This window comes from uncultured Bacteroides sp., assembly GCF_910578895.1.
GTDB lineage: Bacteria > Bacteroidota > Bacteroidia > Bacteroidales > Bacteroidaceae > Bacteroides.
The window spans coordinates 1-113,994 of sequence record NZ_CAJTSC010000003.1 but is presented as its reverse complement, the minus strand read 5'-3'; the positions used below and the strand labels follow the sequence as shown (position 1 = coordinate 113,994).

At 48.8% G+C, this 113,994-nt stretch carries 77 protein-coding genes; 53 read left to right on the top strand and 24 right to left on the bottom strand.

Annotated features, from left to right (window positions below; all coding sequences use genetic code 11):
- A partial coding sequence (locus tag QZ327_RS01805) for a helix-turn-helix domain-containing protein (RefSeq protein ID WP_294616622.1) occupies positions 1–203 on the bottom strand: 203 nt, incomplete at its 3' end.
- Between the two features lie 182 nt (positions 204–385).
- Between QZ327_RS01805 and QZ327_RS01800 the strand changes: the two genes are divergently transcribed.
- The 4 genes from QZ327_RS01800 (at position 386) to QZ327_RS01785 (ending at position 4,449) form a co-directional block, all read left to right on the top strand.
- Positions 386–916: a DapH/DapD/GlmU-related protein gene (locus tag QZ327_RS01800; RefSeq protein ID WP_294616620.1), complete on the top strand. Its 531-nt coding sequence runs from the start codon at positions 386–388 to the stop codon at positions 914–916.
- Positions 917–986: 70 nt separating this feature from the next.
- Positions 987–1,898: a glycosyltransferase family 8 protein gene (locus tag QZ327_RS01795; protein ID WP_294616618.1), complete on the top strand. Its 912-nt coding sequence runs from the start codon at positions 987–989 to the stop codon at positions 1,896–1,898.
- Between the two features lie 5 nt (positions 1,899–1,903).
- Entirely contained in the window at positions 1,904–2,689 is a 786-nt protein-coding gene (locus QZ327_RS01790) for a glycosyltransferase family 2 protein (protein ID WP_294616617.1), read from the top strand.
- 143 nt (positions 2,690–2,832) lie between these two features.
- Positions 2,833–4,449 carry a DUF5672 family protein gene (locus QZ327_RS01785; protein WP_294616615.1) on the top strand — a complete coding sequence of 539 codons (1,617 nt, stop codon included), beginning with the start codon at positions 2,833–2,835 and terminating at the stop codon, positions 4,447–4,449.
- On the opposite strand, the gene QZ327_RS01780 is transcribed toward QZ327_RS01785, so the two are convergent.
- Positions 4,450–5,202: a phosphotransferase gene (locus QZ327_RS01780; RefSeq protein ID WP_294616624.1), complete on the bottom strand. Its 753-nt coding sequence runs from the start codon at positions 5,200–5,202 to the stop codon at positions 4,450–4,452. It lies immediately after the preceding gene.
- 167 nt (positions 5,203–5,369) lie between these two features.
- Between QZ327_RS01780 and pdxB the strand changes: the two genes are divergently transcribed.
- Entirely contained in the window at positions 5,370–6,431 is a 1,062-nt protein-coding gene (gene pdxB / locus QZ327_RS01775) for a 4-phosphoerythronate dehydrogenase PdxB (RefSeq protein ID WP_294616613.1), read from the top strand.
- 33 nt (positions 6,432–6,464) lie between these two features.
- On the opposite strand, the gene QZ327_RS01770 is transcribed toward pdxB, so the two are convergent.
- Positions 6,465–7,040 carry a phosphoribosylglycinamide formyltransferase gene (locus tag QZ327_RS01770; protein WP_294616611.1) on the bottom strand — a complete coding sequence of 192 codons (576 nt, stop codon included), beginning with the start codon at positions 7,038–7,040 and terminating at the stop codon, positions 6,465–6,467.
- Positions 7,041–7,189: 149 nt separating this feature from the next.
- Between QZ327_RS01770 and QZ327_RS01765 the strand changes: the two genes are divergently transcribed.
- From QZ327_RS01765 to rnc, 3 genes are read left to right on the top strand one after another with little or no spacing between them, the layout of a single operon-like run.
- Positions 7,190–7,426 carry an acyl carrier protein gene (locus tag QZ327_RS01765; protein WP_004291965.1) on the top strand — a complete coding sequence of 79 codons (237 nt, stop codon included), beginning with the start codon at positions 7,190–7,192 and terminating at the stop codon, positions 7,424–7,426.
- A 23-nt stretch (positions 7,427–7,449) separates the two neighbouring features.
- Entirely contained in the window at positions 7,450–8,715 is a 1,266-nt protein-coding gene (gene fabF, locus QZ327_RS01760) for a beta-ketoacyl-ACP synthase II (RefSeq protein WP_294616609.1), read from the top strand.
- A gap of 7 nt (positions 8,716–8,722) precedes the next feature.
- Positions 8,723–9,592 (top strand): ribonuclease III, encoded by an 870-nt coding sequence (rnc, locus tag QZ327_RS01755; protein WP_294616608.1) that lies wholly within the window; start codon positions 8,723–8,725, stop codon positions 9,590–9,592.
- Here rnc and QZ327_RS01750 read toward each other — a convergent pair.
- Positions 9,579–11,303 (bottom strand): tetratricopeptide repeat protein, encoded by a 1,725-nt coding sequence (locus tag QZ327_RS01750; RefSeq protein WP_294616607.1) that lies wholly within the window; start codon positions 11,301–11,303, stop codon positions 9,579–9,581. The genes rnc and QZ327_RS01750 overlap by 14 nt on opposite strands.
- A 176-nt stretch (positions 11,304–11,479) precedes the next feature.
- On the opposite strand from QZ327_RS01750, the gene QZ327_RS01745 reads away from it, so the two are divergent.
- Both QZ327_RS01745 and QZ327_RS01740 read left to right on the top strand, forming a co-directional pair.
- On the top strand, positions 11,480–11,869 hold the full coding sequence (locus tag QZ327_RS01745) for a DUF3244 domain-containing protein (RefSeq protein ID WP_294616606.1): 390 nt from the start codon (positions 11,480–11,482) through the stop codon (positions 11,867–11,869).
- 14 nt (positions 11,870–11,883) lie between these two features.
- Positions 11,884–12,879, top strand: coding sequence for a hypothetical protein (locus tag QZ327_RS01740; RefSeq protein WP_294616605.1), 996 nt, complete (start codon positions 11,884–11,886; stop codon positions 12,877–12,879).
- A 294-nt stretch (positions 12,880–13,173) separates the two neighbouring features.
- Here QZ327_RS01740 and QZ327_RS01735 read toward each other — a convergent pair whose 3' ends face one another.
- The gene (locus QZ327_RS01735; RefSeq protein WP_294616603.1) at positions 13,174–14,184 is read right to left on the bottom strand and encodes an ATP-dependent 6-phosphofructokinase; all 1,011 of its coding nucleotides are present in this window, start codon (positions 14,182–14,184) and stop codon (positions 13,174–13,176) included.
- A gap of 182 nt (positions 14,185–14,366) precedes the next feature.
- Between QZ327_RS01735 and QZ327_RS01730 the strand changes: the two genes are divergently transcribed.
- Positions 14,367–15,890 (top strand): GH3 auxin-responsive promoter family protein, encoded by a 1,524-nt coding sequence (locus tag QZ327_RS01730; protein WP_294616602.1) that lies wholly within the window; start codon positions 14,367–14,369, stop codon positions 15,888–15,890.
- 24 nt (positions 15,891–15,914) lie between these two features.
- On the opposite strand, the gene mnmA is transcribed toward QZ327_RS01730, so the two are convergent.
- Entirely contained in the window at positions 15,915–16,967 is a 1,053-nt protein-coding gene (gene mnmA / locus QZ327_RS01725; RefSeq protein WP_294616601.1) for a tRNA 2-thiouridine(34) synthase MnmA, read from the bottom strand.
- 66 nt (positions 16,968–17,033) lie between these two features.
- Here mnmA and QZ327_RS01720 point away from each other — a divergent pair, with 66 nt between their 5' ends.
- The 6 genes from QZ327_RS01720 (at position 17,034) to QZ327_RS01695 (ending at position 27,087) form a co-directional block, all read left to right on the top strand.
- Complete coding sequence (locus QZ327_RS01720) at positions 17,034–17,855, top strand: Cof-type HAD-IIB family hydrolase (protein WP_294616599.1); 822 nt, start codon at positions 17,034–17,036, stop codon at positions 17,853–17,855.
- Positions 17,856–17,925: 70 nt separating this feature from the next.
- Positions 17,926–19,413, top strand: a complete 1,488-nt coding sequence (cysS, locus tag QZ327_RS01715) for a cysteine--tRNA ligase (RefSeq protein WP_294616598.1) — start codon at positions 17,926–17,928, stop codon at positions 19,411–19,413.
- Positions 19,414–19,861: 448 nt separating this feature from the next.
- The gene (locus QZ327_RS01710; RefSeq protein ID WP_294616596.1) at positions 19,862–23,107 is read left to right on the top strand and encodes a TonB-dependent receptor; all 3,246 of its coding nucleotides are present in this window, start codon (positions 19,862–19,864) and stop codon (positions 23,105–23,107) included.
- Between the two features lie 16 nt (positions 23,108–23,123).
- Positions 23,124–25,067 carry a RagB/SusD family nutrient uptake outer membrane protein gene (locus tag QZ327_RS01705; RefSeq protein WP_294616595.1) on the top strand — a complete coding sequence of 648 codons (1,944 nt, stop codon included), beginning with the start codon at positions 23,124–23,126 and terminating at the stop codon, positions 25,065–25,067.
- A 65-nt stretch (positions 25,068–25,132) separates the two neighbouring features.
- On the top strand, positions 25,133–26,371 hold the full coding sequence (locus tag QZ327_RS01700) for a DUF5000 domain-containing lipoprotein (protein WP_294616594.1): 1,239 nt from the start codon (positions 25,133–25,135) through the stop codon (positions 26,369–26,371).
- An 11-nt stretch (positions 26,372–26,382) separates the two neighbouring features.
- Entirely contained in the window at positions 26,383–27,087 is a 705-nt protein-coding gene (locus QZ327_RS01695; RefSeq protein WP_294616593.1) for a DUF4998 domain-containing protein, read from the top strand.
- Between the two features lie 643 nt (positions 27,088–27,730).
- Here QZ327_RS01695 and QZ327_RS01690 read toward each other — a convergent pair.
- Positions 27,731–29,281, bottom strand: a complete 1,551-nt coding sequence (locus QZ327_RS01690; protein WP_294616591.1) for a sulfatase — start codon at positions 29,279–29,281, stop codon at positions 27,731–27,733.
- The gene (locus QZ327_RS01685) at positions 29,278–30,477 is read right to left on the bottom strand and encodes a glycoside hydrolase family 88 protein (RefSeq protein WP_294616590.1); all 1,200 of its coding nucleotides are present in this window, start codon (positions 30,475–30,477) and stop codon (positions 29,278–29,280) included. Before QZ327_RS01685 ends, QZ327_RS01690 begins: the two co-directional genes overlap by 4 nt.
- 166 nt (positions 30,478–30,643) lie before the next feature.
- Between QZ327_RS01685 and QZ327_RS01680 the strand changes: the two genes are divergently transcribed.
- Complete coding sequence (locus QZ327_RS01680; protein WP_294616587.1) at positions 30,644–31,048, top strand: hotdog fold thioesterase; 405 nt, start codon at positions 30,644–30,646, stop codon at positions 31,046–31,048.
- Here QZ327_RS01680 and QZ327_RS01675 read toward each other — a convergent pair.
- Positions 31,038–31,937: a DUF3108 domain-containing protein gene (locus QZ327_RS01675; RefSeq protein ID WP_294616586.1), complete on the bottom strand. Its 900-nt coding sequence runs from the start codon at positions 31,935–31,937 to the stop codon at positions 31,038–31,040. The two genes, QZ327_RS01680 and QZ327_RS01675, sit on opposite strands and share 11 nt — an antisense overlap.
- Positions 31,867–33,795 carry an Ig-like domain-containing protein gene (locus QZ327_RS01670; protein WP_294616585.1) on the bottom strand — a complete coding sequence of 643 codons (1,929 nt, stop codon included), beginning with the start codon at positions 33,793–33,795 and terminating at the stop codon, positions 31,867–31,869. Before QZ327_RS01670 ends, QZ327_RS01675 begins: the two co-directional genes overlap by 71 nt.
- Before the next feature lie 348 nt (positions 33,796–34,143).
- Here QZ327_RS01670 and QZ327_RS01665 point away from each other — a divergent pair, with 348 nt between their 5' ends.
- From QZ327_RS01665 to lpxA, 4 genes are all read left to right on the top strand, one after another.
- Positions 34,144–35,319, top strand: a complete 1,176-nt coding sequence (locus tag QZ327_RS01665; protein ID WP_294616584.1) for an efflux RND transporter periplasmic adaptor subunit — start codon at positions 34,144–34,146, stop codon at positions 35,317–35,319.
- Positions 35,320–35,397: 78 nt separating this feature from the next.
- Positions 35,398–38,814, top strand: coding sequence for an efflux RND transporter permease subunit (locus QZ327_RS01660; protein WP_294616582.1), 3,417 nt, complete (start codon positions 35,398–35,400; stop codon positions 38,812–38,814).
- Positions 38,815–38,871: 57 nt separating this feature from the next.
- On the top strand, positions 38,872–40,251 hold the full coding sequence (locus QZ327_RS01655) for a TolC family protein (RefSeq protein ID WP_294616580.1): 1,380 nt from the start codon (positions 38,872–38,874) through the stop codon (positions 40,249–40,251).
- Between the two features lie 114 nt (positions 40,252–40,365).
- A complete protein-coding gene (gene lpxA, locus QZ327_RS01650; protein WP_294616578.1) occupies positions 40,366–41,133 on the top strand; it encodes an acyl-ACP--UDP-N-acetylglucosamine O-acyltransferase in 768 nt (255 codons plus the stop codon).
- A 123-nt stretch (positions 41,134–41,256) separates the two neighbouring features.
- Here lpxA and QZ327_RS01645 read toward each other — a convergent pair whose 3' ends face one another.
- Both QZ327_RS01645 and QZ327_RS01640 read right to left on the bottom strand, forming a co-directional pair.
- Positions 41,257–41,991, bottom strand: a complete 735-nt coding sequence (locus QZ327_RS01645; RefSeq protein WP_294616576.1) for a carbohydrate-binding family 9-like protein — start codon at positions 41,989–41,991, stop codon at positions 41,257–41,259.
- On the bottom strand, positions 41,982–43,064 hold the full coding sequence (locus QZ327_RS01640; protein WP_294616575.1) for an aminoglycoside phosphotransferase family protein: 1,083 nt from the start codon (positions 43,062–43,064) through the stop codon (positions 41,982–41,984). Before QZ327_RS01640 ends, QZ327_RS01645 begins: the two co-directional genes overlap by 10 nt.
- 189 nt (positions 43,065–43,253) lie before the next feature.
- Here QZ327_RS01640 and QZ327_RS01635 point away from each other — a divergent pair, with 189 nt between their 5' ends.
- The 6 genes from QZ327_RS01635 (at position 43,254) to QZ327_RS01610 (ending at position 58,520) form a co-directional block, all read left to right on the top strand.
- Positions 43,254–47,327: a hybrid sensor histidine kinase/response regulator transcription factor gene (locus QZ327_RS01635; protein ID WP_294616573.1), complete on the top strand. Its 4,074-nt coding sequence runs from the start codon at positions 43,254–43,256 to the stop codon at positions 47,325–47,327.
- A 634-nt stretch (positions 47,328–47,961) separates the two neighbouring features.
- Positions 47,962–49,521 carry a sulfatase-like hydrolase/transferase gene (locus tag QZ327_RS01630; protein WP_294616571.1) on the top strand — a complete coding sequence of 520 codons (1,560 nt, stop codon included), beginning with the start codon at positions 47,962–47,964 and terminating at the stop codon, positions 49,519–49,521.
- A 165-nt stretch (positions 49,522–49,686) separates the two neighbouring features.
- On the top strand, positions 49,687–52,866 hold the full coding sequence (locus QZ327_RS01625) for a TonB-dependent receptor (RefSeq protein WP_294616569.1): 3,180 nt from the start codon (positions 49,687–49,689) through the stop codon (positions 52,864–52,866).
- Positions 52,867–52,889: 23 nt separating this feature from the next.
- Positions 52,890–54,470 (top strand): RagB/SusD family nutrient uptake outer membrane protein, encoded by a 1,581-nt coding sequence (locus QZ327_RS01620; protein ID WP_294616567.1) that lies wholly within the window; start codon positions 52,890–52,892, stop codon positions 54,468–54,470.
- Positions 54,471–54,600: 130 nt separating this feature from the next.
- Positions 54,601–57,501, top strand: a complete 2,901-nt coding sequence (locus QZ327_RS01615; protein ID WP_294616565.1) for a chondroitinase family polysaccharide lyase — start codon at positions 54,601–54,603, stop codon at positions 57,499–57,501.
- A gap of 77 nt (positions 57,502–57,578) precedes the next feature.
- Positions 57,579–58,520, top strand: a complete 942-nt coding sequence (locus QZ327_RS01610) for a tRNA-dihydrouridine synthase family protein (protein WP_294616564.1) — start codon at positions 57,579–57,581, stop codon at positions 58,518–58,520.
- A gap of 150 nt (positions 58,521–58,670) precedes the next feature.
- Here QZ327_RS01610 and QZ327_RS01605 read toward each other — a convergent pair whose 3' ends face one another.
- Together QZ327_RS01605 and QZ327_RS01600 are read right to left on the bottom strand one after the other, a co-directional pair.
- On the bottom strand, positions 58,671–61,757 hold the full coding sequence (locus QZ327_RS01605; RefSeq protein WP_294616562.1) for a chondroitinase family polysaccharide lyase: 3,087 nt from the start codon (positions 61,755–61,757) through the stop codon (positions 58,671–58,673).
- A 371-nt stretch (positions 61,758–62,128) separates the two neighbouring features.
- Positions 62,129–63,403, bottom strand: a complete 1,275-nt coding sequence (locus tag QZ327_RS01600; RefSeq protein ID WP_294616560.1) for a DUF2851 family protein — start codon at positions 63,401–63,403, stop codon at positions 62,129–62,131.
- Positions 63,404–63,499: 96 nt separating this feature from the next.
- On the opposite strand from QZ327_RS01600, the gene dapB reads away from it, so the two are divergent.
- The 15 genes from dapB to QZ327_RS01525 all read left to right on the top strand — a co-directional run bounded on the left by dapB (position 63,500) and on the right by QZ327_RS01525 (position 87,596).
- Entirely contained in the window at positions 63,500–64,264 is a 765-nt protein-coding gene (dapB, locus tag QZ327_RS01595) for a 4-hydroxy-tetrahydrodipicolinate reductase (RefSeq protein WP_294616558.1), read from the top strand.
- 6 nt (positions 64,265–64,270) lie between these two features.
- A complete protein-coding gene (locus QZ327_RS01590) occupies positions 64,271–65,755 on the top strand; it encodes a S26 family signal peptidase (protein WP_294616556.1) in 1,485 nt (494 codons plus the stop codon).
- Positions 65,756–65,805: 50 nt separating this feature from the next.
- The gene (lepB, locus tag QZ327_RS01585) at positions 65,806–66,744 is read left to right on the top strand and encodes a signal peptidase I (RefSeq protein WP_294616554.1); all 939 of its coding nucleotides are present in this window, start codon (positions 65,806–65,808) and stop codon (positions 66,742–66,744) included.
- Positions 66,745–66,799: 55 nt separating this feature from the next.
- The gene (locus tag QZ327_RS01580) at positions 66,800–67,456 is read left to right on the top strand and encodes a WbqC family protein (RefSeq protein ID WP_294616552.1); all 657 of its coding nucleotides are present in this window, start codon (positions 66,800–66,802) and stop codon (positions 67,454–67,456) included.
- A gap of 292 nt (positions 67,457–67,748) precedes the next feature.
- Entirely contained in the window at positions 67,749–70,913 is a 3,165-nt protein-coding gene (locus QZ327_RS01575; protein ID WP_294616550.1) for a TonB-dependent receptor, read from the top strand.
- Between the two features lie 15 nt (positions 70,914–70,928).
- Positions 70,929–72,617 (top strand): RagB/SusD family nutrient uptake outer membrane protein, encoded by a 1,689-nt coding sequence (locus tag QZ327_RS01570; RefSeq protein ID WP_294616548.1) that lies wholly within the window; start codon positions 70,929–70,931, stop codon positions 72,615–72,617.
- A 35-nt stretch (positions 72,618–72,652) separates the two neighbouring features.
- The gene (locus QZ327_RS01565) at positions 72,653–73,234 is read left to right on the top strand and encodes a hypothetical protein (protein WP_294616546.1); all 582 of its coding nucleotides are present in this window, start codon (positions 72,653–72,655) and stop codon (positions 73,232–73,234) included.
- Positions 73,235–73,568: 334 nt separating this feature from the next.
- Positions 73,569–76,229, top strand: a complete 2,661-nt coding sequence (locus QZ327_RS01560; RefSeq protein ID WP_294616544.1) for a glycoside hydrolase family 2 TIM barrel-domain containing protein — start codon at positions 73,569–73,571, stop codon at positions 76,227–76,229.
- A gap of 18 nt (positions 76,230–76,247) precedes the next feature.
- The gene (locus QZ327_RS01555) at positions 76,248–78,614 is read left to right on the top strand and encodes an alginate lyase family protein (protein WP_294616542.1); all 2,367 of its coding nucleotides are present in this window, start codon (positions 76,248–76,250) and stop codon (positions 78,612–78,614) included.
- A 106-nt stretch (positions 78,615–78,720) separates the two neighbouring features.
- On the top strand, positions 78,721–79,530 hold the full coding sequence (locus tag QZ327_RS01550; protein WP_294616541.1) for an SDR family oxidoreductase: 810 nt from the start codon (positions 78,721–78,723) through the stop codon (positions 79,528–79,530).
- A gap of 135 nt (positions 79,531–79,665) precedes the next feature.
- On the top strand, positions 79,666–80,838 hold the full coding sequence (uxuA, locus tag QZ327_RS01545) for a mannonate dehydratase (protein ID WP_294616539.1): 1,173 nt from the start codon (positions 79,666–79,668) through the stop codon (positions 80,836–80,838).
- A 387-nt stretch (positions 80,839–81,225) separates the two neighbouring features.
- A complete protein-coding gene (locus tag QZ327_RS01540; protein ID WP_294616537.1) occupies positions 81,226–82,410 on the top strand; it encodes a DUF5009 domain-containing protein in 1,185 nt (394 codons plus the stop codon).
- A 273-nt stretch (positions 82,411–82,683) separates the two neighbouring features.
- Positions 82,684–85,014, top strand: a complete 2,331-nt coding sequence (locus QZ327_RS01535; protein WP_294616535.1) for an outer membrane beta-barrel protein — start codon at positions 82,684–82,686, stop codon at positions 85,012–85,014.
- A gap of 167 nt (positions 85,015–85,181) precedes the next feature.
- Complete coding sequence (locus tag QZ327_RS01530; protein ID WP_294616534.1) at positions 85,182–86,969, top strand: hypothetical protein; 1,788 nt, start codon at positions 85,182–85,184, stop codon at positions 86,967–86,969.
- Between the two features lie 9 nt (positions 86,970–86,978).
- Entirely contained in the window at positions 86,979–87,596 is a 618-nt protein-coding gene (locus QZ327_RS01525; RefSeq protein ID WP_294616533.1) for an epoxyqueuosine reductase QueH, read from the top strand.
- Here the strand turns inward: QZ327_RS01525 and QZ327_RS01520 are convergent.
- Positions 87,569–88,816 (bottom strand): pitrilysin family protein, encoded by a 1,248-nt coding sequence (locus QZ327_RS01520; protein WP_294616532.1) that lies wholly within the window; start codon positions 88,814–88,816, stop codon positions 87,569–87,571. The two genes, QZ327_RS01525 and QZ327_RS01520, sit on opposite strands and share 28 nt — an antisense overlap.
- A 110-nt stretch (positions 88,817–88,926) precedes the next feature.
- Between QZ327_RS01520 and QZ327_RS01515 the strand changes: the two genes are divergently transcribed.
- From QZ327_RS01515 to QZ327_RS01500, 4 genes are all read left to right on the top strand, one after another.
- Positions 88,927–89,532, top strand: a complete 606-nt coding sequence (locus tag QZ327_RS01515) for an SIS domain-containing protein (RefSeq protein ID WP_294616530.1) — start codon at positions 88,927–88,929, stop codon at positions 89,530–89,532.
- Complete coding sequence (locus tag QZ327_RS01510; protein WP_294616528.1) at positions 89,520–90,458, top strand: carbohydrate kinase; 939 nt, start codon at positions 89,520–89,522, stop codon at positions 90,456–90,458. The genes QZ327_RS01515 and QZ327_RS01510 overlap by 13 nt, the downstream gene beginning before the upstream one ends.
- A 139-nt stretch (positions 90,459–90,597) precedes the next feature.
- Positions 90,598–91,662: a tyrosine-protein phosphatase gene (locus tag QZ327_RS01505; protein WP_294616526.1), complete on the top strand. Its 1,065-nt coding sequence runs from the start codon at positions 90,598–90,600 to the stop codon at positions 91,660–91,662.
- Positions 91,663–92,595: 933 nt separating this feature from the next.
- Positions 92,596–94,527 carry a DEAD/DEAH box helicase gene (locus QZ327_RS01500; RefSeq protein ID WP_294616524.1) on the top strand — a complete coding sequence of 644 codons (1,932 nt, stop codon included), beginning with the start codon at positions 92,596–92,598 and terminating at the stop codon, positions 94,525–94,527.
- 4 nt (positions 94,528–94,531) lie between these two features.
- On the opposite strand, the gene QZ327_RS01495 is transcribed toward QZ327_RS01500, so the two are convergent.
- The 5 genes from QZ327_RS01495 to QZ327_RS01475 all read right to left on the bottom strand — a co-directional run bounded on the left by QZ327_RS01495 (position 94,532) and on the right by QZ327_RS01475 (position 101,491).
- A complete protein-coding gene (locus QZ327_RS01495) occupies positions 94,532–96,673 on the bottom strand; it encodes a S46 family peptidase (protein WP_294616523.1) in 2,142 nt (713 codons plus the stop codon).
- Positions 96,674–96,689: 16 nt separating this feature from the next.
- Complete coding sequence (locus tag QZ327_RS01490; protein WP_294616521.1) at positions 96,690–98,063, bottom strand: TIGR00341 family protein; 1,374 nt, start codon at positions 98,061–98,063, stop codon at positions 96,690–96,692.
- A 9-nt stretch (positions 98,064–98,072) separates the two neighbouring features.
- Positions 98,073–99,518 carry a lipopolysaccharide biosynthesis protein gene (locus tag QZ327_RS01485; protein WP_294616519.1) on the bottom strand — a complete coding sequence of 482 codons (1,446 nt, stop codon included), beginning with the start codon at positions 99,516–99,518 and terminating at the stop codon, positions 98,073–98,075.
- A 154-nt stretch (positions 99,519–99,672) separates the two neighbouring features.
- Positions 99,673–100,710: a Holliday junction branch migration DNA helicase RuvB gene (ruvB, locus tag QZ327_RS01480; protein ID WP_294616518.1), complete on the bottom strand. Its 1,038-nt coding sequence runs from the start codon at positions 100,708–100,710 to the stop codon at positions 99,673–99,675.
- Between the two features lie 40 nt (positions 100,711–100,750).
- Positions 100,751–101,491: a DNA alkylation repair protein gene (locus QZ327_RS01475; RefSeq protein ID WP_294616516.1), complete on the bottom strand. Its 741-nt coding sequence runs from the start codon at positions 101,489–101,491 to the stop codon at positions 100,751–100,753.
- A 118-nt stretch (positions 101,492–101,609) separates the two neighbouring features.
- On the opposite strand from QZ327_RS01475, the gene QZ327_RS01470 reads away from it, so the two are divergent.
- Complete coding sequence (locus QZ327_RS01470; protein ID WP_294616514.1) at positions 101,610–102,842, top strand: nucleoside recognition domain-containing protein; 1,233 nt, start codon at positions 101,610–101,612, stop codon at positions 102,840–102,842.
- 290 nt (positions 102,843–103,132) lie between these two features.
- Entirely contained in the window at positions 103,133–103,549 is a 417-nt protein-coding gene (gene ybeY / locus QZ327_RS01465) for an rRNA maturation RNase YbeY (RefSeq protein ID WP_294616512.1), read from the top strand.
- Positions 103,550–103,969: 420 nt separating this feature from the next.
- Here the strand turns inward: ybeY and aroB are convergent, their stop codons facing one another.
- A complete protein-coding gene (gene aroB / locus QZ327_RS01460; protein ID WP_294616511.1) occupies positions 103,970–105,031 on the bottom strand; it encodes a 3-dehydroquinate synthase in 1,062 nt (353 codons plus the stop codon).
- A gap of 337 nt (positions 105,032–105,368) precedes the next feature.
- Here aroB and QZ327_RS01455 point away from each other — a divergent pair, with 337 nt between their 5' ends.
- The 3 genes from QZ327_RS01455 (at position 105,369) to cls (ending at position 110,307) form a co-directional block, all read left to right on the top strand.
- On the top strand, positions 105,369–105,782 hold the full coding sequence (locus QZ327_RS01455; protein ID WP_294616509.1) for a hypothetical protein: 414 nt from the start codon (positions 105,369–105,371) through the stop codon (positions 105,780–105,782).
- A gap of 102 nt (positions 105,783–105,884) precedes the next feature.
- Positions 105,885–108,794, top strand: a complete 2,910-nt coding sequence (locus tag QZ327_RS01450; RefSeq protein ID WP_294616508.1) for a TonB-dependent receptor — start codon at positions 105,885–105,887, stop codon at positions 108,792–108,794.
- 73 nt (positions 108,795–108,867) lie between these two features.
- Positions 108,868–110,307, top strand: a complete 1,440-nt coding sequence (cls, locus tag QZ327_RS01445) for a cardiolipin synthase (protein ID WP_294616506.1) — start codon at positions 108,868–108,870, stop codon at positions 110,305–110,307.
- Between the two features lie 13 nt (positions 110,308–110,320).
- On the opposite strand, the gene rsmD is transcribed toward cls, so the two are convergent.
- The 3 genes from rsmD to QZ327_RS01430 are packed head-to-tail and all read right to left on the bottom strand — an operon-like array spanning position 110,321 to position 112,326.
- Entirely contained in the window at positions 110,321–110,854 is a 534-nt protein-coding gene (rsmD, locus tag QZ327_RS01440) for a 16S rRNA (guanine(966)-N(2))-methyltransferase RsmD (RefSeq protein ID WP_294616504.1), read from the bottom strand.
- Positions 110,845–111,624, bottom strand: a complete 780-nt coding sequence (locus QZ327_RS01435) for a DUF3822 family protein (RefSeq protein WP_294616502.1) — start codon at positions 111,622–111,624, stop codon at positions 110,845–110,847. The genes rsmD and QZ327_RS01435 overlap by 10 nt, the downstream gene beginning before the upstream one ends.
- Before the next feature lie 15 nt (positions 111,625–111,639).
- Positions 111,640–112,326 (bottom strand): hypothetical protein, encoded by a 687-nt coding sequence (locus QZ327_RS01430; RefSeq protein WP_294616500.1) that lies wholly within the window; start codon positions 112,324–112,326, stop codon positions 111,640–111,642.
- Between the two features lie 96 nt (positions 112,327–112,422).
- Here QZ327_RS01430 and QZ327_RS01425 point away from each other — a divergent pair, with 96 nt between their 5' ends.
- Positions 112,423–113,886: an AAA family ATPase gene (locus tag QZ327_RS01425; protein ID WP_294616498.1), complete on the top strand. Its 1,464-nt coding sequence runs from the start codon at positions 112,423–112,425 to the stop codon at positions 113,884–113,886.
- The last annotated feature ends 108 nt before the right edge of the window (positions 113,887–113,994 follow it).

Sequence of the window (113,994 nt, the reverse complement as noted above, 5' to 3'; positions counted from 1 at the left end):
GTCTTTACTTTGGTCTTTTCGTGGAATAACTCTGAGAGTTCCTGGTCCGGCAGGGACAACATCTGCTCATAATCCAAACCGCTACGTTGAAATACCTGTAAGTATTTCTTGACCGTGTTGCGCGAGACGCTTAACATACTGCTGATACTTTTGGTTCCATGACCCTGGGAGTAACAGCGTAACACTTGACGAATCTTTTCCATTCCTAATTGTTTATTGGGCATAACTGATTTTTATTTGTTTTTAACAAATAAAATAGAATTATAGACCGGATAAACAAGAATCAAAATCTTTTTTAGGGGATCACTTTGAAGTGAATTTAAGGGGTCACTTTCGAGTGAATTGGGGGGATCACTTTAAAGTGAACGGAAGGGGGCAGATACGAGTGGATTTTCCACATGACTACGGCACATCCGTTTTCTTACGCAAATACAATGATTTCATCAACTCCTCTGGCAAAGTCACCATCGGTAACAATATCTATTTTGGAGTAAACTGTACCGTACTAAAAGGAGTAACCATAGGAGACAATTGTATAATTGGCGCCCATTCTTTAGTTACTAAAAATATTCCTGCCAATTCGGTCGCCGCCGGTGTTCCTGCCAAAGTCATTTCCACTCTTGATGAATATTATGCCAAACGGAAGGAACAAGCACTTGAAGAAGCTTTTGAATATGCACGATGCATCAAAGAGAAGCAACACAAAATTCCTGATGCGGCAGACTTCACAGAAGAATTTATATATTTTGTGACAGAACACGATGCTGAACAAATAAATCGAAAATACGGTCCGACATACAACAAATTAATAGCCAATCAGCTGCAAGAATCCTATCACATTTGGCTGCAAGGACACCATGCACGTTTCAATGACTTAGGTGATTTCCTATCCGCAGCAGGTGTTACAGCGAAATAAACAACTTACTTACAATATAAGTATTAATTATTTTAATCTTCAAATTTTACTTATCAATCAAATGGAAAATATGGATATTGTCTGTAATATAGATAACGGCTATGTGAAGTATTGTGTTGTGATGTTGACTTCTTTGTTTATTAATAATAAAAACAAGAGGTTGCATATCCATATTATCGCAGATGACCTTTCGGAAGAATCACAATTCATTTTGTCCGATGTAGTAGAAAAGCAATATAAACAACACTTATCGTTCTATTTGGTTGGGGCGGACTTGCTTTCGAAGTGTCCTATTGATGCGAACAATTATATTTCGATTTCCACTTATTATCGTTGTTTCCTGACTACGGTTTTACCTTCCGATATATCGAAAGTCCTATATCTGGATTGCGACTTGATTGTGCGCAAGCCACTTGACGCTTTATTCGCTATCTGTCTGGATGGGTATGCCGTGGGAGCGGTAGAAGATATGTGGAGTGCCAAAGAAAGCCATTATATCCGTTTGCGTTATCCTGAAGAATACTCTTACTTTAATGCCGGAGTATTATTGGTGAATTTGGATTATTGGCGGCGGCATGACATTGAAGATGAAATAACGGAATATATAACTAATTATCCGGAGCGTTTACTGTATAACGACCAGGATGTGCTGAATGCGGTTTTATACGCACGCAGGTTATTTATCCCTTTCCGTTGGAATATGCAGGATGGCTTTTTCCGGAAGAGACGGAAACTTCGTCCAAATTCTATTCCTGCATTGGAAGCGGAAATGCCCGAAACTGCGATTGTCCATTTTACAGGTGGAAAGAAGCCGTGGCATGAAAAGTCGGTACACCCTTATAAGAAAGAATATTTTAAGTATTTGGATTTCACGAGGTGGAGCGGAGAACGCCCTCCTGTTAATTATTTGTTTCGGTTTAGCAAACTGTTTAATCCGATTCAGGGGATATTGGGATGGAAAAATGTATATAGGAAAATCTGAATTATATGAAAGTTACGCTGATTGTTTCAACCTACAACAGACCGGATGCGTTGGTCTTGTGCCTTAAAAGCATATTCCGACAAACAGTATTGCCGAATGAAATTATTATTGGCGATGACGGTTCAAGGCAGGAAACCATTGATGTTATTCGGGAATACCAACAGAAGTCACCCGTTCCTTTAATACATATCTGGCAGGAAGACAACGGTTTCCAATTGGCAAAGGCTCGCAACAAATGTATTGCTCATGCCCGTTATGAATATATCGTCCAAGTGGATGGAGACTTGATTCTGCATAATCATTTTATTGAAGACCATTTGCTTTTTGCCGAGAGAGGGTATTATGTAAAAGGGGGAAGGGTTAATATAAACAACCGCCTGACTGTCCGGTTGTGTTCGGAAAGGCGCTATGTACGTCTTGGGGTTTTCAGTAGAGGATTAATGCGCAGGATTAACGCCATCCGTTGCATACCTTTGGCAAAGTATTTGACCATGCGTAGAAAAACAGCCCCGGGACTGGGATGCAATATGGGTTTTTGGCGCGAGGATGCAATCAAGGTTAACGGCTATGATGAGTTCTATGTAGGTTGGGGAGGTGAAGACTATGACTTTGCCGTCCGCATGCTTCATTCCGGTCTGCAAAAGAAATCATTAAAGTTTGCAGGGATTGTTTTTCACTTATGGCATAATGATTTGTATATGGATAATCAGGAGAAGAATTTCTCACACTACCATGCCGTTGAGGATAGCGCTTCGGTGTGGTGTGAAAAGGGCGTCACGCAGTATTTGTAGTGCGAAAGACGGTTTCTGACATCCGACAGCATTGTTATCTGTTAGGAATAGCTATTTTACATCACGCACATATACATAAGATGACTACAAATGTAACCTGAAGAGTTAATAATGAACTACATAACAATCAAATAAAGATACTTATGGAATTGAAGATAACAAAAAAGGAGCAACACATTGTAACGGAAGAAACGGCTACGAATATCCAACATTTGGTAAAAGTCATCATTCCCATATACAAAGCAGAACTAAACGAATTCGAAAAAGTATCTTTAGACAGAAGCTATCAAGTTCTACAAAATCATCCGCTAACTATCATCAAACCACAAAGCCTTGCTATTAATTCTCTATTAGCAGAATACCCCCGATTGACAGTGGAAGAATTCAACGACAGTTACTTCAAAAGCATAAGCGGTTATAACCGTTTAATGCTGTCGCCCGAGTTCTACCGGCGTTTTTCCAACTGCCAATACATACTTATCTGCCAGTTGGATGCTTATGTATTTACAGACGAATTGACAAAATGGTGTGACAAAGATTATGACTATATAGGCGCTCCCTGGCTGGTACGCCCGATATACAAGTTCCCACTTTTAGCATTGGCTTCGTGGATAAAAAAGCAATATTGCGATTTCTTCCGTTGCCCCAACTCTCAAATCACTAATTTCAAAGTAGGCAATGGAGGCTTCTCCCTACGCAAAGTAAGCAGCCATTTGCAAGCGACCTCAAAACTGACGTCTACCATTGAAGAATATTTAAGACATACGGAAAACCATATATTCAACGAAGATGTCTTTTTCTCCATCGAAGTCAACCGGCATGGGTTAAACTTCTCCTATCCAACCTATTTGGAAGCACTACAATTCAGTTTTGACAAATACCCCGCCTTATGCTACAAATTAAACAACCGCCAACTACCATTCGGTTGCCACTCGTGGTATAAAAGAAGAATGAAAAAGTTTTGGTTTCCTATTATCCAAAACCATTCCAACCTACCACAACCTGCATCTGTCTGCAAGCGGTTTACGTCTTACATAAAATCACATTACTTCCGGTTATTGGAATTATGCTTTCCATCGCGCATACGGGAAGCTGCGGAAATCCCTATTATCATCAATAATTTCAACCGTCTTACCACCCTCAAACAACTTATTGCTTCCTTGGAGAAACGAGGATATACCAATATCCATATTTTAGACAACAACAGCAGTTACCCGCCATTACTGGAATATTACCAGAGTTGCCGTTACGAAGTAATATACCTGCACCAAAACATCGGGTTCAAAGCCCTATGGAAAAACAGGAAAACCAAGAAAAGGTTTTGTTCGGATTACTATATCTATACCGACTCGGATGTAATGCTGGATGATAACTGCCCTGAAGACGTAATCAATCATTTATATCAGTTCTTGAAAGGAAACTATAAATATGCAGCCAAAATAGGTTTATCATTGCGCATTGACGACCTGCCTGATTATTACAACCAAAAACAAAAAGTCATTCAATGGGAAAGCCGGTATTACAAAAAACTCAATGGCGATGGGTTGTACCCGGCACCGGTAGATACGACATTTGCCCTCTACCGCCCACGAGTAGGCCTTAGCCGTAGCAGAGCCGTAGAAGCCTATCGCACAAGCATACCCTATCAGCTAAAGCATCTGCCATGGTATATGGACTCTGCAAATCTTTCAGAAGAAGAAAAATATTACATACAGCATTGCAAACGAGCTACCAGTTGGAGTTCATTGTCAAAAGAATAATCAGAGTTCCAAATGAAATTTAAGTTCATGCCTCTTTTGATACTTGCTCCAGAACGCCTTGCGATAAAAAAGTACCCGTCCAACGCAATATGCTTCATCCCAATGGCGAGCCTTGGCATAGGCTTTGGCCAACTGTACGAAGAACTCCTTTTGCCCCCATAAACGAGCAAAATTGGCACAACCAGCTTCCAACCCCACTTCACCGAAAGTCATCCGGTTGAGGTCGACCAAAGAGAAGCGGTAATTATTACCGATTTTATCAAACAAGATATTCCCGGGAGAGTAATCCTGATGCAGGATACCGTTTTCATGCAAAGAAGCCGTGTAATGCGCAAAAGTCTGAATTATATCAACACACTCGCCCGAATTCGGGTCGGCATCACCAAATTCATAAAAAGTCCTCTGATACGGGCATTGTACACTAACAAAATATGAATAGTCTATAAGTCCATTCTTTTTGAATTCAATATAGGCAATCGGCTCAGGTGTTTCAAAACCTTTCTGCAACAATATTTGAGGGTATATAAAGGCTCTCTCCCCCTTTGGTCGCCTAAAAAACGAATACGCAATTCTGTTAATCAGCTTTGGGACTCCATAACGCTTTACATTAATCAACAAAGAATCTTCCAGAAGCATTTCTTTAATCAGATTCCGACGGTCATACAACACCCTTCCCTGTTTTTCAAATAATTCCGGTATCCGTTTTATTGATTCTTCCAAATGATAATATTTGGGATTTATAATTACTCTCATCATCATTCTATCAAGTAAAGTTGACAAAACTATACAATATTCCGCATACAGCCAAACAGTTCCCCGTATTTATTCCACTAATGCCACGACTCTTTCATTCCTACAGGTGAAGATTTTGTTCTCACAAATTATTCCTAACTTTGCCTACGTTAAAAAACAGAAACACCATGAAAGTAGTTGTCGATGACAAAATACCTTTTATAAAGGAAGCCATTGAGAAGATAGCCGATGATGTAGTTTATGCCCCGGGAAAAGACCTCACACCCTCTTTGGTGAAAGATGCGGACGCACTTATCATCCGTACGCGCACCCGGTGCGACCGGAAATTACTGGAAGGTAGCAAAGTAAAATTTATCGCTACGGCAACAATCGGTTTCGATCATATCGATACGGAATATTGCCACGAAGCCGGCATTACATGGACCAACGCGCCCGGCTGCAACTCCGCTTCCGTGGCACAATACCTGCATTCGTCTTTACTCCTATTGCAGAAACTGAAAGGCATGGACTTGTCAAAAGCCACTATCGGCATCATCGGAGTAGGCAATGTGGGCAGCAAAGTAGCCAAAGTGGCACAAGAACTGGGGATGCGCGTATTGCTGAATGACCTTCCCCGTGAAAACAAAGAGGGAAAACGGAATTTCTCATCCCTACATACACTTGCCAAAGAGTGTGACGTACTCACTTTCCACGTACCTTTATATAAAGAAGGTAAATACAAAACCTACCACTTGGCGGACACTGCATTCTTCCGTTCATTACAAAAGAAACCGGTCCTCATCAATACCGCACGCGGAGAAGTAGTAGAAACGGATGCACTGCTGGATGCTTTGGACACGGGGCTGGTTTCGGACGCTATCATTGACGTTTGGGAAAATGAACCGACAATAAATTCCACCTTATTAAATAAGGTATTCCTCGGCACGCCGCACATCGCCGGCTATTCGGCGGACGGCAAGGCAAACGCAACCCGCATGTCGTTGGATGCCCTGTGCCGGCATTTCAACATACAGGCAGAGTATCGGATTATCCCTCCTGCTCCAAGCCGGCCGCGAATCAGCGCCAACACCCTATCGGAAGCCTACTTGCAAATGTACGATCCCCGGCAAGATAGCAACGCACTCAAGGCACACCCCGAATTATTTGAAAAGCTACGGGGAGACTACCCCTTGAGAAGAGAGAAAGAAGCATATACACTCCTGGACAATCCAAAGAACGTATGGACATGAACGTACCGATTTTGCCGTCATCCAAAGAAACTGTCAGCGAACTTCCGCCAACAAACTTTCGATGGTCTTCGGATAATATTCATACTCCAGCGCATGTACTTTCTTTGCCACATCATCTGCCGTATCCTGTGGCAGAACAGGACATTTGTGCTGTACTATGATTTCCCCTTCATCGAAACGCTCGTTCAGATAATGTATGGTAATGCCGGTTTCTGTTTCGCCAGAAGCCACCACAGCCTCGTGCACGCGATTGCCATACATTCCCCTGCCACCGAATTTGGGCAACAAGGAAGGATGAATATTTATAATTTTATTGGGATAAGCATGCAAGATACAATCGGGCACATGCGCAAGAAAACCCGCAAGGACAATAAAACCAATTCTCCTATCCTGCAACAAAGACAACACAACCGTCCCGTCCGTCCATTCAGCCTTGTTTATACAGGCAAACGGAACATTCAGACTACGTACACGTTCCAATACAAAGGCATTCTCCCTGTCAGTCAGGACCAACGTCACATCAGCCAAAGCACTATTCCGGAAATGCCGGATGATATTTTCCGCATTTGTCCCGTTACCGGAAGCAAAAATAGCAATATTTTCACTCATAGGGTCTCTGATTTATGCACAAAACCGTGAAAAATGTGCAAAAAGGTGCATTTAATTCATCAAATATTTGCGAGGAACGATAAATATTCATTCCTTTGCACCGCAAATTTAAAGAAATAAAACTAATTATTAATTAAAAACTTAAAGTTATGTCTGAAATTGCATCAAGAGTGAAAGCGATTATCGTCGACAAATTAGGCGTTGAAGAATCAGAAGTTACTAACGAAGCTAGCTTCACTAACGATTTGGGAGCAGATTCTCTTGACACTGTAGAACTTATCATGGAATTCGAAAAAGAATTCGGCATCTCTATTCCTGATGACCAAGCTGAGAAGATCGGTACTGTAGGTGATGCTGTATCTTACATCGAAGAACACGCTAAGTAATCTTAATCCATTCATTTCTTAGTATGGAATTAAAAAGAGTTGTAGTAACAGGTCTTGGCGCCATTACTCCCATTGGCAACAGCGTTCCCGAATTTTGGGAAAGCCTTGTGAATGGGGTTAGTGGAGCAGGACCTATTACTCATTTCGACGCATCGCTTTTCAAGACTCAGTTTGCATGTGAAGTAAAAGGCTTCGATGCTACCAAATATATGGACCGCAAAGAGGCGCGCAAGATGGACTTGTACACACAATATGCCATTGCAGTAGCCAAAGAAGCGGTAGGCGACTCTGGGCTTGACGTTGAAAATGAGGATTTAAACAGAATCGGTGTTATTTTCGGTGCCGGTATCGGTGGCATCCGTACATTCGAAGAAGAAGCAGGCAACTATGCCTTGAACGGCAAGGAAATGGGTCCTAAGTTCAATCCGTTCTTCATCCCCAAGATGATTTCGGACATTGCCGCCGGACAAATTTCCATCATGTACGGTTTCCATGGTCCTAACTACGCGACTTGTTCTGCATGCGCCACTTCCACAAATGCCATTGCCGATGCATTCAACCTCATCCGTCTGGGTAAGGCAAATGCTATCGTCACAGGTGGTTCGGAAGCTGCCATCGCCGCTTGCGGTGTAGGCGGTTTCAATGCCATGCATGCATTGTCAACCCGCAACGATTCTCCCGAAACCGCATCCCGCCCGTTTAGCGCAAGCCGCGACGGATTCATCATGGGTGAAGGCGGTGGCTGTCTCGTTCTCGAAGAACTGGAACATGCCAAGGCACGCGGTGCCAAAATCTATGCGGAAGTTGCCGGTGTAGGCATGTCTGCCGATGCTCATCACCTGACAGCCTCTCATCCCGAAGGCTTGGGAGCCAAGTTGGTGATGCTGAATGCGCTGGAAGATGCTGAAATGAAACCCGAAGAAGTAGATTATATCAATGTTCACGGTACATCTACTCCCGTAGGTGATATTTCGGAAGCAAAAGCCATTAAAGAGGTATTCGGACAACATGCGTATGAGTTGAACATCAGTTCGACAAAATCCATGACCGGACACTTATTGGGTGCTGCCGGTGCGGTAGAATCCATTGCGAGCATCCTCGCCATCAAGAATGGCATTGTCCCTCCGACCATCAACCACGAAGAGGGTGATAATGACGAAAACATCGACTATGACCTGAATTTCACGTTCAACAAAGCGCAAAAGCGCGAAGTGAACGTAGCCTTGTCCAATACTTTTGGATTCGGCGGTCATAACGCATGTGTTATTTTCAAGAAATACGCAGAATAATACGGTCGTGTTACGTAACCAAATAGATAAAATAAGGCTCTTATTCCATAAGGACAGAGAGTCTTATTTTTGTTTTTACAAGATACTCGGTTTCTTCCCCCGTGATATCCGGTTCTACCAGCAGGCTTTACTGCACAAATCCACTTTGGTCCGTTCCGAAAAAGGACGTCCGTTGAACAACGAACGGTTGGAATTTTTGGGTGATGCCATCCTGGATGCTATTGTGGGAGATATTGTATACAAGCATTTTGAAGGTCGCCGTGAGGGCTTCCTTACCAATACCCGTTCCAAAATCGTACAGCGGGAAACCTTGAACAAACTTGCCGTGGAGATAGGATTGGACAAGTTGGTCAAATACTCTACCCGTTCTTCTTCACACAACAGTTATATGTACGGCAATGCTTTCGAAGCGTTTATCGGCGCCATCTATTTGGACCAAGGCTACGAACGTTGCAAACAGTTTATGGAGCAGAAAATCCTCAAGAACCATATAGACCTTGACAAAATGTCGCGCAAGGAAGTCAACTTCAAATCCAAACTTATCGAATGGAGCCAGAAGAACAAGATGAAGGTTTCTTTTGAGTTGATAGAACAGTTTCTCGATCGGGACTACAACCCGATGTTCCACACGGAAGTCCGCATAGAAGGTCTTTCTGCCGGCACCGGTACAGGCTATTCCAAGAAAGAGTCGCAGCAGAATGCCGCGCAAATGGCGTTGAAAAAGATAAAAAGTGATGTTGCTTTCAAAGAAACCATTGAAGCAGCCAAGATACAGAGCTATATCAATACGGAAGAAACGAAGGAATCGGAAACAGGCATCTGCGCATCACCGTTAGAAAGCAACCAAGACATTGCTGTAGCTACTACAAAGCCCTGATAAACTCATCCCACTGCAAAGGAGTTCCTTTCTTACCGAAGAACTTTTCATACAACCGCCGTCTGACAGAAGTTATGGACTCTTTAGAATGATTAGTCAGTTTAGCTATATCTTTCGGCAGAATACCGATTTTAATAAGCAGACAGACCCGCAACTCATGTTTACTGAGTTTGTGAATACGAAGTAATGTTCCAGTAAATCCCGGGTAGGCTTCATTGACAGCTCCCTGCAGGCTATCCCATTCTTTAGAAAGAATTTGGAAAGAAGTTTCGGTGTTACAGAGCCGTTCAAAATATTGATAAATATCAGTACCTAACAATTGTTTCCACCTATTTTCCCTCATCTTGATTTCCAGTTCCGCTTTTCTACCTGTATAATAAAGTTTTGCTTGCATTAAAGTTTCATTCTGACCTATTATCCAGAACTGTTGTTCCAACATCTTCAGTTCTTTCTTATTCGCCTCTACAAAACTTCTACTCTTCTGATACGATTCTTCCTCAATTTGCTTAAGTTCAACAAGTTGCATCCTAAGTTTCAACTGTTTGGTCTTGCTGTACATATAGTAAAAGAAAAAACAAAATACAATAAACAGGATAATCAGCATAGAACCTGTCAAATAGATTCTTTTACGGGCATTTTCAACTTTCAACTGATTATTTTCATTTTCCCTCAACGTATAATTGTATAAAGACTGCATCTTGCGCACAGTCTCGGCATCAGTCAGTGCCCATACCGAATCAATGCTTTCTATATAGTGCTCCAAATATTCCATAGCCATCCATGGTCTGTTTTCTTCCAATGTATACTTTGCAAGATGCCAGTATGCATCGGCCTTAGCATAGATGGTTCCACAATCTAAGATTTCATTATAATAATAGATTGCAGAGTCTTTATTACCGGTTTGGCGGTATAAATCGGAAGCGATGGAATATATAGCACTTTCGTCCGCTTTATCTGCGTAGTTTAAAGCTTCTTGCAAATTGTTTTTTGCCAAGTCATATTTCTTGATTTGTTTATAAAGGCTTGCCAATTGTCCTTTTATCATATACAGCATGCTTTGGTTTCGCAAAGCATAGGCCATATCATAAGCTTTTTGGTAATATATCAACGCACTATCAGGCATATTTATATTTTTATACACCGAAGCAATGTCCCTTAAATCATATACCATGCTCACGCTATCCTCATTCAAAAAACTAACTTGATATGCTTGGCGAAACATGCTTATCGCCTCATCATAAACACACTGATAAGAACATATATAACCAATTTGACTACATATCAAACCATTAAAACTTGACAAAGGAGCCTCTTTCAAAGTGTCCAAAGCCTTATAAAAATAGCTTAAAGCCTGTGGTGCGTCTCCCTGTTCTTTACAAACCCTCCCTGCATAAAAATAGGCTTCGGGAAGATAGTGGTTATCTTTCTTTTCTAAATAATAATGCAATACTTTAAATATTAAACTGTCCGAAACAAGCGAAATGTAAGCTTTATCAGCCGCTTTTATACAAAGCAACTGATAATACATCCATACTTCCTCCGATTGAGAAACCATTTCGTTCTCTATCGATTTCAATAAAGAAACTGCGCTGTCAGGATTGGCAGATATCAGACTATCCACCCCAAACAAAGATTGTGGGTAAGAACTTCTCCTACACGAATAAAAACCAAGCAAGAGACAAAATAATAATAAGCAAATTACGTTTTTCATGTTTGTAAAAGTAACTAAAAATAAAATACAACAAGAATGCCCTGGCATATATTCTAAACCACAATGCACACTTTTGCACACTAAAAAATAAAATGCACACAAAATGAACACTGAAAAATATTTATAATAGAGCTATTTGTGCTTTTTTTACATCAAAACTTTAAAAACACATACCAATGAAACATTTATTATTAACCTGCATTAGTTTATCACTTTGTTTGGTTAGTTGGGCTGACACCCCTATCAAACTAAAAAACAAAGAAAATTCCAAGGAGAAACATTATTCTGTTCCGGTCATTTCTCCTGTAATCAATCATGAGCATAACAGACTTCTTATTTATCAAGAAATGTCGTTACCTAATCTTACTATTCTTATCTACGACGAGCAAGGCGATACTATTCATGCTGAGACAACCACCATTTCAGCCAATATTCCATATATCCTTACCTTACCCGATGTTAATGGTGTATATACAATTGAACTTATAAACGATGAATATCACTTTACAGGGCAACTTATTATACTAAATGAAGAGAACAATCCAAATTTATTGATAACTTTGTAAAACATCAATGCCTTATGAAAAATACATGTATAGCAATATTAAGCATTATCTTTTTAACAACAAGTTGTTATCAAGATGAACAACAAGAAAATTGTATTAATGACGTTAAGAATCAATTGTCTATTAATAAAGAATTGGAAACCTTACGTATATTCAATGATTCAATTATACAACAACCCAGAACCCGAGGATGGTTTGGAACGCTTACTTCAGTATTCAGTGCTGATATGTTAGGAGCATGTGCCGGTTTTAAAGCTTCAATCGGAGTTGCCGCATACATAACTGCTGCTACCGGTGGAACAGCAGGACCTGCAACAGGTATCGCCGTATTAGCCTCAACAGGACTTATAGCCGGTGGAGCTTCGTACGGAGCATATAAAGGATGTTCTACAGTGATAACGGAAGAAGAATACAACAAGCACATAAATTCATTATTGAAACAGCCAATAAGAATTGGGAAACACATTAATACATTTAAATCAAAATGCAAGCTTTTGGATGTCTCAACTATAATTTTAGAAGAACACACGTGCGACTTAATAGCAGAACTGCATGATTCAATTGTAAATATAGCCTTAGATATCGAAGAGCAACCGATAACAAAAAGTACTCCCGATTTGTCTACTCCCATAGATCCTATCTTACCTACATACAATGACAATTCTTATAATATTCCTATATTTTCCGACAGAGATATTAAAAACCTAAACCATACAGTCAACAATAACCTGATAGATTATTATCAGAACCATAATTACGAGAAAACATTAAACTGTATGATTGAACAACAAAACATTTCTGTTGAAACAGGAAACATCCTAAGGCTACTTATGGATGTATTATATCAAGGAGAAATCTCAGATGAGGCAACACTTGAGATTGTTTTAAATAGATACAGCAACGTCATTAAAGAATCAACAAATATAAGTATTGAAGACAAGAATTGTCTTCTAATAGGATTGTCAGTTGCAAAAAATAGTTTTAGATTATGGAAAAACAAAATGGAATAATGAAAAAAAGGACTCTCCTTTCTTTTGGAACCACACGAGGTATTATCTCTGATATCATCAGCCTGCTGCTTGTAATTGCTTTATGGTACGTTTCCAAAGAGAAAGCAGGCAATGTAATTCTTACAATATTCATTATATGGGGATTACTTACGGTATTCTGTTTAGGACTTGACATCTATCTTCTGAGAAAACACCGATGACATACCACATCCCCTAAAAAACAAACATCCTTTATCTGTCATGCTGCATTCAGACGCAGCATGACAGAATAATAGTGTCTCAAATATAGAAGACTCATCCGAAACAAATTCCCATACGCTTGCCCTGAACGACTAAATCATGGTCCTCGGTCACTAATTTGAGTTTTCCCGCTATCTCTTCCAGAGGCGCGGAAGATATTTCATTCCCTTTCAGTGTCACCATACGACCAAACTGCCCTCCGGCAATCAACTCCGTGGCATGACCGCCCATACGGGTGGACAGATTACGGTCGAAAGGCGTAGGCGAACCGCCACGCTGGATATACCCTAAAACGGTCTCACGCGTTTCGATACCCGTTTCGTATTCAATCTCCTGTGCGATATATTCGGCAGCACGTTTCCTGCCGTCCGTCCGTATTCCCTCTGCCACCACCACGATGGAATAAGGCTTTCCTTTTTTCAGGCGGTTCAAAATCGTATCGCCGATATTACGGATATCATAAGGAAGTTCAGGAATTAAAATCACATCGCCACCACCCGCCATACCGGAGTACAACGCAATCCAACCTGCCTTATGCCCCATTACTTCTATCACCATCACCCGCTTGTGCGAACTGGCTGTGGAGTGCAGCCTGTCTATGGCATCCGTAGCAATGCTGACGGCTGAGTCAAAGCCGAACGAGAAGTCGGTCCCCCAAATGTCATTATCAATGGTCTTAGGCACGGAAACGATATTCAGCCCCATGGCAGCCAGTTTGGCGGCCGTTTTTTGTGTGCCGTTGCCGCCGATACAGACAATGCAGTCCAGTCCCAACTCCTTTACATTCTTCTCTATCAGGGCAGGTTTGTTTACATCGGACACTACCCCGTTCTTCTTGAACGGTTTTTCACGAGAGGTGCCCAGCATGGTGCCGCCTAAATTCAATAATCCCGACAGAGACTTATCCGTAAACGACTCCACATCTTTTGTCAATAATCCTTGAAAACCGCTATGGATACCTATCACCTCCATTCCGTAGTGATTGATTGCTGTTTTACAAACGCCGCGAATAGTCGCGTTAATGCCGGGGCAATCTCCGCCTGAAGTCAAAATACCGATTCTCATAACTATCATTTTAGGGAACAAGGAAATAAAAAAGACAAGGAAGAGGACACATTCTCCCACCGGTCAACTTATTAACTTGTCAACTGAATACGGACGTAAAGATAGAAAAAAAAGAGAAAAAAGATAAAGATGCCAATAAATAAGATTATTTTTGCGCACTTAAACAGATTTCAATAAGAACGATGAATATTACAAAATTCCTGAATAAAGTATACTTCACCCCCCGCTTAAAAGAGATTGAGCAATATACCGACCATGCAGGCGAACTGCAGGCAGGTGTGCTGAGACGTCTGGTACGCATGGCCGCCAACACGGAGTGGGGAAAGAAATACGATTATGCCTCCATTCGTACTTATGAAGATTTCAAGAAACGGCTTCCCATACAGACTTACGAAGAAATAAAACCCTATGTGGCACGTTTGCGTGCCGGCGAGCAGAACTTGCTATGGCCCTCGGAGATACGCTGGTTTGCCAAGTCTTCGGGAACCACCAACGATAAAAGCAAGTTCTTGCCGGTCAGCAAAAATTCGCTGCAAGACACCCATTATCAAGGCGGAAAAGATGCCGTCGCCATCTACTTGGGGATGAACCCCGAAAGCTGTTTCTTTTCTGGCAAAGGACTGATTCTCGGCGGCAGCCACAGCCCCAACCTGAACTCCAACCGTAGCCTGGTGGGCGACCTGTCCGCCATCCTGATACAAAACGTGCATCCGTTGGTGAACCACATCCGCGTGCCAAGCAAGGAGATTGCCCTGATGAGCGATTTCGAATCCAAAATGGAAGCTATCGCCAACAGTACGCTCCGTACCAACGTCACCAACCTCTCGGGTGTACCTTCCTGGATGTTGGTACTTATCAAGCATATACTCGAGAAGACCGGTAAGCAGTCGTTGGAAGAGGTATGGCCCAACCTGGAAGTGTTCTTCCACGGCGGAGTGGCTTTCACTCCCTACCGCGAGCAATACAAGCAAGTCATCAAGAGTTCCAAAATGCACTATATAGAGACGTATAACGCATCCGAAGGCTATTTCGGTACGCAGAACGACCCTAATGACCCGTCGATGCTGCTGATGATAGACTACGGCATTTTCTATGAATTCATTCCTTTGGAAGATGTAGGCAAGGAAAACCCGCGCATCTGTTGCCTGGAAGAGGTAGAACTGGGCAAGAACTATGCAATGGTTATCTCCACCTCCGCCGGACTGTGGCGCTATATGATTGGAGACACCGTGAAGTTCACCAACAACCATCCCTACAAGTTTGTCATCACCGGACGCACGAAACATTTCATCAACGCCTTCGGTGAGGAACTTATCGTGGACAATGCGGAGAAAGGCTTGGCTAAAGCATGTGCCGCAACCGGAGCGCAGATTGCAGACTATTCCGCCGCCCCTGTCTTTATGGACGAACATGCCAAATGCCGCCATCAATGGCTGATTGAGTTTGTCCGTATGCCGGACAGCATAGAGAAATTCGCCCGGATACTGGACGATACGCTCAAGGAAGTAAACTCCGACTACGAAGCCAAACGCCAGAACAACCTCGCCCTGCAGCCGTTAGAGATAATCGTTGCCCGTAAGGACGTGTTTCACGACTGGCTGGACAGCAAAGGCAAACTTGGCGGACAACATAAGATACCGCGTCTCAGCAATACCCGGGAGTATATCGAAGAAATGCTGAAGCTGAATGTGAAGCGTGATAATTAAGAAGATCTCCCCCTTAAAGTTTTCTCACACAATAATGCCACCGCCCAACAGCAAGCCGCCCTCATCATAAAAGGCAGCGGCTTGCCCCGGAGCAATGGACTCCAACGGCTCCAACAACGACACGCGCAGCCGTCCGTTCTCCGTTAAAGCTACCTTGCAACGGTTCGCCTGCTTGCGGTAGCGTATCTTCACAATGACCGCTTCCGCGTCCAGCACCCGGCGCTCGTCAATCAGGTTCCACTCTTTCAGCAACATTTCATCCTTATATAAGGAAACAAGCGGTGCAAGCACCACCTCGTTCCTCTCCATCCTGATTTCTTTCACAAACACAGCACGGTTCAGCTGAATGCCCAGCCCGCGCCGCTGGCCTATCGTATAGAAAGGATACCCTTCGTGCCATCCCAGCATTTCGCCCTTTTCATCAAGGAAACGCCCTCTACCCGGCAGCTGCTCTGCCGGCACCTCGCGCTTCAGGAAAGAGCGGTAGTCCAGCGGGCAGAAGCATACCCCGATACTATCCTTCTTGGTGGCGACACGCGTAAATCCGCGTCCGGCGGCATAGGCGCGCGCATCCTCTTTCGTCATGTCTCCCATCGGGAGTAGCATCCGTTGCAAGATATCCTGCTTCAAACCCCACAGAAAGAAAGTCTGATCCTTGTCCCGGTCCATCGCCGGAGCGATGTAGTAATTGCCGGCAGACAGGGTTTTACGCACATAATGCCCCGTAGAAATCCAATAAATCCCCTTTTCATCGGCTATTTCCGACAAGAGCCGCCACTTCAACTCGTTGTTACAAAGGGTACAGGGAACGGGGGTGCGTCCCGCCAGATATTCGTCCACGAAGTAGCGGACGATGCGTTCACGAAAAAGTTCCCGCGCATCGTACGCGATGTGCTCGATGCCCAACCACCCGGCAAGCGTCCGCGCATCCTGCAGGTATTCCGTGCCGCCATCCGTCTCATAGAAACGGAAAGTCACGCCGGTCACCTCATACCCGGCTTCCTGCAACTTCATCGCCGCCACGGAACTATCCGTGCCGCCGCTCATCCCCAACAATACACGTTCTTTCGGATTCATGTTGCAAAAATAGTATTTCGTTCCGAGAAAACCCTATCTTTGCCACTTTCTAAAAAACAATCAACAATGAGCCAAGACTATCGCCTGCTCGTCCTCGACCTGGACGGCACCCTGACCAACTCGAAGAAAGAAATCTCACCGCGTAATCTCCGTACCCTGCTACGCCTGCAACAAAGCGGCATACGTTTAGTGCTTGCCTCGGGACGCCCCACCTACGGCATCGCTCCTTTGGCGGAACAACTGCAAATGAAAGAACACAACGGCTATATCCTCTCCTACAACGGTGGGGAAATCATCGACTGGAGTACCGGAGAACTGCTGTACAAGAACCTGCTGCCCGATGATGTGCTGCCCGTGCTCTACCAAGCCGCCGCCGACCACAAGCAGGCAATCCTCACCTACGACAACGAATTCATCCTCACCGAACATCCCGATGACCCGTATGTAGTGAAAGAAGCATTCCTCAACAAGATGCAGATACGTCGCACAGACAACTTTCTGCAAGACGCACCTCTCCCCCTGCCCAAATGTCTCATCGTAGGCGAACCGGAACAGCTTGTGCAGACGGAAGCCGAACTGAGCCTGCGCCTGCAAAACCGGATCAGCGTATACCGTTCGGAACCTTATTTTCTGGAGCTCGTACCTTTGGGCATCGACAAGGCACGCTCCCTCGCCGTATTGTTGGAGAAATCGGGCATTGCCCGCGAGGAAATGGTAGCTATGGGAGACGGCTACAACGACCTCAGCATGATAGAATACGCCGGGTTGGGCATTGCGATGGGCAATGCGCAAGTAACCGTGAAAGCTGCGGCAGACTACATCGCCCCAACCAACGATGAAGACGGGGTAGCGGTAGCCGTAGAACACTACTTCCCGCATGCTTTTTAGAACAGACACTCCTAATTTTCAAATATTTGTTATACCTTTGCTCTCCAAGAAGAACTAATTATCAAACGTTATGGAACAACAACTGACCATTTACAACACTTTAAATAGAAAAAAGGAGTTATTCGTGCCCCTGCATGCCCCTCATGTAGGTATGTACGTTTGCGGACCGACCGTTTACGGCGATGCCCACCTGGGACATGCACGCCCTGCCATCACTTTCGACTTGCTTTTCCGCTATCTTACACACATCGGCTATAAGGTGCGCTACGTGCGCAACATCACCGATGTGGGACACTTGGAGCACGACGCAGACGATGGCGAGGACAAAATCGCCAAGAAAGCCCGCCTGGAGCAATTGGAGCCTATGGAAGTGGCGCAATATTACGTCAACCGCTACCACAAGGCGATGGAAGCGCTGAACGTGCTCCCACCAAGCATCGAACCGCATGCGTCGGGACACATCATCGAACAGATAGAACTCGTAAAAGAGATATTGGAGAACGGCTACGCTTACGAGAGCGAAGGTTCCATCTACTTCGATGTAGCCAAATACAACAAGGACCACCGTTACGGCAAACTGTCGGGACGCAACCTGGACGATGTGCTGAACACCACCCGCGAACTGGACGGCCAGGAGGAGAAACATAATCCTGCCGACTTCGCTTTGTGGAAGCGCGCCCAACCGGAGCACATCATGCGCTGGCCCAGCCCGTGGAGCGACGGGTTCCCCGGCTGGCATGCCGAATGTACGGCAATGGGCAAGAAATACCTGGGCAAGCATTTCGATATCCACGGCGGCGGCATGGACCTTGTCTTCCCGCACCACGAATGTGAGATAGCACAATCCGTGGCATCGCAGGGCGATGACATGGTGCATTATTGGATGCACAACAACATGATAACCATCAACGGGCAGAAGATGGGAAAAAGTCTCGGCAACTTCATCACGCTGGATGAATTCTTCACCGGTTCCAACAAGACACTGGCACAGGCATACAGCCCGATGACTATCCGTTTCTTTATCCTTCAGGCACACTACCGCAGTACGGTGGACTTCAGCAACGAGGCGTTGCAGGCAGCGGAAAAAGGGTTGAACAGGCTGCTACAAGCATACAATCTGATTCCTAAATTAACTCCATGGGATAAACAATCCGACTTTAACGTACAGGAGTTGAAACAAAAATGTTATGACGCAATGAATGATGACTTAAACTCTCCTATCGTCATTGCCCACCTTTCTGAAGCGGCACGTTTTATTAATTCGGTATATGTGGAAAAAGCACACATTGCACCCAATGATATACAAGAATTGCAAAACGTATTCCACTTGTTTTTATTTGATATTTTAGGATTGAAAGAAGACGAATCCTCAACAAATGGAAATACTGCCGATGAATCTATATACCAACAGGCAACAAACATCTTGTTAGAACTTCGAGGAAAAGCTAAAGCTAATAAAGACTGGGATACGGCAGACTTTATCAGAAACAAATTGGCCGAGGTTGGCATTACTATCAAAGATACTAAAGAAGGTCCTAAATTGGAATTACAAAAATAGCAATTAAGAGAATTTCAAATGTTCCGATAATTGCGTCATTTTGCCATTCAGAACGAAGCGAAGAATCTGTTCTCTTTTTATAAATAGGAGAATAGATTCTTCGCTTTTTATTCGTCACACAATCCATGTTCCTCGCAAAAACAAAAGAACATCCTCCTAAAGAACTCTCCAAAGACTATACCGAAATCGAAAAACAAAAGATGTTTTGAACGAAGCTAACGCCGGACAAAGTTTAAACAGGCTCTAATGTTAAGTGTTTAATCATCCCCTTTTTTTATCAGCACCAACAGACACGTACAATAAGTGCTTTTTAACATATTGGCTTTTTTTACAAGGATTTGATACGAAATTTAAAACTCTCCTTGTTGTCAGTTAATAATTTTACAGCCAGGTTATTTTTCGAAAAATATCACGACTACTATTGTTTAACTATTTATCTTAAAAGAGCATGAAAAACGACACATCATTTTCGTTGCGCCAGCACGTAAACCGGCAATTATGCCGAGGAGCGGTGGTAACGATTTTGTCCATTGCATCATCTCCGCTATTAGCCAACAGCTTCCCCGGTACAGGCGTACAGGAAGTTCGGGAAGTTACAGTTAACCACGCGGCAACACAACAGAAAATAAAAATTACGGGAAGAGTCATTGATTCTGTAGGAGAGCCGTTACCGGGCGCTGCCGTTGTCATCCAAGGCACTCCGCAGGGAGTTACTACCGACATCGACGGAAATTTCTCCATAGAAGTAGGGTCCAATGCCTCTTTAGAGATTTCTTATTTAGGAATGGAAACAAAGGTTGTTCCCGTAAGCGTAATACGCCGTGACAAAGTTGTACGTCTCAAGGAAAAGACGGACGAATTGGAAGAAGTAACAGTCGTTGCATTTGCCAAACAAAAGAAGGAGAGCGTGCTCGCTTCCGTAACAGCCGTGAAACCCGCAGAACTGAAAGCTCCTACTTCCAATCTTACCACAGCTTTAGCCGGACGTGTGGCAGGTTTGATTTCTTATCAACGTAGCGGTGAACCCGGCATGGATAATGCCGACTTCTTTGTCCGCGGTGTCACAACTTTCGGTTATGCCAAAAGCCCACTTATATTAATGGACGGTTTGGAAATCACTTCTTCCGATTTGTCTCGTTTACAACCCGATGATATCGCAAGTTTTTCCATCATGAAAGATGCCACTGCCACAGCCCTATATGGCGCCCGCGGAGCAAACGGCGTCATCTTGGTAACAACCAAAGAAGGAAAGGAAGGAAGGGCGAAGGTAGAGTTCCGCATCGAGAACTCCATCTCATCCCCGACAAGAAAAGTGGAATTGGCAGACCCTGTCACCTACATGGAACTCCGCAACGAGGCTTTCCGCACGCGTAATCCGCTGGGCGGTGTTCCCTATTCTCAGGAAAAGATAGCCAATACCATCGCCGGAACCAATCCTTACATGTATCCGGCAACGGACTGGTATAGCCTGATGATGAAAGACGCCGTTGCCAACCAACGCTACAACCTGAACCTGAGCGGCGGCGGAACGGTGGCACGTTATTATGTTGCCGCCACCTTTAACCAGGACCACGGCTTGATGAAGGTGGACAAAAGAAACAACTTCAACAACAACATCAACGTGAAGCGCTATTCCATCCGTTCGAATGTGAATATCAATGTGACCAAAACCACCAAGATGGTAGTGCGCCTCTACACCACCATCGAAGACCAGACCGGTCCCATTGACGGAGGTACCACCTTGTATAATAAAATCATGCAGACCTCCCCGGTAGAGTTTCCTGCCTACTATCCGCAGACCAGAGGCACGGAGCATATCCAGCATATCATGTTCGGTAATTCCTATGCGGAAGGCACCACACTCTACATCAACCCATACGCCGACATGGTAAAAGGATACAAGGACAAGAGCGCTTCCAAAATCCTGGCGCAATTCGAAGTAAACCAGGATTTGAAGTTCATCACCAAAGGATTGAAAGCCAGAGCGCTGTTCAGTACCACCCGTGACTCTTCCTTTGACGTGTCGCGCTTTTACAATCCTTTCTACTATATGGCAGGAAACTACAATCCGCTGGACGATTCGTACGTCCTTGCCGAACTGAACCCCGACGGCGGAACCGAGTATTTAGGATATGACGAGGGCGACAAAAACATTTCGACCAATACGTACATGGAAGCAGCCGTGAACTACGACCGCACCTTCAACGAGAAGCATGCCGTAAGCGGTATGTTGATTTTCACACTGCAAAACAGGCTGAATGCGAACGCCTCATCCCTGCAACTCTCACTGCCCTATCGCAACATGGGTCTTTCCGGACGTTTCACTTACTCCTACGACAGCCGTTACTTTCTGGAAGCCAACTTCGGCTACAACGGTTCCGAACGTTTTGCCGACAACGAACGTTTCGGCTTCTTCCCATCCGTAGGTTTAGGCTATATCATGTCCAATGAGAAATTCTACAAAGGATGGATTACCAAAGTAATCCCCAACCTGAAGTGGAAAGCCACCTACGGTCTGGTGGGCAACGATGCCATCGGCAGCGACGAAGACCGCTTCTTCTACCTGTCTGAAGTGAATATGGACAATAAAGACTATGGATATACATTCGGTTCGGAGTACAACACTTCGAAAAACGGTATCTCCATCAAACGCTATGCCAACCCTTACATCACATGGGAGATTGCCAAGAAGCTGAATGTAGGAGCCGAGTTCAATCTGCTGAATGCAGTAGACGTGCAGATAGATTACTTCCGCGAGAAACGCTCCAACATCCTGCAAGACCGTGCCGGCATTCCCTCAACCATGGGACTCCAAGCCGGCGTACGCGCCAACGTGGGTGAAGCGGAAAGCTCCGGACTGGACATGTCGGCGGACTACAACTACTCCTTCAACAAAGACCTCTGGATGCAAGGACGGTTCAATTTCACCTACGCCACCAGCAATGTGACCAAATACGAGGAGAACGACTACTCCAAAACCCCGTGGCGTTCGAGAGTGGGACATCCCATCAGCCAACAATGGGGATACGTGGCAGAGCGTCTGTTCGTCGACGAGCAAGACATCGCCAACTCCCCCACCCAATTCGGCGACTACATGGCAGGCGACATCAAATACAAGGACATCAACAACGACGGCATCATCTCTGAAGCCGACCAGGTGCCCATCGGTTTCCCCACCAGCCCGGAGATAGTGTATGGCTTCGGACTTTCGGCAGGCTACAAAGGATTGGATGTCTCCTGCTTCTTCCAAGGCCTTGCACGTGAATCTTTCTGGCTGAACGTAGGCAACAAGAAGGGAACGACACACCCGTTCATAGACGACACCGACCTGGCAGGCCTGGGACAAAACCAGTTGCTACAGGCATACGCCGACAACCACTGGAGCGAGAACAACCGCAACCTGTATGCCTTATGGCCGCGCTTGAGCAACACCGTTATCTCCAACAACAACCGCACCAGCACCTGGTTCATGCAAGACGGCTCGTTCCTGCGCCTGAAGTCCGTGGAAGTAGGATATTCGTTCCCACAGAAACTCATAAAGAAAATGTTCATGTCCAGGCTGAGAATCTATTACAGCGGAACCAACCTGTTGTCATTCAGCAAATTCGACTTATGGGATCCGGAAATGGCAGGCAACGGCTTAGGATATCCCATACAAAGAGTCCATAACATCGGCATCCAAGTAGCATTTTAAAACCATTTAGACTATCATGAAAAAAAGAAATTACATAATCGCCCTGATGCTGGCTGCTGCCTCACTCCATTCATGTGATTATCTGGACGTAGTGCCCGATAACGTAGCCACCATCGAATATGCCTTCCGCAACAAGATAGAAGCGGAAAAATACCTGTACACGTGCTATTCCTTCCTGCCCAACTGGGTCAACGTCGACAACAACCCGGGGCTCAATCTCGGCGAGGAAATCTGGAACGCCTACGAGATACTGCGCTCAAGCCGATATTATGCCACCAACGTAGGAAACAGCATCTCCGCGCCCAACTACAATTACTGGGACGGAGCCAACGGCGGAAAGAAACTGTTCGACGCCCTCCGCTGCTGCAACATCTTCCTGGAGAACTTAGACCTGGTGAAAGACATCGACAGCGGCCTGCGCACGCAATGGGCTGCCGAAGTAAAGTTCCTGAAAGCCTACTATCACTGGTATCTTGCCGAATTGTACGGACCCATTCCCCTGATAAAGGAAAACCTGCCCATCGACGCTTCGGAAGCCGAAATGCAGGTATACCGCGCACCGTTCGAAGAGGTGGTAGACTATATCGTAGAGCTGATTGACGAAGCGAAAGACCAGCTTCCTCCCCGCACCGAGAACCCCATTTCCGATGCCGGACGTATCAACGGGGCGATAGCCTACGCCATGAAAGCCAAGATTCTGGTGACCGCCGCCAGCCCGCTGTTCAACGGCAACGCCGACTATACCAACTTCAAGGACAACAGAGGCGTACAGCTAATCAATCCCGCATACGACCCTCAGAAGTGGGAACGCGCACGCCAGGCTTGCAAAGAGGCGATAGAGTTCTGCGACATCGAGCTGAACGGTCCCGGCGAAAGGGCGCTTTACACCATCAACGACTATGCGGCTCCCTCCGCCATGTCCTTCGAGACCCGCCAGATGAATGCGCTGAACAAAGTGATGACCGCCAAGTGGAACAACGAACTGATTTGGGGAGACAGCCGTAACGACAACAACGGCATCGTACGCAATATCCTGATAACCATCAACCAAACCTACTTCCGCACAGCCGGAGCCAATTCGCAGCACGGACCGACGCTCCGCACGGTAGAGAACTATTACACCAAGAACGGCTTGCCCATCGATGAAGACGAGACGTGGGACTACGACCACCGCTACGACATCGCCACCATCCCGCAAGACCACTACCGCTATGCCGTAGTGGGCGACCGCACCGCCAAGCTGCACCTCTATCGCGAACCGCGCTTCTATGCCAACGTGGGCTTCAACCGCGGATTGTTCTACCTGTCCGGCGTAGACGGGCTGACTTCCGACGAAATGAAACAGCACAAGATATTCAGCTATGCGGGCGAGGATGCCGGCAAGAACGGTATCATAAACTACTCGGGAACGGGGTATTTCGACAAGAAATTCATTTCCATCGATTGCAGCGTCAATAGCAGCGGCACCTGGAAAAACGACCGCTTCCCGTTCCCCATCCTGCGCCTGGGCGACCTCTACCTGCTCTATGCCGAAGCCGTCAACGAATGCCTGCCCAACGACAACTCCGCTTCCGACGACCTCTCCATCGAGTATGTGGACAAAATACGCAGGCGCGCCGGGCTGAAAGGCATCAAGGAGACCTGGGACACCTACGCCCGCCCGCAATACAAGAGCAAATACCAGACCAAAGGAGGCATGCGCGAAATCATCCGCAGAGAGCGCCTGATAGAACTGGCATTCGAAGGGAAATCGTATTACGACAAACGCCGCTGGAAACTGATGACGACTTTCATGAACGAACCCGTCAGAGGATGGAACGCGGAAGGGGTGACAGCCGAAGAATACTACAACGTGACGACCATGTTCAAGCCGAAATTCGGTTCCAAAGACTATCTGTTCCCCATCCGTGAATCGACCCTCCTTGCCAATCCCAATCTGGTACAGAACCCGGGATGGTAACAGCGTCCGGAATGGTAACCGAATACTATAAGTAACACTTAAGCAAATCAAAAAAAACAGATATCATGAAACATATATTAAGACAAGGCAGCTTATTGTTCTCTTTACTGGTGGCGGTCTCTTGCACGGATGTCGAGAAAGCGCAATTCGCAGTGGACAGCGTGGCACCGGGAACAATCAGCAACTACAAAGTAACCAACAAAGAAGGCCGTTCCGTAATCACATACGACCTGCCCGCCGACGAAGACCTGCTCTACGTAAAGGCAACCTACAAGCTGGGCAACGGCAAGGACATGGAAATCAAGGCATCCGCCTACGTCAACGAGCTGGAAGTGCTCGGGTTCGGCAAGGCGGCGCAACACGACATCACGCTGACCGCCGTAGACAGGAGCGGCAACGAATCCGAGCCCGTAGTCGTACAGGTTGCGCCGCTGGACAACCCCATATACAAAATCTTCGAGGAGATGCAGGTGTCGAGCGACTTCGGCGGTTTAAGCCTGAAATGGAAGAACGAGACGGAAGAGGAAATCACCATTTCCGTAACCACTCCCAATGAATACGGCGAAATGATAAGCGCGCAGAACTTCTACAGCAAGTCGGTAGAAGGTTCCGGCTTTGTACGCGGCTACTCCACGGAGACATCCGAGACGGAAGGAAGGCGCTTCGCCATCACCATCACCGACCACTGGGGAAACCAGACCGACGTGTTAGACCAGTTGTTCTACCCCATCTACGAAATCAAGATTCCTTCGGACAGGTTCGCGAAATACGTGGTGCCGGGATATGGCGACCCGGGAAGATACAGCAGCAGCACCGACTACAACAAGTTATGGAACAACAGCTGGGGAACCAACAACGACCATTACCACACAAAGAACGGTCAGGTTTTTCCCTGCAACATCGGTCTGAACCTGGGACGCCTGGTGAAGCTGAGCCGCATCAAGTATTACCAACGCACCGGCGGAAACGACTGGAAATATCTTTATGCACACGGCAATCCCAAACGTTTCAAAGTGTATGGAGTGCCTGCCACAAGCGGGGGCGTAATACTGGACGTCACCGAACCCGGTAACGGATGGATCCTATTGACGGAATTCACATCCGTGAAACCCTCCGGACTTCCCACAGGACAAACCAACTCCGACGACCAGGCAGTGGGCAACAACGGCGAGGACGTAATGATACCCATCGAAGCACCTGCCGTGCAATGGATCCGCATAGAGGTGGAAGAGACATGGGGAGGCGTGAAAGACTTCATCCACATAGCGGAGTTAACTTTTTATGGCAACTTGGTAGAAAACTAAAACGATAGATTATGAAAAGCAGATTACACATATCGGCACTGGCAGCACTGGCAGGATTGGCCGTTTTATTCTCGTGCACGGACATCAACCACCTGCACGAACCCTATCTGGAGCGGGGCGAACAGATTTATTTGGGCAAGCCCGACTCCGTACATTTATTCTCCGGCAAGAACCGCGTCCTGGCGGATGTATGGTTTTCGGACGTAAAGGCAAAGAACCTGGTTGTGAAGTACAACGGAGACACGGACTCCGTGTGCATCCCCCTGGTGCGCGAACCGGAACGCCCGCTGCGCTCCGACCCGGTCTCCATAGAGATACCCGACGTGAACGAAGGCATAGCCACCACTTTCAAGTTCATCATCTACGATGCGAACATGAAGTACAAGTCGCTCACCATGGAGGCATTGGGCAGCGCATACGGCAACGACTATCAGGAGTCCATCCAGAACCGCATCCTTACAAACGCAACCTACGAGGACGGGCAACTGAAGCTTGCCTGGCTCAGCACCGGCTCCACACAGATACAATACACCGAAATCGAGTATGTCACGGAAAACGGCGAGAAAGCCGTCTACATGCTGAAGCCTGCCGAAACGGCTTGCACCCTCGGCGTGCAAGCGGGCAGCAAGGTGCGCTATCGCAGCATGTTTCTGCCGGAAGAGACCACGGTAGACCCCTTCTATACGGAGTATAAAGAGTTTGTTGCGGGAGAATAATGCGATGTAAAAGCAGATAATGTTCCATTGACAGGGGGCGGGTGTCGGAATTTCGACATACCCGCCCCCATGTTTTTGCACGCCACTCCCCTTTTTCCACCTGCCGCTTTTTCATTCACAGGAGTTCGAGGGGGGGTATCACTCCCTTCGGGATAGGAGTTAAAAGCCGACAGCCATACCGGAGGATACGACTGCGGAGACCACGCAGACAGACAGGCGGAAGCGGACAAACGGAAACAGGCTGTTGAAAAAGCAGAAACAAGCAAGTGAAAAACAAAAACAGGTAAGTGAAAAACTGAAACAGGCAAGTGAAAAACAACGGATAAGAGCAGGCGGACAATCCCCGTCAGGCGCTCATTGCCAGCGACATACGAGTGCCACTCAATCCACGCAAGGTGGAACTTTATTCCCAGCTTGTTGGGAACGCGTTCCCTCCTTATTGGGAATACGTTCCCAACATGCAGGGAACATGTTCCCAATACGGTGGGAACATTCGGGAAAAAGGAAGCCGTCAGCCAAGGGAAGGGCATTTGCGGGAACCGGAGGGAATTAAAGAGAAAAGGAGCCGGAGGGAGATAACTCCTTCCAACTCCCTTCAACTCCTTTCTTCATCCAACTTCGGCAAATAAAAAAGCCGTGTCTGTCAGTTGCCGTACGGTATCATATCGGACAAGATGCGCTCCCTGTACCAGGGGTCGTCAATCTCTTTCAGCACTTTCCCCATTTCGGCGCACAGCCCGCTTACTATCTCCTTGTACTCTTCCAGCGGAAGGTTGTTCAGCTGATACGGGTCTTTCTCGTCGTCGAACAGCAGGCTCCTCACCAGCTTGTGCTCCTTGCGGTCTATGTAGAGCGCCAATGTGTAGCGGGCGGACTTGAAACCGCGCGACGAGGGGAAATAAGAGCAGACCTTGCCGTCGGCATCTTTCTTTCCGTCCACGTTCTGAATGTAAAGGGCACCCGCAGGACGCACGATGTCCGCTTTTTCATCGAAGAACAACGGAGCGTAGTTGCGTCCCTGCACCTCTGCCGGAATGGAACCGGACAGTCCTGCCAAGCCCAGCAAAGTAGGCATGATGTCCGGCGAAGAGAGCATCAGGTCGTCCAGGCGGGGTTTGATTTTATCGGGGAAACGTACCAGGAAAGGCACGTTCATGGACTCGGCGAACGGGGAGTTCTTGGGGTCGTCCGTGTGCTGGCTGCACATGGTCTCGCCGTGGTCGGAGGAGAAGACCACGATTGTGTTCTTGTCCAGTCCCTGCTCTTTCAGCGCGTCGAGTATCTGCCCGAAAGCACGGTCCACGCCTGTGACCGAGGCAAAATAGTAGCGCACGCTCTCCGCCTTCTCCATCGTGGGGTCGGCATTGGGGCGGACCAGCAGGCTGTCCAGCGGACGGTCCTTATACAGGTTGAAGTCCTCCTCCATGCAGTCGTCCAACGAACGGTAGGGGCTGTGCGGCGGGTTCATGCTCACCATGATGAAGAACGGCTTCTTCGGGTCGCGCACGTTTCCTTCGTTCTTCAGGTAGGAGACGACCTTGCCCGCCTCGTGCAGCGGAGACCATTCGTGCGGGTCGTGGCGGTTGCCGTCGGTGTCCCAATAGTGCGGGTTCTTATGCACGTCGAACGTTCCGTAAGCATACCAGTAGTTGAACCCGTGGCGGCGGTCCTGCGGCGTATAGGCATCCCATGCGGGCACGCGGTCTTCCACATACCTGCCCGGACGCTGGGGGTCGTTGGGGGTGGGAAAATCGGCGTGCAGCTTGCCGAAATAGGCACAGTCGTATCCGGCGCCGCTGAACACGTCGCTCACGCACTCCGCATCGGCACGCAGGGAGCTGATGGGGCGGTTGGAGTTGCAGTTCAAGGGGACACCGCTCTTGTTGGGATACATCCCCGTGAGCAACGAACCCCGGTGGGGGCTGCTCAGCGGGCAGTTGCTCATGGCGGAAGTCAGCACCAGCGACTCGCGCGCAAAGTCGTTCAGGCGGGGCGTGCGCACAGGGTCGTTACGGAAGTTCACCCGCTCTCTGAAGCCTTCCTGCCCCCAGAACTCCATCGCATGATTGCGGTACTGGTCGGGAAAGATGTAGATGACGTTGGGTTGCAGGCACTGTTCCGCCTGCGGGGTTTTGCACCCCTGCAAGGTGAACAGGCCTAAACCACCTAACAATATGTTGAACCGGCTGTTCATTTCTCCAGGTCTCTTTTACGCTTCAACGCTTCCAGGAAATAGTAATCGGCATAGTTCAGAGGAACATCGATTTCCGCACCGTGGGGGATGCTGCCCACCGAGTGCATCAGGATGAAGTTGCCGTTGGTGCCTGTCTCTGCGCGGTAAGCCGGAGAAGCAAGGCTTTCCATAATCTTGTCTGCCTGTTCCTTATAACCCTTATCGGAAATGTATGTGCTAAGTTCGTAAAGTGCGGAAGCCGTACATGCTGCGGCAGAAGCATCGCGCGGTTCGTTGGGGATGTTGGGGGCATCGTAATCCCAGTAAGGAACCAGGTCTTCCGGAAGGTTCTTGTTGCCGAAGATGAAGTTGTAAATCTTCTCGGCCTGTGCCAGGTATGCGGCATCGTGCGTATAGCGGTAACACATGGTGTAGCCGTATATCGCCCATGCCTGTCCGCGTGCCCAGGCAGACTCGTCGGCATAGCCCTGGGCGGTCTGCTTCTTGCGGATTTCGCCGGTTTCGGGGTCGTAGTCTACCACATGGTAGCAGCTGTTGTCCGCCCGGAAGTGGTTTGCCATCGTTGTGTCGGCGTGCTTCTTGGCGATGTGATGGAAGGTGGAGTCGCCCGAAAGCCTGGTGGCCTCGAACAGCAATTCCAGGTTCATCATGTTGTCGATGATGACGGGGCATTTCCAGCCGCGTTCCGCCTGCCAGCCTTTGTCGGCATCCCAGGATTGGATGACGCCTGCGCCCGGACGGAAACGGGTAGACAATGATTTGGCTGTCTGGATGATGACGGGTTTGTACTCTTCCTTGCCGGCGAAACGGTATCCGTTCAGGTAGCTGGAACCAATCATAAAACCTACGTCGTGGTGCCAGGTCAGGTACTGCACAGAGTCCAACGCTTCGGTGTACTTTTCTGCCAGCGGCAACCATTTCTTGTCGCCGGTCAACTCGTAGGTGTACCACATATTGCCGGGGAAGAAGCCGGAGCACCAGTCGTCGATGGGCACATAGCGGATGGTGCCGTCTTCGTTGATGGTGCGCGGATTGAGAATCTTGCCCGATTTCTCGATAATGTCGGTCTGGATTGTCTCCTGCGCCACCGCATTGTCAATATTCTCCTGGATAAAGTTGTTTGCAGGCTGCTTTTGTCCTGTACAACCAGCCAAAACAGTAAGGGAAATACCCAATGTAATAAGAGCTGTTTTCATAATAAGGGATTTGTTAAATTAATACTGTCGATTTTTTCGAAGGCAAATGTAGTGCGACCCTTCAATAATAACCTGCCTAAATTATCCAAATTAAACGCCAAAATATTACATTTGCGTACAAAACAACGGATTTCCCTTTAATACGAACCATTTATTCCCCAATGGCATGACTCCACAGGAATTTTTCAAGAAAGATATTTTTGCCGGCAAGGCGGGCGTGGAACTGATAGAAATAAAAGAAGGATACGGCAAGACGCGGCTGGTTATCACGGAAGAGCACCTCAATGCCGGACGCCGCACCCAGGGCGGAGCGCTCTTCACCCTTGCCGACCTCGCCCTGGCGGCGGCAGCCAACTCGCACGGCGTGCTCGCCTTCTCGCTCTCTTCCAACATCACCTTCCTGCGCAGCAGCGGCTTGGGCGACACCCTCTATGCCGAGGCGCGCGAACGGTACACCGGACGTACTACCGGATATTACCAGATTGACATCACCAACCAGAAGGGAGAGTTGGTAGCGACGTTCGAATCCAGCGTTTTCAGGAAGGGGGATGCGCTGCCGTTTACTTTGTAACGACGGATGTCATCGGATAACGGTTGTCCTTTACGCTCTTGAGGTATGCTTTTGCAGAGCCGAAATTCAAATACATGTCCAGGCGTATGGGAAGGTGGTTCTTGTCGTCGGATACAAAGAAAGTGATTACTTCCTGTTCTTTTCCTTTCTTATACTCCACGAAAGAAAATACAAGGCAACGGTAGACCGTATCGTTATTGGCTTCTATCTCCTGCTTGCCACGGTAAATCAAGGTCTGCTCCTCTACCCTGCGCCCCGTTGCCATAGGGAAGAGTATCTTCTCTCCCACCTTATAGTCCTTGGGGTCGTAAGAACGTGCCTGCGCCAGGATGCTGAGCATGTCGAAGATGCAGCGGCTGTCGCTATATTCCATTTCCTGCGGCTCGCGCACGGGGTTGTGCCAGATGCGCCGCTGCTTTACGGAAGACATTCCGTCCTTATAGGAGAACCACGCCTCGTCTACCGTGTAGCGCTTTCCTTCCTCGGCTGCCTTGCGGAAGTAAAGCGGCTCGAGCTTGTCGCTGACATAGCACGTCAGCGTATCGCGCATCTTAAAGAAGAAATCCGTCTTTTTGCTGCCCACCGAAAGAAGGTCGAAGCGATAGGCGGGACGGGAACGGTAGGTGGCGGTATTGGTGGAAAGGCTTGCCAGCCCCACTTTCTTCCAGATGAATTTCCAGTTGAAATACAGGTCGTACATAACGTGTTCGCCGGATTGGAACGCTTCATTCTTTGCCGTGCACTGGGCGTGCACAGGCATCATGGCACCCAAGCACAAAAGCACGGCGGACAGGAACAACCCGAATGCCCGCTGCCGCTTAGTTACCATATCCCCTGCCGCTGTTGCGGTTGCCGTTATTGCGGCTATTCTTCTTTTTCTTGTCTTCATCTGGCTTTTGTTTTTTCAGTTCTTCCGGTTTTTGCTTATCCAACGGCTTCTCTTTCACGTTCCAATCCTGTATCAAATCAAAATTGGCTTTGAACTCCAGCACCTGCGGATAATAATAAACCATTTCGGGCTGGCGCCTGGCGGCATAGTCGCCGGTATCCCATACGCCGTTCCCGTTCGTATCATTAACAAGCCGCGCGCCATATTTGCCCGGATTCAGGTAATAAAAGTCGGCTTTTCCTTCCACCACCGGCACAGTACGCACCACTTTATCCTGGGCATCCAGCAGTTCCACAAACGCCAAAGAATCCGCTCCGGCAATGTTGAAGAATATCTGCCCGTACTCTTCCAGCTTTTTCACCGTAAATTCCCTCTTCACCTTATCGGTGGACAAACCATACAGGCCGTGGAAAGCGGTGGAGTCTGCTTCAAAGACGTAACTCTCGCCCGGTTTCCAGTCCGCATACAGGTTATAGCGTTTCAAATCGAGCGAGTCGCGTTCAAAATCGAACGGCACATCCTGCCACAGCGTGTCCACTTTTTGCCTTACGTGCAAAGCGGTATCGCTGAAAGCGGCTATCGGCTCCGTAAAGCTCAATGTAATATAATCGTACACATCCATGGACGAGGGCGCATAGACGTCCATTGCCAGGAAAGAGACCGGTTCCGGCTCTTCCTCGTCCTTCTTCTTTCTTTTCTTCCGCTCCTTTTCGGCTTTTTCTTTCTCTTCCAGTTTCTTTTCCTGCAACTTTTTCCAGCCTACCTTCGACACCATCCTCAATGTATCGGTCCGGGGAACCAACCGGTCCAGCGTGTCCGTATACAAATAGGTAAGGCTCATTCTTAGCGTATCTTGCCGATAGAGCAAAGAGTCCTTTATCCAGTAATGGATTGTATCGTTACGCCCGGTGGTCTGCTCAATGACAAAGGCATCCTTCTCGTCGAAATTCAATCCCTTCATCAGCGGCAGGCTGTCGGCGGGAGCCGTAAAGTAAAAAGAGAACTTCTCCGGAGTGAGGCGTTCCGTCTTCATAAGACGTTGCGAAAAAGTCTTCTCCTTGAAGCTGCGCAGCAGCACATCGTCCGGCAGGAAGTGGGTGTACTGCCGTTCTACAATGGTGTCTATCGTCAAAGAGTCTTTCCAAAGCGTGTCCTGGCGCATGCGGCTCTCCATGGAAGGAATGATGACAGAGTCACTGAAAGCGATGATTTCCGTAGGTTGGGAGAATTTGAAGTTCTGGTCGGCATCCATCAGTGCATAGATACGGTATTTGCCCGGAGCAACCCCTCGGATGGAAAACCGTCCGCGGCTGTCCGTGCGACCTACGCGGTCGAAAGGCAACGAGGTAAACGCCGAATCCGCCAGATTGGCGTGCAGCCCGACCAGCATTCCCTTTACCGGCTCCAGGTTGGACGCATCGAGCAACGTACCGGCAATCACCATTGAATCAAGTTCCGCCCCGGTAGAGAACGTGAAGGTGAAACTTTGCAGGGGATTGCCTTCGTTATTATCCTGAATGGCATCTCCAAAGTCTATGGTGTAGGTGGTATTGGCTTTCAGCGTATCTTGCAGGTTGACCACCGTCTTTTTGCCGTTCGCCTTTATCTCCGGCTGTTGCACTTGGGGCGGCGAGATAACGACTTTCTCGTTTACCTTCTCCAGTTTGATAAACTCATCAAATTCGATCGATATCTTTTTCTTCTTGTTATGGAGCGCGCCCGGCAACGGAGAACTCGTGACAAAGCGAGGCGGCTCCTCGTCAATGGGGCCACCCTCCAAACGACCTACGCTGGCACAGGAATACAGAACAGCCACACCCGCAACCACACCTAACAATCGGCGCATAAACAGTCTCATTTTATTAAATATGATGTTGAAAATTAGTTTATATAATGACAGATAGTATAAGGCAATCAACCATTAGACTTATAATACATGTAATGTAACATGATGCAAAAATAAAGGTTATCCCGCAATTAGCAGTATGCTTTACAGTATTTTAAAAGAAAATACAAGGATTTACTCTCAAAGAGATACAAAACATCGTTAAAAAACGGGGATGTTCACATCTTATATAAGGAGAAAAGAATAATTTTGCAGTCGAAAACTAAACAACGGCTTTCGGTTTTCACCACTATCCTTTTCTTCTATGAGCACACAAGACCTCGGAATAACCAGAATAATTATACAGAGAGAAAAAAGAGTATGAAGAGTAGATTTGTATTATTGGCATGTTGCCTGGCGCTGCTCAGCGCTTGCGGACAAGGCGATAAAAGCACGGGCAAAGTACCCGAGTTTGCAGTGATTACAGTAAAAACCACCACTGCCAACCTGACAAACAGCTATCCGGCTACTATCAAAGGCAAACAAGATGTGGAAATCCGCCCGATGGTAAGCGGTTTCATTACCAAGTTGCACGTGGACGAAGGCTCCATGGTACGCAAAGGGCAAGTATTGTTCAGTATCGACCCCGTACAGTACCAGGCTGCCGTAAATTCGGCAAAAGCCGCGGTCGAGACGGCAAAAGCCGCGGTCAGCACGCAAGAACTTACGGTAAACAACAAACGCACGCTGAACCAAAAGAACATCATCAGCAACTACGACCTGCAAATGGCGGAAAACCAATTGGCACAGGCAAAGGCGCAACTGGCACAGGCGGAGGCGCAACTGGTCAATGCCAGGAACAACCTGTCATATACCAAGGTAACAAGCCCCAGCGACGGCATCGTAGGCACTATCCCCTACCGTGTAGGCAGCCTGGTAAGCCCCTCTATGGTTGCTCCGCTGACTACCGTCGCCGATATCTCCGAAATGTTCGCTTATTTCTCCATGACCGAAAGACAACTCCTATCACTGATACGTGAAGGTGGCAGCATCAAGGAAATATTGGCAAAGATGCCTGCGGTGCAACTGCAACTGATAGACGGAACCATGTATGCCGACAGCGGGCGCGTGGAAACCATCAGCGGTGTCATCGACCAGACTACGGGTGCGGTAAACATGCGTGCCCTCTTCCCCAACGCGCACAACATCCTGCGTAGCGGTGGCACAGGCAACGTAGTGTTCCCCAACCCGATGGAGAACGTGATTATGATTCCCCAATCCGCCACCACGGAGATACAGGACAAGAAGTTTGTATTCGTGGCACAACCGGACAACACGCTGAAAAACACCGAGGTACAGGTATTCAGCCTGAACGACGGCAAATACTTTTACGTTACCGCCGGCTTGAAAGAGGGCGACAAGATTGTGATAGAAGGCGTGCAGAACCTGAAAGACGGGCAAAGCATTACGCCCATCACTCCCGAGGAGAAAGAGGCGGAATATCAGAAAGCGCTCAAAGACCAGAAAGAAGGTAATATCCAAACTGCGTTTCAATAATAAAGGATAAGTAAGGAGGTAAGCATACGAGCCGGCTCGTATGCTTACCTCCTTGGAAAACAACTAAAAAGCGAAATAATGAAATTAGATAGATTTATTAATCGTCCGGTGCTATCTACGGTAATCTCTATCCTGATAGTAATCCTCGGACTTATTGGCCTGGCAACATTGCCTATCACCCAATATCCGGACATTGCGCCTCCAACGGTATCGGTACGCGCCACCTACCAGGGAGCCAACGCCCAAACGGTGTTGAATTCCGTCATCGCACCGCTGGAAGACCAAATCAACGGTGTGGAGAACATGATGTATATGACCTCCAACGCCTCCAACAACGGTTCCGCCGAAATCTCCATTTACTTCAAGCAGGGAACCGACCCGGACATGGCGGCAGTCAACGTGCAGAACCGCGTATCCATGGCTCAAGGACTGCTGCCTGCCGAAGTGACGAAGGTCGGCGTGACCACACAGAAACGGCAGACCTCCATGCTGATGGTATTCTCCATTTATGACGAGAAAGACTCGTACGACATCGAGTTTCTCGAGAACTTTGCCAACATCAACCTTATCCCGGAGGTGAAACGTGTGAACGGCGTGGGTGACGCCACCGTGCTCGGTCAGGACTACTCCATGCGTATCTGGCTGAAACCGGACATCATGGCGCAGTACAAACTGATACCTAACGACGTTGCCGGCGCATTGGCAGAACAGAACATAGAGGCGGCTCCGGGCCAGTTCGGTGAGCGCGGCAACCAAAGTTTCCAGTACACCATCCGCTACAAGGGTCGCCTGCAACAGCCCGAGGAGTTTGAGAACATCGTCATCAAAGCACTCGAAAACGGCGAGGTGCTTCGCCTGAAAGACATAGCCGACGTCGAACTGGGACGTTTGTCTTACAACTTCAACAACATGGTAAACGGACATAAGGCTGTATCCTGCATCGTATACCAGATGGCGGGAACCAATGCCACGCAAACCATCAGCGACCTGGAAGACGTGCTTGCCAAAGCATCCGAGACATTGCCCTCGGGCTTGAAAATCAATATCGCGCAGAATGCCAACGACTTCCTGTTCGCTTCTATCCATGAGGTAATAAAGACGTTGATTGAAGCGTTCATTCTTGTGTTCATCGTTGTGTATATCTTCCTGCAAGACATGCGCTCCACGTTGATTCCCGCCGTTGCCATTCCGGTAGCGTTGATTGCGACATTCTTCGTACTGCAACTGATTGGCTTCAGCATCAACCTGCTGACCCTCTCGGCGATGGTGCTTGCCATTGCGATTGTGGTGGACGATGCCATCGTAGTCGTCGAGGGTGTGCACGCCAAGCTCGACCAGGGATATAAATCGGCACGGACCGCCTCCATCGACGCCATGAGCGAACTGGGCGGCGCCATTATCTCCATCACACTGGTGATGATGTCCGTATTCGTGCCGGTAAGCTTCATGGGCGGTACTGCCGGTACGTTCTACCGCCAGTTCGGTCTTACAATGGCGATTGCCATCGGTTTCTCCGCACTGAATGCCTTGACGTTGAGCCCCGCACTGTGTGCCATCTTCCTGAAACCGCACAACAGCGATGCCTCCATGAAAGAGCGCATAGGCGTTGCCGCCAAAGAGGCGCGTAAAATCATGATAGCCCGTTATGTCGATTCCATCGGCAGGATGATGCGTCCCGGCTTGACACTGCTCTTTACTACAGTTGCCATCTTGGGCATGATTTTCGGCATGTTCAGTTTCGAGAACCATCCCGTGCTCTGCCCGATTATGATTGTAATCAGCGTACTGGCACTGGCAGGCATGACCACCGACAAATTCAAACACTCTTTCAACGCCTCTTACGATTCCATTTTGGGCAAATACAAAAAACAAGTGCTCCGTTACATTCAGAAGAAATGGCTGTCGGCAGGCATTGTGGCTGGATCCATCGCGTTGCTGGTCGTGTTTATGAACATCACTCCGACGGGTATGGTGCCCAATGAGGACACCGGTACCATCATGGGTGTGGTGACGCTCCCTCCGGGCACTTCGCAAGAGCGTGCCATGGAAGTGCTGAACCGCGTGGACAGCCTTGTTGCCGCCGACCCGGCGGTAGAATCGCGCACGGTGATTCCCGGCTTCAGTTTTATCGGCGGACAGGGTCCCTCTTACGGATCGCTCATCATCAAACTGAAAAACTGGGAAGAGCGCTCCACCATGCAAAACTCTACGGTGGTTTACGCCACGCTTTTTATGCGTGCGCAGAAAATCATCAAAGAGGCACAGGTACTGTTCTTCGCTCCCCCTATGATTCCCGGTTATTCGGCATCCAGCGATATCGAACTGAACATGCAGGACAAGACCGGCGGTAACCTGAACCACTTCTTCGACGTAGTAAAAGACTATACCGCCGCTTTGGAGACACGCCCGGAAATCAACTCCGCAAAGACCAGCTTCAACCCGAACTTCCCGCAATATATGCTGGATATCGACGCGGCAGCCTGCAAGAAAGCAGGACTCAGCCCGAGCAGCATCCTCACCACCATGCAAGGATACTTCGGAGGTCTTTATGCTTCCAACTTCAACAGTTTTGGTAAGATGTACCGCGTCATGATTCAGGCGGAACCGGACGCAACCAAAAACCTGGAGTCGCTTTCCAGCATCAAGGTGCGCAACGGCAACGAAATGGCTCCCATCACCCAGTTCGTATCCATCAAGAAGGTATACGGTCCGGACATCATCAGCCGTTTCAACCTCTACACCTCCATGAAAGTGATGGTGGCTCCCGCCAGCGGCTACACGTCGGGACAGGCACTTGCCGCCATTGCCGAGGTCGCCAAAGAAAACCTGCCTGCCGGCTTTGCCTACGAGCTTGGCGGTATGGCACGTGAAGAGGCGGAAACCAGCGGCAGCACCACGGGACTGATTTTCGTACTCTGCTTCGTATTCGTCTATCTGTTGCTGAGCGCGCAGTACGAGAGTTACATCCTTCCGCTCTCCGTGTTGCTTTCCGTTCCGTTCGGTCTGCTGGGCAGCTTCCTGTTCGTCAGCGGCATCGGCTCGCTGGGCAATATCCCTGCATTGAAAATGATTTTGGGCACCATGTCCAACGACATCTACATGCAAATTGCCCTTATCATGCTGATGGGTCTGTTGGCAAAAAACGCCATCTTGATTGTAGAGTTCGCCCTCGACCGCCGCAGGATGGGCATGAGCATCACATGGGCGGCCGTGCTGGGTGCAGGCGCCCGTCTGCGTCCCATCCTGATGACATCGTTGGCAATGATTGTCGGCCTACTTCCGTTGATGTTCGCATCCGGCGCAGGTGCCAACGGCAACCGCACATTGGGTACTTCCGCCATCGGCGGCATGCTGGTGGGCATGATTCTGCAGATATTCATCGTGCCCGCCCTGTTCGTTGCCTTCCAGTATCTGCAAGAGAAAGTCAAGCCGATGGAATGGGAAGACGTGGACAACTCGGATGCGGAACCTGAAATTGAACAATACACGAAGTAATTTGTAAATTGAGAATGGAGAACCAACCTTCTCCGTTCTTCATTAAAAAAAAGCTATATGAAGAAAATAATAACGCTGATGTGCGCAGTTGCCTTATTGAGCAGCTGCCACATCTACAAATCATACGACAGGCCGGAAGACATTACGGTGGCAGGGCTGTATCGCGACACCGTTGCAGGCGGCGATACCCTCGCCGCAGATACCGCCAACTTCGGCAATCTGCCCTGGAAAGAAGTGTTTACGGACACCCGGCTGCAAGCGCTTATCGGGCAAGCGCTCGCCAACAACGCCAACCTGCGCAGCGCGGCACTGAACGTAAAGCAGGCCCAGGCGGCATTGATGTCCGCCCGTCTGGCATACGCCCCGACACTCGCTCTCTCTCCGCAAGGAACAGTCACCAGCTGGGACAAAGGAAAGGCTACGCAGACCTATTCGCTTCCGGTCACGGCAAGCTGGCAGATAGACCTGTTCGGCCAGTTGCTGAACCCCAAGCGTAAGGCGCAAGTATCGTTGAAACAGACACAGTTCTACGAACAAGCCGTGCAGACGCAGGTGATTGCCAACGTAGCCAACATGTACTACACGCTGCTGATGCTCGACCGCCAACTACAAATCAGCGAAGCCACCTGCGACATCCTGAAACGTAACCTCGAGACCGTAGAGGCGATGAAGGACGCCGCCATGGCAACCAGCGCCGCCGTAGAACAGAGTCGCACGGCATACGCACAAGTAATGGCATCGCTACCCGGCATACGCCAAAGCATCCGCGAAACGGAAAATGCCTTGTGCCTGATGCTGAACCAACCGGCACAAAGCATCGCACGCGGCACACTGGAAGAACAGCAACTGCCGTCGGAGTTCGCCACAGGCGTTCCTTTGCAACTGTTGTCCAACCGCCCCGATGTGAAAGCCGCCGAAATGTCATTGGCAGCATGTTATTACGACACCAACAGCGCACGCGCCGCCTTCTACCCGCAAATCACGTTAAGCGGCTCCGCAGGATGGACCAATAACTACGGTGCCATCTTCAATCCCGGTAAATTGCTGGCATCCGCCATCGGTTCGCTGACACAGCCCCTGTTCTACCGCGGTGCCAACATCGCCCGTCTGAAGCAGGCAAAGGCACAAGAGGAACAGGCAAAAATCCAGTTCCAGACCACACTGCTCCAAGCCGGTAATGAGGTGAGCAATGCCTTGTACCAGTATCAGACGGCTTCCGATAAAGCGGTTTCACGCAGAATACAAGTAAATTCCTCCCGTAAAGCAGCGGAAGATACAAAAGAATTGTTTAATTTAGGCACGTCAACCTATTTGGAAGTCCTGTCCGCCGAGCAGTCTTACCTCAGCGCGCAGCTTTCGGAAGTGGCAGACACCTTCGACCGCATGCAGTCTGTCATCAGCCTGTATCAGGCACTGGGAGGCGGAAGAGAGAGATAATTATGAATTTTGAATTATGAATTTTGATTTGCCGGCATAAGGGCATTCAAAACTCATAATTCATAATCCATCATATTTAAAATTCAAAATTCATAATTCAAAACCCCAAAAACCATGATAAGTCCATTAGCATCCGTAGACCCTACCGTAAAAATCGGTAAGAATGTAACCATCCAGCCTTTTGCTTACATCGAAGAAGATGTGGAAATCGGTGACGACTGTGTGATTATGGCAAACGCAAGCATCCTCAAGGGTACCCGTTTAGGCAAAGGAAACAAAGTGCACCAAGGCGCCGTGCTGGGTAGCGAGCCGCAAGATTTTCATTACACGGGCGAAGCAAGCCGGCTGATTATCGGCGACAACAACGACATCCGCGAGAATGTGGTCATCAGCCGTGCCACGCACGAAAACGGATGCACGCGCATCGGCGACAACAACTTCCTAATGGACGGCGTGCACCTCTGCCACGACGTGCAGATAGGCAACCACTGCGTGCTGGGAATCAAGAACACCGTGGCGGGCAACTGCTGCATAGACGACTGCTCCATCCTGAGCAGCAACGTCATCCTGCACCAAAACTGCCACATAGGCAGCTGGGTACTGATTCAGGCAGGTTGCCGCATCTCGAAAGACGTGCCGCCTTATGTCATTATGAACGGCAATCCGGCAGAATACCACGGCATCAACGCGGTAGTGCTCCAGCACAAGCATCAGGTGACCGAACGCATTCTGCGCCATATCGTAAATGCCTACAGGCTGGTGTATCAGGGAAACTTCAGCATACAGGATGCCCTGCAGAAGATTGAGGACCAGGTTCCGATGAGTGACGAGATACACAACATCATCAACTTTATCCGCGATTCGAAAGGTATCGTAAAATAACGCAAGCATGTTGTGACACCCTCTTTCTTTCTATAAACAAAGACCCGCTTCCATCGCCCTTTCCCGACAATATGAAACAGGAAAGGCGGCGGAAGCGGGTCTCGATTTAAAAGGCCGGAAGAATCACTCAAACCTCAACGTTCCGAAAAACTCCGGACAGTGGAAGTTCGGTTTCTCCAAGCCGATGGGGTTCCATGACAGGAAATGGGGAGTCTGTAACTTGTCACCACATTTGTAGAAGTTGGCACGGATAGTGTTGCCCTTTAGGGATGTAATGTCGTGCATGAAGAAAGCAGTGTAAGGGATTACCAACGCCACTTCCCAGCTGCACTCTCCTACCCGTTCCTCGAAATCCTCGCGTCCCAAAGTGGACCAGCGCTGCACCTTGTCGAGCACTTCCTGCGGCGCATGCCGCCGGCCGGAACGCCCGGCACCCGCACCGATAAGCAACCTGCCCGCACAATTGCACTCGATGTTGTAATAGACTCCGTCTCCGGCAGGAACGGAGAAGAACTCCACACAGGCATCTTCCCACACCGGTCCGTTGTCTTTGCCCGCTACCGCACGCACACTGGCTTCCTTCACCTTATAGTGTATCAGAAGGGCATGGTCCGTATAGGCAATACGGAATTTCACGCCCGGGCAATACGGGTAGTCTGCCCAGTTCACTGTATCAATCGGCTGAAAAGCCACTTTTTCTTCATCCAACAGAGCAGGCACCGCTTCTACAGGCAGATTTGCCATGCTCACTTTCTTGACGTCCAATTCTTTCATTGTCTTATCTTTTGGGATTAAGGCGGACAAGGGCAAAACACAACGGTCCGTTGCCATCGCCACCATATATCTTTTTAAATGCACGAAGCTATGAAGTCCTGCATTGCCGGGATATGCTCTTCCACGCTTTGAAGCAGTTTGAACTGTGCTTTCGTGCGGACAAGGTTATGTTCGGGATATTGAATCTTATAATAGGTGTCTCCGTTGATGTAATCGGCAAGGAAGCGCACGCACTGCATATAGGGGAACAGGGCGGCGGCGTAAGGCAGGTTCTCTATCTCTATCGGCAGCAGAAAGGACTTTGCCGACTCCAGATAGCCTTTGGTGAAAGCCTTGAATATTTCCATATTGAAGTTCACGTTGGCAAGGTCTTTGTCATCTTCCAGCCCCGTGTTGGCTCCCGAACGCAGGAAATCGCCGAAGTCGGAAAAGACGAAGCTGGGCATCACGGTGTCGAGGTCGATGACGCAAAGCACATTGCCGCTCTCGTCGAACATCATGTTATTGACCTTCGTATCGCAATGGCAGACACGCTTGGGCAACTTGCCTTCACGGTGCAGGCGTTCCGCCTTACACATTTCATCGGCACGGCGTTCTATCTCGTCCAGCAACTGCCGCACTTCCTCCACGCGTCCGGCGGCATCCGCCGCCACGGCATCGCGAAGCTGCTTCAAACGGAATTCCATATTATGGAAATCGGGAATTGTCTCGCCCAATGTGTCGGGGATGTCGGCAAGCATCGCCTGAAAGTTGCCGAAAGCCACACCGGCATAATATGAATACTCAGGGTCGACCGTCTCGTATGTTTTGGCATTGGGGATAAACGCCATGATACGCCAATAGTTCTCGCCGTCGAACCAGTAAGTCTTGCCGTTATCGGCAGGAAGGAAACGAAGCACCTTGCGTTCGATATCCTGCTCGCCCCGCTCCTCCAGCTTCTTGCGGATATGGGTGGTCACGGCATGGATATTGTCCTGCAACATCGCTACGTTCTGAAAAATGGCATGGTTGATACGCTGCAATACATAATCGGGGGCATCGGTCTGGAGCGTGCTCACTTTATAGGTGTCATTAATAAGCCCGGCACCCAACGGTTTGATTTCCTGAACTGTACCCTGCAATTGAAAATGAGATACGATAGATAAAAGGTCTTTCATGATACTAATAATAGATTAATTATGATACAAATATATGCTGTTTATGGCATACAATAAGCTTGTTATCGTTCAATGAACATCCAAAAATATACATTTAAGCAGATATAGCCGCAAAATCCGGCGGATAAATGAGAAACTTTGCACAAAATATCGCTATATTTGTGACTGAAACCTTAAAAACAATTCAAAGTGCAGAAGCTTATCATCAGATTATTCCTCATTTTAGCGGGCGCGGCTTTCGCAAATGTATACGGGCAGAACATTACCTTTAGCCACCTTACCACTGATGACGGGTTGTCGCAGTTTTCCGTAAACAGCTTATATACTGATGAGAACGGCATCCTATGGATTGGCACGCGCGAGGGACTGAACCGCTACAACGGGGAAGACATAAAAACCTATAAGCTACGGAAGAATGATCCTAACAGCCTTTTCTGCAATACGGTACTGCAAATTACAGGCAACCACAACGAGAAAATCTATCTGCTTTGCACCGAGGGAGTGGCGGAGTTCAACCTCGCCACCCAGAAATTCACCACTTTGCTGCAAGGCAACATCAGCAGCATTTATTACAACAACAACCTCTTTATCGGCAAACGGAACGAAGTATACCGCTACAACGAAGCGGAAGGCAACTTCGACCTCTATTATCAACTGCCGGGCGAAAATCTGGAAATCTTCTGCATGCACATTGACGGGGATTACTTATGGATGGGCACTACCACCAACGGTGTGTATCGCCTGAATATGGATAAAGGAGAGGTGGCGCACCCCATTCGGAAAGGGAACATCACCGGCTTCTATCAGGACAGCAAAGGAGAACTGTGGATAGGCAGCTGGGAAGAGGGACTGTTTCACGTAAAAACAGACGGTGAAATCGAGAATTTCAGGAACGATGCCAAGAATCCTTACAGCCTTTCATCCAATTTCGTCAGAGATTGCTGTGAAGACAACGCAGGCAACATCTGGATAGGCACGTTCAACGGGCTGAACTGTTACAACAAAACCACCGGGCTATTCCGGCACCATACGGCCGACGAGACACAGGCAAACGGGCTTACACACTCTTCCATCTGGTGCATCGTGAAGGACAAGCAAGGCACGCTCTGGCTGGGAACCTACTTCGGCGGTGTAAACTACTTCAACCCGGAGTATGAAATCTATACCCGCCACACTTATTCCTCCAGCGAGAAGCAGGGGTTGAGCAATCCGGTCGTGGGACATACCATTGAAGACAAAAACGGCAACTTATGGATAGGGACCGAAGGCGGCGGGCTGAATTATTACAACCGCCGTACGCGCGAGTTCAAATGGTATCGCCCTCAGGAAGGACGCAACAGCATTTCGCACAACAACGTGAAAGCGCTCTATTATGATGCCGCCAAAGAGGTTATCTGGATAGGTACTCACTTGGGCGGACTCAACAGGTTGGATATACGTTCGGGGCACTTTACGCACTACCGCATGGAAGAGAACAATCCGCAAACACTTCCGTCGGACATCATCCGCGACATCATCCCTTACGAAGAACTGCTAGTTATAGCCACACAAAACGGCGTGTGCCTCTTTAACCCTGCCGACGGGCAGTGCCGACAACTGTTTAAAGACGACAAAGAGGGGAATTCCATTAAAATGGTGGCAGATATCACATTCGATTCGGAAGGCACGCTGTGGATTGCCGCTACCGGAGAGGGAGTATTCAGCTACCGTTTCGACACCCGCAAGCTGACGAACTACCGCCATGATGCCGCCAATCCGAACAGCCTCAGCAATAATAACGTGAACAACATCACACAAGACAGCAAAGGCAACTTGTGGTTCTCTACTTCGGGCAGCGGACTCGACTTATACCGCCCCGCAAGCAACGATTTCGAGAATTTCGACAAAGAGAAAAACGGTCTGGCAAGCGACTGTATCTATGAGACGCAAGAGTCGCCTACGAGCGGAAAATTACTGCTCATCACAAACGAAGGATTCTCCATCTTTGACTACAAGAACAAGAAATTCAGCAATTACAGCACCGAAAACGGATTTCCACTGACGGCGGTCAATGAAAACGCGCTCTGTGTCACTCATGACGGCGAAATCTTTTTGGGCGGCGTGCAGGGGATGATTTCCTTCCACGAAATGAAACTGGACTTTACTCCGAAACCCTATAAAATTATCCTCTCACGCCTTATTGTCAACGGCCAGGAGATTGGGGTGGAAGATGAAACCGGCATCTTGCAGCGCTCCCTGTGCCACACGCCGGAGATAACCCTCAATGCAGACCAGACCATGTTCAGCATAGAGTTTGCCACATCCAATTATATCCCTGCCAATAAAGACGACATCATTTATAAACTGGAAGGTTTCTCCAACGAATGGACAAGCACCCGCGGACTGCATACCATCACTTATACCAACCTGAACGCAGGTACTTACAAGTTGCTCATCAAACCGGAAGGAAAAGACGAAAGCCTTTGCAAGCAAGTGCAACTCACCATCCATGTACTGCCGCCATACTACAAGACCACCTTTGCCTATTGCATATACATCCTCATAGCGGGAGCCGTCTTGTGGTATCTGGTACGTACCTACAAATCAAGAATCAAGCTGCGTGAGTCTTTAAAATACGAACAGAAGCACATCCAGGATGTGGAAGCATTGAACCAGTCCAAACTGCGCTTCTTCACCAATATCTCACATGAATTCCGCACTCCGTTGACGCTTATCGTGGCGCAGGTGGAGACTTTGCTGCAATTACAGAACTTCACACCCGCCATCTATAATAAGATACTGGGCATCTATAAAAACAGTATCCAGTTGCGCGAACTGATTACCGAATTGCTTGACTTCCGCAAGCAAGAGCAAGGACACATGAGGATTAAAGTAAGCCCGCACAATATCGTGAGCTTCCTGTACGAAAATTATTTGCTGTTCCTTGAATATGCCAGTGCCAAGCAAATCAACTTCAGTTTCGAGAAAGAAACCGACGAACTGGAAGTGTGGTATGACCAGAAACAGATGCAGAAGGTTATCAACAACCTCTTGTCCAACGCCATCAAGCATACGGAAAAGGAAGATACCATTACGCTCAGCGTGAAGAGAGAGGAGAATAACGTCGTAATCCGCGTAAAGGATACGGGCAGCGGTATTGATGCCCGAGAGATTGACAAGATATTCGACCGCTTTTACCAGATAGACCCGGTCGGTTCCGCCGATGCCGACAAGAGCGGGACAGGCATAGGACTGGCTTTGACCAAAGGCATTGTAGAATTGCACCACGGGACTATCCGCGTGGAAAGTGAATTGGGCAAGGGCACAAGTTTCATCGTCACCCTACGCTTAGGCAACGAGTTCTTCACCGAAGAACAAATCAACCAAAAACCGGATTGCGTCCATCAGATTGAAATTCCCAAACCGGAAACGGATATCTTCCTGAAAACCGAATCGGAAGAGAACGCTCCTATCAAACGTACCCCCGATGCCAAAATGCTGATTGTGGAAGACAATGAATCCATTCGTGAAATGCTTGCCAATATCTTCAAGCCCTTCTATCAAATATTGCCGGCTGCCAATGGAGAGGAAGGCTGGGAACTGGTGCGCAGCGAAATGCCCTCCATCGTGGTGAGCGATGTGGTTATGCCCAAGATGTCGGGAACAGAATTGTGCAAACTCATAAAAACGGATTTCAACACCTGCCACATTCCCGTTGTATTATTGACCGCACGTACTGCCATTGAGTCGAACATCGAAGGATTGCGCATCGGTGCAGATGATTATATCACCAAGCCTTTCCATACAAACCTGCTGATATCGCGCTGCAACAATTTGGTGAACTCACGCATCCTCCTGCAGGAAAAGTTCAGCAAGCAACCGCAGACTGCCGCACAGATGCTTGCCACCAATCCTATTGACAAAGATATCCTGGACCGCGCTATGGCTATCATTGAAAAACACCTGGACGATACGGAATTTAATGTCAATGTCTTTGCCAGAGAAATGGCAATGGCACGTACCAACCTGTTCTCCAAACTGAAAGCCATCACAGGGCAGACACCGAACGACTTCATACTGACTATCCGGCTGAAGAAAGGAGCCCTGATGCTGCGCAACAACCCCGAACTGAACATTACAGAAATCTCAGACAAGATAGGTTTCAGTTCCTCACGTTATTTCAGCAAGTGCTTCAAGGATGTCTATCACGTCAGCCCGTTGGCTTATCGCAAAAGAGAAGATGCGGATACAGGCAGCAAGAATGAAGAAGACAAAGAAGGTTAATAAGCGGTATTAACTTTCTCACCATGGTAAGAATCTTTTCTCATCAAACAGAGAATCTATTCTCATCGTATTGAAAAGAAACCCCTCAGCCTGTTGAGAAAAGGTTCTCTATAAGGAGAGAATACTTTCTTCTATACATTCCAGTGTTCTTATTAGCATTATGTACACTCTTTCATTTACAGGAGCTAGAGGAATTGCCGTCCTTCTTCTGGTCCCTGATAAATCCCGTAAATAAAAGCCCCGTAACCGACAGCTCCCTTTTCTTCCAATGTTCCCACTTAATTGGAAACGTGTTCCCAGTACGGTGGGAACGCGTTCCCAGTTAACTGGGAAAAAAGTTCCACCGTGCAGAAAGCACGTGGCACTCATATAACACTGACAATAAATATCTTGCGGGAATATTCCGCCGACCTATTCTTATCCGTTTGTTCTTCATCGCTCCGTTTCCGGTTGTCTTTTTACGCGGTCTCTCCGGTTGTGTTCCTTGGCATAGCTGTCAGCTTTTAACTCCTGTCAATGAAAACGTCGTATATTATGTACATTTTTATCCTTCCCTTGTACTCCCTTACACACTCAATTCCGGAAAAACCACTACCTTTGACCTTAGAAATAGCAATCTAAAGTCCAAAAAACTATGAAATATTTTTCCCCTTTATGGTCCCTTCTTCCAAGCACAGCCCTGATAGCCGGATGCGGAAATCCATCGAAGAAAGAAGCAGCCGACACTACCCGTCAGAAGCCTAATGTTATCTACCTGATTGCCGACGACCTGGGCATCGGTGACCTGAGTTGCTATGGCGCCACTAAAATAAGTACCCCCAATATCGACCGCCTTGCCGGACAAGGTGTGCAGTTCACTAATGCCTATGCCACCTCTTCCACCAGTACCCCCTCCCGCTTCGGTCTGTTGACAGGTATGTATCCCTGGCGACAGGAAAATACAGGAATCGCCCCCGGCAACTCCGAGCTCATTATCGATACAGCCTGCGTCACCATGGCCGACATGTTTAAGGCAGAAGGATATGCTACCGGAGCCGTTGGTAAATGGCATCTGGGACTTGGTCCTAAAGGAGGCACAGACTTCAACCATCTTATCAAGCCGAATACCCAGGATATAGGATTTGATTATGAATACATTATTCCCGCCACTGTGGATCGTGTACCTTGCGTATTCGTAGAAAACGGACACGTTGTAGGTTTAGACCCCGACGACCCCATTACCGTTAATTACCACCATAAAGTAGGTGACTGGCCTACCGGACTAGAAAATCCCGAACTCGTAAAACTGAAACCCAGCCAGGGTCATAATAATACAATCGTAAACGGTATTCCCCGTATCGGCTGGATGACTGGTGGGAAATCGGCTCTTTGGGTAGATGAAGACATTGCAGATGTCATCACCGGTAAAGCTAAAGACTTTATCATAAAACATAAAGACGAACCTTTCTTCATGTATATGGGTACACAAGACGTACACGTTCCTCGCGTACCTCATGCCCGTTTTGCCGGAAAGAGCGGTATGGGAACCCGTGGCGACGTAATCCTGCAACTGGATTGGACTGTAGGCGAGATCATGAATACTCTGGATAGTCTGAACCTTGCAGATAACACTATCTTTGTGTTCTGTAGCGATAATGGTCCCGTTATTGACGACGGCTATCAGGATCAGGCTTTCGAATTGCTGAACGGCCATACGCCTATGAAACAATACCGTGGCGGTAAGTATAGTGCTTATGAAGCCGGAACACGTATTCCCTTCATTGTACGTTGGCCTGCCGGTATTCAACCTTGCAAACAGCAAGCTTTATTCTCTATGATCGACGTGTATGCTTCCTTGGCTACCTTACTAAACCATCCACTTACCCCTGCAACCGTCGCTCCCGACAGCCGTGACCAACTGTCTACTTTCTTAGGGAAAGATAATACCGGATGTGATTATGTAGTACAGCAGAATCTGAATAATACCTTATCAATTATTCAAGGAACATGGAAATACATCGAACCGAGCAACAAACCAGCCATCGAACATTGGACGAAAATGGAGTTAGGAAACGACCCCGAACCCCAACTGTACAATATTTCCATCGATCCATCGGAAAAAGATAATGTTGCAGCAACGCATCCGGAGAAGGTAAAAGAGCTTTCAGCATTACTAGAGCAGGTGAAAGCAGGTAAGAACCAAAGGATAAGGTAAGGAATCGTACAGAACAGGTTTTCTCCATCAAGAATGTACAAATTCGTACTTTTTGCGAACTATTAGCGAAAGTCGCCTTCTATTCAATCACATACATTTGCATGGTGATTCGAGTCGTTTAACGAGAAAGAACAACCTTTTTAATAACTAATTAATTTAATATTTATGAAACAGAAAGTAACTTTAATGCTACTGATAACTTTTCTCTGCTGCGTATTAAGCGTACAAGCACAGACAGGTAGCCAAGTTATAGGTAAAGTTGTTGATGCTATGGGAGAACTTCCCGGAGTCAGCGTCGTTGTAAAAGGAACTACTAACGGAACTATCACTACACTCGATGGTAGTTTTAAACTGAACAATGTTAAATCCTCTGATATCCTGCAATTCTCTTTTGTAGGTTATAAAACTCAAGAAATTAAAGTTGGAAGCCAAAAGACTTTTAATGTTACTCTGCAAGAAGACGCACAGGCATTGGATGAGGTAGTCGTTGTGGCTGTTGGTTATGGTGACGTAAAACGTCGCGACTTAACCGGAGCTATCGGTAAGGCTAATATGAGTGACTTGACCAAAACCCCTATCAACAACGTAGCAGAAACACTGGGTGGACGTATCGCCGGTGTACAGGTATCTTCCACAGATGGCGGTTTGGGCGACAACTTTAATATCGTAATCCGTGGTGCCGGTTCTTTAACTCAAAGTACTGCTCCGTTATACGTTATTGACGGTTTCCCAAGCGAGACTTCCGGAATGAGCGCCCTCAACCCGAACGATATTGAATCCATCGATGTATTGAAAGATGCTTCTGCAACAGCAATCTACGGTTCTCGTGGTGCCAATGGTGTTGTTATCATCACAACCAAGAAGGGTAAAGCCGGAAAAGCTACTCTTACTTATAATGGTAGTGTCAGTGTTAGCAAAGTAAGAAACACCATGGACATGATGAACGGCTACGATTTCGTCAACCTGCAAAAGGAAATCATGGAAGGAAATACCAAAGAAGTAGATGGAGAAAAAGTGGATGAGTTTGCTTACTACTATCTGAAAGATGGTATTACTCTCGATGATTATAAAAACTTCAAGAGCTATGATTGGCAGGACGAAGTTTATCGTACAGCTATCAGCCACAACCACTATATAGGTTTAAGTGGTGGCAGCGATAAAATGGACTACTCTGCATCACTCTCTTACAGCAACCAACAGGGTGTCATCATCAACTCTGACCTCTCTCGTTACCAGGGCCGTTTCAACTTCAACCAAAGAATCAATAAGAGCATAAAGATCAATGCAAATGCAAACTTTGCAAGTAACGTACTAAACGGTCCCAATCCTTCCACCGCAGAAACAACAGTATCCAATTCACTGATGTATAGCGTATGGGGATATCGTCCGGTTTCTCCTTCCGGTTCCGACCTTTTGGCCGAACTGTACGATAGCGATGTGGACATGAGTAATGACTACCGTTTCAACCCGGTACTCTCTGCAAAGAATGAGTTCCGTCGTACCACAACCAACCATCTGCAAGCTAACTTAGGCGTAGAATGGGAAATCATCAAGAATCTGAAGTTTAAAACTACTGCCGGATATACCGGTCGTGACATCAAAAGAGAAGAATTCAACGGAAGCCAAACCAGTACCGGTAATACGCATCCGTCTAATACACGAAGCAAAGGTATCAATGCATTCCTGAGACAACAGGAGACAAGAAACTACCTGAACGAAAATACATTGTCATATGTATATGCCAAGAACGACCATAACTTAAACGCTTTGGTGGGTGCCACTTTCCAGAAATATACAAGCTACCTCAGCAGCATCACTCAGGAACAGATTACAAACGAAGCTTTCGGAATGTCCGGTATCGGCAAAGGTTCCGCAACTCCGGTTGTAACGGCATCACAAGGCGAAAATGCCATGATATCTTACCTAGGACGTATTAATTATAACTATGCATCCAAGTATTATGTTACGGCATCTATGCGTACTGACGGTTCTTCCAAGTTCTCTCCGGGTAACCGTTGGGGCTATTTTCCATCGGCTTCATTAGCTTGGGCTTTCGGACGCGAAAAGTTTGTTTCCAATCCACTGCCTTGGTTGTCTAATGGTAAATTGCGTGTAAGCTGGGGTCTCACAGGTAACAACCGTATCGGTGACTTCGATTACATGGCACAATTGGTGACTAGCTCTAATGTATACAAGTATCCTTGGGACAGTTCTTTCTATCCCGGTTATGTATTAGGCTCTATGGCCAATGAAAAGTTGAAATGGGAAACAACTGAACAATATGACCTTGGTTTGGATTTAGGTTTCTTTGACGGACGCATCAACGTGACGATGGACTACTACATCAAAACTACCAAAGACCTGCTGTTAGGCGCAGACGTTCCGGCAAGTTCCGGTTACTCCAGTGCTACACTGAATGTTGGTAAGTTGCGTAATAAAGGTTTCGAACTCACTTTGGAAACCATAAATATCAAAGAGAAGAACTTCACATGGACTTCTAACTTTAACATTGCCCTCAACAGCAATAAGATTGTAGAACTGAATTACGGACAAGATGACATGATCAGTTTCGTAAACTGGGATAACAAATATAAAACCATGCCTGCTTATATCAGCAAAAAAGGTGATGCCGCCGGAAGTATGTACGGTTTCATCTATGACGGTGTTTACAAATATGAAGATTTCAACACCTCAGTTGATGCTAATGGCAAAACCATATACAAACTGAAAGATGATGTAGTTCGTATTTCAGACGATGCCCAACCGGGTGATCCGAAATATAAGAAGCTAAGTGATAAAGAAGGAAATAAAATCACAGATGACGATCGCACCATTATTGGTAACGGACAGCCCAAGCATACAGGTGGTTTCAGCAATAACTTTGTCTACAAGAACTGGGATCTTAACATCTTCCTGCAATGGAGCTACGGCAACGATATTTTGAATGCGAACCGCATGGTGTTTGAAAATCCTCAAAGTAAGAAGAATACAAATATGTTCGCTTCTTATACAAACCGCTGGAGTCCTGAGAATCCGACTAGCAACATGCCACGTGCAAGAGCTATCGGTGCAGAATATTACAGTTCTCTGTATATAGAAGACGGTTCGTTCTTGAAGTTAAAGACCATCTCGCTGGGTTACAATTTCACACCTAACACATTGCGTTCTTTAGGTATCAGTGCAGCCAGACTCTTTGTTTCGGCAGAGAATATAGCCACCATTACAGGTTATTCCGGTTCCGATCCTGAGGTTTCTACACGTAACAGTGTATTAACTCCCGGTTTCGACTGGTCCGCTTATCCGCGCTCATTCAACGCATCACTTGGCATTAACATAACCTTCTAATCACCTAAAATCAAGAAACTAATATGAAAAGTATCAATAATATCTTCAAGAAAGTTTGCATCTTGGCAGTAGTTGCTTCTATGGCTGGTTGCGATATGCTTGACACCAAGCCCTACGACTTTGTAGCGCCTGAAACATTCTACAAGAATGAAACTGATTGCACAATGGCATTAGCCGGTGTATACTGGACAATGGCAACAGAACATGTGTATGGGAACCGTTATTCTTGCATGTTGTCCAATATTGACGATTTGAGTTATTACTATCGTCAAAACCAAACAAGTGCGGTAGTGGCCAATTCACATAATACAGGTAATACCGATTTATGGTACACATGGGAATCACTTTACTCAGGAATCAATAATGCCAATGTATTGCTCGATAATATCGGTGGGGCCAATATCTCTGACGAGAAAGTAAGAGTACGCATCAAAGGAGAAGCTAAATTCCTGCGCGCCTATTATCATTTCTTGTTGGTACAAGGTTGGTATGAAGTGCCCATCCGTAAAGAAACAGTAAAAGATATCACCGTCAGCAGCCTGGAGGCTACCCCCCACGCCGAAGCACTCGACTGGATTATTCAGGAAATGGAAGACTGTCTCGATATGGTAGATGACAGCAACTACGATGCATCCCCTTCACATGTGAAAAAAACTGTAGTAGAAGGTATTCTGGCTCGTGTATGTTTGTGGCGTGCAGGCGAACCTTCAAAAGGTGGAAAGCCATATTATGAAAAAGCTGCCAAGTATGCTAAAGCAGTATACGACTCTAAAAAACATAAACTGAACCCGGATGTATATGCCATGTGGCAAGCCTTAGCTTCTGACCAATATGAGACTACATACAATGAAAGCATGTGGGAAGTAGAATTTGTTGGAACACGTGATGATGGAAGTTATACTGAAAGCCGTATCGGTAATGTAATCGGTAACCTTCAGGAGAATTCAGCTGGTACTGGTACAGGTTACTCATATGCTTTCTATGCAGGAAGCTTGATTCTTTGGGACTTGTACGATGCTAAAGATGCTCGCCGCGATTTAGCTATGGCACCTTATAAGCTCAACAATAAGGATGTGCAAGTTGCATGGAAAAACAACCAAATTGTAGACCGTCGTTGTGGGAAATACCGTCGTGAATGGGAGAGCAGCAGCCCTAAGCATAAGAACTATACACAGGAAAATTATTGCATATTGCGCTATGCCGATGTACTGCTCATGCTCGCCGAAGCTGAAAACGAAGCAAACCAAGGTCCTACAGAATTAGCTTACACATGTATCAACGAAGTACGTAAACGTGCAGGGATTGACGAAGTGAAAGATTTGTCATACGGTGACTTCCAGAAATTAATCCGCGATGAACGTGGTCGCGAACTTTGCTTTGAGTCTCTTCGCAAGTACGACCTGGTGCGTTGGGGCATTTACTACAAAGCTATCAAAGAGGATTTGGGAGCGGCAGTCAATGATGCACGCTGGTCTACTGCCAACAATGCCAAAGGAGCGGCTCAGTATGTAAGTAATACAACTGAAAAGAACCAGTTCCTCCCCATTCCGACTAAGGAACTTGGTGTAAACACCAAATTGGAACAAAACAAATATTGGAAATAATCATTTAATTACACAGAACTTCTAACCTTAAAATGAAATCAAATAGACCTTAATCAATTTGATATGTGTGGAGGAGAGTGACCGTGAGGTTTCTCTCCTCTTTTATCACTTTTAAAAAACAATATACCTTATGACCAGAAAACACTTGCTATTCACCCTTGCGTTGCTATGCAGCCAAGTATCCTTTGCCCAACTAATAGGTTTCGAGACAGAAATCCCCAAAGAGTTTACAACAGCCGATAAGGGAAAAATCGCCCTGTCCACCCGGTATTACAAAGAGGGGAAACAAAGCCTGGAATGGGATTTCCATTCCGGTTCCAAACTCAATGTTTCTCTGGAACAGCCCCTCACCCTTAATAAACGGATGGAGAATTCGTACGGAATAACCTTATGGATTTATAATGAAGTCCCCCGGCAAGATTCCATTCGTTTTGAGTTCCTTTCCCCCCAAGGTGATGTGTCTTATTGGTTCAGTTTCCGGTTGGCATCGGCCGGCTGGCGCGCCTGCTGGATTGGCTTCCAACACATGAAAGGAGATAAACAAAACAAAGAGATAGCAAGCTACCGACTGACAGCCCCCGAACGGAAAGGCCGCATATTTCTGGACCGACTGACTTTCCCTGTGAAAAAGATGAACGACCGCACTACCCCCGACTTGCAGATGCCTTACAATAACTCCCTTTCCTATCGTGACCTGTGGCATTGGTGCCGGGTTTGGCAATGGGAACAATATAAGTATGATATCCCACTACCTTCCACCCTCACTCAAGCAGAAAAAGAGGAACTGCGCACAGTGGAACAACGGTTGACCACCGCCCTCGATATTCAAAAAGCACCGAAAGAAGCAGTCTCCAAAGCATACGATGCCTTTCAGAAAGCCGATATTAAGCGCTCCGGAACAGGATTCACAGGTGCTCCCATCCTGGCTCCCGATGAGCTGGACCGTTCTAAAGGAGAAATATCCTGGAATGACCTGGAAACAATGCTCTCCGGATTCGCTTACGATGCTTATTACAATCATTCCGCATCTTCCCGCCAGAATTACTTCACCGTCTGGGACTTCGCCATCAATCAGGGATTCTCTTTCGGCAGCGGAATGGGGACCAATCATCATTACGGCTATCAAGTGCGGAAAATATATACTACAGCCTGGTTAATGCGCGACGCTATCCGGAAGGCTCCCAACCGGGATAATATCTTGTCTACCCTCATTTTCTGGTCTGCCTTGCAAGAAACCCGCCGGCCTTATCAATACGGCAGGGATGAATTGCTGGACAGTTGGCATACGCTTTTAACCGCCAAGACAGTTTCGGCACTGCTGTTCGTTGACGAGCGGGAACGAGTACGCGCACTGAAATGCCTTTCCCGCTGGGTATCCTCTTCTCTTCAATACACTCCGGGCACTATCGGAGGTATCAAAACAGACGGAACCACTTTTCACCATGGCGGTTTCTATCCGGCCTATACCACAGGTGTGTTAGCCATGGTAGGACAATTCATCGCCTTAACCGATAAAACGGTCTATGAACCTACCGAAGAAGCCCGCCAAGTACTGAAATCCGCCTTTATTGCCATGCGTAACTACTCCAACAAATATGAGTGGGGAGTTGGCATCAGCGGACGACATCCTTTCGGCGGCTCGATGAAAGCGGATGATGTAGCTGCTTTTGCTTATCTTGCCTTGTCAGGAGACTTATCGGGAGAGGGTAATGCTTTCGATCATCATCTGGCAGCAGACTACCTGCGGCTTTGTGAAAAGGATACCCCCGAAGTGCGTTACTTCAAAACGCAAGGTATCACTCCCGCCTCTGCCCCACAAGGATTTTTTGTATATAACTATGGAGCGGCGGGTATTTTCCGGAGAAGCGATTGGATGGTAACCTTAAAAGGGTATACCACTGACGTATGGGGAGCTGAGATTTACCGGAAAGACAACCGTTACGGACGTTATCAGAGTTACGGTTCCGTCCAGATTATGGGATACCCCTCACGTCTTTCCAGCGGTTACGATGAGAATGGTTGGGATTGGAATCGCCTGCCGGGAACTACCACCATCCACTTACCATTCGAATTGCTGGACAGCCCGCTACCGGGAACTACCATGGCACATTCCAAAGAGAATTTCTCAGGCAGTAGTTCACTGGAAGGGAAAAACGGCATGTTTGTTACGAAACTGATGGAACGTGAACTGAAAAACTTCACCCCGGATTTCGTAGCCCGCAAATCCGTCTTCTGTTTTGAAAACAGGATGATCTGTTTAGGAACAGGTATTCATAACAGCAATAACGAATATCCAACCGAAACAACCCTCTTCCAGAGCACATTTCAAAAAGGAAAAAGCACCATCCTCGTTAACGGAGAAGAAGAAAAAGAGATTGGCTTCAAAAAGCAATTGTCCGGTACTGCCGAAAAGTCTCTCTCCATCCGGGACGGTTACAATAACCATTATTTCGTGAAAGACGGCGATGTACAAATACAGATCACGAAACAGGAATCCCGTCATGAAAAAACACGTGCCGCTACACAGGGCACTTTTGCTTCAGCGTGGATTGAACACGGAAAAGCCCCTAAAAATGGAACGTATGAATACCTCGTATGGATACAGCCAACCGATCAGGAATTAAAAAACCATGAGGCTACGCAAACATACGAAGTATTACAACGGAATGATAGTGCACATATCGTACACGACCGATTAACCGATATTACCGCCTATGCTGTCTTCGAAACCTATCGCTCGCAACGGGATAGCCTGCTTGGTCTTATTCCGGCAGAAACAATGGTCATGTATAGGAGGGACAAAGCGAATATCATCATGAGCGTTTGCGATCCAAACCTAAATATTGAGGAAAAGGCATATACCACCAAGAATCCCAGCCGCGTGCTTGAAAAGAGACTGGAGTTAAAAGGCAGATGGAAAATCGGTACGCCCAATGAAAAGGTAAGCCTGACAGCAGACGGAAAGAATTCCATTCTCACTGTTCACTGCCAACATGGACAGCCTGTAGAATTCAGCCTACAGCAAGATTGAGAACCACGAAAGTTTAATGAACATGGTTATTCCGCCAAAATAGTTACCTTTGCAGAAATATTGAATAACTGATTGATATGCAGAGTACCCTCCCCATTCATTTTGCCCCGTTGCAAGGTTACACCGAGGCTATTTACCGACAAGCGCATGCCCGTATATTCGGTGGTGTAGAGAGCTATTACACTCCTTTCGTACGTGTAGAGCACGGAGAAATCCGGAAAAAAGACATGCGCGAGATTGCTTTGGAAAACAACCGTGGCGTGCAGCTTATTCCGCAACTCATTGCTCCCGATGTGGACAAAATGGAGCAGATAATTGCCCTATTCATCGAAAAAGGATATAAGAATGTGGACATAAATCTGGGATGTCCTTTCCCTCTTTTGGCTAAACGCCACAATGGTTCGGGAATGCTTCCTTATCCCGAAGAGGTGCGGGAGTTGCTGACTGCCGCCATAAAGAATCACCCCGACCTTCGGTTCTCTGTCAAGATGAGGTTGGGTTGGGAGAATGCGGAAGAATGTCTGGCTTTGCTGCCCTTGCTGAATGAACTGCCACTGGCACATATCATCATGCACCCCCGATTGGGCAAACAGCAATATAAAGGCGAAACAGACTTAAAAGGCTTTGAAGCCTTCTACAACGGATGCAGCCATCCGCTTATTTATAACGGCGATTTACTTACAACAGAAGATATACACGCCGTTAGAGAACGTTTCCCACAACTGGCAGGTATCATGATAGGTCGTGGACTGCTTGCCAATCCCGCCTTAGCTTTGGAGTATCAACAGGGACATCGGCTTTCCGAAAAGGATATGCTGGAGAGACTCAGACTGTTCCATGCTGATGTATTTGCCCGGTACGGTAATCTTCTGGAAGGGGGAGACAAGCAACTGCTGACGAAAATGAAGAACTTCTGGGAATATCTGATGCCGGACGGAGACCGGAAAGCCAAAAAAGCAATTCATAAGTCCAACAAGCTGGAAACTTACCAGGCGGCAGTCCGCAGCTTGTTGGGATAATTGATGCTGCCTTCATCCGGTCGTGCAGGTACTCACGGTGTTGCAGCAGTGGCTCTTTCTATTTCCCAAGCCAGGGAAGGAACGGGAGCCGTTGCACGCAACATCATATTCTTTACTTCCATCACAGCGCTATTTCAAGGATTAATTTCATTATCTCTTCAACTCCACATCGAAACTGGCGGCATCCCTGCACGTAAAGCGTAGTACGGTTTGCTTCTTATCTTTGGAAATCACTTTGCAATAGGGAGTTTCAGCAACCTTCCATTCGCCCTTTAGAGTAACGGTTACAGGTATCTCACCACTCTCATTGTCGGTCCACGGACGTGAATAGATGCTGCGTTCAATCCGTTTGCCGTCTTTGTCGAACGCTTCGTCACTCGGACCGCGATACAATGCCAGGTCGGGCTGCGAAACGGTCAGCAACAATTTGTCCCTATCCTCACGAACCATAACCAGGCAGGAAGTATCCGCCTTTTGCAGCAATCCGTCTGCCGGAAGGGCCTGGGGAGTCTCAAACAGAACGTATGAAGTGAGGTTATCCGCCAACGAGCGTACAATATGGGCATTGCGGTCCTGCCGGAGTACTTTATAAGAGGGCTTCTTGGCAAACGCCTTCAGGGAAGAGGCATCCGTGTGGGGCAATACGGCATATTCGTAAGAAGCACCTTTCGGCGCCTTGCCGTGTTGCAGTGTCAAGGAGACCCAATCGCCCGATGTAGGTTTGTCGCTGCGCTCACCGATAGTGACCTGCGGGAACTTCTTTTCAAAAAGAGCCGATTTCATCGAAGATTTGGAGATATAATACCCCACTCCGTTCGGATCGATGTACGTCTGCCCGTTGCTCTTGTACGTGTCCCAATAGGTATGATTCTCAGGAGTCATGACGGCTGACTGGAAAACGGTAGTCTCTGTCGGAAACTCCGCATTCGTATTCTCGATGTCGGTGCCCAGACACACTATCGTGCCACCGAAGAAGTGATAAGACTTGCGGGCGCGATGCGATCCGTTGTACTTGTCGTGCTCATGAAGTTTCATGCCGAAGTTACCGTTTGATTTCTCCTGAGACAAGCCGCCGGCAAAAGCCTCATCGGAATAAAGCATCTCTTCCATGCCCGAATAGACGTCCACATTCATCACTTTGGCGCGAAGCTGCTCGAAAGGCAGGTGAATGCTGGTGACACCCGGAATACGGTTCCAGTCGAAACCGGCTTCCTGCCAACCGCCGGTGGCAAAAGTCACGGTTTCATCGGGTTTTCCTGTCAATATCTGCATGCTGCCGTGTGCCAGATAGCGACCGTAGAAGTTGGCAGGCAGGTAGTGTTCGGCAGCCCACAGATAGCGGGAATGTCCACGCACTACGGCAGCCCAGTTGTCGCGGCGCTGCACGGAGACGCAACCGTAGCCCAGTGCGAGATTGCCTTGCGGGTCGGGTTCGGGACGGAATCCCTGCGCTTCGAGCAGCTCCTTCATCTTCAGTTCCTGCCGGGTGGATGCTTTCGGCAGATAGTCGGGGGCATCCTTGTCCGGCATATTGGCAGAAGCCACCAGACGCAGGTAGGCGGCAGCCATATCGGCATCGTACTTCTGCTTGCCGTCCGGCGTACCGGCAATAGCCATCGTGGCGTACTGGATAGGTATCAACTCGCCTTTCCCGTTGGGATGGCGACCGGACATGGAGAGCGACCACTGCTTCAGATTGCAATAGAAACGCATGGTAAGCAACACCTTCTTCACGGTCTCGTGCGCCTGCTCGGACAGGCGGAACTCGGTGCCGCTCAGCAGGTAAATCATGTTGGTGGCGCCGTCCAATCCGCCCACAGCGTATGCCGGATAGGCATTGCAGTGATGGAAGCAGGCACCATCCGACTTGAAAGAACCCGCCAGCCCCGGTGCGGGCAGGCAACCCTTGTCCAGCCAACGGGAGAAGGAACGCAGGTATTGCAGTTTTTCCGGCGTATCTTCCATAATGAGAATGCTTGCCACGCGTCCCTGCAGCTTGGTGTTGAACGTATCAATGTCGATGCCGTTGACGGCAAGTTCGGGATATACCTCATTGGTGATGGCATACCAGTTGAGCGTGCGTACCGCCTCTTCCAGCTTGCCCGCTTCGCGCAGCACATCCTTCATCAGGAAATAGGCAACGAAAAGCCCGCGCATGCTGTATCCGTAGTGGTGGATATTTCCCCAGCAACTGCCGTAAACGATGCCTTGGTCGGTGGCATTGTCGTACATGGCGAGGAATTTCTGCTTCAACTCCTGTTTCAGCCCCTCATCCTGCGTATTGTGGCAGGCAACGGCTATGCGTTTCATCAGATTGAAATAATCGCTGATTTCCACTCCCTGCGTGGCAAACATGTCCTTGTCCCAGTCGGGCAACATACGCTCGTATGCCTCGGACTGGCGGACAAACCAGATGGGGCGTCCTATCACCTTCCCGTCCTTGACGGTAATCCGATAGAAATCGTACTTCTCGCGGATTGTCTTCATCTCTTTGCCCGAAAGCTTCGAGGGAGTATAAAGCATGTCGCGGAAGCGGTCTTCCATAATCCGTATATCCTGCTTCTGCGCTTCGGTGACAGGCGTCAAGGGTATTTCCGGTTTCCACAGGGAGTGTTCGTAGATGACCAGCCAGTGGTTGGTAGTGCCTTTGTTGACGAACGGCACTTGCAAGTCCGGTGTCTGCTGGCGGGCATCCACCTTGCTGCCCGTAATGACATGGTCGAAGTAAAGTTTTCCCTTCACATCCGGAGCAACGATACGGAGTTCGTCCATTCCCTCCTCGGGTATGCCTTCCATGTCGCGTTCGTAGCACACCCATGCCCCGCGCCAACCGGTAAAGTTGATGCCGAAAGGGAAAGAGGTGCACTTCTTTCCGTCTTTCAGAAACTCGAACCGGATTTGCTTGTCCTGCGCCTGTTCGTTGTATACCCATACGATGAAAGCGGAAAGGTAGGTGTCTTTTCCCGTAGGGTCTTTCTTCTCGAACTTCAGGTCTTTCTTGACGGACAATGCCGCATCCGGTCCGAAAGTCCACCTCAGGCTGCGGCTGCCGTCCCTATAATGTTCATCGCTGATATCTACCCGGGCGCCCGCCGTCGTAGTGACAAACGCCGGAACCCGGTCTTCTTCAAAGGAGAGCAAACGTTCATTCTTCACAAGCTGGGCACACGCACTGCCCGGCAACAACATGCCCGCAAGCACTGCGGCTCCCATCGTCCATTTTCTAAAACTCATCATATTTATTCGTTTAAGGTTACTATACCGTTTACAAAGAAAACCCTTTTCCGAAAAAAAGAGGGACATAAATCGTACAGAAGAGTGGTCTTTATTATTCAAGCATCAGCATGCGGCGCGTATGGCAACCGCGTATTCTGTAAGGATTTTCAACCGTTCAAAGCATGTTTTGCAAGTAATTGATTATCAATATGCACAGACAGAGGGTATCTCTGTCGTATACTGAGACTATTTCAGTCGTATACTGAATGTACTTCAGTCGTATACTGAAATACATTGAATATACGACAGAAAACGGCACCCTGCCATTTTGTAGTGTTTTTTCAGAATACATACCGGTCGGAAATTCATACCAACCGGAAACTCATACCGCGCTATCCCCTGCTCCTCAAATACTCATATCCGAAGCGGCAGCGCAGGCAATCTTTCCTGTCGCAATACTCCTTTTGAAGCTGAAGCAATGCCTGTGAGTCTGCCGCCGTATAGACGGGAAGCCCCGCACCGTCCCACAAACGGGTGACGCGGTTGTTCTCGGCTTTCAGTGCCTCCAGAAAACGGGTAGCACGGTCGCAAAGCCGCTCATCCGCCTTGTGCATTCCGTAAGCATACAGAAAAGGGATGACGGTATTGATAAGAATAAGGTTCAAGGCGTTTTCTCCCAACCGCTTTTCGCGACGGGGCGAGGATTTCCGGAACGTGAAATGTTCCTCCCAATAAGGTGAGACCTGTGCCGACAATATCTTCTTCACGGCTTCCGGCGTTTCTGCCGCCATGACACGCGAGAAGAGAGACTGTTCCTTATGATACAACCACGCCAGTTGCGCCAGACGCACGTGAGGAAAGTTGCCGGGGCGCAGACGCAGGAAACGCCATCGGTTGTCCGGCATCGGTCCGGACAATTCGAACTTATGCCGCAAGTAGAGGAACTCTTTCCGGAGTTTCCGGTAGTAATCATCCTCCTGCCCCTCTTCTTCCAGCAGTCCCGCCTGCCCGAAAAAGAACGTCTCTACCTGGAAAAGGCTGTCGCGATGCTTGTCCACCGCACGAAAAGGCAAATGTCCCGCCCATGTCTCAAAGGCATCGCCATTCAGCCCAAAACCGAAATTACGGGCAAGGGTGATGAAGAACACATCCTCCCAATGATTGTTGTAACGCTCCAAACGCGCAGTGATGGCATGCGCTTTCTGTTCGAAGCGCTCCACCTGCAACGCCGACAACCAGGAGTGGACAGCCAGTTTCGGCAAAGAGGCAAGGATGGAATGGCAAGGGGGATATATCTCTGTCCGCTGCAACTCGTCGTAGCGCCGGCGGACATCATCGGGGCAGTGCAACAACAGCTGGGGAACCGGGTCGCCATTGGCACGGCGCACCTCGCAATCCGAATTGCCCACCACATGAAGGATGACATTGTCGTATGCCGTGTTGCGGTCGTGCCCGTGGCGGAACCAGTCCGAAGCATGCGTATGCAACTCGACGTTCCCCACCCAGAGCGTGCCGTCTATTTTCAACTTTGCGTTAAAGAAATCGGGGCCTGCATTCATGTTCGGCAAACCGGGATCTATCACTTCGACCGGCTGTCCGGAGGTCGTCTGGAGTGGTATCAGAGGAAATAACCTGTGCTTCCAAACGTAATGCAGTAATTGTTCCATTGTTAACAAGACGTTAATGTTGTGCACAAATGTAAGAAAAAGATTACCTTTGCAACACATAGTTTGTTGATAAACTGAATAAAAACCAAAGAAACAATGAAAATAGCATTAATCGGTTACGGAAAAATGGGCAAGGAGATTGAGAAGATTGCCCTGAGCCGCGGACACGAAATTGTCAGCATCATCGACATCAATAACCAGGAGGATTTCGAGTCGGACGCATTCAAGAGCGCCGATGTCGCCATAGAGTTCACAAACCCGATGGTAGCCTACGACAATTACATGAAGGCTTTCAAGGCAGGCGTAAAGCTGGTTTCGGGCAGCACAGGCTGGCTGGAAGAGCATGGCGAAGAGGTCAGAAAACTCTGTACCGAAGGCGGCAAGACGCTGTTCTGGTCGTCCAACTTCAGCCTGGGAGTAGCCATATTCTCGGCAGTCAACAAGTATCTGGCAAAAATCATGAACCGGTTTCCCGCTTATGACGTAACGATGAGTGAGACGCACCATATCCACAAACTGGACGCTCCAAGCGGAACCGCCATCACCCTTGCCGAAGGTATCCTGGAAAACCTCGACCGCAAAGAACGCTGGGTGAAAGGCACGCTACAGGCACCGGACGGGTCCGTATCGGGTTCTGCCGACTGTGCCGCCGACGAATTGCCCGTCAGCTCCGTCCGTGAAGGTGAAGTGCCAGGCATCCACAGCATACGCTACGACTCCGATGCAGACAGCATCACGATTACCCACGATGCCAAGACCCGCAGCGGCTTTGCCTTAGGAGCCGTATTGGCAGCGGAATATACGGCAGACAAACAGGGCTTCTTAGGCATGAGCGATTTATTCCCATTTTTAAAAGACTAAAGCATTATGAGAAAAGCAACACGCACCCAATGGATCAAGTTCGGCATAGTCACCCTACTCTATCTCGCCTTCCTGGTTTGGGTAAAAAGCTGGCTGGGACTGATTGTCGTGCCTTTCATATTTGATATCTATATCAGCAAGAAGATTCCCTGGAGCTTCTGGAAACAATCCGAGAATACGGTAGTACGCGGCATCATGAGCTGGGTAGACGCCATCGTCTTTGCCCTGGTAGCGGTTTACTTTGTGAATATCTACATCTTCCAGAACTATCAGATACCTTCGTCTTCGTTGGAGAAATCGCTGCTGGTGGGCGACTTCCTGTATGTAAGCAAGATGAGCTATGGTCCGCGTGTGCCGAACACACCGCTCTCCATGCCGCTGGCGCAGCATACCTTGCCGGTGTTCAACACCAAATCGTACATCGAATGGCCGCAATGGAAATACAAACGCGTGCCAGGTTTCGGTAAAGTGAAACTGAACGACATTGTCGTGTTCAACTTCCCCGCAGGCGACACGGTGGCACTCAACAGGCAGCAGGAAGACTTCTACAGCCTGGCTTACAGAGAGGGACAACGCATATATCCCAATAAAATCAATATGGACAGCCTGACGCGCGACCAGCAACGTACCGTCTACGACCTCTACTACAACGCCGGCCGTAACCTGATCCGTACCAATCCGCAACTGTATGGCGACATTGTGGTACGCCCCGTAGACCGCCGCGAAAACTACGTGAAACGTTGTGTCGGTCTGCCGGGAGACACCCTGCAAATCAAGGATACGCAAGTCTATATCGACGGGAAAGCCATTGAGAACCCGGAAGAAATGCAGCTCAACTATTTCGTGCAGACCACGGGCCCGTACATACCGGAAAACATGTTCCGCGAACTGGGCATCAGCAACGACGACCAAATACTGATGACCGATGACTTCAACTACGAGGAAGGGCTTGTACAGATGGGACTGAACCGCCGTGACGCCCAAGGCAAGCTGGCTCCCGTTTATCACTTGCCGCTTACCAAAAAGATGTATGACGCACTCAGCGGCAACACAAAACTGATTAGCCGCATTGTCATGGAACCGGAAAACCTTTCGGGACAGATGTATCCGCAAAATCTTTATACAAACTGGACGCGCGACAATTATGGTCCGGTCTGGATACCGGAAAAAGGCGCCACCCTCACCCTGACCAAAGACAACCTGCCGATTTACGAGCGTTGCATCGTGGCCTACGAAGGCAATACGCTGGAGCAAAAGACAGACGGCATCTACATCAACGGGCAAAAGACGGACACCTACACCTTCAAGCTGGATTATTACTGGATGATGGGCGATAACCGCCACAACTCCCTCGACTCCCGCTACTGGGGATTTGTGCCGGAAGACCATGTGGTGGGCAAACCTATCGTTGTCTGGCTGTCGTTGAACAAAGACCGCGGTTGGTTTGACGGAAAGATTCGTTGGAACCGCATCTTCAAATGGGTACACTAATACGGTGTGGTTTAAGGATTAACGATTAAAGATTGGCAATCAGTATGCGTATGCGGGAAAGGAACCGGAAGATTACAGCTACCATAGCAGGAATGATACTCGTAGTAGTATTGCTCCGGGGGTGTGTTGCAACTCCTTATCTGATTCCTTCCTCGGGAATGGAAAATTCGCTCTATCGCGGTGAACGTATCCTGGTAAACAAATGGAGTTACGGATTAAGGCTCCCTTTTATGGGTTTATGGGGATATCACCGCTGGGCGGACAAGCCCGTACGCAAGGACGACATACTGGTGTTCAACAACCCCGCCAACCTGTCCCAGACGGCAATCGGGCAACGGGAAATATTCATCAGCCGCTGCCTGGGAGTGCCGGGAGACACCTTGCTGGTCGACTCTCTCTTTTCCGTAATCCCTTCCGAAAAGAGCGCCCCCGACCAGAAGTTCCTCTACAAGTATCCCCGGAAAAAAGAGAGACAACTGGATTCGTTGCTCACCGCCCTTTCCATTCGCCCCAACCGCTTGCTGGGACAGGACACGACAGAGAATGTACGCAGTTTCAGCAGGTACGAGTACTACTTGCTGGAACAGGCTTTGGGAAGCGGCAACTGGATAGAACCCGCCGATAAAGAAAATCCGGCGGAAGCGCTGAAACCTCTCATCATCCCCGGCAGAGGAAAATCCGTACGTGTATATCCTTGGAACATAACACTGTTGCGAAACACGCTCGTACTGCACGAGAAGAAACGGGCGGACATCAAAAACGATACATTATTTATAGAAGGGAAGCCCGTACAGTATTGCCGGTTCACAAAAGATTACTATTGGGTAGGCGCAAACAACCCGACAAACCTGTCGGATTCCCGCCTGTTCGGGCTTGTCCCCAAAGACCATGTCATCGGAAAGGCAGCCGTCATCTGGCTCTCAAAGGAAGAGGAAACGGGACTTTTCAGCGGCTACCGGTGGGACAGGATGTGGAAAAAAGTAAGGTAATCCCCTATCCTTATTGCCCGGTTCTCAAATCATAATTCATAATTCTCAATTCAAAATGACCGTCTATCTTTCATCCGCCTATCTGGCACCTGTCGAATATTACGTCAAACTATTGGCATACGACCAAGCATATATCGAACAGCACGACCATTACACCAAGCAGACCTATCGCAACCGCTGCACCATCGCCGCACCGGACGGAGAGCTTGCACTTTCCATTCCGACCGTAAAACCCGGCACATTGAAATGCCCGATGCGCGACATCCGCATTTCCGACCACGGCAACTGGCGCCATTTGCATTGGAATGCCATTGAGTCGGCATACAACCATACTCCTTTCTTCGAATACTATAAGGATGACTTCCGCCCCTTCTATGAAAAGAGATATGAGTTTTTAGCCGATTTCAACGAAGAACTCTGCCACCTTGTCTGCTCCTTGATAGACATAGAACCTGCAATGCAACGCACCTCTGAATATAAAACCGAATTTGCACCCGGCGAAGCGGATTTCCGCGAACGCATCCATCCCAAAAAGGACTTCCGTACCGAAGACCCCGATTTCTTTCCACAACCCTACTATCAGGTATTTCAGGAGCGTCTCGGGTTTCTTCCCAACCTCAGCATCATCGACCTGCTGTTCAACATGGGTCCGGAAAGTTTATTGGTATTGCAGCAGAGCAACAAACAGAAAAACATTCTTGCCTGTCCGTAGAACCTGTTTAAAAGAACTATCAAAATAATGCTGAACAAAATTCAAACAGGATGGCTCGCAAACTTCCATAAACATTTCAGTAAAAAATGTATCATTTTTAAACGCACCAGCCAAGATTGATTAACAAATTATTTATCAATATATTACATAGTACACAAGAAAAGTTTGATGTAGTCAAAATAAAAAGTTGAGAAAGTCTTTTGAAAGCATTTGATACAAATTTGATAGTCAAGTGCAATCCAGTTTGTTAATTTTGTGCCGTTCATATTAATATTAATTAAATCTGTGTATTATGAGAAAAAAGATTTTCTCTTGGGGACTCATACAGTTATTGTCCCTTTGCTGTATGTTCTCTCTCTCCAGTTTAGGAGTATTTGCTCAAAACAACATTACCATTAAAGGGCAAGTGATAGATGCTGCAACCAATGAAAGCCTTATTGGCGTATCTATCCAAGAAAAGGGTACAACCAATGGAACTATTACGGACATGGATGGTAATTACAGCCTGAAAGCCGCTAATAACTCCACCCTTGTCTTTTCTTATATAGGATACCAAACTGTAGAGTTGAAAGCCTCTGCCGCCAACGGAGTCATCAAACTGAAAGAAGACAGCGAAACGTTGCAGGAAGTGGTAGTAGTGGGCTATGGTGTGCAGAAGAAAGTGAACCTTTCGGGTTCCGTATCAGCAATCGAAGGCGACCAGATTGCCTCTAAGCCCTCTTCCGATGTGATGTCGGCATTACAAGGCGAATTGCCGGGAGTTACCATCTTACGCGGCAGCGGGCAGCCCGGTAGCGAATCATCGGGTATGCGTATCCGTGGTTTTTCATCCGTCAACTCTACTTCCACCTTAGTCTTGATTGACGGCGTGGAAGGTGATATGACATTGCTGAACCCCAACGATATCGAATCTATCTCCGTGTTGAAAGATGCCGCCTCGGCAGCTATCTATGGTGCTCGTGCGGCAGCAGGTGTTGTATTGATTACTACCAAGAGTGGTACGGAAGGCAAGCCCCGAATCACCTATAACGGTTCGGTTACGTTCAACAAGCCAGGCAATATGCCCGAACGTATGACTGCTTGGGATGAACAATGGTTTATTGATGAGAGCCGTATTCAGGCGGCAGGCAAGGCAGAATGGACTCAGGAGAAAGCGTCTTGGGTAGGTAATCCGAACTTCAACTATCGACCGCTGTCCAACGGACGTTGGGATTACTTTGATGCGGCTAATTGGGTAGAAGAGGGCACAAAAGACTTTACCACCCAGCAAAACCACTCCGTTTCTGTTAGCGGCGGTACAAAGGCAATGAACTATATGTTATCTGCCAACTATTTCACTAAGAACGGTTTGCTGAAATATGGTCCGGATAGTAACAAACGCTACAATCTCCATGCCAAGATGAACGCTTCCATCAACAAGTATATCGACTTGGGCGTTAACATCCAATATCAATCCAGAAACGTAGAATCATCTTCTTACGGAGCAGGTGCGTTGTTTGGTTTACTCTACTCTGTTCGTGGTCGCCAATCCATCATGGTTCCACAAGACTACCTTGGGACGGTACACGATGAAAGTGGACACCTCTACAACGGTGACCTCCAAGCAAATCCCATCGAGATTATGAAATCTGGCGGTGCAAGAGAAAGAAAATTCGAAGCATTCACCGGAAAGGCCAACATGACCATCAAAGACTTAGTGAAAGGACTGCGTATCAACCTGAGCGCATCACGTAGGGCAGGCTACTATTCAGAGGTAAATGAAAAACACTCCCTGCTTTGGGGTGGATACGATATTTCCAAGTCGGGTATCAGAAACAGAGCCAACGACCCCAGTTCACTCTATAAGGCAAAATATGGCGACTATCACGATTTGCTGGAAGCAACCGTAAACTACTCATTCGACTTGGACGACAAGAAACACAACTTCAGTATCCTCGCCGGTTCTTCTTACGAAAACTACCGAAAAGACGAAATCAACATCACAGCCAAGAATCTTATCTCTGATAATTTCTTCTCTTTCAATGGAGGTTTTGACGCTTCTGTAGCAACTAATACGGAAATTGCCGACAACATCGAGCCTTGGTCCATGATGTCATACTTCGGTCGTTTGAACTATAACTATAAAGAGCGTTACCTATTGGAGGCCAACGTACGTTACGATGGTAGTTCACGTTTGGCTCCGGACAAACGTTGGAGAGCATTCCCCTCTGTATCTGGTGCATGGCGTGTCAATATGGAAGATTGGTTTAACGCGGACTTTGTAAGCAACCTGAAACTCCGTGCGTCTTGGGGGCAATTGGGCAACGGTGCCGTATTGGGACTTTACGACTATCTCGCACTGATGACCAATACACAAAAAGACACTCCTACTTCTTATGTGGGCGAGAATTGGTTCTATCAGGCAAGCCTACCTTCTCCTGAAAAAACTTGGGAGATTATTGAAACAACCAATCTTGGTGTAGACTTCGGTTTCCTGAACAATCGTTTGACCGGTAGCTTTGAATATTATTGGAAATATAACAATGATATGCTTTCATCTCCCCAAGTACCCCATCAGATTGGTATCGGTGTACCCAAATTGAACATGGGTAAATTAAAAACCTGGGGTTGGGACTTCAATATCGGCTGGAAAGACAAAATCAAGGATGTAAGCTATCAGGTAAGCTTCAACCTTTCGGACAGCGACAATAAATTGGTGGAATACAACGGAGCCAGCGTATTGAAAGAAGGTGCGGTAGAACTATTGGAAGGCTATGCCATCAATACAATTTGGGGATACAAGACCGATGGTTTCTGGCAAAGCCGTGATGAATACCTGCAATATAAGAAAGACCACCCGGGATACAAATCCTTCAACGATGGAAAAATAAGCGGCGGTGACGTGAAATACGTGGCGGTAGGTGCCCCCGACCATACAATTGGCGTAGGTGGTGCCACTCCCGAAAATTCGGGCGATTTGATTTGTTTAGGCAACTCCAATCCTCGTTATCTCTACGGTATCAACCTGGCTGCACAATGGAAAGGATTTGATATCTCCGTAATGTTCCAAGGTGTCGGCAAGCGTAAAGTAATCATCAACCGGGAAGCATTCGCCCCGCTATGGACAGACTCCCAAATGCCATGGACTATCCACAAAGACCATTGGACTGAAGACAATCCTAATGCTTATTTCCCGCGTATTTACCAATACAAAGGCGGTAACGACTTTAACTTCAAGCCGTCTGACAGATGGGTGCAAAACGGCGCATACTGCCGTCTGAAGAACGTAACTTTAGGTTACACCGTTCCTGTTTCCAAGAAATACATCGACCGCCTGAGAGTATACGTGACAGGTGAGGATATTTGGGAACACAGCAATATGCTTTCCGTATTCGACCCGGAAATCGACAATGACACCAAACGAGCTACCTATCCGTTCTTCCGTTCTTGGACTGTCGGATTAAATGTTTCATTCTAAACCATCAGACATATTATGAAAAAAATATATTCATTTTTAATATCTGCATTACTGGTTACCGGCTGTACATTAGACAGAGAACCGGAAACAACCTTAGCCGATAATAAATTCTGGACTTCCGAAGCACTGTTAAGAGGTGCTTGTAACAGACTTTACATCGATCTGCCGGGCTATGCCCAAGACAAACGTTCAGACGAACTTGTAGGTTCGTCACAAGATCTCATTTCAAGCGGTAACCGCAGCACACCGGGCACAGCAAACGAATGGACCAACAATTATAATGCTATCGGCGTGGCAAACAACATCATCGCTAAAACAGAAGGAAGTCAATCGCTCACACAAGCCGTGAAAGATCGCTGGACTGCCGAAGCATGCTTCTTCCGTGCTTTCCACTACTTTGACTTAGTAAAGAAATATGGTGATGTACCTTTGATTTTGAAACCTTTTTTCAACACTACTGACCCAGACATCTTTCGTTCGCGCGACCCGCGTGAAACAGTCATCCAGCAGTGCTACAAAGACCTTGAGTTCGCATTGCAACATCTGCCGACTATCGATGACAAAGCCGTAAACGACAACGATTGGGGACGTGTCACCAAATCGGCTGCATTAGGTATGACTCAGCGTATCGGTCTGTACGAAGGTACACACAAAAAATATCACCAGACTCCTGGTGGCGACTACAAGGATCACCTCAAGAAATCCATTGATGCCGGCGAGTTATTAATCGATGGTGAATACGGTGAACACGACCTGTTCCCCGACTTCAAGCGTCTGTTTGAGTTCGATGGCGAAGGTCGTCAGAACAAAGAAAACGTATTTGTAAAGATATATGGTCCTACTGGAAACGCCGGTATCATCACTCACGGATATGTGCGTGACTTGGAGACCGGTCTTGCAATGACTCGCAGCATGGTGGACAACTTCCTTTACATCGATGGGCTGCCGCGTGAAAAATCGAGTCTTGTAGTTCGTCCCGAAATCACATTTGCCGACATGGCGGACAACCGCGACCCGCGTTTGAAGCTTACATTATTCTTGCCCGGCGAAGATGCTTTCAAAGGTCCATACAAACCGCTTAAGAATGATGACCAGACTCACGGCTATGGCTATGCCATCAAGAAGGGTTGGGTAAAGAGCGAGTGGTCCTTGGGCGGTAAAGGAACCATTGACAAAGCGCTTATCCGTTACGCCGATGTATTGCTATCATACGCAGAAGCTCTGTATGAATACAATGGCAGCATCACCGACGACCAACTGGAGAAAACAGTAAACAAGGTACGTGAACGCGTAAACTTCAACGTGAAACTTACCAACGATTTTGTTACAGTCAACAACCTGAACATGCTTGACGAAATCCGTCGCGAGCGTATGGTGGAATTTGTCAACGAGTGCATCCACTACGATGACATCATCCGCTGGAAAACAGCTGAAAAAGTATTGCCGCAACCCGTCATCGGCTTGCTTTATAACTATGAAGACTCTCAAGGAACCGTGAAGTATGAGGCAGTGAAAAGCCGCTTGACTGATGATAAAGGCAACTACAAAGGAAATAAAGTTTACGTTGATGCTCAACCCAATCTTTACGTTATCGAAGAAGCCGGTTCACGTAGTTTTGACCCTGACCGCGATTATCTATACCCGATACCCACTTACGAAATCGGTACTTCCGGAGGAAAGATTAAACAGAATCCGAAATGGTAAAATGTAAAAGTGTAAAAACAAACAATAGAAAATTTATGAAAAAATTATTGATATTTTTAATGACGGTTACCACCTGTGGACTGTTCACCGCTTGCGGAGACGATGAATGGGGTAACAACAATCCTGAAATGGAACATATCTATTACTATGGATTGGGCAATGTGGCATTCCCCGGCGGAAACGAACTTACCTACAATGTAAATCAGGACGAGACAGTGACTGTGCCCACTTATTTCTGGAGTGTTTACACACGTCCGTATAGTCCTGTAGTAACCTACTACACCGCACCTGTCCTGCCGGACAAGAACAACCCCACACCGGCTCAGCTGGTACGTGGCACCGACTACGAAGTGGTGGATAAAGACGGAAAAGTACTGACTCCGGACAGCAACGGCGGCTACAGCATGACCTGGCAGAATGCCGTAGGCGGCAGCCAGAATGTCTACATCAAAGCGCTGAACGGAGCGAAAGGCTCACTCAGGGTCCTGACTTTCGACCCTGCAAAGGAGGGTAGCCTGGACCAGACCGATGTCAGCAGCACCACCATCGTCAAGACTAACGAATATGAGGTACGTGCCTTCACCGAGAATTACTTCGTTACAGTAACCATCAAGTAATTTCAATAGGTATTTGCATTAAGCATGCTTTAGTTTAAGACCAAAGGGGCGGAAATCCATTCTATTTTTCCGCCCCTTCTTTTTTACCCGATGCTTTTGTTGCCAGTAAATTGGCAAGACGTTGCCTGTTTATTGGCAAGGTTCTGCCAGTAAATTGGCAACAACCGGGCAAAAGGACAAACCGTCCATTCTCACTTGCCCTGCATACGGAGAGAAATCCTTGACATAGTTAAAATATACTATATGGAAAGTTTTGATGTACTTCAACCGTTTCCCTTGCAAGGGATAATCCTTTCTTTTGTATGCTATAAACCAACTATCCCGTTTCATCCCCATGAAAAGACAAAGACATACCGGTAAAAACCGGACTTCACTATGGGCAATCATTGCCACGTTCTTTCTGCTCCCGGCATCTTCTGTCCTGGCGCAGCGCGAAAGCAAAACAATCAACGACAGCTGGAAATTCCTGAAAGGAGAATGTACCGCCGCAGCAGACAGCGCTTTCAACGACAGCGCCTGGCAGTCCGTACACCTGCCCCACACCTGGAATACGGATGCCTACACCACGAAAGACTATTATCGGGGCACAGGCTGGTATCGTCGCCTGATCTCCCTGCCGCAGGCATGGAAAGAAAAGCAGATTTACCTGAAGCTGGATGCGGCAAGCAAAGCCGCCACCGTTTACGTCAATGGCAGAAACATCGGCGAACACGCCGGAGGGTATACCGCCTGCACATTCGACCTCACCCCCTATTTGTCCTTCACATCGCCCAACGTACTTGCCATACGTGTGGACAATGCGCGGCAAGACATCGCTCCCATTTCTGCGGATTTCACCTTTTTCGGCGGCATCTACCGGGACGTATGGCTTACCGCCGTGCCCAAACAGCATTTCAACCTTGCCAATCATGGCTCGGACGGCATCTTCATCAGCACTCCGCACGTGTCGGAAGAGAAAGCTACCATACAGATACGCGGAGAAGTGACAAACAGCTCCGAAGAAAAGAGCATGCTCGAACTGACAAGCACCGTCTACCATCCGGACGGAAGCCTTATACAGATACAAAAACAACTGATAAAATTGAAGGGAAAAGAGGTTTTCACTTTCAGGCATGAGACCTCTCCCATCCTTCAACCCCGGTTATGGACACCCGAAACGCCCAACCTTTATCGCGTGGAAACCGTGCTACGAGACCGCAAAACGCATGCCGTACTGGACCGCAACGACCATTATACCGGTTTCCGCTGGTTCCGCTTCGACGGGAATGAAGGTTTCTTCCTGAACGGAAAGCCCTACAAGCTCCGTGGCATTTGCCGCCACCAGGACCAGAAACCCGTCGGCGTTGCCCTGACCGACGAGATGCACCGCCGCGACTTCCGGCTGATGAAAGAAATGGGTGCCAATTTCATCCGTATCTCCCACTATCCGCAAGACGATGCCTTGTTAGAGATGTGCGACAAGCTCGGCATGCTTGCCTGGGAAGAGATTCCCGTCATAGACATTGTGCCCGACACACCGGGATATGCCGATAACTGCGAACGCAACCTGAGAGAAATGATCCGCCAGCACTACAACCACCCCTCCATCATCACGTGGGGATATATGAACGAGATACTGCTGGTCACCCAACGCAGATATAAGACCCGGGAGACGTTCAACCCCGTACTGGAGCGCACGCTGGCACTGGCAAACCGTCTGGAAAAAGCCTTGAAAGAAGAAGATGCCACCCGCGTCAGCACCATGGCATTCCACGGAAGCGATGCGTACAACAGCACAGGCATAAGCCAAATCACCGACATCGTCGGCTGGAATTTATACCAGGGCTGGTATGGCGGCGATTTCAGCGGGTTCGACAGGTTTGTGGCGGAACAGCACCGCAACCACCCTGCCCACCCGATGATTATCAGCGAATACGGTGCCGGCTCCGACCAACGCCTACATTCGTTACAGCCCCGCGCATTCGATTTCAGTATCGAATACCAGCAGATGTATCTGGAACATTACCTTCCCGTGTTGGAGAACACGCCCTACATCTGCGGCGGCACGCACTGGAACTTCATCAACTTCGCATCCGCCCTGCGGGACGAGTCCATGCCGCGCATCAACAACAAAGGGCTGGTTTATGCAGACCGCACGCCCAAGGACGTGTACTACTATTACAAGGCTGCCTGGCGCAAGGACATTCCCGTACTGCACATTGCCAGCCGGGATTGGACTTGGCGCACGGGAGTGCAACAAGGCGATGCTCCCGTCATGCTTCCCGTGAAAGTATATACCAATCTGCCGGAAGTGGAGTTTTTCATCGACGGCAAACCGGTAGGGAAACGGAAGGTTGAAAACCATACCGCCACATTCAACGTCCCGTTCAGCGGCAAACGCCCGTTCCTATCCGTACAGGGCCGTTACAAGGGAGACCGGATACAAGACGGCATGAGCGTACGCTTCACGCCCGTTCCCGCAAATTTAAACAGCGACAATCTGCACCACCTGGAATTGGCGGTCAACGTGGGCAGCAACTGCTTCTTCACCTCCGATGAAAGCCGATTGACCTGGCTGCCCGACCAACCCTATACGCAAGGCAGCTGGGGCTATATAGGCGGCAAAGAGAAAAGCACTCAGACGGAGATAGCAAACACTGCCGACGGCCCGTTGTTCCAGACGCTCAGAAACGATATCGAAGGATACCGTTTTGACGTACCGAAGGGCGTGTACGAAGTTGAATTTCTTTTTACAGACATCTTCCGCGAAAATGCCGCAATAGCTTACCAGCTCGACCGCAACGAGCAGCAGGAAAGCCGTGAAAACTCATTCAACATCTACGCTAATGGAACGTTGCTGGAAGAAAACCTTTCTCCCTGTCGCGAGAGCGGATATTTCCACGCGTTGCGAAAAAGATACAATATTACAAACGATAGAGATAATATTGAAATACGCTTCAGGCAGGCAAGCGGAAAAAGTTTCTTGAATGGTATCAAACTGCGAAAGATTTACTAACTTCAAAATAAAAAAGCCATGAGACTGAAAGTAATGCAATGGACCGCCCTCTTATTGCTGTTTGCCGCCAATATCCAGGCGCAATCCATTTGGGACGCAACACACCTTGCAAATGTAAAACAATCGTTACAAAACCCGTTCTATGCAACGGCTTATCAAGAGTTGAAATCAGAGGCAGACAAGCTGCTGGACGTACAGCCGCTTTCCGTCATGATGAAAGAGAAAACACCCGGCAGCGGAAGCAAGCACGACTACATGAGCCTGGCACGCTACTACTGGCCCGACCCGACCAAACCGGACGGGCTTCCCTACATCAGCCGCGACGGCGAGTCGAACCCCGAACTGGACAAATTCGACCGCAACCGACTGGGAGAGACCGCCGAACGCGTCACCACCCTTGCCCTGGCATGGTACTTCAGCAACGACGAGAGATATGCCCGAAAAGCAACGGAGCTCCTGCGGGTGTGGTTCTTCAACAAAGACACGCGCATGAACCCCAACCTGGAGTATGCCCAGGTAATCATGGGACGCAACAATAACAAAGGACGCAGTTTCGGGGTCATCGACACCTATTCCTTCATAGAGATGCTGGATGCCGTGCAGCTGCTGGAACAATCCGGGGCGTTCACCAAGAAAGATTCCAAGCAACTGAAAGCCTGGTTCGGCAAACTGCTCGACTGGCTCCTCACCAGCCAGCCGGGCAAGGAAGAGGCCGCAGCCGCCAACAACCACAGCATCGCCTTCGATGCGCAGGCAATCTCATTCGCCCTCTATGTAGGCAATCTGGACGTGGCACGCAGCATCATCAACGCACTGCCCGAACAGCGCATGTTCAAGCAAATAGAACCGGACGGCAGAATGCCGCACGAACTGCGCCGCACGCGCGCCTACCACTATACGCAATACAACCTGACCCACATCATAGACATCATGACGATGGCACAGAAGCTGGGCATCTATCTGGACAACGCGACTTCGGCAGACGGACGCAATTTCTACAAAGCCATGGACTATCTGGCGGGATACACCGGAAAGCCGCTGGCAGAGTGGCCCTACAAGGAAATCGGCAATTGGACGGAGACACAACAGAACTTCTGCAAAGACCTGTACCGCACCGCCGTCTACATCGGAAACCTGCAGGCTGCTCCCGAAAAGCTTGCCCGCAACAAGCGCTACCTCCGCCTGTATCGCGACAACCGCATCCTCACCCCGAACGACCGCTTCAACTTGCTCTATATGCAACCCACCGAAACGGACAACGCCTTCGCCTTTGCCTGCAACCAGATGAAACTTGCCATACAATGCGCCGACAAAGCCAGAAAAGAACAGGACAATCTTTGCAAAAGGCGCGTAGTGCCACGCACCATCCGCAAAGACGGCTCCTTGGCGATGATACATCCGCACGACTGGTGCTCCGGTTTCTTTCCCGGCTCGCTGTGGCAGCTATACGACTATACCAATGACGAATACTGGCGCCGGCAAGCCGTCAGCTTCACCTGGCTTATCGAAGACGCCAAATGGTATACGGGCAATCATGACCTCGGTTTCATGATGAACAACAGTTTCGGCAAGGCTTGGGAACTTACCGGCGAACGCTCTTACAAGGATGTGGTGCTGCAAAGCGCCAAGAGCCTTATCACCCGTTACAAACCCGAAGTAGGATGTATCCGCTCCTGGGGGAAAATCGACAACGACAAGAAGTTCACCGTCATCATCGACAACCTGATGAACCTCGAAATGCTTTTCCGCGCCACACAGGAGACGGGCGACTCCACTTACCATAAAATCGCAGTGAAGCATGCAGACACCACCATCAAGAACCATTTCCGCCCCGACTACTCTTCCTACCACGTGGTAGAGTACGACCCCGCCACAGGAGATGTACAGGACAAACACACCGCGCAAGGCTACTCCGACGACTCCTTCTGGAGCCGCGGACAGGCATGGGGGCTGTACGGATACACCATGTGCTACCGCTTCACCAAAAACCCGGCTTACCTGGCACAGGCGTGCCACATCGCCGATTTCTTCTTCAGCCTGCCCAACCTGCCGCAAGACCTCGTCCCCTACTGGGACATGAAGGCTCCCGGCATACCGGATGTGCCAAGAGACGCCTCGTCCGCAGCCATCATGGCTTCGGCGCTGTACGAGCTTTCCGCCTACGTTTCATCGGAAGACGGCAAACGCTATAAAAACATCGCCGACAAAATGATAAACAGCCTCAACAAGCACTACCAGGCGCAACCGGGCAGCTCCTACGGCTTCCTGCTGCTCCACTCCACCGGACATCACCCCGGAAACAGCGAGATAGACGTGCCGTTGAACTATGCCGACTACTACTATCTGGAAGCGCTGGGCAGAAAAGAGACACTTGAGACCAATTGAATATTTTCTGATACGGTACGGATAACAAAGAAACGATTAAATCTTTATCTTTGTAGCAACATACCAATGTTTAAACATTCACTTATTAACTAAAATATAAAGAATCATGAAGAACTTATTCGACATTAAAGACAAAGTAATCGTAATCACCGGCGGTTGCGGCATTTTAGGAAGAAACATCGCCACTTACCTCGCAGAGCAAGGCGCCAAAATCGTTGTGCTGGACCGCGTGGAAGAAGTGGGCAAGGAACTCGAAGCCGAACTTAACCAGAAGTCCGAAGCGCTGTTCCTCGTAACCGACGTACTGAACAAAGAGGTGCTGGAAGAGAACAAGAAAGCCATCATCGAACGTTTCGGCACTATCGACGTGCTGCTGAACGCCGCAGGCGGCAACATGCCGGGCGCTACCATCGCTCCGGACAAGACCGTGCTCGACCTTGACGTGGACGCATTCCGCAAGGTAGTGGACCTGAACCTCTTCGGCACGGTGCTGCCCACCATGGTGTTCGTAGACGTCATGGCAAAGAACAAGAAAGGCGCCATCGTCAACTTCTGCTCCGAGTCTGCCCTGCGCCCGCTGACGCGCGTAGTCGGCTACGGTTCGGCTAAAGCCGCCATCGGCAACTATACCCGCTATATGGCAACCGAACTTGCCACCAAGTTCAGCCCCGAGCTCCGTGTGAACGCCATCGTTCCGGGCTTCCTGCTCACCAACCAGAACCGCGCGCTCCTCACCAACCCCGACGGTTCGTATACAGACCGTGCAAAGACCATCATCGCCCACACTCCGTGCGGACGCTTTGCCGAACCGGAAGAACTGTTCGGAACCATCCACTACCTCATCAGCGACGCTTCCAGCTTCGTGACAGGAGCCTTGTCGGTGGTAGACGGCGGTTTCGATGCTTTCTCTATTTAAATTCAAGTAGACGAGGAAACAAGGAGACGAGTTAACAAGTCTACGAGAAAGAGGGAAAGTGAAACAGTTCCCTGTAGTCTCGTTAACTCGTTCCCTCGTTTACTCAAAAAAACTAATCACTAAAAACCAAGAACAATGACACTATGTGAACAAACCTGGCGCTGGTACGGTCCTAACGACCCGGTCAGCTTGTGGGACATCAAGCAAGCCGGAGCCACCGGCATTGTGAACGCCCTGCACCACATCCCCAACGGCGAAGTATGGACCGTGGAGGAAATCATGAAACGTAAGGAAATGATTGAAGCCGTCGGGCTTCGCTGGTCCGTGGTAGAGAGCGTACCCGTACACGAGCACATCAAGACACAGACCGGAGACTTCCAACGCTATATAGACAACTACAAGGAGAGCCTCCGCAACCTCGGCAAATGCGGTGTCAACATCGTGACGTACAACTTCATGCCCGTGCTGGACTGGACGCGTACCGACCTTGCCTACGAGCTTCCCGACGGCAGCCGCGCCCTGCGCTTCGAGCGTGCCGCCTTCATCGCTTTCGACCTCTTCCTGCTGAAGCGCCCCGGCGCGGAAGCCGACTACACCGACGAGGAGAAGGCGAAAGCCAAAGCCCGCTTCGAGCAGATGACCGAAGACGACAAACAGCTGCTGGTGCGCAACATGATTGCCGGACTGCCCGGCTCGGAAGAGAGCTTCACGCTGGAACAGTTCCAGAAAGAGCTCGACCGCTACAAGGATATTACTCCCGAGAAACTGCGCGCCAACCTGATTTATTTCCTCAGCGAAATCTGTCCCGTTGCCGATGAAGCTGGTGTGGAACTGGTTATCCATCCGGACGACCCGCCCTGTTCCATCCTGGGCCTGCCGCGCATCATGAGCTGCGGAGCCGACTTCCAGGCATTGATTGATGCCGTCCCCAACAAGAGCAACGGTCTGTGCCTGTGCACCGGCTCGCTGGGCGTGAGCAGTGCCAACGACTGCGCCGCCCTGATGGAACAGTTCGGCGACCGCATCAACTTCGTGCACCTGCGCAGCACGCAGCGTGACGCTGAGGGCAACTTCTACGAAGCCAACCACCTGGAAGGCAACGTGGACATGTATCACGTGATGAAGGCATTCCTCGAAATGCAGCAACGCCGCGGCGTCTCCATCCCGATGCGCCCCGACCACGGACACCAGATGGTGGACGACCTGAAAAAGAAAACCAATCCGGGATACTCCTGCATCGGCCGCCTGAGAGGACTGGCAGAGTTGAGAGGACTGGAAATGGGAATTGCCAAATCGCTGTTCGAATAAGTTTCCGGGAAACGCCTGTAAGAACGGGGTAAGTTCCTGTAAAAAGAGTCATAAACTCCCGCAAGAACGGGTTGGAAACTCACATAAGAAAAGGTGTGTGCCTCACTGGCATACACCTTTTTTATGAGACCTATGAGTTCCACATCATCCCAACGCGATGGAACTTTATTCCCAGTCCGTTGGAAACAAATTCCCTATTCGTTGGGAACGCGTTCCCAATTAAGTGGGAACATCTTCCCACCTCAATGGGAAGCGCAAAGCACCCTGTCACGGCAGGATGAAGAGACAAGCCCGCCGCGAAATATCCGAAGAAATGGCACAAGGTTGCACCTGCATGCAAAAATCTTTCCTATATTTGCCATCCTAACCCCCAAAAGCCACCATGCGATGAAAAACCTCACACAACAACGGGTAGCCGCAGTCGACGTATTCCGCGCCCTCACCATGTTCCTCATGCTTTTCGTAAACGACATCCCCGGCTTGAAGAACATCCCCCACTGGCTGATGCACGCCGAAGCCGACGAGGACATGTTAGGTTTTTCCGACACCATATTCCCCGCTTTTCTTTTCTGCATGGGCATGTCCGTATCCTTTGCCATACAGAACCGCTACCGGAAAGGAGACACCACCACGCAAGTCATCGCGCACATCTTCCGGCGCACGGTGGCGCTCATTGCCATGGGACTGTTTTCGCTCAATAGCGGCGGCATCGAGGGCGGGCTCTCCCACGCGTGGTTTACCATCCTGATGGTCATCGGTTTCTTCCTGACGTGGGGAGTGTATCCGCAGGCGGAAGGTGCAAGAAAACACCTTTTCACCGCGATGAAAGCCGCAGGCATCCTGTTGCTCGCCGCCTTGGTGGTCTACAAGGACCTGCACGGCAAACCGTTCCACACAGGCTGGTGGGGCATCCTCGGACTTATCGGCTGGACGTATGCCGTATGTGCCGGCATCTACCTCTTCACCCGCGAAAGCTTGCGCCGGAACACGGCAGCATGGCTTGCGGTTACAATGCTTGCCGTGCTCAGCCACTCCGGGCTTATCCCCGCAGGATATGGCAGCCGCATCCTGCTGCTGCCTTTCATCCCCAGCGACTGGACGCTGCACGCCTTCGGAATGTCGGGTGTGCTGACCTCGCTACTGATGCAGCGTTATGCCCGCCGTGAGCATCCGGGCAGGTTCATCGGCATGCTCTGCATCCTCGGCAGTGCCATGCTTGTCCTCGCCCTCGCCTCGCACCCATACTGGATTATCTCCAAGATACAGGCAACCCCGTCGTGGCTGTTCTATTGCCTTGCCGCCTTCTTCCCGCTCTTCGGTTTCTTCTATTGGCTGACCGATGTAAAAGGCAAGGCGGGATGGTTCGACATCATCAAACCCGCAGGCACGGCAACGCTCACTTGCTACACCCTTCCCTACATCTGGTACTCCGTTCAGCAACTGGCGGGCTGGAGCTATCCGGAAGCACTGGGCAGCGGCGTGCCGGGACTGCTCAAGTCGCTCGTCTTTTCCATTATCATCGTACAGCTGACCGGGCTGCTGGTGAAGGGGAAGATAAAGCTGAAGGTGTAGTCGCCGGGCAACTGTCCCGTAAACCACCGTACCGCAGGTATACCTGAAGCGGCATATCCGCACATACATCGTACCAACAGCGTACTCCTTTCTTTTGCAAAAAAGCGACAGGCTTTTATTTTTGTGATACTATGAAATTCCCGAGTTACATACAGCTTGATTGTATGGATTGCGGTGCCGTATGCCTGCAAATCATTTCGAAATGCGGGAATCATTCAAGAGTTTACCGATTATTATTGAAAACATGTTTAATGAAGAAAATCATCTGACACTATGAACAAACTATTCCTCATTCTATCTTTCTTTTCCTCCGCGTTTCATCTTTTCGCACAAAACAGGATTGCAGGAGAAGTCGTTGCTTCCGACAATGAAAGCATCATTTATCAAGTGAAGGTGGAATACGCCAACGCCGCCAAAACCATGACAGGCTCGTTCCATGAACCGCATTTCGAGATTCCTCTCGATTCCATTGGAGAGATAGCACTGACGGTTAGCTCTGACGGCTATGAAACCTATCAGACACGGAAGACACTGCAACCGTCCACGAACGACTTGGGAGAAATTATCCTCTACAAGAAGTCCGTGCAACTGCAGGAGGTAGTGGTGAAAGCCAAGAAAAACGAGATAGAACACAACGGTGCAAACTACACCATCCGAAACATACAAGGCACGCACCTGGGCGATGCGGGCAACTTGATGGATATGTTGAAGTGGACTCCGGGAGTGATGGTGACGAACGGCAGCAATATCTCCGTCGCGGGTGCCGGTACGCCTATCATCTACATCAACGACCGGAAGATAACCAACCAATCGGAGTTGGACGTGCTGTCGTCGACCGATGTCAACAAGATAGAGATTATCAAGGAACCGGACGCACGCTACCAGAACGGAACAAATGCCGTGGTGAAGATTTACCTGAGAAAGCAGCTGAAGGACTATTTAGGCGCCACAGTCAGCAACGACTTCACCGTCAGAAGACGGTATTCGGAAAACCCGCGCATCACCCTCGCAGGCAAAAGCGGCATCGTTTCGGGCAACTTCTCGCTGAACTACCGCCATACCAAGACCCGCGCGTATGATGACTACCTGACCACCATCCGGCATTCCGAAGACGACATCTTCAGAAACAGTTCGGACGGCGGCTTCGGAGGGACATCCAACAACTATACCGTCTTCGGAGGGCTGGGCTTTGACTTGTCGCCCAAGCAGAAACTGGGCATCCAATATTCGGGAAACTTCATAAACGGCGACCAATATAACTTCCACGACATCACCATTGATGACAATGGAAAAACAACGTTGAAGAAGAGCGACTCGGACGGAGAGCTAAACCGAAAACTGCACAGCGTCTCCGCCAACTATACCTGGAACCGCAACGAACGTTCTGCCTTGAACCTCGTTGCCGACTATGCCTTCAGAAAAAACGACCAGGACAAGAATATGCGGGAACTGAACCTGAACACCGGCAAACTCTACCCCACCTACACGGAGACAACCACAGACTATAAAATCTACACCTTCAACGGCGACTACTCCTTCGGCATAGGCAAGGAAGACCGGGAACGGATAGGTGTAGAAGCCGGCCATACCCAGAACAACTCGGGAACCACCATCAACAACAAGCCGCAGGACATCGACCGGAAGAACCAGTGGCTTGCCGCATACGCCACCTTCATGCGTACATGGGGAAAGTTCAGTGTCTCGTTGGGTCTGCGCTACGAATACGACTACACGGACACCAAGACCATCGAAAACAAAGAGTCCGTCGACCTAAGAAAGACCTACTCAAACCTCTTCCCCAATGCCCTGGTCACCTACAAACAGAAAGAAGGCATCAGCTACACCCTCAGCTACCGCAGAAGCATAGGCAGGCCGTCGTTCAGCGAATTGACCCCCATCGTCAGTTACGAAGACTCCCTGCACTACTGGACAGGCAACCCGCTGCTGAAACCCTCGTTTAAGAATACCGTTGCACTGGCAGCCAACCTGAAGAGCCTGACCATCCGGGCTATTTATAAATACACCACAAATCCCACGGTCTCGTCTTATACACACGACACCGAAAACCCCAATATCTTAGTAAACAGGCCGCAAAACATCGACCATTCGCAGAGCTGGGACCTCGGGTTGGAATACTCCGAATCATTCGGACAATTCAGCATCTCGTCTTTCGGCTACCTGACTTGCAGCTACATCACCTATCCTTATTTAGGGAAGGAGACTTTCTTCCGGGATCTCTCTGCCAGCTTGGGGATATACGCCAGCTACCGCTTCTGCCAATATTTTGAAGCATACGCCAACACCTATTACTATTCTCCCAGCAGAAGCGGAACACACAAAAACGGATATTCGCTCAATACCAACATCGGCATTTCCGGACGTTTCTGCAAAAACAAGCTGTATGTATCCATCGGCGGAGAAGACCTGTTCGCCAAAAGCGTGACTCCCCAATGGACCAACAACTATGCCGATACGGAATACAAGAGACACAACAGGTATGACACACGTGGCGTAAGCCTGACACTGCGCTATACGTTCAACTCCATAAAGACAAACTTCCGGAACAAGAGCGGAAACCAGAAAATGTTGCAAAGGGCGGACTAACCAAGTATTGGCACAAGAATAAATGACAGAAAACAGAAATAAAACATCCTGTATTACCCGGGTTAACTCTTTAAATATTACCTTTACCGCATCATATTGAATAATCTGAATGTACGGATTCAACAGAAATCCCATCGGTACAAGATAATCTTAATGGAAATGTATTTATGAAAGCTATAAAATTCCTGCTTGCAATAGTTCTGTTATCTGCTGTTTATTCTTGTGACAACAAACCCTATCCCCGCCTGATGCAGGTGGCGGACTCATTGGTAGATATACGCCCGGACAGTGCCCTGTCCTTGTTGATGCAACTGAAAGGGAGCATTGACAAAGAACCCGAAGCCACGCAAATGTATCATAAGATACTAACCATCAGAGCGAAAGAAAACACGCGTACCTTTTTTACTTCCGACAGTCTCGTCATACCTCTGTTAGAGTATTACAAGAATGACAAAGAACGATTACCGGAAATATATTATTATGCGGGAATGATTTACTATACCATGGGAGATTCGCCACAAGCACAAAGCTACCTACGAAAAGCACTAAACGCATTCAAAGGTAGTACAAATTACCGCATTCTCTATAAAATATATCACTTCCTTGGGATGATATGTCACTTGAATCATGCCACACACGCAAACTCTATCCCACTCTTTAAGCAAGCCAACCATTATGCAGAATTAAGTACCGACAGTACCCTCATAGCCTATGGACTACTCTTTATCGCCAGAGGATATCAGGGAGAAAATACAGACAGTATGTCGTATTATTACCGAAAAGCAAGCGACATGGCACAACAAATAAACAATAAAGGATTATACAATGACATCAATACCGAATGTGGGATGTGCCATTTTCAGGAAAAAAATTATCAGAAAGCATACGATGCCTTTCATGTTGTTCATTGGGATTCCTTAAAACACTTACCAACCTACTACTTCACCCGTACTTACCTGTTTTATGAAACAGCTAAATGGGACTCTGCCCAGTACTATTGCAGGCAAATGCTCTCTACCAATAATTGGTATCATAACAAAGACGCTTACTACAAAGACCAGAAAAACGGTTATAAGATGATGAGTCAAATAGCCGACAAGCAAGGAAAGACAAAAGAAGCGTTGGAGTATCTCAACACTTCCCTACTCTATGTGGACAGCTTGTTACCGGCATTGGTCATGACTATGAACAGCCAAAACAGCTGGCTACACAACTATCATGCCCGCGAAGAAGAGAACCAACGTCTTGGAAGTGTCATTCTGGAGCAAAAGAATCGAATTGTCATACTCTCGGCAGGAATCATCTGTATTTTTATTCTTGTTCTATCAGCCTGCATTGTCTACGCACTGAAAAGAAAACTACTCATCGAGCGGCAGAAAGAGAAGCTGAGAAAGATTGCCGAAGAACAATACCGAAACAGTCAAGAGTTTATCACAGTGAATGAAAAGCGTATAGCAACTATCAAAGGCCAACTGAAAAACATCGAAGGTCAAAAAGATGAAATGGAAAAAAGGCTGCAAGAGTCTGAAAAAGAGCTGCTGGAACTTATCAACAAACAAGTAGAAACCAAACAAAAGGTACAGACTCTATCGGAAGAAGCATTCAGGACATCGCAAGTGTACAAAGACTTCTGCCACGTGGCAGGAATGCCCCATTCGGAAAGTATCTCCGACAAGAAAAAACTCACCCTCGATGATTGGAAAGAGCTGAGCAAAGCACTTGACCAAACCTACAACAATTTCACAGAACGGTTGATAGAGTTCTACCCAAACATCAGCACACACGAAATACGTATCTGTATGTTACTGAAGATGAGAATCCCCCCTATAAGCATTGCCGACTTGACCGCACGTTCCAAGCAGGCAATCAACTCTTCACGCAAAAAGCTATACGAAAGAACCCATAGCCAAACGGGAACTCCGGATTTATGGGACAAGTTCATTCAGAAATTCTAAGAAACGATTATGCTAAAGATAGAAACTCCCAACGGCGACGACAAGGTGCTGCTGCACTCCTGCTGCGCCCCCTGCTCTTCCGCCATCATCGAGTGCATGTTGGCAAACGGCATCCGCCCCACCGTGTTCTACTGCAATCCCAACATCTACCCGCAGGAAGAGTACGAAATCAGGAAACAGGAAGCCATCCGCTTCGTAACGGCTCAAAACCTCGATTTCATCGATGCGGATTACGACTACGCGCATTGGCGGAATGCCATGGCGGGACTGGAAGATGAACCGGAGCGCGGCTGCCGTTGCCTGAAGTGCTTCACACTGCGTCTGACGGAAACGGCACGCTATGCCGCCGAACACGGCTTCTCCGTCTTTACCACCACCCTGGCATCTTCGCGCTGGAAAAGCCTGGACCAGATAAACGAAGCGGGACGGCGTGCCGCCGCCTGCCATCCCGGCACCCTCTTCTGGGAACAGAACTGGCGGAAAGGCGGGCTGCAAGAGCGCCGCAACCGGTTGCTGAAGGAATATGACTTCTACAACCAACTGTATTGCGGTTGCGAATTCAGCAGGAAACGGCTGGAACAACAGGACCCGGAAAGAGGTCAATCGTATATAAGTGTCGACAAGTAGTCTTCTGCAAACATCTCGTTCGCCACTTCCAACAGAATTTCAGGAGTGAGCTGCCCGATGCGGCGAAACACGGCTTCGGGCGCTTCGCACTTGTTGTAGTGCAGAAAGGTCTTTGCCATGCCGAGGGCATTGTTCTCGTTGTTGTCCGAAGCCACGCCTATCTGGCCGATAAGCTGCTTCTGTGCGGCGGCAAGCCGGGAAGAGGTCATTTTGATGTCGCGCAGGCGTTTCAGCTCCTTATGTACCAGACGGATGCAGAAATCGGCATCCCCGGGGTCGCAACCGAAATAGATGCAGAAAGTGCCCGTATCGGTATAGGAGGTCAGGTTGGACTCTACGTTATAGACCAGGCCGCGGCGTTCGCGCAGGGCGATGTTGAGCCGGCTGTTCATGCCCGGACCGCCGAGGATATTGTTCAGCAGATAGAGTGCCGTGCGCTTGTCCTCGTAGGCATTATAGCCCCGGCTGCCAATCATGACGTGCGCCTGATGCGTATCCTTGTGCAGCACCAGGTTTTTCGGGACATACAAGGGCGGCGGCGTACGGCGGTTGTCTACCGCCACCGCCGGAATGTCTGCCAACAGCTTCTCCGCCCAGCGCACCACCTGCCTGAAGTCCACATTGCCCAGCACGAAGAACACCATATTGCCGGGATGATAAAAGCGGGAAGTGAAAGCGGCGGCATCTTCACTGCGGAACTTCTTCAACTGCTCCGCAGTGCCGAGGATGTTGCGTCCCAAGGGATGTCCGCGGAAGATTAAATCCTCGAAATCATCGAAAATCAGTTCGGAAGGGTTGTCCTCGTACGACTGTATTTCGTCGATGATAACCTCTACCTCTTTCTCAAGCTCCCGTTGCGGAAAAGTGGAATGGAAGACAATATCCGTCAGCAGCTCGAAAGCACGCCCGAAATGTTCGGTAAGAAATGCTGAATAGATAACGGTCTCTTCCTTGTTGGTGTAGGCGTTCAAGTCGCCCCCCACATTCTCCATGCGGTTCAGGATGTGCCACGCCTTGCGCTTTCGGGTACCCTTAAAGATAAGATGCTCCACAAAATGTGCCATGCCCTGCTCGTTCTCAAGTTCGTCGCGCGTTCCGGCATCCACCGCAAAACCACAATAAGCCACCTTCGACGAAGCGGGTTCGTGGATGATGCGCAAGCCGTTCGGCAATGTGTGCAGATGATAGCGAGACTGCACATTCTCTGTTAAACTCGTCATTCTTACGTTACAAACAATTTGGGGACGCAAAAATACAATAAAACTTATTGCCGTTTATGGAAAATTACGGATATTTGCGAACTTATAATCCATAAACCAAAATTGAGACAATGATAGCATCCATTCAAGAGCTTTTGCAGAAAGAAGCACAAGCCGTATTGAATATCCCCGTAACGGACGCCTACGAAAAAGCGGTAGAGCTTATCGTAGAGCAAGTGCACTGCAAAAAAGGGAAACTGGTAACTTCCGGCATGGGCAAGGCAGGACAAATAGCCATGAATATTGCTACTACCTTCTGCTCCACCGGCATCCCTTCCGTATTTCTGCATCCCAGCGAGGCACAACACGGCGATTTGGGCATCCTGCAGGAAAACGACCTGTTGCTGCTCATCTCCAATTCGGGCAAGACACGCGAGATTGTGGAGTTGACACAGCTGGCACACAACCTGAACCCGGAACTGAAGTTTATTGTCATCACCGGAAATCCGGAGAGCCCGCTGGCACAGGAATCGGATGTATGCCTCAGCACCGGAAGCCCCAAGGAAGTGTGCGTATTGGGCATGACTCCCACCACTTCGACAACGGTAATGACCGTTATAGGAGACATCCTGGTGGTACAAACCATGCAGAGAACCGGATTTGCCATCGAAGACTACTCCAAGCGCCATCACGGCGGTTACCTCGGAGAAAAATCAAGATCGTTATGCGTAAAGTAATCGGCATCGGAGAAACGATATTAGACGTGATTTTCCGCAACGAGCAGCCCTCGGCGGCGGTTCCCGGCGGCTCTGTGTTCAACGGGATTGTCTCGTTGAGCCGTGCGGGCGTTCCCATCTGTTTCATCAGCGAGACGGGCAACGACCACGTGGGCAATATCATCCTCAAGTTCATGCGGGACAACCGTATCTCCACAGACCACGTCAATGTATTTCCGGACGGGAAGTCTCCCGTATCGCTCGCTTTCCTGGACGACGACAGCGACGCCGAATACATCTTCTATAAAGATTACCCCAAACAGCGGCTGGACGTCGTCTACCCCAAACTGGAAGAAGACGACATCGTTGTCATCGGCTCTTACTATGCGTTGAACCCCGTGCTGCGCGAAAAGGTATTGGAACTGCTGGAGCAGGCGCGCGAAAAGAAAGCCATCGTATATTACGACCCGAACTTCCGCTCTTCCCACAAGGAAGAAGCCATAAAACTGGCGCCGACCATCATCGAGAACCTGGAATATGCCGACATCGTACGCGGCTCCCGGGAAGACTTCTACTATATGTACAACCTGCGCGATGCAGAGAAGATATACAGGGACAAGATAAAATTCTATTGCCCCAACTTCCTGTGCACGGCAGGAGCGGAAAAGATTACGCTCCGCACCGCCTCAATTGCCAAAGAATACGACATACCGCCGTTGAAAGCCGTAAGCACCATCGGAGCGGGCGACAACTTCAACGCGGGCATCATCTACGGTTTGCTGAAATATGACGTCCGCCATGACGACCTGAATACAATCAGCGAAGCCAAGTGGGACAGGATTATCCGATACGGCATGGAGTTTGCCGCAGAAGTGTGCAAAAGCTACAGCAACTCGGTGTCGTACGAGTTTGCGGAGAGGATTTCAAAAGACGGGTGCAACAGCTGACGGGCTCCTCTCCGCCCGTCCTTTATCTCCCGTTTCCTTGCGAAACTTAAAATAATCATAAAACCTCCATGCCTGCTGCATAACCTGTAACGAAAAAACATATATTTGCCGTAAACGACAGTTAGAATGTTTACGCATTATGTATAAAAGTCTGTTGAAATTGCTTACCCTTGCCGTGTTGCTTCCCTCTTGCAGCGGAACAGCCCCGCATATATCCGTTGTATGCGAAGAAAACAACGTAGGGAACTGTATCGTGAAATGGGAAATGGCGCCCCTCATCAAAGGAAATGTAAAGGTATATGCTTCGACCGACCCTGACTGCATTCCGGAAGACAATCCCATAGCCGCAACGGACATTTCAGACTTAAGGATGACCATCATTCCGGACAATCCTGCCAAACGTTATTATTATACGCTTCTGTTCGGTGACAAATACCGTGTAAAGATAGCCACGCGCAATGTCAACATTCCCGGCATACAGAACTTCCGCGACTTGGGCGGCTATCCTTCCTACTCCTCCGGAAAACACGTGCGCTGGGGGATGATTTACCGCTCGGCAGAGATAGACAGCCTTGAATGCTACTCGCGCAAGGAGCTGAAGAACCTTGGAATCAAAACGATTATCGACCTGCGGTCTTCGTCGGAGAAAGGCAACCGCCCGCCCCTGCAAAAAGGGTTCAATGTCGTGCACATCCCGCTTGCCGCCGGAAACATGAGAAGGATATTGAAGGGAATACGGGAAGAAAAGATAAAATGCGATACCGTCTACCGCATGGTGGAACGGATGAACCGTGCATTGATAGGCAGATATACCAAGGAGTACCGGCAGATATTCGATATCCTGTTGGACAAGAAGAATTATCCGGTAGTTGTCCACTGCTCTTCCGGCAAGGGGCGTACGGGCATCGTTGCCGCATTGGTGCTTGCCACACTGGGGGTAAACGAGGACATAATCATGGAAGACTACCGGTTGAGCAACGACTATTTCAACATCCCGAGCGCGTCTAAAGATGCCTATCAACTGCCGACACGTTCGCAGGAAGCCATTACCACGCTGTTTTCGGCACGCGAAGACTTCCTGAACGCCGCCAAAGACGAAGCGGAGCGCCAATACGGGGATATCGCCACTTACCTGCAGAAAGGCATCGGGCTGAGCAAGGACGAGATAAAGAAACTGAAAGGGATTCTGCTTACCGGAGAATGAACGTTCCCCGCCCGCTCCGCCGGACAGAGAGTGCCGGCATACTCGGCTTTCTGACAATCTGCATTTTCCGGCGCCTTAGAATCGTTTATTTCCGCCCCAAGGTACGATTGGCCGGAAAAAACGAAACGAAAAACACTTATCTTGCACACATATAGCGCAATAGCGAAATCCTTACAAACCAACCAGCGCGGAAAAGCATCGGAAATGCCCTGTGCGGGCATCCCGTCTGCCCGATATCGGTGTTTGTGATGACGGACATTAATGCCGCTCGTAATGGACATTAATGTCTATCGTGACAGACAATAATGTCTATTGTGACAAACATTAGTGTCCCTCGCCACAGACACTGGCATCCCTCGGCAGGAACGCTTGTGTCCGACGGGAGAAAAAAACGTTTTCCGCATAAACAGCGCATATTTATCGGGAAAAGGAGCATATCCATCCGCGTTTTATGCAAGGCGCTTCTGTTTCGGAAGCAAGGTGCAGGGACGGGAGTAAGCAAAAAGGCGGTTCTGCCGCCTTTTTGTCATGAAACGGAGCCTGTTTGCTTACGGCTCTTTCATTGAAGGGAATTGCCGTTGTGAGGTTACGGCTTTTTCATTTACAGGAGTCAGGGGAGTTAAAAGGAGTTATCAGCCGCCAAGTCGGCTTGGAAGTTAGAGCCGATACTTCTGTAACAATGTCATACACAAGAGTATCGGCTCTAACTCCTGTAACTCCTTTTAACTCTCCTGACTCCTGCAACTCACTTAACCCCTCTGACTCCTTTCCCCCCTTCCCCCCCCTTTAAGTCCTGACAACTACGACAACTTCCGATAACTCCCTGAAACGGAAAAGTCGCGTATTATAAGGAAACTGTAGCATCAGTTATCGTTCATAACTAAAAAAAATTCGTATCTTTGCACCCGAAATATATAGATATACAAAGATTTAATGAAAACATTTGAAGAGCTCGGTGTGTCGCCGGAGATACGCCGCGCCATTGAAGAAATGGGATATGAGTGTCCCATGCCGGTACAAGAGGAAGTAATCCCTTACCTTTTAGGAGAAAATAATGATGTAGTAGCACTGGCACAAACAGGAACAGGAAAGACCGCAGCGTTCGGTCTGCCGCTTATACAGAAAATTAACGTCAACAACAGAATTCCCCAATCACTTATTCTTTGCCCCACACGCGAACTTTGTTTGCAGATAGCAGGCGACTTGAATGATTATTCCAAATACATCGACGGGCTGCGGGTATTGCCCGTATACGGCGGCTCTTCTATCGAGAGCCAGATACGCGCCCTGAAACGGGGAGTGCACATCATCGTTGCCACTCCGGGACGCCTGCTCGACCTTATGGAGCGCAAAACCGTTTCGCTCGCCACAATCCAGAACGTAGTCATGGACGAAGCGGACGAGATGCTGAACATGGGATTTACGGACAGCATCAATGCCATTCTTGCAGACGTGCCCCAAGAGCGCAACACGCTGTTGTTTTCCGCTACCATGAGCCCCGAAATAGCACGTATCTCCAAGAAATACCTGAATAACGCAAAAGAGATTACCATCGGACGCAAGAACGAGGGCACGAACAATGTGAAGCACGTGGTCTTCACCGTCCATGCCAAAGATAAATATGCCGCCCTGAAGCGTATCGCAGACTATTATCCGCAGATATACGGTATCATCTTCTGCCGTACACGCAAGGAGACGCAGGAGATAGCCGACAAACTGATGCAGGAGGGCTACAACGCAGACTCCCTGCATGGCGAACTGAGCCAGGCACAGCGCGATGCCGTGATGCAGAAATTCCGCATACGCAACCTGCAACTATTGGTGGCTACGGATGTTGCCGCACGCGGCCTGGACGTCGACGACCTGACCCATGTCATCAATTACGGTTTGCCCGACGACACCGAAAGCTACACGCACCGCAGCGGACGTACGGGACGTGCCGGAAAAACAGGTACATCCATTGCCATCATCAACCTGCGCGAGAAAGGCAAGATGCGTGAGATAGAACGTATCATCGGCAAGAAGTTCATCCCCGGAGAGATGCCTACCGGCAAGCAAATCTGCGAGAAGCAGCTGCTGAAAGTAATCGACGAACTCGAGAAGGTGAAAGTGAACGAGGACGAAATCAGCGATTTCATGCCCGACATCTACCGCAAGCTGGACTGGCTGAGCAAAGAGGACCTGATTAAGCGCATGGTTTCCCTCGAGTTCAACCGTTTCCTGGATTACTATCGTGACCGCGAAGAGATAGAGATTGCCACCGGCGGCGAACGCAGCGCCAAAAACGGCGAACGCGGCGGCAGTGCCCGCAAGGCGGCACCGGGATTCAAACGCCTGTTCATCAATCTCGGCAAGATGGACAATTTCTTCCCCCACGAACTGATTACCCTTCTGAACAGCAATACCCGCGGACGTATCGAGCTGGGACGCATTGACCTGATGCAGAAGTTCTCTTTCTTCGAAGTGGAAGAGAAAGAGGCAGGAAACGTTGTAAAAGCCTTGAACCGTAGCAACTGGAACGGTCGTAAGGTCTCTGTGGAAATTGCCGGAGAAGAAGGGAAAGACGCTCCCAAAGGAAAGCGCAGAAGCGAAGGCGGAAACCGTGGCAAGAAAGAGTCCGGCGGCAAAAAACGAAGCGGCAAAGACGACCGCCGCAGCGAATCTGCCGGCAAACGAAACGATAAGGCGGAATATGCCGCCGACAAGAAAAAGAGCAAACCCAGCCGCGAAGAACGGGGTTACACCAAAGCACGCGGTAAAAAAGACGACTGGAAACAGTTCTTCCAAGGGAACAACGAATTTAAGGATGTAGAACCCGACTTCAGCGAAGAGGGTTGGGCAAAACGGACTCCGAAGAAGAAATAAACGGTTATTTCCCGGAAGCTATTTTCAGCTCCCGTATCAGATGTCCGGCTTTGCCGTATTTCTCTATCATGAACAGGATGTAGCGTACATCGACCCCGATGCAACGCTGCATCTTCGGTTCATAGAGGATATCACTGCCCATCGCTTCCCAATTGCCATCGAAAGCCAGCCCGAGAAGCTCGCCTTTTGCATTGAACATGGCGCTTCCCGAATTGCCCCCGGTTATGTCGTTATTGGAAATGAAGCAGACGTTCATTTCGCCCTTTTCAGCGGCATATTTGCCGAAATCACCGCCGGAGAGCAAGGAAAGGATTTCCGGTTGCACCTCAAAGTCCACATCGCCCGCATGGGCTTTCACTTTTTCAAGAATACCCCCGGCTGTGGTATAATAGCCGTATTCGGCACCGTCAAACGGAGCATACCCGCATACCGTGCCGAAACTCAAACGCATGGTGGAATTAGCGTCCGGATAGAAGTTGCGCGAAGAGTACATCCTGCGTACGGCAGCATTCAGCAAACGCTCGTTGCGGGCTATATTCACGGCAGTTTCTCTCGTCTGCATATTGATTTCGAACATCTTGCCAATGAGGTCGATGCCCAGGTTTATGGCGGGGTCATCATAGAGGCGATAGGTAGTGTCCCGCTCCAGGAAACGTCTCAATCCGCGGGAAGTGACCAGTTCCGAACCGGCATACAGGCTGTCTACATAGGCTTTGCCATTGCCGCCGTACCGGACGGCAATCGTATCGTAAAACTCCGGCAAATAGGCGGGACCGACCTTCGAACGATACACTTCCAGCATAGCCGTAAAGACTTCCTTGTCGATTTCCAAATCCAGATTGGCATACTTCTCCGCAATCGCTTTCAGATTGGCGGCAACGGCTTTGGGTTCTCCTTCAAAATCAAAATTCAAAACGGACAGTGCCAGTTGTATCAATTCGGGACCATTCAGGAAAGCTTCGGCAAAGTATGCCAATGCACGGTTGGCTTCACGCGCGTTTTTATAATCCAACTCCAAATCGGGAAACAACCGCAACAACTTCGCGCGCTCCTCGGGTGTCTGCCGTATCCAGCGGCGGAGTTCCTGCTCCAAAGCACGCTTCTTCTCCAGAATATGCAGTTTCCGTATGGCGCGGTTCACCCCGATGCTGTTTTTCCAATAATTGGAGCTTTCGTCATATTTGGATGCATATTTTATGCGGATGCTGTCTCTCCTGTTCATCTCACGCTTCCAGATTGCCTGCTTGACACCGCGTACATCAATCTGTGCCCGGTTGGTACCATTCATCATTTCCTCGATGCCGAACGAAGAGAGGTAACGCTCCGTCCTGCCCGGATAGCCCAATGTCATGCAGAAAGAGCCTTCCTTATAGCCGTCAAGAGAAACGGGAGCCACGTATTCGGGATGAAAAGGGACGTTTTCCGGCGAATAATCCGCCGGACGGTTGTCCTTATCGGCATAGACACGAAACACGCAGAAATCGCCCGTATGGCGCGGCCACATCCAATTATCCGTATCCCATCCGAACTTCCCCACCGAGGAAGGCGGCGCAAACACCAGCCGGACATCATTATAGTCGCGATAGACAGACAACCAAAACTCATTGCCGCCATAGTACGCATCCACAACCCCTACAGACGTAGAGTCTTCATGCGCCACTTCTTCGCTGATGGCAAACATCACCGAATCCACGGCAGCGGAACGTTCCGGCTCGGTCATTTCCGGCTTTACCGCACCAAGTACGCGGCGCGTGACATCTTCCGTGCGCAACAGGAAACGGACATAAAGCTCCGGATTCGGCAACTCTTCGCCGCGGCTATGCGCCACAAAACCGTCCTTCAGATAATCATGCTCCACGGAAGAGTGCTGCCGGACACTGTTGAAGCCGCAATGATGGTTCGTAAATACCAATCCGTCTTCCGACACCACCACTCCCGAACAGAAACCGCCGAAACTGACGACGGCATCTTTCAATGAGGGACGCCCGGAACTGTACAACTTATCTGCCGGCATCTGCAAGCCGAGTTCCTTCATTGCGCGGCGCGTCTGTTTATTCAGATTGCCCAGCATCCACATGCCTTCGTCTGCTTGTACCGTCAATGCGAGCAGGCAGCAAACGGCTACGATTACGAGCCTCGGTTTCATATCGTCCTTTACTTTATTATTGCGCAATCAGCCTCAACTGCCTGGAACCCGTACGCGCTTTCAGCCATTCGGTCATCTTCTTTTTTTCATGAGCGTCCGGGTGCCTGCCGAACTTCAAGACAGCCAATGTCACCGTATCTATCCGTGCCGAATCGACCGTCAGTTCAAGCGCATGAGAGAGAGAAACCGACTTCACGGAAGGATAAAGCACCTTCAACTCGGGAATAATCTTTTTGCCCAATTCATCGTACTTTTTATACTGTTCCAAGTCCTTTTCCAACGAAGATATCTGTTGTTTCTGCTCCACCAGGCGCTGTTCGCTGTTCTTGTAAAAATCTTCCATGACCATGGCACGGATAGAAGAGATATCCAGCGACTCGTTGTTCATTCCCTGAAGCACAACCAGTTTGGTGTTGTCCAGTTTATAATCTTTCATCTTGCTGCGGGCTATGGCGATAGAAGCTTCCGGCACCTCCTGTCCTATCAAGACCACACGTATCTCATGGTTCTTCCCTTCATGCCGTATCTTCTTGTCCAGCACTTGCGTATTCTCAAAGGCAAGCTGTTCGTTCACAAAACGGTTGGCGGCACCTTCGAAGAAAGTATCCCGGATAATCCCTACCGTAAGATACACGGCAGGGCACATCGTAAGGACGGCTATCAGCACGATATACTTCCGCACTGTCTTTTCACGATTCTTATCCACAAACTCTTTGCGCTGGAAGTGCATCACCCGCACGCCGATAAAAGTAGCCAGACTGATAAATACGGAATTAATGAAATAAAGATAGAATGCGCCAAGGAAATAAATCAGATTGCCCGTTGCCAGTCCGTAACCTGCCGTGCACAACGGCGGCATCAATGCCGTAGCAATGGCGACACCAGGAATCACATTCCCTTTTTCTTTCGTGGAGAGTGCCACTACGCCTGCAAGACCGCCCATTAGCGCGATGAATACGTCATAAATCGTAGGTGAAGTGCGCGCCAGCAGCTCCGACTGTCCCTCGGCAACCGGGCTGACCAAAAAGAACACGGTAGCCGTGGTGACACTGAACAGCGTGGTTATCAGAAAGCTTTTCAGCGAACGCTTCATCAGTTCAAAGTCGTTCAGACCGACCGATAGTCCCACCCCCATGATAGGCCCCATTAACGGCGAGATAAGCATCGCGCCGATAATTACAGCAGTAGAATTGACATTCAGGCCGAGCGAGGCCATAAAGATAGCGAATATCAGAATCCACAAATTGGCTCCTTTAAACTCAACTCCCTTACGGATGGAGTCTACCGTCTGGTACTCATTGTCTTTATCCTTGCGTAAATCAAGATACTCTCTCAGGAAATTCTTGATTACAAATGTGTTTCTGTTAGAAGAATTGACAGGCTGTTTCATAAGCTAAATCTATTTTCGGATAAAACGGTTAATGACAGGTATCTGGCCAAGCGGCAAATCGCGCTTTACAACATAGGCTATAAACACGCATAACAACAATGTACGAAACGCCATACGCAGGCAAATGTTCTCAACCGGCACATATTCTGCAACAGCATAAAGCACCGCAGCCAACAGCACATAGCTTCCTATCGCCTTCAGGTCATACCGGATGGGGTATTTCTTCTGGCCGATGAAGTAAGAGAGCAACATGGCAACGCCATAGCCTGCAAATCCCGCCCATGCGCAAGCCATGTAGCTGAACCTCGGAATGAGCAGGACATTCATCGTCACCAGCACGCTGCAGCCTATCAACGAGAAATAGGCTCCCCAGCGTGTTTCGTCAATCAGCTTGTACCAAAAAGAGAGATTGAAATAAATGCCCATGAAGATTTCCGCAGCCATTACGATAGGAACGACCCGCAGCCCTGCCCAATAGTCGCGCCCGATGATGTAGCGGAGAATGTCCAGGTAGAACACCACGGCAAGAAAAGCAAGCAGCGTAAAGATGATGAAAAACTTCATCGCCTGCGCATATATCTGGCGGTTGTCCTTATCGCGGCTCTTGCCGAAAACGAAAGGTTCGTAGGCATAGCGGAAAGCCTGCGTCAACATCGCCATCACCATTGCAATCTTGCTGGCGGCTCCATAGATGCCGAGCTGTACGGTGGCTTCCACCTCATCGGGATAGACAAAGGGAAAGATAATCTTATCCGCCACCTGGTTCAGGATACCCGCAATGCCCAGTACCAGCAACGGCAGGCTGTAGGCAAGCATCCGTTTCAACAGTTGCCTGTCCAGCACGTATGCAAAGCCGCGCAGTTCCGGCAACATGCAAAGCATAATGGTAGAGGTACACACCAGATTAAAGAGGAAGGCATACGCCACATCATCGCCTTTCATCCAAACATAATAAACCAGATTGAGCGCGATGTTCAGGAATATGAACAGCAATTTGAGCGCCGCAAACTTAAGGGGACGCTTCTTATAGCGCAAATAGGCGAAGGGAATGCTTTGAATGGCATCCATCGCCACTACAATCATCATCATCCCCACATACCAGGGATGCTCTCCATACTCCAGCCAGTTGGCAATGGGTTGCAGAAACAACAGTCCCAAAGCAAGGAATGCCAGCGCACCGGCACCTACACTGAGCAGCGTGGTGGAATACACACGCATCGGGTCGTCCTCGCCTTTATTGACGAAGCGGAAGAAGCCTGTCTCCATACCGCACGTCAGCAACACCAGCAGCAATGCCACCCACGCATAAATGTTCGTCACCACACCATAGCCGCCCGACTGCGCAGACAACGCCGTGGTGTACACAGGCACCAGCAGATAGTTGAGGAAGCGCCCCACTATACTGCTCAACCCATAGATGGCAGTCTCTTTTGCCAATGATTTCAATCCAGCCACGTTATTCTATACTTCTTTGTTTTACGACAATTCCAGTTTATATTCTATCGCATGCCTTTGCCTGCTCCCGCCAGCGCATCAAGTTCTGCCTGCGGAAGCAGTTCCTTCAGATAAACCTCGCCCCTGTTCAACCGGAAACAGTCTATACCACCGGTCATCTGTCATTATCAAACAACGTCTTCTGACTGCTGTAAAGACTCCTTCCCAAATGTTTGTAAGCCAGTTCCGTCACTTCGCGCCCGCGAGGAGTACGTTTCAGGAAGCCTTCCTTTATCAGAAACGGTTCATACACCTCTTCGATTGTGCCCGCGTCTTCGCCCAAAGCCGTAGCAATGGTGGTCAGCCCTACCGGACCGCCCTTGAACTTATCGATAATCGTGCAAAGTATCTTATTGTCTATCTCATCCAGGCCGTATTTGTCGATGTTGAGCGCTTCGAGTGCGAAATTAGCAATCTCCGTATCGATGCTGCCCGAACCTTTCACCTGCGCAAAGTCCCTCACACGGCGCAACAAAGCGTTGGCAATACGCGGCGTGCCCCGGCTGCGTCCTGCAATCTCCGAAGCCGCCCTTACAGAGCAGGGCACATCCAGTATGCTTGCCGAACGGCGGATGATACTGCCCAGCACATCATCATCGTAATATTCCAAATGAAGGTTGATACCGAAACGGGCACGCAACGGAGCCGTCAGCAGACCGCTGCGCGTGGTAGCGCCCACCAACGTGAACGGATTTAAATCAATCTGTATGCTCCGCGCCGACGGGCCTTTGTCTATCATGATGTCGATGCGGTAGTCTTCCATAGCCGAATAGAGGTACTCTTCCACTACGGGGCTCAACCGATGTATTTCATCGATGAACAGCACATCGTTCGGTTCCAGGCTGGTAAGCACACCCGCCAGGTCGCCCGGCTTGTCGAGCACCGGACCGGAAGTAATCTTGAAACCCACTCCCAGTTCATTGGCTATGATATTGGAAAGCGTGGTTTTCCCCAATCCGGGAGGACCATGAAGCAACACATGGTCCAAAGCTTCTCCTCTGAGACGGGCTGCCTTCACGAAAATACGCAGATTGTCCACCACCTTGTCCTGTCCGCTGAAATCTTCGAAACTCAACGGGCGGAGCGCGTTCTCAAAGTCACGCTCTCTATTGGTCAACTGGTGCTCGCGTATGTTAAAATCTTCTTGTTCCATTAAAATTCAATATATACAACGACAAAGATAGAGAAATCTTTCAACGTTTCATAAACTCCTTCCTCTCTTCTTCCGGGAATTTCTCAATGGCATAGCGCAGCATTGTCCGCGGCATCACCTTACAATATTTCTCAAGGAACTGCACCAGCAGGTCTTTATCCCGCTTGCCCATTTCACGCAGCATCCAGCCCACCGCTTTCTGCATCAGGTCGTGCAGTTTGCCTGCATGGGATGCGGCGTAAGTGACGAAATGTTCCGACAGTGCCAGAATATCGATGAAATCGCCGTTTTTGATAAGCGTATAAGTAGAGACTACCGCGATGCGTTGTTCCCAAAGCAAGCCACTGTCTTTCAGCCGATAAAGGTCTTCGCGGGATTTGTCTTTCAGATATTCCCCCGCAATGTAGGGGGCGGACAGGTCCACCAAATCCCAGTTGTTGATGCGTGCCGTTTGCGAAAGATAGAAGTCGTAGATAAGTTTCCTTCCCTTTTCATCGCTCTTTTTGAAACGCTCCACCAGCATCAGCAAGGCGCAAAGCCGGCACTCGTGCCACGGGCTCTGCAACAGTTCCGCCATCACTTCGAAAGGGGCATCCTTATGCCGCTTCGCCACCAAACGGGTGTTCGGAACCACTACCCCCAAAAACTTGTCACCCTCGCCATACTGCCCTTTGCCTGTCTTGAAGAAACGGGGCAGGAAATCCCTTTTCACCGGGTCGATATAGCTCTCCAAGTCGTTTCGGATATCCGCAACGGCAGTTGCCACTTCTTTCTTGTCCATCACTCACCTTTTGATTTACATATACTTGAATTACTTTGCCAAAGCACAAAAATACAACAAATCTATAGAAACTATGAAAAGTTATCTTTAATTTTGCGACAAAGAAAGATAAGGACACATGGTTTTAAATTACATCTGGGTAGCTTTTTTCGTAATCGCTTTCGTTGTGGCACTTTGCAAACTCCTGTTCATGGGCGACACAGGAATCTTTACGGAACTTGTCACCTCCACATTCGACTCCTCAAAGACTGCGTTCGAGATATCGTTGGGACTGACCGGCATCCTGTCCTTATGGTTGGGCATCATGAAAATCGGCGAGAACAGCGGAATGATCAATGCGCTCTCGCGTTGGCTCAGCCCCGTCTTCTGCCGGCTCTTCCCGGAAATACCCAAAGGGCATCCCGCCATGGGCTCCATCTTCATGAACCTTTCCGCCAACATGCTGGGGCTTGACAACGCTGCCACTCCCATGGGGCTGAAAGCCATGAAAGAGCTGCAAGAACTGAACCCCCAAAAAGACACCGCCACCAACCCCATGATTATGTTTCTGGTGATGAACACGTCGGGACTGATACTGATACCCGTCAGCATCATGATGTACCGCTCGCAGATGGGCGCCGCGCAGCCTACGGACATTTTCATCCCTACGCTGATCACCACCGCCATCTCTACCATTGTCGGCGTGACCGCCGTCAGCATTTCGCAGCGGATAAACCTGCTGAACAAGCCTATCCTTATCCTGATCGGGTGCATCAGCCTCTTCTTTGCCGGATTGATTTACCTGTTCACCCGGATAAGCCGCGAAGAAATGGGCGTCTACTCCACGTTGGTTGCCAATATCATACTTTTCTCCATCATCCTGCTTTTCATCCTGTGGGGATTGTGGAGGAAAATCAATGTATACGACGCTTTCATCGAAGGTGCCAAGGAAGGATTTACCACTGCCATACGCATCATCCCCTACCTGGTGGCTTTCCTTGTCGGCATCGCCGTTTTCCGCACTTCGGGAGCGATGGATATAATAGTGAACGGCATCGGCTATGTCGTCGGGCTGTTCGGTGTAGACACCGGCTTTGTGGATGCACTGCCCACTGCGCTGATGAAATCGCTAAGCGGCAGCGGGGCGAACGGGCTGATGATAGATACCATGAAGCAATATGGCGCCGACTCCTTTGCCGGACGCATGAGCTGCGTGGTGCGCGGTGCTTCGGACACCACGTTCTATATCCTCGCCGTCTACTTCGGCAGCGTAGGCATCACGAAAACCCGCAATGCGGTTACCTGCGGCCTGATAGCCGACTTCTCGGGCATCATAGCCGCCATCATTATCAGTTACATGTTTTTCTTTTAAAACACGGAGACGCAGGGACGCGGAGACACAAAAGGAGCAAAAGAGAATAAGAGGATAAGAGAATAAAAGCATAAAGAGGATGTAAAGTAAGATGAGGATATAAAGCGAAACGAGGATATTAAAGCAAAGAGAGCGGTTAAAGAAAAAGAGAGAGAACCGAACGAAGACAACAACTCCCCTCTGTATCTACGTCCGTGTCCCCCAAAAACAGCAACAAAGAAAGCCCTCCTCTGCTTCCCCCATATCTCTATATGCTGAACAAAAACAACCAACCAAAACCCTAAAACAATATGATAACTTACCAGACAGACGGTGTTGAAATGCCCGCCATCAAGAAGCGCGAAACCACGGAGTGGATCAAGGCGGTGGCCGCCGCTTACGGGAAAAGAGTCGGTGAAATCGCCTATATCTTCTGCTCGGACGAGAAGATTATCGAAGTGAACCGCCAGTATCTCCGGCACGATTACTATACGGATATCATCACCTTCGACTATTGCGAAGGAAACCGCCTGAGCGGCGACCTCTTCATCAGCCTTGACACGGTGCGCACCAATGCCGAACAGTTTGCCGGAAGCGACTACGAGCGTGAGCTGCACCGCGTCATCATCCACGGCATCCTGCATCTTTGCGGCATCAACGACAAAGGTCCGGGCGAACGGGAGATTATGGAAGCCGCCGAAAACAAGGCGCTCGCCATGCTGCGGTAAGCCGCCCGCCATTCAGCGCCGGGCAGATGCCGAAACCGGTTTGTAGCATACGTTAAGAGTATATAGACGGAATTAAGCCAACGCATGAGGGTGTTTCGAAACTCTCTTATTAACCAGATCACCCCTGCCACATCTATGGTAGGGGTGATTTGTGTATTTGAGGTGTTTCGACACACTCTCTTTCTTCAAAAAGTTTTCCTTCGGTCTCTTTTGAGTTTCCTTCCTGCCTGTTTTCCTCTTTTTATCCGTCACATAGCCCGCTATGCTCCTCATGAAACAGAAAAACATCCTCGAAAAGAACGCTCAAAAGAAGGCTGAACAAAATTTAAACAGGCTCTTAGAGGAGTCGGGATTGGAAGGAGTTAAGGGCGATAACTCCTTCTGTCTCCTTTGCGCTTTTGTCTGATGTCGTGGAGCTGCTTACAGCCCCATGCATTCCCGGTAAAAGTCAAAGACTTCGAATATCGTTTCCTTGTCTGCCGTTTGGTTCAGGCAGATATCGCCCACCTCCTTAAGCAGCGTGAAGTTGATGATGCCGGCGGTGTTCTTCTTGTCGTGCCGCATCAGTTCGTAGAGGCGGTCATATTGCTTGCAGTCGAAGGCGAAGGCGCCGTAATTCTCTTTGACGAATCGGATGGTACGGCGCATCTTCTCTTTGGGAAATCCCGTTTTTATGTGCGAGAGATAAAGTTCGCATACGATTCCCCACGCTACGGCATATCCGTGCAGCACCGGACGGTTCTCCGCCAAGGCAAGGCTCTCGAAAACATGTCCTACGGTATGCCCGAGGTTGAGCGCCTTGCGTATGCCAAGTTCCTTGGGGTCTTGCTCCACGATGTCTTCTTTCACATGGACGGAGCGCCCTACCATTGCTTTGAGGAGCGTGTAGTCGATGTTTTCCGTATCGAACGACAGTATTTCCGCCAGATGGTCCGGAGTGCTGATAAGCCCGTGCTTCAGCATTTCGGCATATCCGGAGAAGAAATTACGGGCATCGAGGCTGCGCAGGAATTCCGTTTCCAGCAACACGCTGGCGGCAGGCGCAAAGACCCCGATTTCATTTTTCAACCCGTTGAAGTTGATGCCTGTTTTTCCGCCTACCGATGCGTCCACCATGGCAAGCAAGGTGGTGGGGATGTTGATATATGCCATGCCCCGTTTGAAGGTGGAGGCGGCAAAACCGCCGAGGTCGGTCACCATGCCGCCGCCCAGGTTTATCAGCAGCGAATGGCGGGTGGCTCCCTGCTCGCTCAGGGCTTGCCACACGGCAGCCAAGGTTTCCAGGTTCTTATGTACGTCTTCCGCCCCGATAATGATTTCGGCGGCGTCTTGCAGCGCCGGGATACACCGCACCTGCGGCAGGCAAAGACGATGGGTATGTTCGTCGGTAAGGATAAAGAGCTTGTCGTGAGGACACTTTTCAATGGCGTGCGTCAGGCTGCTTTCGAGTTCTTCGCAAAGGATTACTTCTTGTCTGCTCATGAGAAAATTGCTGTTTTTTGATTTATTGCAGGGCAAAGATAGTTCTTTCGACAATAAATGCTACCTTTGCTTCACGAAAATAAGAGCCGGTCTGAATTTTGTCCGGCATTCTTCCGGGAGTTCTTTTCGAGGATGGTTTCCTGTTTTTATTAAGGGGCATGGCGGGCTTTATGAGGAGCATAGAGGGGCATGCGATGGATAGAAAGAGGAAGACAGGCTGGAAAGGGGCTTGGGAGGATGCCGTAGGAGAACATTTCGAAGAAAATTCAAACAGTCTCCGAAATCATAAATCTGAAATCTGAATTCTGAAATCATAAACCATAATTCTGAAATCCAAATGAAAGCTTTACTTCCCGTATGTTGTCGTCCGCTTGGATATTGTGTGATTGCGGCGGCTTTGTTCCTGCCGTTCCTGATGGCGATGATGGGCAAGGTGACAGATGCCAACCTGCTGTTTTATAGAGAGTGTTCCAAACTTCTGATGATGCTGGGGGCATTGATGATACTGTTTGCCTTGGCGAAAGGCGAATGTGAGGAGGTGGAGAAGATACGCAACAAGGCTACGCGCAACGCCATGTTCCTGACGGTGCTTTTCATCTTCGGCAGCATGCTCTATCGGGTGGCAAAAGGCGATTTGATGTCTGTTGACTCTTCTTCTTTCCTGATATTCCTGATTATAAATGTGCTTTGCCTTGAATTTGGCATAAAGAAAGCTGTTGTCGACCAGTTGTTTAAGCGGGGCGGACGGTGATTGGATGAAATCAATCTTCCGGTGCCGTTAAACCTTTTGCCCGTAAGTTCGTCAAATGAAGCAGTTACAAATAAATATTGTGGATCATTTAGAAAACAGGGCATGAAAAGAATTATCACCGGAACCGTGTTGCTGCTGGCAGCGACATTCTCCGCTTTTGCGCAAACAAAAAACATTACCGTCTCCGGCCGTGTGGTTGAGGATACGAACGAACCTGCGGTGCAAGCTACTGTTCAGTTGCTGTCGTTGCCGGACAGTGCTTATGCTGCCGGCGGTGCCACTACGGGAAACGGCTATTTCACCTTGCCGAAGGTGAGTGCCGGAAAGTATGTATTGAAAGTCTCCTATATCGGTTTTAAGAATAAGTTTATCCCTCTGCATCTTTATGCCAATGTGCTGAACAAGAACGTAGGCACGGTGACGCTCGAAACGGATGCCATCATGCTTTCCGAAGCGGTGATTACTGCCGAGGCGCCGCAGGTGCAGGTGGTGGAAGACACGCTGATGTATAACTCCTCCGCCTACCGCACTCCGGAAGGCGCGATGCTGGAAGAGCTGGTCAAGAAGCTTCCCGGCGCGGAAATTGATGATGACGGCAATGTGAAGATTAACGGCAAGGAGCTGAAGAAGATTATGGTAGACGGCAAGGAGTTCTTTGGCGGTGATGTGAAGACCGGCTTGAAGAACTTGCCTGTCGACATGATTGACAAGCTGAAAACCTACGATAAGAAGTCGGACCTGGCACGCATCACCGGTATAGACGACGGTGAGGAGGAAACGGTGCTCGACCTCACTGTGAAGAAGGGCATGAACAAGGGATGGTTCGGCAACGCCGATGCCGCTTACGGCACGGAAGACCGTTATATGGCACGTATGATGTTGAACCATTTTGTGGATAAGATGCAGTTCTCTCTCATCGGGTCGGCAAATAATGTCAACGACCAGGGATTCTCGGGCGGGGGCGGCGGTCCGCGTTGGCGTAGGAACAACGGCCTGACAGCCACCAAGACGCTGGGTGCGAACTTTGCCGTAGAGACGTCCAAGCTGGAGGTGGGCGGTAGCGCACGCTATAATTATAAAGGTGCGGACATTATCAGCTCCAACTCTTCCGAGCGCTTCCTGCAAAACGGGAATTCGTATTCCAATTCCAATTCGCTCAATAAGAACAAGGGTGTGGACTTCAATGCGGACTTCCGCCTGGAGTGGAAACCGGACTCGATGACAAACATCATTTTCCGTCCGAATTTCTCTTATGGCAGAACGAATAACGCGTCCGGTTCGGAGTCGGGAACGTTCAATGCAGACCCGTATACCCGTGTTGCCAATCCGAATGATTTCCTCGATTTCGACCGGATGGAGGAGGACGACTCCGACTTGGAAGATATCCGCGTCAATGCCACGAACTCGGCTTCTTTGAATAAGAGCAAGAGCATCTCTACATCGGCTACCTTGCAGTTGAACAGAAAGCTGAATGACAGGGGACGCAACATCACTTTCCGCGGGCGTTTCGGCTATGGCGACAACGACAACAACCAATATACGCAGTCGGAAACGCGCTATTATCAGATATTGAGCGCCATAACGGGCGGGGACTCCGTGCTGTATCGTAACCAATACATCACAACCCCCACCAACAATTATAACTATAGTGCCCAGGTGACGTACAGCGAACCTATTGCCAAGGCCACTTTCTTGCAGTTCAGCTATCAGTTCCAATACCAGTATAGCGAGAGCGACAAGACTACGTTTGACATGTTGGGCTTTCCCGAATGGGACATCAACGGGCCGTTGCCTTCCGGCTATGAGACGCATTCGGTGGATAGCCTGGGCAAATATGCGGAATACAGGTACTATAATCATGACGCGTCGGTGGCGTTGCGTTTCCTCCGCCAGAAATATCAGTTGAGCGCAGGAGTCTCTTTCCAGCCGCAGCACTCGGTGCTCTCCTACAAACGCGGTGATTACATGATTGATACGGCGCGCAATGTGTTTAACTTTGCTCCGAACGTTGATTTCCGCTACCGCTTCTCCAAAGTGAGCCAGCTGCGCCTTATGTATCGCGGACGCAGCAGCCAGCCCGGCATGGAAAACCTGTTGCCGATTGTCGATAACTCCAATCCGTTGAATATCAGGGTGGGTAATCCCGGCTTGAAGCCTGCCTTTACGCACACCATGCGTTTGTTCTATAATACATATAATGCGGAGTTGCAGCGCGGCATTATGACGCATGTCAACTTCTCTGCCACGCAGAACAGCATCAGCAACAGTACGATATATAATGAGCAGACCGGTGCGCGGACCACCATACCGAAGAACATCAATGGCAATTGGAATGCTTTCGGTATGTTTGGATTTAATACGGCACTGAAGAACAAGAAGTTCACGATAAACTCTTTCTCCAATATCAATTACAACAACAATGTGGCTTTCCTGTATAACAACGATACGAAGGCGGATGATAAGAACACTACCACCGGACTTACGTTGAGCGAGCGGCTGAATGGTGCTTATCGCAACGACTGGTTTGAATTCGGGCTGAACGGCTCTGTCTCCTATACTGCCGAACGCAGCAAATTGCGTCCGGAGAACAATCAGGAACCTTACACTTTCTCTTACGGCGCTCTGACCAACATCACGATGCCGTGGAAGATGACGCTCTCTACCAATATCACCAACCAGAGCCGTCGCGGGTATAGGGACAGCAGCATGAATCGTAACGAACTGATTTGGAATGCCCAGTTGTCGCAGTCTTTCCTGAAAGGCGCGGCTACCGTAAGCTTTGAAATGTACGACATCCTGAAGCAACAGAGCAATATCAGCCGTTCGCTGACGGCAGACGCGCGTTCGGTGTCTTCTTATAATGGCATCAACAGCTATTGTATGTTGCACTTTATTTATCGCCTGAACATCTTTGGCAGCAAGTCTGCACGCGAAAGCACGCAGGGCAGGAGAGGGTTCGGCGGTCCGGGCGGTCCCCGAGGCGGATTTGGCGGAGGACACCGTCCGTTCTAATGTTAATCAATGTAACAGGTGGCGGAAGTTCCTTTGTTTTTCATACATTTGTTTTACTCTTTATGACAAATGTATGTTTGATTGGAACTTCATTGCCGGCCTGATTGCCACGGTAGCATTCGATATAATCTATTTTGGCGCCATTATCGGAACAATTACGGTTATCATCCTCGATAACCGTAATCCGGTAAAGACGATGGCGTGGATACTGGTGTTGATGTTTCTGCCGGTCGTAGGGCTTGTGTTCTACTTCTTTTTCGGCAGGAGCCAACGGCGCGAACGCATCATTGGAAAGAAGAGCTACAACCGCCTGCTGAAAAAGCCGATGGCGGAATATCTTGCCCAAGAGTCGTGCATGCTTCCGATGAACTATAGCCGTCTTATCTCCCTGTTCCGTAACACTAATCAGGCTTTTCCTTTCGATGGAAACCGCGTGGAGGTCTATACGCGGGGGCTTTCCATGCTTCAGTCCTTGCTGCGCGAGTTGCAGAAAGCTACGAGGCACATCCACATGGAGTTCTATATCTTTGAGGATGATGCCATCGGCCGTATGGTGCGGGATGTGCTGATAGATAAGGTAAGGCAGGGAGTGGAGGTGCGCGTTATTTATGACGATGTGGGATGCTGGCATGTCCCTCATCGTTTTTATGAACAGATGCGTGAGGCGGGAGTGGAAGTGCGCAGCTTTCTGAAGGTCCGCTTTCCTTTGTTTACCAGTAAGGTGAACTATCGTAACCACCGTAAGATTGTAGTGATTGACGGGCGTATCGGCTTTGTAGGCGGTATGAACCTGGCAGAACGCTATATGCGCGGGTTCTCTTGGGGCATTTGGCGGGATACGCACGTGCTGCTGGAGGGCAAAGCGGTGCACGGTTTGCAGACTGCCTTTCTGCTCGACTGGTATTTTGTGGATCGCACCTTGATGACATCTGCCCGTTACTTCCCGAAAGTGGATAATTGCGGCAGTTCGTTGGCGCAGATTGTGACGAGTGAGCCGATAGGTCCCTGGAAAGAGATTATGCAGGGGCTTGTCATGGCAATAACCGGTGCACGGAAATATTTCTATATACAGACTCCTTATTTTCTTCCTACGGAAGCGGTCGCCGTTGCCATGCAGACGGCTGCTTTGGCGGGAGTCGACGTGCGCCTGATGCTTCCTTATCGTGCGGACAACAGGCTGACGCATTTAGGGTCTTGTTCGTATCTGGCGGAAGCGTTAAGGGCAGGGGTGAAAGTCTATTTTTATAAAAAAGGTTTTCTGCACTCCAAATTGATGGTTTCGGACAATGAATTGTCTACGGTAGGGTCTACAAATGTCGACTTCCGCAGCTTTGAGCATAATTTTGAGGTGAATACATTTATATACGATACGGAAACCGCCCTTCAGATGCGTGAGATATTCTTACAGGATCAGCGGGAGTGCGTACAGGTGTTCGCCAAGAATTGGGAAAAACGCCCGTGGTATCGCAAGGCGGCGGAAAGCATGGTGCGCTTGCTGGCGCCGCTGTTGTGACGCTTCCCAAACCTCATTTGAAAAAGGAGAAGTTTACGCTGCCATATACTCTTCTTTCCACAAAGTGAGGATGGGTTTCAAAATTGTCCGTTTTTCCATGTTCCAAGACAAACAGGCCGTCTTCTTTCAGGAGGCCGTTCTCGAAAATCAGGTCGGGCAGGGTTTCCAATCCTTTTAATTCGTAAGGCGGGTCGGCAAAGATGAAGTCGAATTGTTCGCGGCCACTCCGTATGTATTTGAACACATCACCGCGGACAGGCAGGCATTTGTCGGTTTTCAACTCTTGCATCACTTTGCAGATAAAGGCGTAATGGTCACGGTCTTTCTCTATGCTGACCACTTGGTCGCAACCTCTGGACACGAGTTCTATGCTGATGCTTCCTGTGCCGGCAAACAGGTCGAGGGCACGTACGCCTTCTTCAAAATCGATATGGTTGGATAGTACATTGAACAGGTTTTCTTTGGCAAAATCCGTAGTGGGGCGCGCCTTGAAGGTATGGGGCACGTCAAAGCGTCTTCTTTTATATATTCCGCTGATTACTCGCATAAGTGAATGGCTTGTAGGTCAAGATTAGCGGCAGGGTTCATGATGAATACCTGCCGGATGAATTTTCTCAGTTCGGGCAACAGTTGCTCTTTATCGGAGAGTTCGCCTGTAAGGTGCAGTTCGTCGCGCTCCTGTTCCATGCCGAGTTGTTTCCATATATAAAGGATGTAGTAGATGCGGTCGTTTACCTCTTTGCAGGCAAAGAGATTGGCGAATGTCAACCGTCCGCGTTCATAAGTGTATATGTTTACGGTTTCCTTGCGTAGGTGTACATACATTTTCCGGCAGTTGCCCAAACGGCTTTTGGCGGCAAAGTATTCGATAAACGGGCTTGCCTGGGAGTAGAAACGGATGTCGGGATATTGTTCGCACAACAGGGAACAGGTGCTTTTGTCCATTCCGAATAGTACGACTATATTGTTGTTGCGCAGAATGTTGTATTGCACCAGCTCGTTCTCCTGCCTGGAATGGTTATGATAGAATACGGTTTCTATCTGTTCGTCTTCAAAAAATTCCAAGGGAATGAACGTAAAGCGTTTGTTTGCCATGAGTACATTGACACGGCGGAACGGGGAACCCAGCCATTCCTCTTCCCGAAGCGCTTGTCTGAGGTTGGCAGTAAGCGATAAAGAGGGGTCTACCGCACGTTCATAGAAGGAAAACGTACCGTTGCCCAAAGGGTTGAATATAGAAAAAGAAAATCCATCCGTACTGAGACGGATGGATAATGTATATTGTTCCGATTTACTAAAATCAGTCTTTTCTATCATACGTGTGTCGGTGGATTATTCCCAGTTACCGGCATTGTTGTTGGCAGTTTCCAAACTACCGATCATCAAGCCGGAGTATTTGCCCAACTTAGTTTGAACGTCTTTCAGGTTAGCGATTTCCTGTACGTCCAGACCGTTCAGATATACTTCATACGGAGTCTTGACTTCGAGCAGGCAGAAAGGAGCACCCGATTTAGCCGTATCGTTGCGGATGGCCATCTCGAATTGTGCACCGTTTCCAAAAGGAACATATCTCATGGAGTCTGCATTGAAGCCTTTCGGGAAGATTGTATCCAATACGGCTACCCACATTGTATCACGCTTGAAGTTTTCCAATCCCCATTTCTTTACTTCCGAATAGTTGCCGGTTTTCTTGGCTTTATTGATGATGTTGATGGCTTTCTTTTCTGTCAAACCCTCTTCCAGCTGCTTGTCGTCCAATTCTCCTTGTTTGAAGATGAACGGGAGTTTCTGATTCTTAACAAAGTCAATCAGTGTATCGAAGTTGGCAGTGTATTGTTGGTCGTGCAAGCCACGATATTCCAACTGTGCTTTACGGATGTCCATTAAGCGTGCGATAACTGCCGCGTCTCTCTGCTTTTTGGCTTTTTCAAAGTTTATAGGACCCATGATGCTGGCATAGCAGATATAAACCAATGCCACGGCGCATAAGCCTAAAACGATATTAAATACTGTTTTCATGATAAATATGTTTTTTAGTTGTTATATTCGCACCGCAAAAATAAAAGAAATAAATTTAAAAACGACAGTTCCCGTTACTTTTTTTCTATTACAAAAATGATAAATAACTATTTAGAAAGGCAAATTAAGGAAAATTTCCCTTATCAACCAACTTCGGAGCAGGAAATTGCAATAAAATCTTTGTCAGAGTTCCTTTTGGCGCCCCATAATGAGGCGGTTTTCCTGCTTCGTGGCTATGCCGGAACGGGTAAGACATCGTTGGTAGGCGCTTTGGTCAGGACGTTGGATAAGTTGCAACAGAAGGTGGTATTGCTGGCTCCGACGGGGCGGGCGGCAAAGGTGTTTTCTGTTTATGCGGGACATCCGGCGTTTACAATTCATAAAAAAATCTATAGGCAGCAATCGTTTTCCAATGAGACGGACAATTTTTCCGTGAACGACAATTTAACAAATCATACGCTGTATATCGTGGATGAGGCATCGATGATTTCCAACGACGGTTTGTCGGGAGCATCGTTCGGGACGGGACGTTTGCTGGACGATTTGGTGCAGTTCGTCTATTCCGGTGCGGGATGCCGTCTTTTGCTGATGGGCGATACGGCACAGCTTCCGCCGGTGGGCGAGGAGCAAAGCCCTGCTCTTTGGGCGGACGCTTTGAGAGGATACGGGTTGGAGGTGCAGGAGACGGATTTGACTCAGGTCGTTCGACAGGAACAACAATCGGGCATACTGTGGAACGCTACCCGGTTGCGGCAATTGATAGCCGAAGATGCTTGCGGGGCATTGCCGAAGATAAGGGTGGCGGGTTTTGCAGATATAAAAGTATTGCCGGGCAATGAGTTGATAGACGTGCTCGAAGCGTGTTACGATCATGACGGACCGGATGAAACAATCGTGATATGCCGCTCCAATAAGCGGGCGAATATCTATAATAACGGTATTCGTGCCCAGATTCTTTGGCGGGAAGACGAACTGAATACGGGCGACTTGCTGATGGTGGCGAAAAATAACTATTTTTGGACGGAGCAGCTTCGGGCGGACATGCTGCGTGGCGGGGAGAAAAAGGAGGCGGTGGCACAGGTTCCCGATTTCATAGCCAACGGCGAGATTGCCGAAGTGCGCCGGGTGCGCCGTACCCGTGAACTATATGGTTTTCGCTTTGCCGATGTAACCTTGGCATTTCCCGACTACAATGATTTTGAGTTGGAAGTAAATCTCTTGCTGGATACCTTGCACAGTGATGCTCCTGCATTGCCTAAAGCGGACAATGACCGGCTTTTTTACGCTGTTCTTGAAGATTATGCGGATATAACGGTGAAACGCGAACGGATGAAGAAGATGAAGACCGATTCTTATTATAATGCCTTGCAGGTGAAGTACGCTTATGCCGTGACTTGCCATAAGGCGCAGGGTGGACAATGGAAGAATGTTTTCCTTGACCAGGGCTATATGACGGACGAGTATCTGACTCCCGATTATTTCCGCTGGCTGTATACTGCCTTTACCCGTGCTACGGGAACGTTGTATTTGGTGAACTACCCGCAGGAACAGGTTCTTTAAGAAACGAAGGTCGCCTGCAGAATCTGTTTAATTTTGTTCAGCTTTCTTTTGTTAGTTCTTTTCGAGGGTGTTTTTCTGTTTTTATGAGGAGCAGAGCGGGCTATGTGA

Bases quoted from the DNA above. Each gene is read 5' to 3' on its own strand.
- QZ327_RS01795 (WP_294616618.1), top strand. From the start codon at position 987: ATGGATATTGTCTGTAATATAGATAACGGCTATGTGAAGTATTGTGTT.
- QZ327_RS01790 (WP_294616617.1), top strand. From the start codon at position 1,904: ATGAAAGTTACGCTGATTGTTTCAACCTACAACAGACCGGATGCGTTG.
- QZ327_RS01785 (WP_294616615.1), top strand. From the start codon at position 2,833: ATGGAATTGAAGATAACAAAAAAGGAGCAACACATTGTAACGGAAGAA.
- QZ327_RS01780 (WP_294616624.1), bottom strand. From the start codon at position 5,202: ATGAGAGTAATTATAAATCCCAAATATTATCATTTGGAAGAATCAATA.
- pdxB (WP_294616613.1), top strand. From the start codon at position 5,370: ATGAAAGTAGTTGTCGATGACAAAATACCTTTTATAAAGGAAGCCATT.
- QZ327_RS01770 (WP_294616611.1), bottom strand. From the start codon at position 7,040: ATGAGTGAAAATATTGCTATTTTTGCTTCCGGTAACGGGACAAATGCG.
- QZ327_RS01765 (WP_004291965.1), top strand. From the start codon at position 7,190: ATGTCTGAAATTGCATCAAGAGTGAAAGCGATTATCGTCGACAAATTA.
- fabF (WP_294616609.1), top strand. From the start codon at position 7,450: ATGGAATTAAAAAGAGTTGTAGTAACAGGTCTTGGCGCCATTACTCCC.
- QZ327_RS01750 (WP_294616607.1), bottom strand. From the start codon at position 11,303: ATGAAAAACGTAATTTGCTTATTATTATTTTGTCTCTTGCTTGGTTTT.
- QZ327_RS01745 (WP_294616606.1), top strand. From the start codon at position 11,480: ATGAAACATTTATTATTAACCTGCATTAGTTTATCACTTTGTTTGGTT.
- QZ327_RS01740 (WP_294616605.1), top strand. From the start codon at position 11,884: ATGAAAAATACATGTATAGCAATATTAAGCATTATCTTTTTAACAACA.
- QZ327_RS01735 (WP_294616603.1), bottom strand. From the start codon at position 14,184: ATGAGAATCGGTATTTTGACTTCAGGCGGAGATTGCCCCGGCATTAAC.
- QZ327_RS01730 (WP_294616602.1), top strand. From the start codon at position 14,367: ATGAATATTACAAAATTCCTGAATAAAGTATACTTCACCCCCCGCTTA.
- mnmA (WP_294616601.1), bottom strand. From the start codon at position 16,967: ATGAATCCGAAAGAACGTGTATTGTTGGGGATGAGCGGCGGCACGGAT.
- QZ327_RS01720 (WP_294616599.1), top strand. From the start codon at position 17,034: ATGAGCCAAGACTATCGCCTGCTCGTCCTCGACCTGGACGGCACCCTG.
- cysS (WP_294616598.1), top strand. From the start codon at position 17,926: ATGGAACAACAACTGACCATTTACAACACTTTAAATAGAAAAAAGGAG.
- QZ327_RS01710 (WP_294616596.1), top strand. From the start codon at position 19,862: ATGAAAAACGACACATCATTTTCGTTGCGCCAGCACGTAAACCGGCAA.
- QZ327_RS01705 (WP_294616595.1), top strand. From the start codon at position 23,124: ATGAAAAAAAGAAATTACATAATCGCCCTGATGCTGGCTGCTGCCTCA.
- QZ327_RS01700 (WP_294616594.1), top strand. From the start codon at position 25,133: ATGAAACATATATTAAGACAAGGCAGCTTATTGTTCTCTTTACTGGTG.
- QZ327_RS01695 (WP_294616593.1), top strand. From the start codon at position 26,383: ATGAAAAGCAGATTACACATATCGGCACTGGCAGCACTGGCAGGATTG.
- QZ327_RS01690 (WP_294616591.1), bottom strand. From the start codon at position 29,281: ATGAACAGCCGGTTCAACATATTGTTAGGTGGTTTAGGCCTGTTCACC.
- QZ327_RS01685 (WP_294616590.1), bottom strand. From the start codon at position 30,477: ATGAAAACAGCTCTTATTACATTGGGTATTTCCCTTACTGTTTTGGCT.
- QZ327_RS01680 (WP_294616587.1), top strand. From the start codon at position 30,644: ATGACTCCACAGGAATTTTTCAAGAAAGATATTTTTGCCGGCAAGGCG.
- QZ327_RS01675 (WP_294616586.1), bottom strand. From the start codon at position 31,937: ATGAAGACAAGAAAAAGAAGAATAGCCGCAATAACGGCAACCGCAACA.
- QZ327_RS01670 (WP_294616585.1), bottom strand. From the start codon at position 33,795: ATGAGACTGTTTATGCGCCGATTGTTAGGTGTGGTTGCGGGTGTGGCT.
- QZ327_RS01665 (WP_294616584.1), top strand. From the start codon at position 34,144: ATGAAGAGTAGATTTGTATTATTGGCATGTTGCCTGGCGCTGCTCAGC.
- QZ327_RS01660 (WP_294616582.1), top strand. From the start codon at position 35,398: ATGAAATTAGATAGATTTATTAATCGTCCGGTGCTATCTACGGTAATC.
- QZ327_RS01655 (WP_294616580.1), top strand. From the start codon at position 38,872: ATGAAGAAAATAATAACGCTGATGTGCGCAGTTGCCTTATTGAGCAGC.
- lpxA (WP_294616578.1), top strand. From the start codon at position 40,366: ATGATAAGTCCATTAGCATCCGTAGACCCTACCGTAAAAATCGGTAAG.
- QZ327_RS01640 (WP_294616575.1), bottom strand. From the start codon at position 43,064: ATGAAAGACCTTTTATCTATCGTATCTCATTTTCAATTGCAGGGTACA.
- QZ327_RS01630 (WP_294616571.1), top strand. From the start codon at position 47,962: ATGAAATATTTTTCCCCTTTATGGTCCCTTCTTCCAAGCACAGCCCTG.
- QZ327_RS01625 (WP_294616569.1), top strand. From the start codon at position 49,687: ATGAAACAGAAAGTAACTTTAATGCTACTGATAACTTTTCTCTGCTGC.
- QZ327_RS01620 (WP_294616567.1), top strand. From the start codon at position 52,890: ATGAAAAGTATCAATAATATCTTCAAGAAAGTTTGCATCTTGGCAGTA.
- QZ327_RS01615 (WP_294616565.1), top strand. From the start codon at position 54,601: ATGACCAGAAAACACTTGCTATTCACCCTTGCGTTGCTATGCAGCCAA.
- QZ327_RS01610 (WP_294616564.1), top strand. From the start codon at position 57,579: ATGCAGAGTACCCTCCCCATTCATTTTGCCCCGTTGCAAGGTTACACC.
- QZ327_RS01605 (WP_294616562.1), bottom strand. From the start codon at position 61,757: ATGATGAGTTTTAGAAAATGGACGATGGGAGCCGCAGTGCTTGCGGGC.
- QZ327_RS01600 (WP_294616560.1), bottom strand. From the start codon at position 63,403: ATGGAACAATTACTGCATTACGTTTGGAAGCACAGGTTATTTCCTCTG.
- dapB (WP_294616558.1), top strand. From the start codon at position 63,500: ATGAAAATAGCATTAATCGGTTACGGAAAAATGGGCAAGGAGATTGAG.
- QZ327_RS01590 (WP_294616556.1), top strand. From the start codon at position 64,271: ATGAGAAAAGCAACACGCACCCAATGGATCAAGTTCGGCATAGTCACC.
- lepB (WP_294616554.1), top strand. From the start codon at position 65,806: ATGCGGGAAAGGAACCGGAAGATTACAGCTACCATAGCAGGAATGATA.
- QZ327_RS01580 (WP_294616552.1), top strand. From the start codon at position 66,800: ATGACCGTCTATCTTTCATCCGCCTATCTGGCACCTGTCGAATATTAC.
- QZ327_RS01575 (WP_294616550.1), top strand. From the start codon at position 67,749: ATGAGAAAAAAGATTTTCTCTTGGGGACTCATACAGTTATTGTCCCTT.
- QZ327_RS01570 (WP_294616548.1), top strand. From the start codon at position 70,929: ATGAAAAAAATATATTCATTTTTAATATCTGCATTACTGGTTACCGGC.
- QZ327_RS01565 (WP_294616546.1), top strand. From the start codon at position 72,653: ATGAAAAAATTATTGATATTTTTAATGACGGTTACCACCTGTGGACTG.
- QZ327_RS01560 (WP_294616544.1), top strand. From the start codon at position 73,569: ATGAAAAGACAAAGACATACCGGTAAAAACCGGACTTCACTATGGGCA.
- QZ327_RS01555 (WP_294616542.1), top strand. From the start codon at position 76,248: ATGAGACTGAAAGTAATGCAATGGACCGCCCTCTTATTGCTGTTTGCC.
- QZ327_RS01550 (WP_294616541.1), top strand. From the start codon at position 78,721: ATGAAGAACTTATTCGACATTAAAGACAAAGTAATCGTAATCACCGGC.
- uxuA (WP_294616539.1), top strand. From the start codon at position 79,666: ATGACACTATGTGAACAAACCTGGCGCTGGTACGGTCCTAACGACCCG.
- QZ327_RS01540 (WP_294616537.1), top strand. From the start codon at position 81,226: ATGAAAAACCTCACACAACAACGGGTAGCCGCAGTCGACGTATTCCGC.
- QZ327_RS01535 (WP_294616535.1), top strand. From the start codon at position 82,684: ATGAACAAACTATTCCTCATTCTATCTTTCTTTTCCTCCGCGTTTCAT.
- QZ327_RS01530 (WP_294616534.1), top strand. From the start codon at position 85,182: ATGAAAGCTATAAAATTCCTGCTTGCAATAGTTCTGTTATCTGCTGTT.
- QZ327_RS01525 (WP_294616533.1), top strand. From the start codon at position 86,979: ATGCTAAAGATAGAAACTCCCAACGGCGACGACAAGGTGCTGCTGCAC.
- QZ327_RS01520 (WP_294616532.1), bottom strand. From the start codon at position 88,816: ATGACGAGTTTAACAGAGAATGTGCAGTCTCGCTATCATCTGCACACA.
- QZ327_RS01515 (WP_294616530.1), top strand. From the start codon at position 88,927: ATGATAGCATCCATTCAAGAGCTTTTGCAGAAAGAAGCACAAGCCGTA.
- QZ327_RS01510 (WP_294616528.1), top strand. From the start codon at position 89,520: ATGCGTAAAGTAATCGGCATCGGAGAAACGATATTAGACGTGATTTTC.
- QZ327_RS01505 (WP_294616526.1), top strand. From the start codon at position 90,598: ATGTATAAAAGTCTGTTGAAATTGCTTACCCTTGCCGTGTTGCTTCCC.
- QZ327_RS01500 (WP_294616524.1), top strand. From the start codon at position 92,596: ATGAAAACATTTGAAGAGCTCGGTGTGTCGCCGGAGATACGCCGCGCC.
- QZ327_RS01495 (WP_294616523.1), bottom strand. From the start codon at position 96,673: ATGAAACCGAGGCTCGTAATCGTAGCCGTTTGCTGCCTGCTCGCATTG.
- QZ327_RS01490 (WP_294616521.1), bottom strand. From the start codon at position 98,063: ATGAAACAGCCTGTCAATTCTTCTAACAGAAACACATTTGTAATCAAG.
- ruvB (WP_294616518.1), bottom strand. From the start codon at position 100,710: ATGGAACAAGAAGATTTTAACATACGCGAGCACCAGTTGACCAATAGA.
- QZ327_RS01475 (WP_294616516.1), bottom strand. From the start codon at position 101,491: ATGGACAAGAAAGAAGTGGCAACTGCCGTTGCGGATATCCGAAACGAC.
- QZ327_RS01470 (WP_294616514.1), top strand. From the start codon at position 101,610: ATGGTTTTAAATTACATCTGGGTAGCTTTTTTCGTAATCGCTTTCGTT.
- ybeY (WP_294616512.1), top strand. From the start codon at position 103,133: ATGATAACTTACCAGACAGACGGTGTTGAAATGCCCGCCATCAAGAAG.
- aroB (WP_294616511.1), bottom strand. From the start codon at position 105,031: ATGAGCAGACAAGAAGTAATCCTTTGCGAAGAACTCGAAAGCAGCCTG.
- QZ327_RS01455 (WP_294616509.1), top strand. From the start codon at position 105,369: ATGAAAGCTTTACTTCCCGTATGTTGTCGTCCGCTTGGATATTGTGTG.
- QZ327_RS01450 (WP_294616508.1), top strand. From the start codon at position 105,885: ATGAAAAGAATTATCACCGGAACCGTGTTGCTGCTGGCAGCGACATTC.
- cls (WP_294616506.1), top strand. From the start codon at position 108,868: ATGTTTGATTGGAACTTCATTGCCGGCCTGATTGCCACGGTAGCATTC.
- rsmD (WP_294616504.1), bottom strand. From the start codon at position 110,854: ATGCGAGTAATCAGCGGAATATATAAAAGAAGACGCTTTGACGTGCCC.
- QZ327_RS01435 (WP_294616502.1), bottom strand. From the start codon at position 111,624: ATGATAGAAAAGACTGATTTTAGTAAATCGGAACAATATACATTATCC.
- QZ327_RS01430 (WP_294616500.1), bottom strand. From the start codon at position 112,326: ATGAAAACAGTATTTAATATCGTTTTAGGCTTATGCGCCGTGGCATTG.
- QZ327_RS01425 (WP_294616498.1), top strand. From the start codon at position 112,423: ATGATAAATAACTATTTAGAAAGGCAAATTAAGGAAAATTTCCCTTAT.